This is a genomic window from Actinoplanes sp. CA-015351, assembly GCF_050955685.1.
Taxonomy (GTDB): Bacteria; Actinomycetota; Actinomycetes; order Mycobacteriales; family Micromonosporaceae; genus Actinoplanes.
The window spans coordinates 1,250,980-1,365,840 of record NZ_CP192102.1; the positions used below are offsets into that span (position 1 = coordinate 1,250,980).

A 114,861-nucleotide genomic window follows, 5' to 3' on the forward strand; every position below is an offset into this window, starting at 1 on the left:
CTAATACCGGATATTACTTTGCATCGCATGGTGCTTGGTGGAAAGTTTTTCGGTTTGGGATGGACTCGCGGCCTATCAGCTTGTTGGTGAGGTAATGGCTCACCAAGGCGAGGACGGGTAGCCGGCCTGAGAGGGCGACCGGCCACACTGGGACTGAGACACGGCCCAGACTCCTACGGGAGGCAGCAGTGGGGAATATTGCACAATGGGCGGAAGCCTGATGCAGCGACGCCGCGTGAGGGATGACGGCCTTCGGGTTGTAAACCTCTTTCAGCAGGGACGAAGCGCAAGTGACGGTACCTGCAGAAGAAGCGCCGGCCAACTACGTGCCAGCAGCCGCGGTAAGACGTAGGGCGCGAGCGTTGTCCGGATTTATTGGGCGTAAAGAGCTCGTAGGCGGCTTGTCGCGTCGAATGTGAAAACTCGGGGCTCAACTCCGAGCTTGCATTCGATACGGGCAGGCTAGAGTTCGGTAGGGGAGACTGGAATTCCTGGTGTAGCGGTGAAATGCGCAGATATCAGGAGGAACACCGATGGCGAAGGCAGGTCTCTGGGCCGATACTGACGCTGAGGAGCGAAAGCGTGGGGAGCGAACAGGATTAGATACCCTGGTAGTCCACGCTGTAAACGTTGGGCGCTAGGTGTGGGGGACCTCTCCGGTTTTCTGCGCCGCAGCTAACGCATTAAGCGCCCCGCCTGGGGAGTACGGCCGCAAGGCTAAAACTCAAAGGAATTGACGGGGGCCCGCACAAGCGGCGGAGCATGCGGATTAATTCGATGCAACGCGAAGAACCTTACCTGGGTTTGACATCGCCGGAAAACTCGTAGAGATACGGGGTCCTTCGGGGCCGGTGACAGGTGGTGCATGGCTGTCGTCAGCTCGTGTCGTGAGATGTTGGGTTAAGTCCCGCAACGAGCGCAACCCTCGTCCCATGTTGCCAGCATTTAGTTGGGGACTCATGGGAGACTGCCGGGGTCAACTCGGAGGAAGGTGGGGATGACGTCAAGTCATCATGCCCCTTATGTCCAGGGCTTCACGCATGCTACAATGGCCGGTACAAAGGGCTGCGATACCGTGAGGTGGAGCGAATCCCAAAAAGCCGGTCTCAGTTCGGATCGGGGTCTGCAACTCGACCCCGTGAAGTCGGAGTCGCTAGTAATCGCAGATCAGCAACGCTGCGGTGAATACGTTCCCGGGCCTTGTACACACCGCCCGTCACGTCACGAAAGTCGGCAACACCCGAAGCCGGTGGCCTAACCCCTTGTGGGAGGGAGCCGTCGAAGGTGGGGCTGGCGATTGGGACGAAGTCGTAACAAGGTAGCCGTACCGGAAGGTGCGGCTGGATCACCTCCTTTCTAAGGAGCAACTTTCCGCGAAAGCGGACAGTAGCCCGCACCGCCCGAATGTGGTGGTGGGGTGCTCAAAGGCGGAGACACTGGCCAGTTATCTGCCGGCAACGGCCGAATCAGTCTTAGTACACGCAGCTTGCTGTGAAGGAACGGGCTCTCGGTGCGGCTGGGAGACGGCGAAAAACAAGCATCCTGTTGGGTATCTGAAAGAACAACCTTTGTGGTTGGTCTTCAATGCCAGGCATGACCTGGTTCTTTATACCGCTCAGCTTGCTGGGGTTTTGGTGGAGAACTGATCGGGTTGTGGGTTGGTCGTTGGTTGAGAATTGCACAGTGGACGCGAGCATCTTGTTTTTTGTGGTTAAGTTGTCAAGGGCGAACGGTGGATGCCTTGGCACCAGGAGCCGATGAAGGACGTGGGAGGCCGCGATAGGCCTGGGGGAGCTGCCAACCTAGCTGTGATCCCAGGGTGTCCGAATGGGGAAACCTAGCACGAGTCATGTCGTGTTATCCGTGCCTGAATTCATAGGGCATGTGAGGGGAACGCGGGGAAGTGAAACATCTCAGTACCCGTAGGAAGAGAAAACAACCGTGATTCCGTGAGTAGTGGCGAGCGAAAGCGGATCTAGCCTAAACCAGATACGTGTGATACCTGTCAGGGGTTGCGTATTCGGGGTTGTGGGACCCACTTGATTGTTCTGACAGACAGTCGAAGAGTTACAAAGTTTCATGCTAGTCGAACGACGTGGGAAAGTCGGCCGTAGACGGTGAGAGCCCGGTAGACGAAAGTGTGTGACCTCTTTGTGGTGTTCCCGAGTAGCAGCGGACTCCTAGAATCTGCTGTGAATCTGCCAGGACCACCTGGTAAGGCTGAATACTTCCTGGTGACCGATAGCGGACAAGTACCGTGAGGGAATGGTGAAAAGTACCCCGGGAGGGGAGTGAAATAGTACCTGAAACCGTTCGCCTACAATCCGTCAGAGCCACCCTAGCAGTGGTGATGGCGTGCCTTTTGAAGAATGAGCCTGCGAGTTAGTGGCATGTGGCGAGGTTAACCCGTGTGGGGTAGCCGTAGCGAAAGCGAGTCTGAAGAGGGCGCTCTTTAGTCGCATGTTCTAGACCCGAAGCGGAGTGATCTAGCCATGGGCAGGTTGAAGCGTGGGTAAGACTACGTGGAGGACCGAACCCACCAACGTTGAAAAGTTGGGGGATGACCTGTGGTTAGGGGTGAAAGGCCAATCAAACTCCGTGATAGCTGGTTCTCCCCGAAATGCATTTAGGTGCAGCGTCGCGTGTTTCTTGCCGGAGGTAGAGCACTGGATGGTCTAGGGGGCCCACAAGCTTACTGAAATCAGCCAAACTCCGAATGCCGGTAAGTGAGAGCGCGGCAGTGAGACTGCGGGGGATAAGCTTCGTAGTCGAGAGGGAAACAGCCCAGATCGCCAGCTAAGGCCCCTAAGCGTGTGCTAAGTGGAAAAGGATGTGGGATCGCATTGACAACCAGGAGGTTGGCTTAGAAGCAGCCACCCTTTAAAGAGTGCGTAATAGCTCACTGGTCAAGTGGTTCCGCGCCGACAATGTAGCGGGGCTCAAGCACACCGCCGAAGCTGTGGCATTCACATATTAACTTAGCTTGGTCCCTTGAGGATCTTGTTCAGGTGTGTGGATGGGTAGGGGAGCGTCGTATGGCGGGTGAAGCGGCGGAGTGATCCAGCCGTGGACGCCATACGAGTGAGAATGCAGGCATGAGTAGCGAATGAAGGGTGAGAACCCCTTCCGCCGGATGACCAAGGGTTCCAGGGGCAGGCTAATCCGCCCTGGGTGAGTCGGGGCCTAAGGCGAGGCCGAGAGGCGTAGTCGATGGATAACGGGTTGATATTCCCGTACCCGCGTAGAAGCGCCCAAGACGAACCTCATAGTACTAACTATTTGATCAATTCAATGGCTTCGGCCGGCGATGCGGGATTCTAGGACCTTTGTGGGTAGTAGTTTAGCGATGGGGTGACGCAGGAAGGTAGATGATCCCGGCCGGTGGTTGTGCCGGGGTAAGCGTGTAGGCCGTACCGTAGGCAAATCCGCGGTGCATATGAGGCTGAGACGTGATGCCGAGCCGTTCTGGTGAAGTCATTGATCCTATGCTGCCGAGAAAAGCCTCTAGCGAGCTTCGAGCGGCCCGTACCCTAAACCGACACAGGTGGTCAGGTAGAGAATACCGAGGCGACGGGTGAACTGTGGTTAAGGAACTCGGCAAATTGCCCCCGTAACTTAGGGAGAAGGGGGGCCGGACGCGTGAAGCCCCTTGCGGGTGGAGCGTGGTATGGCCGCAGAGAGCAGGGGGAAGCGACTGTTTACTAAAAACACAGGTCCATGCGAAGTCGTAAGACGATGTATATGGACTGACGCCTGCCCGGTGCTGGAACGTTAAGGGGACCTGTTAGCGAGTAATCGCGAGGCGGAGAACTTAAGCGCCAGTAAACGGCGGTGGTAACTATAACCATCCTAAGGTAGCGAAATTCCTTGTCGGGTAAGTTCCGACCTGCACGAATGGCGTAACGACTTCCCCACTGTCTCAACCACAGGCCCGGCGAAATTGCAGTACGAGTAAAGATGCTCGTTACGCGCGGCAGGACGGAAAGACCCCGGGACCTTTACTATAGCTTGACATTGGTATCCGAATTTAATTGTGTAGGATAGGTGGGAGCCGGTGAAGCTCGGACGCCAGTTCGGGTGGAGGCATTGTTGAAATACCACTCTGTTGGGTTTGGGTATCTAACTTGCGGCCCTGATCGGGTCGAGGGACAGTGTCTGGTGGGTAGTTTAACTGGGGCGGTTGCCTCCTAAAGGGTAACGGAGGCGCCCAAAGGTTCCCTCAGCCTGGTTGGCAATCAGGTGTTGAGTGTAAGTGCATAAGGGAGCTTGACTGTGAGACTGACGGGTCGAGCAGGGACGAAAGTCGGGACTAGTGATCCGGCACTTGCGTGTGGAAGCGGTGTCGCTCAACGGATAAAAGGTACCCCGGGGATAACAGGCTGATCTTCCCCAAGAGTCCATATCGACGGGATGGTTTGGCACCTCGATGTCGGCTCGTCGCATCCTGGGGCTGTAGCAGGTCCCAAGGGTTGGGCTGTTCGCCCATTAAAGCGGTACGCGAGCTGGGTTTAGAACGTCGTGAGACAGTTCGGTCCCTATCCGCCGTGCGCGTTGGATACTTGAGAAGGGCTGTCCCTAGTACGAGAGGACCGGGACGGACGAACCTCTGGTGTGCCAGTTGTTCCGCCAGGAGCATGGCTGGTTGGCTACGTTCGGAAGGGATAACCGCTGAAAGCATCTAAGCGGGAAGCCTGCTTCGAGATGAGGTATCCCACCACCTTGAGTGGGTAAGGCTCCCAGTAGACTACTGGGTTGATAGGCCGGAAATGTAAGCACGGTAACGTGTTGAGTTGACCGGTACTAATAGGCCGAGGGCTTAACCACCCTAAATTTATGCTTACGCGTCCACTGTGTGATTCACAGCAAACGAACAACCACCCCGGGTTCGAGAACCGGGTTGCTGGTTGGTCATTCTGCTGACCGTTGTTTCGGTGGTCATAGCGGAGGGGAAACGCCCGGTTACATTCCGAACCCGGTAGCTAAGCCCTCCAGCGCCGATGGTACTGCACTCGGGAGGGTGTGGGAGAGTAGGACGCCGCCGGACTCAACTTGTATGAAAGCCCACCCGGGTTACCCGGGTGGGCTTTCTGCATTCCCGGACTGCTCGATGACTCACCGCCGGCTTGGCGGTTGCCTGTTCAGCCTTGTCAGTCGCGGGTTTGGGTTGCCGTGCGGATCTGGAGCAGCAGGGCAGCGGCTTCGGTTTCGGTGCGGTCCAGGAACATTGCTACCGCGAGGCTGCCGTGGTCGGCCCAGCCGCAGACGGTCAGGGCTGTTCCCTCGGAGTTCGTGGTGCCGCACTTCATGGTGCCGCCCAGCGGGCCGGCATTTACGTCGTCCACGCCGGTGACGCTGCCTTCTTCGTCGCCCAGGAGGGTGAAGGCGTTGTCCAGTTCTTTGTCGGGGGCCCACAGAAGGGCTGTGCCGCCGAAGAAGAGGACGCTGCGGTTGTCGCTTCCTGTGTAGACGGCGCCAACTGCCTTGTCCATGGTGATTTCCGCGGAGATGGCGCTGCGCAGGTAGTCGGCGGTGGCGGCTGCGTCCTCGCTGTCGTCCAGCTGGAGATTGCCGATGGTGGGTGGAGTGGAGAGCGTGGTGTGGCGCTGGGTGTTGACCTGCCAGGCCACGTATCCCAGGGTTGCCGCGCCGGCCAGAGACACTGCCAGCATGCCGCTCAGTACGATCTTGCGTACGTAGCGGCGTTTTTTCGAGGTGTCCTCTTCGCTGGTCTCCGTGAGCTGGAACGGGCCCGCGTTGATCTCGATCGGCTCGGGCTCAGGCGCGGATGGAGCCTCTTCCGGCAGAGACTCCGCAGACTCCGGCGTATCGGCAGGAGTGGGCATGTTCTGGCCGCGTTCCGACATTGCGCGAGCCTATCGTCCCCCGAGCGAGATGGTGTGCATAGCACCTCCGTAGACTTGTCGGGTGACCGATGCGACCGAAACCCGTACTCCCGACAGCCGGCCCACCGGTGGCCTCTCCGCCCAGTACCAGCCGGGCGAGGTAGAGCAGCGGCGGTACGAGCGTTGGGTATCGGAGGGCTACTTCACGGCGGACCCCAAGAGTGACAAGCCGCCGTTCACGATTGTCATCCCGCCGCCGAACGTGACCGGCTCCCTGCACGTCGGCCACGCGCTCGACCACACCATCCAGGACGCCCTGGTGCGTCTCAAGCGGATGCAGGGTTTCGAGGTGCTGTGGCTGCCCGGCATGGACCACGCCGGCATCGCCACGCAGAACGTGGTCGAGCGCAAGCTTGCCGCCCAGCAGCTGTCCCGGCACGACCTGGGCCGGGAGAAGTTCGTCGAGAAGGTCTGGGAGTGGAAGGCCGAGTCCGGCGGCGCGATCCTCGGGCAGATGCGGCGGCTCGGTGACTCCGTCGACTGGTCGCGGGAACGCTTCACGATGGACGAGGGCCTGTCCCGGGCCGTGCAGACCATCTTCAAGAAGATGTTCGACGACGGCCTGATCTACCGCGCGAACCGGATCATCAACTGGTGCCCGCGCTGCCTCACCGCGCTCAGCGACATCGAGGTGGAACACAGCGACGACGAGGGCGAACTCGTCTCGATCCGGTACGGCGAGGGCGCGAACTCGATCGTGGTCGCCACCACCCGGGCCGAGACGATGCTCGGTGACACCGCGGTTGCCGTGCACCCGGACGACGAGCGTTACCAGCACCTGATCGGCACCGAGGTGGAGCTGCCGCTGACCGGCCGGCGCATCCCGATCGTGGCGGACGAGCACGTCGACCCGGCGTTCGGCACCGGCGCGGTGAAGGTGACCCCGGCCCACGACCCGAACGACTTCGAGATCGGCCAGCGGCACGGCCTGCCGAGCCTGACCGTGATGGACGAGCGGGCCGTCATCACCGTACCCGGGCCTTTTGAAGGTCTTGATCGGTTCGAAGCGCGACCGGCGATCGTGGCTGCCCTGCGTGAGCAGGGGCGGATCGTGGCGGAGAAGCGGCCCTACCTGCACTCCGTCGGGCATTGTTCGCGGTGCAAGACCACGGTGGAGCCGCGGCTGTCGCTGCAGTGGTTCGTCAACACCGCTCCGCTGGCGAAAGCGGCGGGCGACGCGGTTCGTGACGGCCGGGTGAAGATCGAGCCGGCCGAGCTGTCCAAGCGGTACTTCGCGTGGGTCGACAACATGCACGACTGGTGCATCTCCCGGCAGCTCTGGTGGGGACACCGGATCCCGGTCTGGTACGGCCCGGACGGCGAGGTCGTCTGCGTCGGGCCGGACGAGCAACCGCCGACCGGTGAAGGCTGGCGCCAGGACGAGGACGTGCTCGACACGTGGTTCTCGTCCGGGCTGTGGCCGTTCTCCACGCTGGGCTGGCCGGAGAAGACCGCCGAGCTGGAGAAGTTCTACCCGACGAGCGTCCTGGTCACCGGTTACGACATCCTCTTCTTCTGGGTCGCCCGGATGATGATGTTCGGCGTGTACGCGATGGACGGCAAACAGCCGTTCGACGTAGTCAACCTGCACGGCATGGTCCGCGACCAGTTCGGCAAGAAGATGTCGAAGTCGTTCGGCAACGTCGTCGACCCGCTGGACTGGATCGACAGGTACGGCGCCGACGCCACTCGCTTCACCCTCGCGCGTGGCGCCAACCCGGGTTCGGACGTGCCGGTCAGCGAGGAGTGGTGCCAGGGCTCGCGGAACTTCTGCAACAAGCTCTGGAACGCGACCCGGTTCGCGATGATGAACGGCGCGACGGTGTCGGGTGACCTTCCGCCTCAGGAGGAGCTGTCGGCTATCGACCGCTGGATCCTGTCGCGTCTCGAGCACACCATCGCTGAGGTCGACGGCTACTTCGCCGCCTATGAGTACGCCAAGGTCTGCGACACCCTCTACCACTTCGCGTGGGACGACGTCTGCGACTGGTACCTGGAGCTCAGCAAGCCGGTGCTCGCAGCCGGAAGCGCCGCGTCCCAGCGGGTTCTCGGCCACGTGCTCGACCAGCTGCTCCGGCTGCTGCACCCGGTCATTCCGTTCGTCACCGAGGAGCTGTGGATCGCACTGACCGGCGGCGAGACCCTGACGCACGTCGCCTGGCCGACCGTTGACCCCGCGCGGATCGACGACGCCGCCGAGGAGGAGCTGGCCGCCCTGCAGAAGGTGGTCACCGAGGTGCGCCGGTTCCGTTCCGACCAGGGCCTCAAGCCGAGCCAGCGGGTCACCGCCGCGCTGACCGGCCTCGGCAACGTCGGGATCGACACGCACGAGCCGCTGATCCGTTCGCTGGCCCGGCTCGACGCGCCCGGCCCCGACTTCACGGCGACCGCGACCCTCGCGGTGACCGGTGCGATCACGGTTGATCTGGACACCCGCGGCGCCATCGACGTGGCAGCGGAACGGGCACGTCTGGAGAAGGACCGCGCCGCCGCCGAGAAGGAGGCGACCCAGTGCCGGGCCAAGCTCGGCAACGAGTCGTTCATCGGCAAGGCGCCGGAACAGGTGGTCGCGAAGATCAAGGATCGGCTGGCAGCAGCCGAGGCCGACCTGGTGCGAATTGCCGCGGCTCTCGAAACGTTGCCGGCATGAGTTCCGAATACGCAGAGGTCGAGGCCGCACTCAACGAGCGCGGCTTCACCCGGATGGCTTTCGACATGCGGAAGATCCGGGATCTGATGGACGTGCTGGGCAGCCCGCAGCGGGCGTACCCGGCGATCCACCTGACCGGCACCAACGGCAAGACCAGCACGGCGCGGATGATCGACGGGCTGCTGCGGGCGCATGGGCTGCACACCGGGCGGTACACCAGCCCGCACCTGGAGACTGTTCGGGAACGGATCAGCCTGGACGGGGATCCGGTCACCGAGGATCGGCTGGTCACCACGTACCACGACGTCGCGCCGCTGGCTGAGCTGATCGACGCGCGTTACCCGGAGCCGCTGACCTACTTCGACATGACCACGGCGATGGCGTACGCGGCGTTCGCCGACGCGCCGGTGGACATCGCTGTGGTCGAGGTCGGCCTCGGCGGCGAGGAGGACGCGACGAACGTCATCGACGCCGGCGTCTGCGTGCTCACCCCGATCGGGCTGGACCACACCGAGTGGCTCGGCGACACGATCGAGGACATCGCCTGGCACAAGGTCGGCATCATCCACTCCGGCGCCACCGTGATCACCGCGCTCCAGGACGAGGACGCCATGCGGCCCATCCTGGAACGCTGCGCCGACATGGGCGCCACCCTGGCCCGGGAGGGCAGCGAGTTCGGCGTGGTCGAGCGCACCCAGGCGGTCGGCGGGCAGGTGCTCACCCTGCAGGGTCTCGGCGGCATCTACGACGAGATCTTCCTGCCGCTGTTCGGCGCGCACCAGGCACAGAACGCCGCTCTGGCGCTCGCCGCCGTCGAGGCCTTCCTCGGCGCCGGCCCGGACAAGCAGCTGGAAGCCGATCTCGTCCGCGAGGGCTTCTCCGGTGTCGACTCGCCGGGCCGGCTCGAGCGGGTGCGCAGCGCGCCCACGATCCTGCTGGACGGCGCGCACAACCCGCACGGCATGGCCGCGACAGTCAAGGCGCTGGAAGAGGAGTTCACCTTCCGGCACCTGGTCGTGGTCCTCGCGGTCCTCGGTGACAAGGACGTGAGCGGCCTGCTCGACCTGCTCGAACCGATCGCGGCCAGGCTCGTGGTCACCCAGAACAGCTCGCCTCGCTCGATGCCGGTCGAGGAGCTGTCCCAGCTCGCGATCGAGATCTTCGGCGAGGACCGGGTGACGATCACGCAGAACATGCCGGATGCCATCGAGGAAGCCGTCGTGCTCGCCGAGGACGACTCCTCCGGTGAGCTGAGCGGCGTCGGCGTACTGATCACCGGCTCGGTGGTCACGGTCGCCGATGCGCGCAGACTGCTGAAACGATGACCGATTCGCAGGAGGGCGCGATGCCATCGGAGGGCGAGCAGACTGCCGCGGCGCGGCCTTCAGGCCTGAAAAATCCCCAGGCAGCTGTACGCGGACTCGGCGCGGCCACCCTCGCGATGGAAGCGCTGGTCCTGCTCCTGGCGATCGCACCGCTGAGTGTCATGGGCGGCGACCGCAAGGGTGCCGCGATCATCGCGGTGAGCGTCGCGACGGTCCTGGCGATCGTGCTGGCCGGCAGCATGAAACGGACCTGGGCGTGGCACGCCGGCAGCGCCCTGCAGGTCCTGCTGCTGATCGGCGGAGTCCTGCACTGGACCGTCGCCGCGATCGGCGTGATCTTCGGGCTGGCGTGGCTCTATGCGCTCCACGTCCGTAAGACGATCCTGAGCTGACAAGGGGAACCGGCTGGAGCTTTCTGCCCCAGCCGGTTCTGTTTCTGTTCTGCTTCTGCTTCTGCTTCTGCTTCTGTGTTAGCGGATGGCCCGCCACTGGGTGATCGCTATGTTGTGGTTGTCCGGGTCGCGGAACGTCGCCGACCACAGCTCCAGCTTGTCGCCCCGGTTCACCGCGCGCGGCGGGTGCACGAACTTCACACCCTTGGCCTTCAGTTCGTCGTGCACCGCGTTCACGTCGCCGACCTCCAGGTTGAGATATATCAACCGGCCGGCCTCGGAAGGCAGGCTGTGCACGGTTCGCAGCACCAGCCGGGTGTCCCCGGACGCGAGAACCGCGCTGCCGTCCCCACTGTCGATCTCGTAGAACCCGAGCACGTCCCGGTAGAACACGATCGACTGATTCAAATCGGTCACGAGCACCGTGATGCCCACGCCGTGAATCGCGCCGGCCGGTCCGGGTCGCGCACTCGGATAGGCCGTGAAGACGTCACCGGCCCGCTCATCCGGCTCCGGCTGGCCGCCGAGGTCACTCCAGGGGTTGGCGGCGGGCACCGCCCTGGCTGCGGGTTCAGGCTCGGGCTCGGGCTCGGGCTCGGGTTCCGGGTCTGGGTCCGGGTCCGGGTCGTCTGGGACGGACTCAGCGGGGGGTGCGACGATGCCGGTCGCCACGGCGTGGGAAGCGGCCGGTGTGGTTTCCGGGGCTGGTTCCGGGTTGTCGTCGAGCGGGATGTCGATCTCGTCGACGGCCCGTGGTGGTGCGGCCGGCCCGGCGACGGTCTCCGGAGGCGGCGCCGTCGGGAACGGCCGATCCGGCGTAGGCGCGACCGGTGGCGGCGCGACCGGCGACGGCGCTGATGCGGTGGACGCCGGAACTCGCTCGGGCTCCGGCGCGGCCCGGAACCCGGTCACGGTGGGCTCATGCCGCCCGGACTGGGCCGGCACGTAAGCGGCGGACCCGGCAGTAGCGGGTTCGGTGAGTGCCACATCGGGTTCGGCGGGCTCGGTGGGTTCGGCGGGCTCGGTGGCCGCTGGACTGGTTCGGGCCTCGGTCCCGGGCTCCTGGTCGCCGGCGGAAGCCGCTGTGGAGCTGTGCTGGCCGCCCGGCTCCTCACCCGGCTGCGTGAAGAACCGGGTGCGCCCCGACGACGTCCGAGCCGACTCGGTTTCGGCCTCCGCGTCGGCCGCAGTCGCGGGCTCCGGGGCTGGGGCTTGCTCCGAGGCTGGGGCTTCCTCTGGGGCTGGGGCTTGCTCGGGGTCGGGGTCGGGGTCCGGCTCGTGCTTGCGCCGGAACGCGGACGCTGCGGCACCGGCGACCGCTCCGGTCGCGGCGGCGAACCCGGCCGCGGCGGCAGCCCCGAACCCGGAGCGCCGCCCCTCAGGCCGCGTCTCCTCGTCGGCCCGGCTTTCCTCAGGCTGACTCTGATCCTCAGGCTGACTCTGATCCGCGCGGTCTGGTTCTTCCAGGGGCAGGTCGATCAGCGGGTCCTGCTCGGCCGCGGGCTCCGGAGCCGTCTCGGACTCGGTCGGGGTGCGCTGGGCCGGTGGCATGACGGTGGCGGTTTCCCGCTCGACAGTGGCCGTGGCCGAACCACCACGGGGCCGTGGGCTCGGACGGGCGCCCGGTGGACGAGAACCCGAGGCGTTTCCGGAGAACGGGGCGGCTTGTCCCGTACCCGAGCTGGTGCCTGAAGCGGGACCGGCGCTGGGACCGTGACCAGTCGCCGGGCTTGCGGCGGAGCCGGAACCGAACGTCGTGAACGGCGCTGACGCCCCACTCCCGGCGAAGGAATCGCGGGAGTTCTCGTCGGCCGGATCTCCGGTGAACGCGGCGCCGGCGGCGCGACGCGGAAGAGGCGGCGGCGGGTCGTCGTCACCGCCGACGACATGGCCCTCGACGATCGTGCCGGCCGGGGTGTCGCGGACCACGACGGGTGTGGTCGGACCGGCCGTGTATGCCGCACGGGGCGCGGGCGGCGGGGGAGGCGGGGGCTCGTCGGCCTCGAACTGCCATTCCCGCTCGCGGCCCTCCCACGGCGCCGGGCCGATGTCGCCGAGAAGGTCGTCGTCGCGGTCGTCGGCCTCCTGGTACGCCGGCTGCCCGACCGGCGGCGGCGGATCCTCGCCCTCGTCACGCAGCGGGGCATCGTTCCAGCTGACCCGGACCCGGCGGGTGTCGTCGACGTCCACGGTGATCGGGACTGTCGAACCGACCGCGGGCCACTTGGCGACCGGAATCCGCGACTCGCGCAGCACGGTGTCGAAGGTACCCAGGCCGGGCGCCACCACGATCACGTCGATGTCGGCACGACCGTACGCGGATGAGAGCGGAGGCGGCGGGATCGCCTTGACCTCCGCGTTCCCGGCGACGGTGGCACGGCCGCCGCGGCGCGGCACGTTCACGATCGCGAGGATCACGGCGAGCACGAGCACGGCGAGGCCGAAGAGCGCGACAGGCCAGCTCGACATGCCGAGTCCGTAAACGATCACGAAGACCGCCAGCGTGCCCATGACCGCCGCCACCAGTTTGCGGGCCGGTGCGATGGGCCGGCCGGTCTGGTTCGCCACTGTGGACCTCCCGGTTGTTCCCGTCAGGTTATGGCCCGGCGCCACATCCGCGAAAGTGCGGTAGTCCGGACATCGCCGCTCACGCGATTCGCGGTACCGATAGGCTGAACTCCCCGCGTGTCGGCCTGCCCTTGCATGGAGGAACTGCGTGACCAGCACCACCGAGCGTTCGCTCGTGCTCATCAAGCCCGACGCGGTGCGCCGCGGCCTGCTCGGCGAGATCCTGTCCCGCTTCGAGCGTAAGGGCCTGATCATCGAGGCGCTGGAATTGCGCACGATGGACGCGTCCCTCGCCGACGCGCACTACGCCGAGCACGTCGACAAGGCTTTCTACCCACCGCTGAAGGACTTCATGACGAGCGGCCCGCTCGCCGCCGTCGTCCTCTCCGGCGACTCCGTGATCGAGGTGGTCCGCGCGATGATCGGCGCCACCGACGGCCGCAAGGCAGCAGCCGGCACGATCCGCGGCGACCTGGCCCTCTCCAACCGCGAGAACCTGGTCCACGCCTCGGATTCCCCGGAAAGCGCCTCGCGCGAGCTGGCCCTCTGGTTCCCCAAGATCTAATTCCTTTGGTACGCCGGAAGCGCGCCAGCCCTTCATCGGGGCCGGCGCGCTTTTCCGTGTCCGTCGTGTTCTGCCCGCCCCGTCGGCGCTCTAGCCGGGATAACACGGTCCAAGGCCAGGTGGGCGGCGAGCCAGCGTGTCGATTCGGGGTTCGGATCGCGCCGTAGATCAAAACGCTTCGGGGCTTCGCTCGGGCGGTGGTGGTTCACCGACCAGCCGGGGGACTGCACGCGCTGCCCTTGCGGCGCGGTGGTTCGCGGGGTGCAGATGACCTGGATTGGTCGCTCTGCGTGTCGTGCGGGCGGGCATCGCGGCCGATCTTGGCAATTGGCGGTGCCTGGAGGCCCCACAATGCTCCATGCATCGGCGATCGGCCGCCCTCGCCGTAACAGAAAGTAACAATTTACGGCCAGCAGTCTCCAAGATCGCCGAGTGGCCGACGCATGCCGCTCGGCGGGTTGGCACCGGGCTGGGCGGGGCGGCACCGGCTGGGCGGGGCGGCACCGGCTGGCGCTTATGGTCGCCGTGGTATGCGGCTGGCAGCCCTGAGCGCCAGCCGGTTGGGTTCGGCTGGAGCGTGCTCTGGGTGCTCTGGGTGCTGGGTGTGTGGGGGCGGTGGGTGGGCAGCTCCGCCCAGAAGCGGTGGGTGGGCAGCTCCGCCCGGGGGCGGTGAGTGGGCAGCTCCGCCCGGCGCGGGCGGCAAAGGCTTGCGCCGCGATCAGGTCGCTCGGGGTGGCACGGGGGCTTGCGGTGACGCGTATCAAATGGGGGTCTGCTGTTTATTGCGCTTTTCGGGCCGAAAGGTAGGACTGAGAGAGCGAGGCATCATGAATTTTCTCCGGCGAATGCGGCTGCGTGTGCGGCTTTTGTCAGCATTCGGGGTGTTCTGTCTTTTGGTGGCGGCCATGACGGCTGTGGGAGTTGTCGAGTCGCGGGCGCAGACGGCGGCGGCGGAGCGTGTTGATGAGATGCAGGTGCTCACCCGGGCGGTCATGCAGCTGAAGTTCCGCAACGCGGACGTGAGCGGCTGGCAGCTGGCCTACGGCTGGGATGCTTCGCTGAAGGGGCCTGCGGCGGCGATCGATCCGGCGTCGGAGAACCGCAAGGGTACGACCGACGCCCTGGACGCGCTGGAGTCCGAGCTGAAGGTCGTGGCTGATTCTGATCTCACGGCTGACGAGCAGGCACTCTTCGCGGCGGTCACCGAGAATTTCGCGAAGTTCCGGGAGTACGACGACCAGGTGGTCGAGATCCTCGGGGCGGGCGGTGCGGACGCGGTGACACGGGCCGCTGAGCTGATCAACAACGACGGCTACGACGTCTACCTGGCGATCGTGGAGAACACCAACAAGCTTGTCGACTCGGTGACGGCTCGGACCGACGCGGCGCAGGCCGAGCTGCAGACCGCGGGGGAACGGCTGCGGTTCGCGCTGCTGACCGGTTGCGCGCTGGCGCTGATCCTGACCGTGCTGCTCGGCCTGCTGCTGACCGTGAGCATCGAGCGGCCGGTGGCCCGGGTGGCCGCAGCGCTGCGGGTGCTGGCCCAACGGGATGTGACGCCGCGCCTGCCGGTCGACGGACGGGACGAGCTGACCGACATGGCGGTCGCGTTCAACGAGGCCGGAGATGCTGTCCGGGAGATGCTCGCCGGGGTCGGCGATCGGGCGAACTCGCTGGCTGAGGCGTCGTCGGAGCTCACCGAGGTGGCCCGGCGGATGGATGGCCAGGCGGTGGACACCAGCAGCCAGGCGAGTGTGGTCGCCGGCGCGGCCGGTGAGGTCTCCGGCAACGTGCAGACGATGGCCGGCGCCGCGCAGGAGATGGTTGCCGCGATCAGCGAGATCTCGCGCAGCACCACGTCGGCCGCCGGTGTCGCCGCGGACGCGGTCGACATCGCGCGGCACACCTCGGAGTCGGTGGCCCAGCTGGTCACCGCGAGCGACGAGATCGGCGCGATCGTCAAGACGATCACCGGGATCGCCGAGCAGACCAACCTGCTGGCTTTGAACGCCACCATCGAGGCGGCCCGGGCCGGTGACGCCGGCAAGGGGTTCGCCGTTGTCGCCAGCGAGGTCAAGGATCTCGCGCAGGAGACCGCGCGGGCGTCCGCCGACATCATCGACAAGATCGCCGCGATCCAGCAGACGACCGGCCTGGCGACCACGGCGATCGGCCGGATCACCGAGGTCGTGCAGGAGATCTCGGAGCTGCAGGAGAACATCGCCGCCGCCGTGGAGGAGCAGTCCGCCACCACCGGCGAGATCAACCGGAGTGTCGCCGAGGTGGCGCACGGCTCGGACCAGATCGCCCGCAACGTGGCGAGCGTCGCGGACATCGCGACGGCGACCACCCGGGACGCCACCACCACCCGGGAGTCGGCTCGGCAGCTCGGCGACATGGCCGGTGATCTGCGGGCGCTGGTGTCGTCATTCAAGTACTGACGACCACCACCGGGTAATGCGGATGAAGGAATCCGGGGGTGGCCGGTATCGTTGTGCTCACGCAGGCAACGAACCGGCCATCACCGGGGAGCCTCCGGAAGAACGGTCCTCCTAGTAGAACCGGGCGTTTTGTCGGCGCGCGCGACCAGCCGACCAGAATGAGCGGGCGTGTCTCGAGACACGCCAAGCGAGGTGGTACCGCGGGCCGGTGAACGGCTCGTCCTCGCAGTCACGACGACTGCTTGAGGAGAACCATGGCTTACCCGAAGCACACCGACGCCACCGGCGTTCCGGCCAGCCCGGACCTGCCGGCGGTCGAACGCGCGGTGCTCGATCACTGGGCCGCCGACAAGACCTTCGAGGCGTCGATCGCGCAGCGCCCGGCCGGGGACGACGGCTCGAACGAGTACGTCTTCTACGACGGCCCGCCGTTCGCCAACGGCCTGCCCCACTACGGGCACCTCTTCACCGGTTACGTGAAGGACCTGGTCCCGCGTTACCAGACGATGCGTGGCAAGCGTGTCGAGCGCCGGTTCGGCTGGGATACCCACGGCCTGCCCGCCGAGGTCGAGGCGGAGAAGCAGCTCGGCATCACGAGCAAGGCGCAGATCGTCGAGCTGGGCATCGACAAGTTCAACGAGGCCTGTCGTACCTCGGTGCTCGCGTACACCAAGGACTGGGAGCGTTACGTCACGCGCCAGGCCCGCTGGGTGGACTTCCAGAACGACTACAAGACCCTCGACCCGGCGTACATGGAGTCGGTGATGTGGGCGTTCAAGACGCTCCACGAGAAGGGTCTGGTCTACGAGGGCTTCCGGGTTCTGGCGTACTGCTTCCGGTGTGAGACGCCGCTGTCCAACACCGAGACGCGGATGGACGACGTCTACCGGGACCGGACCGACCCGGCGCTGACCGTGCGTTTCCGCCTGGACACCGGCGAGGACATCGCGGTGTGGACGACCACCCCGTGGACGCTGCCGTCGAACCTGGCTCTGGCGGTCGGACCTGATATCGAATATGCCGTTCTGACCGGCGAAGAGGGTCAAAAACTCATCCTCGGCGCCGGCCGAGTGGGTGCTTACGTCAAAGAGCTTGAGGGGTACGAGCAGACGGGCACCGTCCTCGGCCGCGATCTGGTCGGCCGCCGCTACACCCCGCTGTTCGACTTCCTGGTCGAGAAGGGCGGGCCGAACGCCTTCCAGGTGCTCGGCGCCGACTTCGTGACCACCGAGGACGGTACGGGTGTCGTGCACATGGCGCCCGCGTTCGGTGAGGACGACCAGAACGCCTGCAACGCCGCGGGCATCCCGACCGTGGTGACCGTCGACGAGCACACCCGGTTCACCTCGCTGGTCCCGGATTTCCAGGGCCTGCAGGTCTTCGACGCGAACAAGCCGGTGATCGCCGTACTCAAGGAGCGCGGCGTCGTGGTGCGCCACGACGGGTACACGCACTCGTACCCGCACTGCTGGCGCTGCGACACCCCGCTCGTCTACAAGGCGGTGTCCTCGTGGTTCGTGGCGGTGACCCAGTTCCGGGACCGGATGGTCGAGCTGAACCAGGAGATCACCTGGACGCCCTCGCACATCAAGGACGGCTCGTTCGGCAAATGGCTGTCGAACGCCCGTGACTGGTCGATCTCCCGGAACCGGTTCTGGGGCTCGCCGATCCCGGTGTGGAAGTCGGACGACCCCAACTACCCGCGGGTGGACGTCTACGGGTCCTACGACGACCTGGAGCGCGACTTCGGCGTACGCGTCACCGACCTGCACCGCCCGTACGTCGACGAGCTGACCCGGCCGAACCCGGACGACCCGACCGGGCAGTCGACAATGCGCCGGGTGCCGGAGGTGCTGGACTGCTGGTTCGAGTCCGGCTCGATGCCGTTCGCGCAGGTGCACTACCCGTTCGAGAACAAGGACTGGTTCGAGCACCACTACCCCGGTGACTTCATCGTCGAGTACATCGGCCAGACCCGCGGCTGGTTCTACACCATGCACGTGCTGGCCACCGCGCTCTTCGACCGGCCCGCGTTCCGGAACTGCCTGAGCCACGGCATCCTGCTGGGCGAGGACGGCCGGAAGATGTCCAAGTCGCTGCGCAACTACCCGGACGTCTACCGGGTGTTCGACAGCTACGGCTCGGACGCCATGCGGTGGATGCTGATGTCCTCTCCGGTGCTGCGTGGTGGGGACATGCCGGTCACCGAGGTGGCGATCCGGGACTCGGTGCGGCAGGTGCTGCTGCCGCTCTGGAACGTCTGGTACTTCTTCAGCCTTTATGCAAATGCTTCTGGCTACGAGGCGAAATTCCGGACAAATTCCGAGCACCTTCTCGACCGCTACATCCTCGCGAAGACGAGTGAGCTGGTCGCGGACACCCAGCGCCAGATGGACGACTACGACATCTCCGGCGCGGCGGCAAGCGTCCGGAGCTATCTCGACGCCCTTACCAACTGGTACGTGCGCCGGTCGCGGGACCGCTTCTGGGCCGGTGACGAGGACGCGTTCGACACCCTCGCCACCGTGCTGGAGACGCTCACCCGGGTGGTGGCGCCGCTCGCGCCGCTGACCGCCGAGGAGATCTGGCGCGGTCTCACCGGCGGCCGTTCGGTGCACCTGACCGACTGGCCCTCGGCGGACGCGTTCCCGGCCGACCACGAGCTGGTCGCCTCGATGGACGCGATCCGCGACGTGGCCTCGGCCGCGCTGTCGCTGCGCAAGGCGAAGGGCCTCCGGGTCCGGCTGCCGCTCGCCACGGCGACCGTCGCGACCCCGTCCGGCTCGGCGCTGGAGGGTCTCGGCGACCTGCTGAAGGACGAGGTCAACGTCAAGAACGTGGTCTTCACCGACGACGTCGAGGCGTACTGCCGGCAGGTGCTCACCGTGGTGCCCCGCGCGCTCGGCCCCCGGGTCGGCAAGCAGGTCCAGCAGGTCATCAAGGCGGTCAAGAGCGGCGACTGGCAGCTGGTCGACGGCGCACCGGTCGCGGCCGGCATCACCCTGGCCGAGGGCGAGTACGAGCTGAAGCTGGTCGCCTCCGACGTGGAGAACTCCGCGCCGCTGCCGGCCGGTGGTGGCGTCGTGGTGCTCGACACCGAGGTCACCGCCGACCTGGCGGCCGAGGGCCTGGCCCGCGACGTGATCCGGGTGGTCCAGCAGGCTCGCCGGGACGCGGACCTGGACGTCAGCGACCGGATCTCGCTGGTGATCGGTGCGTCGGAGGCGGTCCGTGCGGCCGTCGAGACGCATCGGGAGTTCGTCGCCGGTGAGACCCTCGCCACCTCGGTCGAACTGAAGACCGAGAACGCCGGGTTCGCCGGCGAGGTCGGGGACGGCGAGCAGGTGACGGTGACCGTCACCGCGGTTCCCGCCGTGTGATTCATCACTGACGGAGAATTCAGCCGAAAAGCCCGGATGTTCGCCTGGTGGGGGCGAATGTCCGGGCTTCGGTCCAAGATCGTTAGATACTTCCGAGCCCTGGTCCGATAACCTCACAACACCCCCATCCCTACTTCGCACCTGGTGTGCTCCGGAGGACGAGTTGCCGCTGCTCTACTCAATCGGCAAGGTCATCATCGGGACGACGTTGATGACTGGCTGGCGGCCGACCGTCGAAGGCATCGAGCACATTCCGACCAGTGGCGGCGCGATCTTCGCCGGCAACCACCTCTCCGTCGCGGACGAGCTCTTCCTCGGCACTGTGGTGCCGCGTCACCTGGCCTTCTGGGCCAAGTCCGACTACTTCACCGGCACCGGCGTCAAAGGCTTCCTCAACCGCAAGCTGATGGAAGGCCTCGGCGCCATCCGCGTCGAGCGGGCCGGTGGCCGTGCCGCGCTCACCGCGTTCGACGCCGCGATCCCGGCCCTCAAGGGTGGTGACCTGGTCGCCGTCTACCCCGAGGGCACCCGCTCGCCGGACGGCAGGCTCTACCGCGGCCGCACCGGCGTGGCCCGGCTCGCGGTCGGCGCCGGGGTGCCGATCATCCCGGTCGGGATGCTCGGCACCGACAAGGTGCAGCCGATCGGCCGCCTCGCTCCGAAACTCATGCGGGACACGGTCACGGTGAAATTCGGCAAGCCGATCGACACGATCGGCCGGTCCGACGACCGCACCTCGCTGCGGGAGCTCACCGACCAGGTGATGGCCGAGATCCAGAAACTGACCGGCCAGGAATACGTTCCGCGTTACGCGCCGAAGCGCGAAGAGAGCGCTTCCTAGACCAGTCCCTGCAACGGCGCCTGCAACACCTCGTCACGGAGCTGGCTCACCAGCGTGGCGCTCTCGTCGAGTGACCGCCGGGTGAGCAGCACCGTGGCGAGGCTGCCGTGGTCGGCCCAGGCACACGCCACCACCGACGTGCCGTCGAGCCGGCCGATGCCGCACTGCTGGTGCACGCCGAACTCACCGGTGTCGTAATCGGTCACGTCGGACAGGTTCAGCTCGCCGGTGAGCCGGTCCAGCTGTGCCGAGACGTCCGAGCCCGGTGTCAGCCGGAACCCGGTGGCGCCGAAGAGCGTGACCCGCTTGCCGTTGCCGTCCGCGTAGACCCCGGCGAACGCGTCACCCGACGATCCGGCGTCCTGCAGCTGCTCGGCGAGCCGGTCGACGGCCTGCCGCGCCGACGAGCTGTCCCGCAGGCTCAGGTCCGAGAAGGTGTCCGGCAGGACCGCGCTGACCGGGAACTGCCGGGCGGCCGGAATCTGCCAGTAGGCCAGCGGCAGGGCGCAGCACAGCACCAGGCTGAAGACGGCGAGCATCGTCATCCGGCGCAGGGTGCGGCGGATGAAGCTCCGCCGTTTCGGCGGCTTGGCGAGCCAGGGCGCCGGCGGCGGGGGCGCCGGGCGGCGCGGCTGGATCGGCACCTGAGGACGGGTCTGCGCGGTTGCCGGCCTCGGCTTGCGCAGGGAGAACGTCTTGCGCGGTGCCGGGGGAGTGCGCGGTGCCGGGGGAGTGCGCGGTGCCAGCGGCGGCAACCCGCTGCCACCGGCCGGCGGCGGATAGGTCCCGGGCGCCGGAAAACTCGGCCGCGCGGCAGCCTCCGCCTTCGCTTTCGCTTCGGCCTCCGCTTTCGCTTTCGCCTCGGTTTCCGCTTTCGCCTTCGCCTCGGCCTTCTCGGCCAGCAGCTTCGCGATGGTGGCGCGCGCCGACTCTGCCTTGGCCGCCGTCGCGGCAGCCGCGGCCTTCGCCGCCTCAGCCGCCCTCTTCTCCACGACATCCGCCGCGGCCGCCGCGGCATCCAGCCGAGCGTTCAGCGCGGCCACCCGGTCCGCCCGCCCGTCACCGGCGGCTTCCGCCGCCGGAACCTCGACCTTGGTTCCATCCAGGCGCGTCGGTGGCATCTCCTGCATGGGTACGCCCACCGAGCTGTACGCCTCGTCCCAGACCTGGGTCGGCTGGTCGGCCCACGGATCGACGGCCGGCAAGGTCGGCCACTCGTCGTCGGTGTCCCGGCCGCCGCCACCGGTAACCCGGTCGCGCAGCCGGCTCCAGGCCGAGCGCTTGGGCCCGCTGTCCGGAACCGCCGCCGCGCCGCTCCACCGCGGCTGGACCGGCGGCAGACTGAGCGTGGCCGGGTCCCCGGAATCCGGGATATCCGCCTTCTCCGGCAAAGTCACCTCTTCGGTCATTCCGGCGGCCAGAGTCGGTTCGACCGGCTTGTTGTCGGCCATTTTTCGATCTCCTCCTGTGCCCCCAGGTGCCGAACGTCTTCTCCCAGGTTAGAGCGGGTGCGCCAGCGGGACGGCCAGGCCGGAACCGGACTCCCGACACGAATGGCGGACAACGAGGGCGATGTGCGGGACGCTCCGGAGTCGTATGGTTACCCGGACTTGTCATCCGCCCGGCTCGACACGGGCGGAAAGTGCCCGGAGTCACCACCCCTCGGAGATTCCGCTCACCGGCCCCGCTCCGCCCGGAGGGTTTGTTGCGCATGAGCACTACGCAGAGAAACGCCGTCACCTTCAGCGGGGCCGAGTCCGGCCGGCCCATGCTGTTCGCCCACGGGTACGGCTGCGACCAGAACATGTGGCGTTTCGTCACGCCGGAGTTCGAGGACACGTACCGGATCGTGCTCTTCGACCACGTCGGCAACGGTAAATCCGACCTGTCCGCGTACAGCGACGACCGCCACTCCAGCCTTGAGGGATACGCCGAGGACGTCCTGGACATCGTGCACGAGCACGACCTGCGCGACGTCGTCTTCGTCGGCCACTCGGTGAGTTCGATGATCGGCCTGATCGCCGCGAACAAGGAGCCGGAGCGATTCGCCGGCATCGTCATGATCGGCCCCTCGCCGCGGTACATCAACGACGACACCGACGGATATTTCGGTGGGTTCGGCCGTCCCGACATCGAGGAGATGCTCGAGTCGCTGGACAGCAACTACCTCGGCTGGTCCAGCGCGATGGCCCCGGTGATCATGGGTAACCCGGATCGGCCGGAACTCGGTGAGGAACTCACCAACAGCTTCTGCCGCACCGACCCGGCGATCGCCAAGAAATTCGCCAGGGTCACGTTCCTCTCCGACAACCGGACCGATCTGCCGAAGGCCAGGGTGCCGTCGCTGATCCTCCAGTGCTCCGACGACGTCATCGCTCCCACGGTGGTCGGTGAGTACGTCCACAAGCACACTCCGGAGAGCACATTCCAGGTTTTGAACGCGACCGGTCACTGTCCGAATCTGAGCGCTCCACAGGAAACGGTTGACGCGATCAAGTCCTGGTTGTAGACAGCGGGCATGATCGGCGGAGCAGTGGCGTGAGCGAGACTGGTGGGCCGGACGTGACACAAGAGTTACGACTGCCCTGGGACGACGATCCGGAAGACCTCTACGAGCATGCGCCGTGCGGATATCTCACGACGCTGCCGGACGGCACCATCGTCCGGGTCAACGAGACGTTCCTGGCATGGACGGGACACACACGAGCCGCCTTGATCGGTCACCGACGGTTTCGGGACCTGCTCACGGCGGGTGACAAGATCTACCACGAGACCCATTACGCACCGTTGCTGTCGATGCAGAACGAGGTGCACGAGATCGCGCTCGAGGTCGTGTGTGAGGACGGGCGTCGTCTGCCCGTACTCGTGAATTCGGCCTTGGAACGCGGAGCCGGCGGCGCGCCGCGGCTCATCCGCACGATGGTCTTCAACGCCACCGAGCGGCGCAGTTACGAACGAGAGCTGCTCGCGGCCCGGCGCGAGGCCGAGGCCTCGGAGCAGCGTGTCCGGGTTCTTCAGCAGATAGTGGCCGATCTGTCCGCGGCACCGACCGAGGCCGAGGTGGCCGAGGCTGTCGTCCGCGCGCCGGAGCCGGCCTTCGCCGCGGCCAGCACCAGCATCTATCTGGTGGACGTGGAGCGTGACCAGCTGGTCGCGGTCGCGTCCACCGATCCGACCACCGGCAACTGGGACGACATGCCGCGTTCGTCGCCGCGCGCGGTGGCGGCCGTGGCCCGGCGCGGTGACCTGCACGTGATCGGCTCGATGGCCGAGGCGGTCGAGCACTTCCCGGACCTCGCCGAGTCGATGCGCCGCTCCGGCCGCCAGTCGGTCGTGCTGCTGCCGCTCACCACCGGCTCCGGCGACGATCAGGCCATCGCGGTGCTCGGCGTCCTGGCGTTCAGCTTCCGCGAGGAGCGCTCGCTCAGCGACGGCGAGTTGCGGGTCATCCGCCTGCTGGGCCAGCAGGCCGGTCAGGCGCTGGACCGGGCCCGGCTCTACGACGACGCCCGCCGGCGCGAGGACCGAGCGAACTTCCTGGCGCGCACCACCCGGTCGCTGGAAGAGGAGCACCGCCTGCTGCAGCGGGCCCGCCGCCTGGTGGAGCGGGTCGTACCGGAGATCGCCGACTGGGCCGCGGTCCGGCTCCAGGTCGGCCCGGCCGGTCTGCTGGAGGACCTCGGCAGCCCGCCGCCGGACCCGGACCTGCTCGCCGAACGCGTCGCCGAGGCGACCAGCAAGACCGAGCCGATCTTCGCGGCCGACGGCGACGGCCTGGGCTGCACGGTGCTGCCGCTTACCGCTCGTGGCCGGGTGCTCGGCACCCTCGCGTTGCGGATGGCGCCGGACCGCCGCGGAGCCGAGGCCGAGCGGATGTTCCTGCGAGATCTCGCCGACCGGGCCGGGCTCGCGCTGGAGAACGCCCGCCTCTACGAGCAGGAACGGGCCATCGCTCGCACGCTCCAGCGCAGCCTGCTGGCGGCGGACGTGCCCGGTGGGGACCCGCGCTTCGCGATGGAGACGTTCTACCAGGCGGCCGCGCAGGACCTCGAGGTCGGCGGCGACTGGTTCGACGCGTTCCTGATCACCCCGAACAAGCTGGCCGTGGTGGTCGGCGACGTGGTCGGCCGGGGCATCGACGCGGCCACCACGATGGGCCAGCTGCGCAGCGCGATCCGGGCGCTCGCGTCCGCCGAGCACGGACCGGCCCGGCTGCTGGAGCAGCTCGACCGGTTCTGCGAGCGGGTCGACTCGGCCCGGATGGCGACCGTCGTCTACGGCGAGATCGACCTGATGAGCAGCGAGTTCTCGTACGCCTGCGCCGGCCACCTGCCCCCGCTGCTGCACGAGCCGGCCGGCTCGCCGCAGTACCTCCTGCAGGCCCGCTCCGCGCCGATCGGCTCCCGGGCCGGCGACCGCCGCCGCACCGAGCACAAGGTGCGGCTGGCCGCCGGCAGCCGGCTGCTGCTCTACACCGACGGCCTGGTGGAGCGCCGGGCCCGCCCGATCGACCGCGGCTTCGAAATCCTCGCCCGGGAGTACGCGCGCCGCCGCGACGCGCCGCTCAAGGGCCTGACCGCGGGCCTCGCCGACACCATGGTCGGCCGGGACCACGGCGACGACGTCTGCCTGCTCTGCCTCACGCTCGGCACCGAGGAGCGGCTGGAACGCTCGATCGGCGCGGACCCGCTGCAGATCTCGCTGCTCCGCGCCGACCTGCGCGGCTGGCTGGTCGGGCACGGCGTCGACCCGGACTGTGTGAACGCGGTGCTGCTGGCCTGTTCGGAAGCGGTGGCGAACGCGATCGAGCACGGGTACCGCGACGACCCGTTCGGCGTGGTCGACGTGTCGGCGACGGTCAGTCTGGACGCCGTGGAGGTCCGGGTCAGCGACCGGGGCAGCTGGCGAGGCCCGGGCACCGACTTCGCCCGCGGGCGCGGGCTGCAGCTGATCGAGGACTCGATGGACGAGGTCTTCTTCGACCGAGGCGAGGGGACGACGGTGACCATGCGCCGGCACCGTGGAGGAGAGTCGTCATGACCGACCAGTGGGTGAGCTTCTCCCAGCTCGGCATCGCCGAGCTGGTCCACCTCAAGGGCGAGATCGACCTGGCGAACGCGAACGACATCGGGCGGGCCATCGTGGCGCACACCACCGACGCGGACGCCGTGCTGATCGACCTGACCTCGGTCTCGTTCCTGGACAGCGCCGGTGTCCGGCTGCTCGACTTCATCGTGGGCGACCTGGACGATCGGGGTAAGCCGATCAAGCTGGTCGTCGGGGAGCGCGGCGCCGCCCGGATGACCCTGCAGCTCTGCTCGTTCCGGGCCGACCTGCTGTCCACCGATCTGGAAAGGGCCGCAGCGGAGTTGGACCGTTAGCCTCGCGTACCCTGGAGACCCATGAGCGTCAACTCAGTCTTCCCGCAGCTCGAGCAGCTGCTGCCCAGGGTCAGCAAACCGATCCAGTACGTGGGCGGCGAGCTCGGTGCCGTTGTCAAGGACTGGGACGACACCGTCGTCCGCTGGGCTTTGATGTACCCGGACGCCTACGAGGTGGGGCTGCCCAACCAGGGCGTCCAGATCCTCTACGAGGTGCTGAACGAGCAGCCGGACGTGCTGGCCGAGCGGACGTACGCGGTCTGGCCGGACCTCGAGGCGCTGATGAAGGAGAACGGCGTTCCGCAGTTCACCGTCGACGCGCACCGCCCGGTGAAGGCTTTCGACATGTTCGGCATCTCGTTCGCAACCGAGCTGGGTTACACCAACCTGCTCAGCGCGCTCGACCTGGCCGGCATCCCGCTGCTCAGCGCGGACCGCACCGACGACGACCCGGTGGTGCTGGCCGGCGGCCACGCCGCGTTCAACCCGGAACCGATCGCGGACTTCATCGACGCTGCCGTTCTCGGCGACGGCGAGGAGGCGGTCCTCGAGATCACCGGGATCATCCGGGAGTGGAAAGCGGAGGGCAGCCCGGGCGGCCGTGACGAGCTGCTGCTGCGCCTGGCGCGGACCGAGAGCATCTACGTCCCGCGCTTCTACGACGTGGACTACCTGCCGGACGGCCGGATCCAGCGTGTTGTGCCGAACCGTCCGGACGTCCCGTTCCGGGTCTCCAAGCGCACCACGATGGACCTGGACGCGTGGCCGTACCCGAAGAAGCCGCTGGTCCCGCTCGCCGAGACGGTCCACGAGCGGTACGCCGTGGAGATCTTCCGCGGCTGCACCCGGGGTTGCCGCTTCTGCCAGGCCGGCATGATCACCCGCCCGGTGCGGGAGCGCTCGATCACCACTGTCGGTCAGATGGTCAAGGAAGGCCTGGAGTTCTCCGGCTTCAACGAGGTCGGCCTGCTCTCGCTCTCCAGCGCGGACCACTCCGAGATCGGTGACATGTGCTCCGGCCTGGCCGAGCAGTACGCCGACACCAACGTCTCGTTGTCGCTGCCGTCCACCCGGGTCGACGCGTTCAACATCGACCTGGCGCAGGAGCTGTCCCGCAACGGCCGGCGTACCGGTCTCACCTTCGCTCCCGAGGGTGGCTCGGAACGGATCCGCAAGGTCATCAACAAGATGGTGACCAAGGAAGACCTGATCCGGACGGTCGTGACGGCGTACTCGAACGGCTGGCGGCAGGTGAAGCTGTACTTCATGTGCGGCCTGCCCAGCGAGACCGACGAGGACGTCCTCGAGATCGCCGACATGGCGCACGAGGTGATCCGGGCCGGCCGCGAGGCCGCCGGCACCAAGGACATCCGCTGCACGGTGTCGATCGGTGGCTTCGTGCCGAAACCGCACACGCCGTTCCAGTGGGCGAAAATGGACACCCCCGAGGTCATCGACGGCCGCCTCAGGATGCTCAAGCAGGCGATCAACAGTGACCGTTCGCTCGGCCGCGCCATCGGCTTCCGCTACCACGACGGTGAGCCTTCGCTGATCGAGGGCCTGCTGTCGCGCGGCGACCGCCGGGTCGGCGCGGTGATCCGCCGGGTGTGGGAGAAGGGCGGCCGTTTCGACGGCTGGTCAGAGCACTTCTCGTACTCCCGCTGGGTCGAGGCCTGTGCCGAGGTGCTTCCGGGCTTCGGCGTCGACCTGGACTGGTTCACCACGCGTGAGCGTGAGGAGCAGGAGGTCCTGCCCTGGGACCACCTGGACTCCGGCCTCGACAAGGACTGGCTCTGGCAGGACTGGCAGGACTCGATGAGCGAGTTCGAGCAGGACGACTGCCGCTGGACCCCATGCTTCGACTGCGGCGTCTGCCCGGCGATGGACACCGAGATCCAGATCGGTCCCACCGGCAAGAAGCTGCTTCCCTTGACCCCCGTGAACTCTCTGCGGGTTCCCGCTTAGGAGTACGCCATTCCCCCGAAGAACCAACCCGTGGGCGGTCAGGCCCCGGTGGTGCAGCGGCTCCGCCTTCGCTATGCGAAGCGCGGACCGCTGCGTTTCACCTCACATCGGGACTTCGCTCGCGCTTTCGAGCGCGCCCTCCGGCGCGCAGCGGTACCCATCGCCTATTCGCAAGGCTTCACCCCACACCCCAAGATTTCGTACGCGAGCGCGGCGCCCACCGGCGTCGGCAGCGAGGCGGAGTACCTGGAGATCGGGCTGCAGGCCCCGGTCGACCCGGAGCAGTTGCGGGTCGCTCTCGACGCGGCGCTCTCCCCGGGCCTCGACATTTTGGAAGCGGTGATCGCCTCCGAGGGCAGCCTGGCCGACCGGATCGACGCCTCGCGGTGGCGGCTCGAACTTTTCCAGGTCGAGCCGAAAGCCGCGCAGGACGCCGTGGCGGCCTTCAATGAGGCCCAGGAAGTGCTGGTCGAGCGCATGACCAAGCAGGGCCGTCGATCCTTCGACGCGCGCGCGGCGGTCGTCCGGTGCATAGTGACGGAGGAGGCAGACCTACCTTCCGGGGCTACGGGAGTACCGTGTGCGATAATCGACCTTGTCGTACGGCAGGTGACACCCGCCGTTCGGCCCGATGACGTCCTTTCCGGCCTGCGCGTGGTGGCCGGCCTGGAGCCGCCGGTCCCCCCACGGGTAACCCGGCTGGCCCAGGGCTCACTCACCGCGCAGGGGGATATCGTCGATCCGTTGGACGCGGATCGCGAGGGCGCCGGCATCGGAGGACGCTGACCGGGTTCCGGTTGGTGTTCGTTGGCAGACTTCGGCAGCCCGTCCGCATCGGCCGGGCCCGGAAACACTTTTGCAGCGATCCTGCGTGGCAGCGCTTACCCGCGCCCGGGGTCGCCGAGAACTGGAGAGCGCCCCATGCTCGATAACGAGCCCCCAGTGAACCTGGGAGACCCGGGCGGTGAACGGGACGGAGCAGTCACTCCGCCCGGAGATGCCGCCACCACCACCCCTGCTCGCCGGACGCGTGCCCCGCGTCGCAAAGCGGCAGCCCCTCCGCCGGAGGAGCCCGCCGCCCTGTTCGGCGACTCGGCCGCAGCCGATCCCGGTGTGGCCGATCCCGGTGTGGCCGATCCTGGCACGGCCGAGCCCGGTGCTGCCATTGAGGCAGCAGCGACCGAGGCTCCGGTCCCGGCCAAGAAGGCGACCCGCAGCCGCCGCAAGGTCGCTGCTCCGGCTGCCGAGGCTCCGGCCGAGGTGACGGAGGAGCCAGCCGCTGAGGTCCCGGCCGGCCCGGCCGCCGAGGTCGCCGAGGCTCCCGCCCCGGCTCCGGCCAAGAAGGCGACCCGCAGCCGCCGCAAGGTCGCTGCCCCGGCCGCCGAGGCTCCGGTCGAGGCCGCTTCGGAGACCCAGGCTGTCGCGGAGACCGAGGCCGAGCCGGTTGCGGAGACCCCCGCTCCGGTTGCGGAGACCCCCGCTCCGGTGAAGAGGGCGACCCGCAGCCGCCGCAAGGTCGCCGCTCCGGTCCTGCTGGAGCCGGTGACCGAGCCGGCACCGATTTTCGAACACCCGGTCGAGCCCGTCGCAGCCCTGTCCGAGGCTGAGGCAGAGGCAGAGGAAGAGCTGCTCGCGGATGCCGCCATCCAGGCGGCTTCGGCTGCCCGGTCCGCCGGTGTCCCGGTGATCGGCATCCTGCCGCTCGACGACGACTTCGTGGAGGAGCAGCCGGCCCGCCCGTCACGGGCCCGTCGTGCCGCCCTTCCGCCCGCTGTGCTGTTCATGCCGCCGGACCCGTCCGAGGCCGAGCCGGCCGCCGCGCCGGCGAGCCGTCGTCGCCGTGGCGCCGCCGCTGAGCCTCCGGCCGAGCCGGTCGCCGAGGCGATCGCCGCCGTGCCGGCCGAGACCGTCGCCGCCGAGGCCGAGCCCGTCGCCGAGGCTCCGGCCGAGGTCACCCGTCGGTCCCGGCGCCGCCGTCGCGGCGCTGCCGAGGAGCCGGCCGAGCTCGCCGTCGTGGTCGAGGAGCCTGCTCTCGAGGAGCAGGACGAGTCCGCGGACGACGCCGAGGACGGTGCTGACGACGACTCCGAGGACGAGGACGGCGCCCGCCGCCGCCGCCGTCGTGGCCGTCGTGGCCGTGGCCGCGGCAAGGGCCCGACGGACGAGTCCGACGAGAACGAGCAGGACGCCGAGGACGAGGAATCGGACGCCGAGCCCACCGAGGCCTCGGCCGAGGACAGCGACGAGGACGGCGAGGACAGCGAGGGTGACGGGGTCACCCGCCGCCGCCGTCGCCGGCGTCGTAAGGGCGCCGGTGGTGACGCCGAGGTCGGGGGCATCGAGGACGGCGTGCACACCGTGGTCCGGGTCCGCGAGCCCCGCCGCACCTCCGACGAGGTGCAGGGCGTTTCCGGCTCGACCCGCCTGGAAGCCAAGCGTCAGCGTCGCCGGGACGGCCGCGAGCAGCGCCGGACCCGCCCGCCGATCCTGAGCGAGTCGGAGTTCCTGGCCCGCCGCGAGGCGGTCGACCGGGTCATGGTCGTGCGGCAGAAAGCCGACCGCACCCAGATCGCGGTCCTCGAGGACGGCATCCTGGTCGAGCACTACGTCGCCCGGGCCACCTCCGGCACCATGGTCGGCAACGTGTACCTCGGCAAGGTGCAGAACGTGCTGCCGAGCATGGAGGCGGCGTTCGTCGACGTCGGCCGCGGCCGTAATGCCGTGCTCTACGCCGGCGAGGTGAACTGGGACGCCACCGGCCTGGAGGGCCGTGCCCGCTCGATCGAGCAGGCGCTGCGTTCCGGCGACTCGGTGCTGGTCCAGGTCACCAAGGACCCGATCGGTCACAAGGGCGCCCGGCTGTCCAGCCACATCGCGCTCTCCGGCCGTCACCTGGTCTACGTGCCGAACGGCAACGCCTCCGGGATCAGCCGCAAGCTGCCGGACAACGAGCGCAAGCGGCTCCGCGACATCCTCAAGAAATTGGTTCCGGACGGCGCGGGCGTGATCGTGCGTACCGCGGCCGAGGGCGCCAGCGAGGACGAACTGGCCCGCGACGTGAAGCGGCTGCAGGCGCAGTGGGAGGACATCCAGGCCCGTGCCGCCGAGGGCAACGCGCCGCGTGCGCTGTCCGAGGAGCCGGATCTGGTCATCCGAGTGGTCCGCGACCTGTTCAACGAGGACTTCCGAGACCTCGTGGTGCAGGGCGAGCAGGCGTACGCCGAGATCGAGGAATACCTCGACTCGGTCTCCCCGGACCTGGTGGAGCGTCTCCGCCGGCACACCGGTGTGGCCGACGCGTTCGCCGAGTACCGCATCGACGAGCAGATCATGAAGGCTCTGGACCGCAAGGTCTTCCTGCCCTCCGGTGGTCACCTGGTGATCGACCGGACCGAGGCGATGACCGTGGTCGACGTCAACACCGGTAAGTACACCGGCGCCGGCGGCAACCTGGAAGAGACGGTCACCCGCAACAACCTGGAAGCGGCCGAGGAGATCGTGCGTCAGCTGCGGCTGCGCGACCTCGGTGGCATCGTGGTGATCGACTTCATCGACATGGTGCTGGAGAGCAACCGTGACCTGGTGCTGCGGCGGCTCACCGAGTGCCTGGGCCGGGACCGGACGAAGCACCAGGTAACCGAGATCACCTCGCTGGGCCTGGTCCAGATGACCCGCAAGCGGATCGGCTCGGGTCTGCTCGAGGTGTTCAGCGAGACCTGTGACCACTGCAAGGGCCGGGGCGTGATCGTTCACCCCGAGCCGGTGCCGGAGAAGCGCTCCAACGGCGGTGGCGGCGCCAGCACCCAGGTGAAGGCGGTGGCGGCCGCGGTGCGTACCGAAGCTCCGCCGCAGCAACAGCAGCAGCAGCAGGCGCCGAGCAGCAAGCAGCGTCGTCGCCGGGGCGGTGACAACGGTGTCCAGGCCGAGACGGTCGAGGTCGTGACGCCGGTGGAGACCGCCGAGGTGGAGGCCGATCCCGTCGCGCCGATCGCCGAGACCCGGCCGGTCGTCGAAACCCAGCCCGCTGTGGTCGTCGTGCCGCCGGTGGCAGCGCCGCCGGTCGCCGGCTCGGGGATCATCTCGCGCCCGGTGAAGCCGGTGGTCACCTCGTCCGACGGCGGGGACTACGACATCAGCGGTTACGACCTGTCCCGCTTCGCCGCGCCGGAGACGAACGGCGACGCGGCCGAGGCCAACGGCGTGGAATACCCGGTCGAGGAGGCTGAGCCGTTGCGTCTGGTCGGCGCCGACGACCCGGACGCCGCGGAAGAGGACGAAGAGGACGAGGACGACGCGGTCGGCGCCGGCACGGGCACCCGCCGCCGGTCCCGTCGCGGAGGCACCCGCCGCCGCACCCGCCCCTGACGATCTAGAAACCGGCCGGCTGTCACACGGTGACAGCCGGCCGGTTTTCTTTGTTAGCTGTAAAGAAAGTTTTCGGTTACCCTCGGCGGGATCGATCCCTGCCCCCCGAGGAGACCGAGTCATGCGAACCCACCTGTACGCGGCGGCGGGTCTGTCCGCCCTGCTCCTGGCCGTCGGAGGCTGCTCCGGCGACGACTCCGGCACGACCGCGGCCCCGGCGGCCGGCGCCGGCTCGACAGTGGCCGGCACCGCTGCCGAGGCGACGTCCACCACGGGCGCCACCGATCCCGGCGCTGCCGCCGACCCCACGGCGAGCAAGGTGTCCGGAAAGGCCGGTGACGCCGCTCTGGCCGCCGACACCGAGGCCATCTGCGCTCAGGCGTCCCGGACCAGCGCCGAGTTCGGCAAGATCTTCATCGAGGACTACAACCGGGTTCTGCAGCTGTCCGGCCAGGCCAAGACCGATGCGGAGCAGAAGGCCACCCGTGACGTGGAGAACTTCTCCTACGCGTTGCTCGACATGTCGAAGCTGGCCGCCGACTCCGGATTGAAGAAGGCTCTCGCCGCGATGGGCGACCAGGTGACGGCCCTCAAGGGTGATCTGGCCGACCTCGACGACAAGAAATTGGTTGGTCTGCACGCCACGCTGGACAAAGCCTGCGGACGTGAGTGACGGCCCGGTTTGGGTCTCGGGCCTGCGATGAAGTAGTCTTGCCGACGGTGCCTTTCCGGGCACCCGTTCCGTGCGCGCCTCACAAGCGCCTGCCGGAGCCACAAGCATTAACCCAGCAATATCCGCCAGCAGCTCTTTGGCTGCGCAAGTCTCAGGGAGTCCGCGTCGATGTACGCGATCGTCAAGACCGGCGGCAAGCAGTACAAGGTTGCCGAGGGCGACGTGATCGAGGTTGAGAAGCTCGTGGGTCAGCCCGGCGATGCTCTGACCCTGGCCGCGGTGCTTCTCGTCGACGGTGACAACCTGGTGACCGATGCGGCCAAGCTTGCCAGCGTGACGGTGTCCGGCGAGATTGCCGAGCACACCAAGGGACCGAAGATTCGGATCCACAAGTTCAAGAACAAGACCGGTTACCACAAGCGCCAGGGGCACCGTCAGCCGCTGACCCGCGTCAAGGTCACCGGCATCAAGAGCGGGAAGTAGGCGCAGCCATGGCTCATAAAAAGGGTGCATCCAGCTCGCGTAACGGCCGTGACTCCGCCGCTCAGCGCCTTGGCGTCAAGCGGTTCGGTGGTCAGCTGGTCAGCGCCGGCGAAATCCTGATCCGTCAGCGTGGGACGAAGTTCCACCCGGGCGACCTCGTTGGCCGTGGTGGCGACGACACGCTGTTCGCGCTGTCCGCCGGCAACGTGCTGTTCGGCACGAAGCGTGGTCGCAAGACCGTCAGCATCGTGCCGGTCGCGGAGTAGTTTTTCTCTACAGCGGGCCGTGGACCCTCGGGTCCGCGGCCCGCTGTTGTTTTCGAACCGGCCGTCAACGCCGGCCGGGTAAGAGGAGTGCTGAAGGTGACCACGTTCGTCGACCGGGTCGTTCTGCATCTGCAGGCGGGTGACGGCGGGCACGGCTGTGCCTCCGTTCACCGGGAGAAATTCAAGCCGCTCGGCGGCCCCGACGGTGGTAACGGCGGGCATGGCGGCAGCATCAAGCTCGTCGTCGACGCTCAGCAGCACACCCTGCTGGACTTCCACTTCCACCCGCATGTGAAAGCCAACAGCGGCGCCGGCGGCGCGGGGTCGAACCGGGACGGCGCGACCGGCCGGGACCTGATCCTGAAGGTGCCGGACGGCACAGTCGTGATGACCGAGGACGGCGAGGTGCTCGCCGACCTGGTCGGCGCCGGCACCGAGTTCGAGGTGGCCCGTGGCGGCCGTGGCGGCCGCGGTAACGCGTCGCTGGCGAACGCCCGCCGCAAGGTGCCGGGCTTCGCCGAGCTGGGCGAGCCGGGCGACCAGATCGACGTCGTACTGGAGCTGAAGAGCGTCGCCGACGTCGGCCTGGTCGGGTTCCCGTCGGCCGGCAAGTCCTCCCTGATCTCGGTGATGTCGGCGGCCAAGCCGAAAATCGCCGATTACCCGTTCACCACCCTGGTGCCGAACCTCGGCGTGGTGCAGGCCGGCGAGGCGACGTTCACCATCGCCGACGTGCCCGGCCTGATCCCGGGCGCGGCCACCGGCAAGGGCCTCGGCATGCAGTTCCTGCGGCACATCGAGCGCACCTCGGTGCTGGTGCACGTGCTCGACGCGGCGGCGCCGGAGATCGAGCGTGACCCGCTCGCCGACCTGGACGCGATCGAGGCCGAGCTGTCGGCGTACGGCGGTCTTGAGGACCGGCCGCGGATCGTGGTGCTCAACAAGATCGACATTCCGGACGGCCGGGACCTCGCCGAGATGGTCCGCCCCGACCTGGAGGCCCGTGGTTACCAGGTCTTCGAGGTCAGTGCGGTGACCCGCGAGGGCCTCAAGGAGTTCGGCTACGCCCTCGCCAAGATGGTCGCCGACTTCCGGGCGAACAAGCCGGTCGAGGAAGTCACCCGTGTCGTGCTGCGCCCACGCGCTGTCGACGACGCCGGCTTCACGATCGAGCAGGACGCGGACGGCGTTTTCGTCATCCGCGGCACCCAGGTCGAGCGGTGGGTCCGGCAGACGAACTTCGACAACGACGAGGCCGTCGGTTACCTCTCCGACCGGATGGACCGGCTCGGCGTCGAAACCATGCTGGGCAAGAAGGGCGCGAAAGCCGGCGACGCGGTCCGCATCGGTACCCGCGAGTTCGACTGGGCGCCGAACGCCGGCGAGTACGTCTCCGGCCCGCGCGGCACCGACTCCCGTCTTGAGGAGCTCGACACCCGGCCGAGCGCACACCAGCGTCTCGCGGCCCGCAAGGCCCGCCGGGTCCGCTCCGAGGACGAGATCCAGCACATGTCCTCTGACGGCACCGTCACCAGCATCAAGAATTCGCACGTTCCGGTGCTCGTGACCGAGGACGACGATGACGAGGGCGACACCGGCGAATAGGGCATAGGCCAGTTCTCGGCAACCCTTTGGAAATGGTCGTCACCTACAGTCACCTCCGTGCTGATCGAGACCCGCCCCGCGCTGGACCCGGAACTGGCCGCCCTCATCACCGCTCAGCAGCGGGAACTGGCGGTCGCCGTCGCCGGGGCGGGCGCCCGGATATTCGAACCGCACGATGACGTGGCGTACCTGGTCGGTGTGGTCAACGGCAGGGGTGTCGCCTGCGGTGGCTGGCAGGCGCGTGACGCCGGGGTCGCCGAGATCACCAGGATGTTCGTCCGCCCGGCGCACCGGGGCCGCGGACTGGGCCGGCAGATGATCGTCGCCCTGGAGGAGGAGGCGCTCGCCGCCGGCCGCCAGGTGATCAGGCTGGAGACCGCGGCGCACATGCGTGCCGTGATCGGGCTGTACCAGTCGTCCGGTTACGCGCGGATTCCCGCTTACGGGGATCCGCGCAACCTGTGCTTCGAGAAGACCCTGCCCGCGTTAGTTCAGTAATCCGATGGCGGTGCGCGTCCGGCGTACCGTCGCTGTGGCAGTCGGACGCACCCGGGCCGCGCCCGGATGGGCGCGAGCAGCGACTCGATCGCGTCGGTCACCTCACGCTTGAGAGCGCCGTAAGAGACCGGGTCGGTCGGCTCGCGTCCGGTACAGGCGCGCGGACTTCTCCCGGAATTCGTGATTCAGCGTCATCGCGGGTGAGTGCCACGAGAGCTCCTTGCAAGGGTACGCACAGTCTCCGGTGCCCCTGCGCGGGCAGCGCCCTCCGGCGGGCATGATGTTGTCATGCCCACCCTGACCCGTGCCGAGGCCGCCGAGCGGGCGTCCGTCGTCGACGTCGAGACCTATAACGTCGACCTGGATGTCACCGCTGACGGCGACACGTTCCGATCGCGCGCGGTCGTCCGTTTCCGTGCCCGGGCCGGCGCGGCCACGTTCCTGGAGTTCGAGCCCGCCGAGATCATCTCGATCAGCCTGAACGGCGCTCCGGTGGACCCGGCGGCGGTCGGTGCCGGCCGGCTGAGCCTGACCGGCCTGGCGGAGAGCAACGAGCTGACCGTCGAGGCCCTGATGCGGTACTCGATCGACGGCGAGGGCCTGCACCGGTACACCGACCCGGCGGACGGGAACGTCTACCTCTACCAGCACCTTTTCATCAACAACGGCGGCCGGGTGCTGCCCTGTTTCGACCAGCCCGACCTGAAGGCGTCCTGGCAGGTCAGCGTCGTGGCTCCGGAGGAGTGGACGGTCGCGACAAACGGCATGCTGGTGTCCCGCGACGGCGGACGCTGGGAGTTCGCGCCGACCGAGCGGATCTCCACGTACCTGGCCTCGCTGATCGCCGGGCGGTACCACGTGCGCACCGACGAGCATGACGGGATCCCGCTGGCGCTCTACGCCCGGGCCGCGCTCGCCGAGCACCTGGACGCCGAGGCCGACGAGATCTTCGAGATCACCAAGCAGTGCCTGGACCGGTTCCACGAGATGTTCGAGATCCGGTACCCGTTCGGGCACTACCAGCAGGCGTTCGCGCCGGAGTTCAACTTCGGCGCCATGGAGTACCCCGGCCTCGTGGTCTTCCGCGACGAGTTCATTCCCCGCTCGGTGATCACCGAGAGCGAGCGGGAGCACCGGGCCAACGTGATCGCCCACGAGATGGCGCACATGTGGTTCGGCGACCTGGTGACCATGGCCTGGTGGGACGACCTCTGGCTGAACGAGTCGTTCGCCGAATATCTGGGCACCCGGGTCGCGTCCGAGGCCACCCGCTATCACGGGACCTGGACCACGTTCGCGATGCAGCGCAAGGCGTGGGGGCTGCGGGCCGACCAGCGTCCGTCCACCCACCCGGTGGCGCCGGCCGAGGTCACCGACACCGACGCGGCCCTGCTGAACTTCGACGGCATTTCGTACGCCAAGGGCGCCGCCGTCCTCAAGCAGCTGGTCGCCTGGCTCGGCGACGAGGCGTTCCTGGCCGGGCTGAACGCGCACTTCGAGGCACACGCGTACGGCAACGCCACCCTGGCCGACCTGCTCTCGGCGCTGTCCAAGGCCAGTGGCCGGGACCTGTCCGGCTGGGCCGAGGTGTGGCTGCGCCGGGCCCAGGTCAACACGCTGCGCACCGAGGTACGCAAGGACGGGGCGAACTACGCCGAGGTGGCAGTGGTGCAGACCGCCCCCGCGGATTACCCGACTCTGCGGCCGCACCGGGTCGGGCTCGGTCTGTTCGACAAGGGCGCCGACGGCACCGTGGTGCGACGGCGTCATCTTGAGGTGGAGCTGAACGCGTCCGGGCGTACCGTGATCACCGATCTCGCTGGTGAGCCCGCTGCCGCCCTGCTGCTGCTCAACGACGGCGACCTGACGTACGCGAAGGTCCGGCTGGACGACGACTCGGCGGCCGCCGTGCCGCAGCTGCTGCCGCTGATCGAGGACTCGCTGCCCCGCGCGGTCATCTGGGCCGCCACCCTGGACGCCGTGGTCGACGGCGAACGCCCGGTCGCCGAACTGGTCACCCTGGTGCTCGCCGCGCTGCCCACGGAGACCGAGGTGGTGATCGTCGAGGACGTCCTGCGCGCCACCCGGGGCCTGGTCGACAGGTACGCCACCGCGGAGACCCGCCCGGCCGCGCTGGAACTCGTGGCCCAGGCCGCCGACCGGCTGCTCGCCGCGTCACCGGCCGGCAGCTCCGGCCAGCTCGCCGCGGCTCGTGGCCTGATCGGCGCCACCACCGAGGTGTCCCGGCTGCGTGGCTGGCTGGCCGGCGAGAGCGTACCGGCGGGGCTTGTCGTCGACGCCGACCTGCGCTGGCTTCTGCACTACCGGCTCGCGGTGCTCGGCGCGTCCGGATCCGAGGCGATCGACGCCGAGCTGGACTCCGACCGCAGCGCCAGCGGCGAGCAGTGGGCCGCCCGTTGCCGGGCCGCGCTGCCGGACCCGGCCGCCAAGGACACCGCCTGGAACGCCGTGGTCGCCGACGGGTCGCTCTCCAACCGTCTCGCCGAGCTCACCGCGGCCGGTTTCTGGCAGCCGGAGCAGCTCGGACTGCTGGCCGGTTACGTGGAACGCTATTTCGCCGAGATGCCCGAGATGATGCGGGTGCGCAGTGGGATGAGCGCGGAGCGGGCGGCGATGGCCGCGTACCCGGATGTGGCTGTCTCGGAACAGACCCGGCGGCTGGCCGCCGAGCTGTTGGACCAGCCGGGTCTCAGCCCGATCCTGCGCCGGGTCGTGCAGGACGCCGACGACGACATGCGGCGTGCTCTGGCTGCTCGCGGTTGATCGGATTTCGTCCGTTCCTGCCCCCGTGACCTCGTAGCCTGAGGACGACGGGGTGGGGTGGGCGCGTGGAGTGGTCCGAGGAGCTGGCCGGCGGCCTGTTGCAGGCCGCACCCGATGCGATTCTGGTGATTGACGCCGGCCGGATCGTGCTGATCAACGAACGGGCCGAGCAGCTGTACGGCTGGCGCCGGGCGGAGCTGGAGGGGCAGACCGTCGAGGTGCTGCTGACCGACCACGCCCGGACCCTTCTCGCTGAGCGCAAGCGGCTCATGCAGGAGTCGTCGCCGGGCTCGATCGGCACGGTCTGCACCACCGCGCGGCGCAAGGATGGCACCGAGTTCCCGTGCGAGTCCTCCACCACGATCATCGTGACGCCGCAGGGCCGGCTCGCCGTCGCGGTGGTCCGTGACATCACCGAGCGGCTCAACGCCGAGACGGAGAAGGCACGGCTGCGCGCCGAGGCACAGGCACACCGCAGCCAGCGGCTGGAGAGCCTGGGCCAGCTTGCCGGCGGCATCGCGCACGACTTCAACAACATGCTCGGCGTGATCCTCAACTATGCGAACTTCGTCATCGAGGAGGCGGAGTCCGCCGACCCGGACGCCTCGATGATCGCCGCCGACGCGAAACAGGTGGTGAAAGCCGGGCAGCGCGGCACCGACCTCACCCACCAGCTGCTGGCCTTCGCCAGGCGCGAGGTGGTCCGCCCGATGCCGCTGGACCTGAACGCGCTGATCGCCGGTGTCCGGGAGCTGATCTGCCGTACTCTCGGTGATCACATCAGGCTGATCCTCCGGCTGGAGCCGGGCCTGCCGGCGGTGAACTGCGACCCGGCCCAGATCGAGCAGCTGCTCGTCCACCTCGCGCTGAACGCCCGCGACGCGATGCCGGCCGGCGGCAACGTGGTGATCGACACCGGCCGGCTGGACGACGAGGTACGGCTACGGATCACCGACACAGGTCGGGGGATGCCCACTGACGTGCTGGAACGCGCCTTCGAGCCGTTCTACACGACGAAGGGGAGCCCGGAGAGCACCGGACTGGGCCTGGCCACCGTGTACGGCATCGTCACGCAGGCCGGCGGCGAGGTCGGCATCACCAGCGAGGTCGGGCTCGGCACCACGGTGACCGTGCTGCTGCCGGGCGGCGCCGAACTCGCGCCCGAGGAGGATCCCGCCGAGCGGCCGGAGACCGGGGGACGCGGAGAGACACTGCTGGTCGTCGAGGACGAGGACGCGCTGCGGGATGTGGCCGGGCGGATCCTCACCGGCGCCGGGTACCGGGTGATCTGTGCCGAGGGCGGCCCGCAGGCGCTGGACCTGGCCGGACGGCACGACGGCGAGATCGACCTGCTGGTCAGCGACGTGGTGATGCCCGGGATGCTGGGCAACGAGCTGGCCGAGCGGCTCACCGGGGTCCGGCCGGGGACCCGGGTGCTGTACATGTCCGGTTATGCCCACCCGGTCCTGGCCTCCGAGGGCACCCTCCAAGAGGGCGTGACCCTGCTGGAGAAGCCGTTCACCGCGACCGACCTGCTGACAGCTGTCCGCAAACGCCTCGACAACTGACTGGACAGCTACTCTTCTCTGATGTCCGGACGGCGTGTGGGAATCATGGGTGGCACCTTCGACCCGATCCATCACGGTCACCTGGTCGCGGCGAGCGAGGTGCAGGCGCGTTTCGACCTGGACGAGGTGATGTTCGTCCCGACCGGTGAGCCGTACCAGAAGGGCAAGGTCTCGCCCGCCGAGGACCGGTATCTCATGACGGTCATCGCCACCGCGTCCAACCCGCGTTTCCACGTGAGCCGGGCCGACATCGACAGGGACGGGCCGACGTACACCGTCGACACCCTGCGCGACATGCGTGCGGTTTACGGGCAGTCCGCCGAGCTGTACTTCATCACCGGCGCCGACGCCCTCGGCCGGATCATGTCGTGGAAGGACGCGATGACGATGCTTCGTCTCGCCCACTTCATCGGGGTGACCAGGCCCGGCTTCGAGCTCTCCGGCGCGGGTCTTCCGGAGGACAGCGTGACCCTGGTCGAGGTTCCGGCCATGGCCATCTCGTCGAGCGACTGCCGGAACCGGGTCGCTTCCGGCTCACCGGTCTGGTACCTGGTGCCGGATGGTGTCGTGCAATACATCAACAAGCGGGGGCTCTATCGGGACTCGGGGATAACCGACCAGGTGTGAGACGCTTTAAGTCCTAGCATCTGACCGAGGGGACTCCTTTGCCCGTCAACGAACGCGCTCTTGAACTCTCGCTGGCAGCCGCTCAGGCAGCAGCGGACAAGAAGGCACAGGACATCACCATCATCGACGTGGGCGACCACCTCTACATCACCGACGCGTTCGTGATCGCCTCGGCGTCCAACGAGCGTCAGGTCGTCGCGGTCGTCGACGCCATCGAGGAAGCGCTCGTCAATCTGCCGGAGAAAGCGAAGCCGGTGCGCCGCGAGGGCGAGCGCCAGGGCCGCTGGGTCCTGCTGGACTACGTCGACATCGTGGTGCACGTGCAGCACACCGAGGAGCGCGAGTTCTACGCCCTGGACAAGTTGTGGAAAGACTGCCCGACAATTCCGTTCGTCGACCGTGACATGGTCGATGCCGGCGCGGCCTCTCCCGAAGCGTGACCACCCGTCTTATCGTCTGGCGGCACGGCAACACCGACTGGAACGCCGCAGGGCGTGTCCAGGGGCAGACCGACGTGCCGCTCAACGACCTCGGGCGCCGGCAGGCCGCGGAAGCGGCGACGCTGCTGGCCGCCTTGGCGCCGGACGCGATCGTCGCGAGCGACCTGCGCCGGGCCTCGGACACCGCTGCCGCGCTTGCCGCGCTCACCGGGCAGCAGGTCGGTTACGACGAGCGGCTCCGCGAGCGGTTCTTCGGCGTCTGGCAGGGCCTGACCACGGCCGAGGTGGCGGAGCAGCGCCCCGACGAATACGCCCGCTGGAAAGCCGGCAACGACGTCGTCGGCGGTGACGTGGAAACCCTCGACGACCTCGGCAAACGAGTCGCTGACGGGTTCCAGGACGCGGCTCGGCTGGGCTCGCTCGTCGTGGTCGCCACGCACGGCGCGGCCGCTCGTCAGGGCATCGGGCACCTGCTCGGCTGGCCGATCGAGCAGGTCCGCACGCTGCGCGCCCTGCAGAACTGTCACTGGGTGGAGCTGACCCAGGACGGCAGCCGTGGCTGGCAGCTGGCGGCGTACAACGTCGGTGTCTTCACGGATCGACCGGTGCCACCTCCGGTCTGAGGGAACCGGGGCGACTCCGGTAACGTCCAACAATCATGTTGATTCGTCGAAGCGTCGTCCCCGTCGCGCTGCTCCTGGCGCTTTCCGCCGGCTGCGCGAACAACACCGGGACCGAGACCGGCGCCCCCGCGCCGGCCTCCGCAACCCCTGAGTCGGCCACCACCGTCGAGCCCAGCGTTCCTGGCAAGCCGTCCGGTGACGGAGGCACGACCACGCTGACCGGCAAGATCACCGCAGGTGTCGAGCCCGGCTGTCTGCTGCTCGACGGCCACCTGCTGGTCTTCAGCGACGCCGCCCAGAAGGGTTCCGTCAAAGCGGGTGACCAGATCACCGTGACCGGCAAGTCCGAGCCGGACCTCATGACGACCTGCCAGCAGGGCGAGCCGTTCAAGGTCTCCTCCGTGGCCGCGGGCTGACCCTCACCTTCATCAAGTACCTTGCCTGCATGACCATCGCGGTAGTCACCGACTCCACCGCGTACCTGCCGGCCGAGTTGAGCGGCACGTATGACCTGACCATCGTGCCGCTCACCGTCGTCATCAACGGCTGGGACGGTCTTGAGGGCCTCGAGATCTCACCGGCCGAGGTCGCCCGCGTGCTCGGCACCCGCCGGGCCGCGGTCAGCACGTCACGCCCCGCTCCGTCGCAGTTCGTCACCGCGTACCGCCGGCTTCTCGATGCCGGCGCCGACGGTGTGGTTTCCATCCACATCTCCGCGAAACTCTCCGGCACCTACGAGGCTGCACAGCTGGCAGCGGCCGAGATCGGACCGCAGGTCCAGGTCGTCGACAGCGGAACAGCCGCGATGGGCCTGGGCTTTCCCGCCTTGGCGGCAGCCTCGGCGGCCGCCAAAAATCAAGACCTCGAGACGGTACGCGTAACCGCTGCCGATCACGCGTCGCGAGTGAGCACTTTCTTCTACGTCGACACGCTGGAGTTCCTCCGCCGGGGTGGCCGGATCGGCGCGGCATCAGCCCTGGTCGGCACGGCCCTGTCGGTGAAACCGATCCTGCACGTGGCGGACGGCGCCATCGTGGTCCGCGACAAGGTCCGCACCGCCGGCCGCGCGCTGACCCGGCTCGTCGACCTTGCCGTCGAGGCGGCCGGTGACGGCGAGGCCGACATCGCGGTGCATCACCTCGGCACACCGGATCGGGCGAGCGCTCTTGTCGACGCGATCAGCACGCGGCTGGGTGAGCGGATGCGGGACTGCTACCTCACCGAGGTCGGCGCGGTCGTGGCGGCGCACACCGGGCCGGGTCTGGCCGGGGTGGTCATCCACCGCCGGGCCTAGTGCTTGTTTTTGGAGCGTGCTGCCAGCAGCCGCTCGGCCCGGTCGGCCAGGTGGTGCAGCGGGTGCCCGGGCGGCGCGGGGTACGGCACCGTGCAGCCGTTCTCGTCGCTCACGTACGCCATCGGGCTCAGCGCCCGGGTGGACTCCATGAAGATCTGCTCCGCCTGCACGAACAGACCCGCCAGGTGGGCGCTGCCGTCCGCCGTCACCAGCAGGGTGCCCCGCTCCGGCGCGAACGCCACCGGCACTCCGCCGACCTGCCCCTCCAGCCGGGCCAGCCATCCCTCCAGAAGCAGGTGCGAGGTCCAGTACGCGTCGCCGTCGTCGACGAACCGCACCACCACCGGGCCGGTCGCCACCCCGTGCAGCACCGCGCCGGAGAGGTTGGACCGGGCTGCCGCGAAGACCCGATCGGCCGAGACGTCCCAGGCCGCCAGCTGGTCGGGAGTCACGTACGTCATGGTCTCCGGATGATCGACCACGACGAACTCGGAGAGAAACGGCAGCGCCGGCCTGCGCAGTGGCGCGCCAGGCGCGCCACCGCGCAGGACCGGGCGCAGCAGGGGCGCGGCAGCGCGCCAATCCGCGGGCAGGCCAGGGGTACGCAGAAGCCCGGCCACGAAGACGTCCAGTTGCCGCCGATTGATCCGGCGGGTCAGCAGTGGCCGCACCTGCAGTACCGTCGGCTCGGTGTCGCCGGGCGCGGTGAATCGGATCGTGAGGGTACGGCGTGACCAGCGCGCGTCCCGGGCGCCGCCGCGGCGCAACCGGCGGACCAGCCGGCGTGCCAGCCGGGCGCGGGTGATCCTTCGTAACAGGCCCACATCCGTCTCCCGAATGGCCCTATCGCGCCGGTACCGGCCGGGCGATGATCGCGTAGGCGTCGAGATCATCGTCGCTGGCCACGGTCGCCGTCAATCCATTCCCATCGGCGATCGCGATCGCGGCCGCCGACTGCGCCTCGGTGATCTCGGAAAGCAGCACCCCGCCGGGCGAGAGCCACTCCCGCGCCCGCTCCGCCACGGCCCGGAAGATCGCGAGGCCGTCGTCGCCGCCGTCCAGGGCGGTGTGTGGCTCGTGGTCGCGTGCCTCGGCCGGGAGGAAAGCGATGTGCCTGGTCGCGACGTAGGGGACGTTCGCGATCAGCACGTCGATGCGCCCGCGGAGATGGGCGGGCAGCGCGTCGTAGAGATCGCCCTGGTGGACGCCGGCTCGCAGGTTCTCTCGGGCGCAGGCCACCGCGACCGGATCCAGGTCGGCGGCGTGCAGGGTGATGTCCGGCAGCGTGTGGTGGACCGCCATGCCGAGCGCGCCCGAGCCGCAGCAGAGGTCGACGACGACGCTCTGCTGTTTCGCGCTTCTCAGCGCCAGACGCACGAGCAGCTCGCTGCGCATCCGGGGGACGAAGACGCCGGGGCGCAGGCGGACCCGCAAACCGCAGAAATCGGCATAGCCGACCACCTGTTCGAGTGGCTCACCGGCGACCCGGCGCTCGACCATCGCGTCCAGCGTCGCGGCATCGCCGGCGGCCTCGGTGAGAACGGCGGCCTCGTCCTCGGCGAAGACGCAGCCGGCGGCGCGCAGGCGGCTAACGGTTTCCGACGTCACTAGCAGGTTCCGGTCCCTTCCGGGAGTTGTCCACAATGCCGCGTCGTCCACAGGGGTGCGGGCGGACAGGTCGCGAACTTCCTAGGTTTCGGGCCGTGCGAGAGGCGAAGAATAGCGGTGAAGTCGTCGAGGCGCGGCTCCGGGCCGTCCTGCGACCGTCCCCGGCGCGCGTACCCGCAGCGAGCGGGCCGCTGAGCTGGTCGGACATCATTCCCGGCTGGGCGGAGGAGGATCTCGAACCCCCTTTCGGGCAACCGCCTCCCGGTGGCGAGCCGGCCCCGGGCGGCGACGGGCACGCAACCGGCTCGCCAAGCTTTCCCTCCGGAACAGCCTGGTCAACCCCACCGGGTGCGGCCTCACCCCGGGCTGAGCCGGGCGGCTATCCCTGGGATGGTCCGCTGCGACGGCCGGCGCCCGAACCGTCGTCCGATTCCCTCTATCGAGCCGGTCCCCAGCCTGCTCCAGATCCTCTCCCGCGGGCGATGCCCGGATCGCCCTCCTGGCCGGAATCCGAGGCGGCCGGGCCTGACCTGGCCGCCTATGCCTGGGAGGACCTGCGGGAGGCGCCGGAGCCTCCGCGTGGCGAGGAGCGGTTGAGCGGGGCCGGTGCGTTCGGTGGGGAGAAACGGTCCTGGGCGCAGGCCTTCGACCCGGGGCGGCCGGGTGTGCGCGCTCTTGCGGCCGTCGCCGTCGTGGTGGTGCTGGTCGCGGGGTTTCTGGCCTGGCGTTCCCGGCCGCGCGTGGACGATGTCGACATCCCGGTCCCACCCGCGTTCGCGTCGTCACCGCCTGAGGCCGGGGTGGAGCCGGCGCAGCCGGGGACCGGCTCGGTGGCCGCCGGCAGCGGGGCGGCCGCGGAGGTGGTGGTCGCTGTCGGTGGCAAGGTACGCAAACCGGGCCTCGTCCGGTTGCCGCCCGGAGCCAGGGTCGCGGACGCCATCGCCGGGGCCGGTGGGGCGGAACCCGGCGTCGACGTGGCCGCTCTCAACCTGGCCCGCAAGGTCACCGACGGTGAACTGATCATGGTGGGCGTGACGCCGCCACCGGGGACGGTCACGGTTCCCGGCGTCCATCCGCCCAGCGGATCCGGCGGCCCGCTGAACCTCAACACCGCCGATCTCGGTGACCTCGACGCACTGCCCGGAGTCGGTCCGGTGCTGGCACAGCGAATCCTCGACGCCCGGGATGCACAGGGCGGCTTCACATCGGTAGCCGACCTGCGCAAGGTCGACGGGATCGGCGACGCCCGCTACGAACAGCTCAAAGAACTGGTCACGGTCGGATGACTCCTACCGCTGAGCGCCGGATGCCGGATCTGCGCCTGGCCGGGTTCACCCTCGGCATCTGGCTCGCCTCGCTGGCCGCGCTGCACCTGCCGGCCCGGCAGGGCCTCCTCCTCGGCGCGGCCGGCCTGATCGCTTCCGGCGTCCTGTTGCTGCTCCGCTCACGGCTCCGGGCGGTGCGGTGGATCGCGGTGGCGGTGGTGCTGGGGACGGGGTGCGGGGCGGTCTCCACTGCTGCCCGGCTGTCGGTGCGTGAGGCGCCCGCTCTCGTCGCGCTCCTGGAGTCCGGCGAACCCGTGGAAGTGGAACTCGTCGTCCGGGACGATCCGCGGCTGTTGCCGGGCGGTGCTGGGCCGCCGACGTATCTGGTGGCGGTCGAACTCCGTACCGTCAAGGCCGTCGAGGCCGCGCCTGTCCGCCTGGCCGCACGCGCGCTGGTTCTCGGCTCCGATCCGGGCTGGCGGGGGCTGCTTCCGGGGCAGCGGGTGATCACTGTCGGACGGCTGATGCCGCCGCGGCCCGGTGACCTGCGGGCGGCCGTGATCTCCGCGCGCAAGCCGCCGGTGCCGCAGGGCAGGTCGTCGTGGGCGCAGCGGGGTGCCGGCGTGCTGCGGGCCGGGCTTCAGCGGGCCTGCGAGCCGTTGCCGGACAAACCCGGCGGCCTGCTACCCGGCCTGGTCGTCGGTGACACGAGCCGGTTGGATCCGGCGTTGGAGGAGGACTTCCGGACTACCGGAATGACGCATTTGACCGCTGTGTCCGGTACGAACGTCGCGATTCTGATCGGCGTTGTGCTCTTTCTGGTGCGCCGTACCCGAGCCGGGCCGCTTCTCTGCGCGGCCGTGTGCGCCGTCGCACTTGTCGGTTTCGTGCTGCTGGCCCGGCCGTCGCCGAGTGTGGTCCGGGCCGGCGCGATGGGCGCGATCGGTCTTCTGGCGCTCGCGTCCGGACGGCAGCGGGCTGCCGTGCCCGCGCTCGCGGCGGCGGCCGCTGTCCTGCTCGCCACCGACCCGGAACTCGCCGCCGACGCCGGTTTCGCCCTCTCCGTGCTGGCCACCGCGGGTCTGCTCCTGCTCGCGCCGGTGTGGCGGGACGGCCTGCGGCGGCGCGGCTGCCCGGCCGGTGTCGCCGAGGCCCTCGCGGTGCCGGCCGCCGCGCAGGTGGCGTGCGGCCCGGTGGTCACCGCGCTGTCCGGGACGATCAGCCTCATCTCGGTACCCGCCAACCTCCTGGCGGTGCCGGCCATCGCCCCGGCCACGCTCGCCGGGGTCGCGGCAGCGGTGATCTCACCGTTCTGGCCGGCCGGCGCCGAGTTCCTCGCCTGGATCGGGCACTGGCCGACCGCCTGGCTCGTGCTCGTGGCACACAACGGCGCCCGGGTGCCGTCGGGTGCCCTGCCCTGGCCCGGCGGCGCCACCGGTGGCCTGCTGCTCGCGGTGGTCACGGTGGCGTTCCTGGTCGCGGCCCGCAAGGCCGTTGTCCGCAGGCTCGCCGCGATCGTCGCGCTGGGCGCGATGCTAGGAGCCCTTCCGGTACGCCTGCTCGCCTCCGGCTGGCCGCCACCGCAATGGCTGGTCGTGGCGTGCGCGGTCGGGCAGGGTGACGCCGTGGTGCTCCCGGCGGGCGCCGGCCGGGCGGTGGTCGTCGACGCCGGGCCGGAACCGGACGCGGTCGACAGGTGCCTGCGACGGCTCGGCGTACGCGAGGTCGTGCTGCTCGCGGTCAGCCATTTCCACGCCGACCACATCGGCGGGGTGAGCGGGGTGTTCCGCGACCGCCGGGTGAACGCGGTGATCGGCCCGGACTGGCCGGAACCCGCCGCCGGCCGGTCCGCCGTGGAGTCGGCGGCCGGCCAGGCCGGTGTGGCGCTGCGTGCGGCCGGGCCGGGCTGGACCTGGACGATCGGCGAGCTGCGTCTCGACGTGCTCGGCCCCGCCGCGCCGTTGCGCGGCACCAACTCCGACCCGAACAACAACTCGCTGATCCTGCGGGCCGTGGTCAGTGGGCGCAGCGTGCTGCTGCTCGGCGACGCGGAGACCGAGCAGCAGGACGATCTGGTGAGCCGGTTCGGCCCGGCCGGTCTGCGCGCGGACGTGCTCAAGGTCGCCCACCACGGCAGCGCCCTGCAGTCGGTCGAACTGCTGGACGCGGTGGATCCGGCGGTGGCGCTGGTCTCGGCGGGGCGGGACAACGATTACGGGCACCCGAACGGGCCGCTGCTGAGTCTGCTGGTCCGGGACGGTGCGCGCGTTCTGCGTACCGATGAAATGGGTGACGTCGCCGCGGTGGCCGCGCCCGGCGGGTTGGCGGTCGCCGCGCGCGGCGACCCTCCCGCGTGATCATCAGATCGGGTACGCATGACGACACGCCCGGCGCGGGGATGCATTTTCGCGGACATCACGGATGATAGTGCTCAATAACGGACGAAACACCACGGAAGAGTCATGGGCCGATTCGGCCTGGGCAGCCGACTGTACGGGCGGCGATTCATCTTTGACTGCCGATATGTCTGGTTTCGCGTTCGGTGATCGGCGTTGATGCGCGAAGGAGTGAGCCGCGCTGACTTGTCGGTGGCGCGTGCGACGATGTTGAGCGTGAATTCCGCTTTGCTGCTCGTCCACGGTGATGAGGAGCTGCTCGCCGCCCGCGCCATCGCCGCGGCGGTTGACGCTGCCCGAGCCGCCGACCCCGGCGCCGACGTCCGGGAATATGAAGCGGGAGCTCTGGCCGCCGGCGAGGTCGCCGAGATGCTGAGCCCGTCACTCTTCGGAGGCCGCCGGGTGCTTGTGATCAAAAGCGGACAAGACGCGCGCAAAGATCTGACAACAGCCCTTCTTGCGTACGCGAGGAACCCCGACCCGGACGTGACCTTGATCGTCGCCCACGTGGGCGGTGCCAAGGGCAAGGCGTTCGCCGACGGTCTGCGGGCCGCCGGTGCCGAGGTGGTGCCCGCGGCAAAGCTGAAAGGTGACCGCGAGCGGATCGCCTTCGTCCGGGACGAGTTCCGCGGCAACGGCGCCCGGTGTGACGAGGCGGCCGCGTCCGCGCTGCTCGCCGCGGTCGGCAACGACCTGCGCGAGATCGCCGCGGCCTGCTCCCAGCTGCTCGCCGACACCGACGGCAAGATCAGCGAAGCGGTGGTGGCGCGTTACTACAAGGGCCGCGCCGAGGTCAGCGGCTTCACGGTGGCCGACGCCGCGATGGTCGGTGATCTGCCCGGCGCGCTCGAAGCATTGCGCTGGGCGCTGCACGTCGGCGTCGACCCGGTGCCGATCGCGGACGCTCTCGCCGACGGCGTGCGGACCGTGGCGCGGGTGGCCTCGGCCGGTCGCGGCAACCCCTACCAGCTGGCGAGCACATTGGGCATGCCGGCGTGGAAGATCCAGCGGGCGCAGGAGCGCAGCCGCGGCTGGACCCCCGACGGTCTGATCGACGCCATGCGTGCCGCCGCGGATTGCAACGCGGCGGTCAAGGGCGGCGCGGAAGACCGCGGTTACGCGCTAGAGCAAGCGGTCTTCGCAGTGGCGGCGGCCCGGCGGAACGGTGGTGCTCGGTGACCAGGACGGTTCGATCAAGGCGGGCGGAAATCGCCAACCAGCCTCTGTACGCGAGGACGCTGCGCCTGCGCCACCTCGCCCCGAGTGGCCTGCTCTGCTTCGTCTTCCTGGAAGGCGCGGTGGTGCTCGGCATCCTGCTGGCCCTCGCCGAGCTGGTCAGCTGGTGGGGCGTCCTGGTGCTGCCGATCACCGTGGCGCTGATGGTCAAGTTCAACGACCTGATCGCCGGAGCGCTGACCCACCAGCACATGGTGGCCGACCCGACACCGGTCCGCGCTTCGGTGCTGCGCTCAGCCGCCATGCCGGACTCCAGTTTCGGGCCCGACGACTCCGCTTTCAGCCAGGCGCAGACCCAGATCACCGGGGCCGCTTTCAGCCAGGCGCAGACCCAGATCACCGGGGCCGCTTTCAATCAGGCGCAGACCCAGATCACCGGGGCCGCGCCGGCCGTGGAGCCGCGGATGACCGGCCCGGGCTTCGGCTTCGCGTCCAGCGGCTCCGAGCAGGCTGGCGCGCTGTTCGGTTTCCCGGGCTCCGAGCAGAACTCAAGGCAGTTCAGCCCGGCCGACCACGAACAGCCCGCATCGATTTTCAGCGGCTACGGCCCCGCGCAGCCGGGTTACGGATCGGTGGGTGCGGACCAGGCTGACTACGGCTCGGTGGGTGCGGATCAGGCTGGCTATGGCTCGGTGGGTGCGGATCAGGCTGGTTATGAGATCGCCGGCGCGGAGCAGCGCGGTTACGGCTTCGCGGGCTCCGGCCAGCCCGGTCATGTCCAGGGCGGCGGCGCGGTGTTCGGCCTCTTCGGCGCCGGGCAGGCGTCGGGTGGCTTCGGGCCGGTTCAGGGTGGTCTCCGGCAGAGCGCGGGTGGCTTTGATCAGGTGCCGGGCGGGTTCGGGCAGGTGCCCGGCGGGTTGGGGCAGGCGTCGGGCGGGTTGGGGCAGACGCCGAGCGGGTTCGGGCAGGTGCCGGGCGGGTTCGGCTATGCCGGTGCGAATGCGGGCGACGGTTACGGCGAGCCCGGATGCCCGGCAGGCCAGAACGGCTACGGCCCGGCGGCGAACTACGTGCACGCCGACGACCAGTCCCGTCCGGGCGTACCCGCCGTTGGCGCCCCGGCGCGGCGACAGTGGGCAGACCAACTCGACGTCAGGCAGCAGATGGCCCGCCAGGCCGCAGCCCGCCGCTACGAGTAAGCGGTGGTCCGTCGCTACCGGTAAGCGGTGGTCCGTCGCTACGGGTAAGCGGTGGTCCGTCGCTACGGGTAAGCAGCCGACAGCACCACACGAGCCCGGCGACCGGCAAGGTCCCGGGCTCGCGTGCACCCCAGAGCCGCGTAGGCGGCGGGCTGCCTTACGCGCTGGGTAGGCCTACACGGCGGCAGGTTGGCTGGCGCGGCGGGTTGGCTTACGCGTTGGGGTTGGCTTGCGCGTTGGGTTGGCTTGGGTGGGGCTTCGATTACCTGGCGGGCTCGTTCGCGCGGTTCCTGTCCGCGGTGCCGTCCGCGTCGGCCCCGTGCAGATCTTGGCGAGTTCGGGTCGCTTGAGTTTCGTCATGCGGCGGGCCGGTTCGGGTTCGGGCGGGGTGGCAGCGCTCGCTGCGAGGCGTTGCCGCAGATCTTGTGCGGTTCAGTCGTCCCGTCGACCGCGAACTCACAACTTCCCCGTGGCCGCCGGTGTGGGTGGTCGTCTTGGGGTGTATCGCGAGGTCCCCGGATGACGCGTTGTCACCACGATGGTGGAATGTGGTGGCTTTGTGGAGACCGGCGGGGGTCGGAGCACCCATAGGTCTCCAAGATCGAGCCTGGTTGCGGGCAGCATCCCGCCTGGCCCTCACCGCTTGTGACGATTCGGCGGAACGAGTGCACCGGCCTGCAGATCCGTGCTCCGGGGACGCTGCGGGCGGTCTGCCGGGACGCGAGCACACAGAAGGGGGCCACCAGCGGTGATGAGGTCTCACCTAGTGCATGTGTGAGCTCCCATCCCGGCCCTGGAGTTGATGAAGCCGCACAGAGTCATTGCGTGCGACCCCGTCCAGCCAATCGCGACGTAGCGTGCGGCCGTGTCCCTGCTCGGTGTCGGATTACGCAGCTCCAGCACCTCGACTGGCTGCCCAGGAGGGCAGCGATTGCCGCACGCGAACATCTGCCCGGCAGCGATGGGCGCACGCGGATGGGTCACTTATGTGTGTGTTCACCGCCGCGGCCTCGCCTGCAGCCCCGGCCTCGGCCTTGGGAGGGCGCGGGAGGGTTTGACTGGATCGGGAGGTGGAGGTGCCGCCTGGATCGGGAGGGCGCGGGAGGGTTCGACTGTATTGGGAGGGCGCGGGAGGGTTTGACTGGATTGGGAGGTGGAGGTGCTGCCTGGATCGAGGGTGCGTGGGGGGTTCGACTGGAGGCCTATTGCGATCGGAGTTCAGCCGGCGCTCGGCAGCCGCACGTCTTTACGTGCCTTCCGCTTCCGATCTTGGCGACTTTCCCGAAGCGGGTGCGGGGAAGTTCACAAGATCGGAAAGCCATCGTCGATCTTGTTGACTCCCGCGATGTCGGCTTGATGCGAGATCGGCAGGCAGGACCCGTGGTGGGCATCATCGAGCGGCGATGGCTCGGACGCCGTCCGCGAAAGCTCTCCGCATCTGGAGGCGGAGGCATTGACTGGATTCGGGGCTGCTGGAGGTGGGTCGGACTGGCTGGAGGCGGGTGGCTTTGGGCGTACCCGGGCATGGCGAAAGCCGGTCACCCTTGAAGGGTGACCGGCTTCGCAAAGCTTGCCCACCGCCAAGTGGGCGTTGTCACTGGCCGCTTCCGTGCGGCCGTGACCTGATCCGGAACGAGAGGATCAGGCGGACAGCGAGGCGATCTTCTTAGCGATGGCCGACTTGCGGTTGGCCGCCTGGTTCTTGTGGATGACGCCCTTGCTGACAGCCTTGTCGAGCTGACGCGAAGCGGCACGCAGCAGCGCGGTGGCCGACTCGGTGTTGCCCGAGTCACTCGCCTCGTGCAGCTTGCGGATCACGGTCTTCAGCGAAGACTTGACCGACTTGTTGCGCAGACGGGCCTTCTCGTTCTGCCGGTTGCGCTTGATCTGGGACTTGATGTTCGCCACGCGACAGCCTTGTCCTGACTAGGTTCGGAAACGGTCTCACGCGGTGGTCCACCTCTGTCGACTGCTGTTGGCAGCTGACAACACCGTGTCACCACACGCGAGGTTCGAGACTACCAGCACCCCTGCGAGCCGCCAAAACGGCTCCGAAACAAGCTCCGGAAACAAGCTCCGAAACAAGCTCCGGAAACAAGCTCCGAAACAAGCTCCGGAAACAAGCTCCGGAAACAAGCTCCGGAAACAAGCTCCGGAAACAGGCTCTGATCACGGTGATGGCCAGCCACGGCGTTCGGCCAGCCAGGCCAGGGCTTGAGTGCCGCTGAAACGCTGGTGCTGGCGGCTGTGCGGCGAGGCGCTGCTGGGGCCGTCGGCGGCGCGCACCAGCCAGTACCCGGCGAGCGCGGCCAGAGCGCCGTCCACGCCGCCCGGGGGCGGGTTCCAGGGGCGAAGGTACGCGTCCACGTCCAAACCACTTGCGTACGCGCTGACCAGCAGCGTGACCGTGTCGTACCAGGGTGCGCCGAGGCAGGGCCAGGTCCAGTCGCAGAGCCAGGCCGCGCCGGATTTGTCGATCATGACGTTGTCGACGCGCAGGTCGCCGTGGCACATGCCGGTGCCCGCGGCCAGGGCCGGGAGGGCGCGTTCGAGGGCGGCCAGCTCGCGCAGCCGGGAGGGGGCGATCGTTCCGCTGGCGGTTGATGGCATCCGCTCGTGACCGGATTCGATCAGCGACCACCAGGACATCTCGGTGCGCAGGATCTCCGGGAGATGCGGGAGTCCGTTCAGTGCGGGTGGCGGTGTGGACAGGGCCGCGGCGGCTGTGGACCACGCTTCCAGGGCGGCTTCCACGTGGGGCCTGCTCCACGGCAGTGATGGGATCCGGCCGTTGATCGCGTCCAGGGCCAGGGCGTACCAGCCGGACTCGGCCAGGGTCCAGCGCGGCCGGGCGGCCCTGACCGAATCCGGCAAGGCGTGGGTGATGGCCGCCTCCCTGGCGTACCACTCGGACGTCGGTTCGCGCAGCGGCGCCGCCTTCACGAACGTGCTGCTGCCGGCCTCGGTGGTGAGGACCGCGGCGAACGCCCGGGTGAATCCGCCGCCTGCGCTTCGCGCGGCGACAACCGGCGAGCCGAGGCGCAGGCTGATCGCTTCACGCACTCTCCGCGGCAGGTCACGCCATTCAGGGCGTACGGAAGTAGCGTCGTACGGTACGTCAGGAAGCGTGACCGGCCGGATCTCCATCTGTGGATTGTCATACCGGGCTGCGAGGATCCAGGTATGAGAACCGACGATTTCTGGGCGGTCGTCGACCGCGCCACCGCGGAGCGGCCCGCCTCACCGGCCGATGTGGCTGAGCGGGCCGTCGCCGACCTGGCCACGCACGACCCCGAGGAGATCGTCGCCTGGGGCCGCCACCTCGACAAGGTGCTCGTCGCCTCCGGCAAGGAGGACCTCTGGGCCGCCGCCTACCTGATCAACGGCGGGTGCACCGAGGAGGGCTTCGACAATTTCCGGGGCTGGCTCGTCGCGCACGGGCGTAAGGCGGTCGCCGCCTCGGTCCAGTCGCCTGACGTGCTGGCCGGCATGCCTGCGGTGCGTGCCGCCGCGGAGAGCGGCGCTGTCTTCGAGGCTGAGGAGGTGCTGACCATCGCCGCCCGGGCCTATGAGCAAGCGACAGGCAAGCCGCTGGCCGCCGACGAGGAGCGGCCCCGCATCCGCCCGGAGGTCAACGACCTGTGGGACTTCGACAACGAGGACGAGATGCGCCGCCGCCTGCCCAGGCTGTCCGAGTTGTTCCTAGAGCCGCCAGACTGACGAGCCGCCAGACTGACGAGCCGCCAGACTGACGAGCCGCCAGACTGACGAGCCGCCAGACTGACGAGCGGCCGCACTGACGAGCGGCCAGGCTCAGGGCCGCCGGACTGAGGAGCCCTCCGGCTGATGAGCCCGGGCTGACGGGCCGTTGGATCGGGGCTTAAAACGGTTGCCGGGTTCGGCAGACTCGATGGCATGAGCGCTGAGCATGGGACTGTCGCCGCCGTCAGCCGTAACGACGCCTACACCTTCACCAAGCCGAACCGGGATGAGATCGTGCTGGTCGCCGGCTTCGGCGTGGAGGGTGACATCCACGCCGGGGTGAACGTGCGGCACCGCGGCCGGGTGGCACTTGACCCGACGCAGCCGAACCTGCGACAGGTCCACCTGATCCACGCGGAGCTTTTCGAGGAGGTGGCGGGGAAAGGTTACGAGGTTCCGGCCGGTGGGCTGGGGGAGAACGTGACCACCAGCGGCCTGGACCTGCTTGGCCTGCCGCGAGGAACGATCCTGCGCTTCGGGAAATCGGTCGAAGGCGGAGCCAAGGAATCGGTCGAAGGCGGAACCAAGGAATCGGTCGAAGGCGGAACCAAAGCCGGGGAAACCGATGAGAACCCCGTCGGCCTGGTTCTCGCCGCCGCCGAGGCAGCGACGCTCGACCCGGCCACCGCGCGGGCTGCCGACGCTGTCGCTGAGGCCGTCCGCCGTGATGCGGACGGCGGTGAGGATGCCCGGCCCGCGATCGTCCTGGCCGGGTTGCGTAACCCGTGCGCGCAGATCAACGGGTTCCGGCCCGGCCTGCTCAAGGAGGTCATCGGGCAGGACGAGCGGGGCGACGTGGTTCGTAAGGCGGGCGTCATGGCGGTGGTGCTGCGAGGCGGCCCGGTCCGGCCAGGCGATCTGGTCACGGTCGAGCTGCCGCCGTCGCCGCACGCCGCCCTCGAAAAGATCTGACCCGGCCAAGCCAGGCCCGCGAGGAAAAGATCAAGCCGGGCCGCGAAGAAAGATCAAGCCGGGCGCTCGAAGAAAAGATCAAGTCGGGCGCTCGTAGAAAAGATCTGACCGGGACGAGCCGGGCGCTCGATCGGGTGTGCTCCGACCGCTCCTCGCGGACGTGGGACGATAGGGGCGCCGACTCTGTTCCTCGGCATGACCCACACCGCGACAAGAACGCGTGACCCTCACCGCGACAAGAACGGAAGACCGTGCCTGGACCGCTCGACCCCGGCGTGAACGTGATCGGATCGACCGATCCCGGCCGCATCCGCAACTTCTGCATCATCGCTCACATCGACCACGGCAAGTCGACCCTGGCCGACCGGATGCTGCAGATCACCGGGGTGGTCGACCCACGCCAGATGCGCGCTCAGTACCTGGACCGGATGGACATCGAGCGCGAACGCGGCATCACCATCAAGTCGCAGGCCGTGCGGATGCCCTGGACCGTCCGGGAGGGCGACCGCAAGGGCGAGACCGCCGTCCTCAACATGATCGACACCCCTGGGCACGTCGACTTCACCTATGAGGTGTCCCGCAGCCTCGCCGCCTGTGAGGGCGCGATCCTGCTTGTCGACGCCGCACAGGGGATCGAGGCGCAGACCCTCGCCAACCTGTACCTGGCGATGGAGAACGACCTCCGCATCATCCCGGTGCTCAACAAGATCGACCTGCCGGCGGCGCAGCCGGAGAAGTACGGCGAGGAACTCGCCAAGCTGATCGGCTGCGACCCGGCGGACGTGCTGCGTGTCTCGGGTAAGACCGGTGTCGGCGTCGATCACCTGCTCGACGTGGTGGTCCGGGAACTCGCGCCCCCGGTCGGCGACGCTGACGCACCGGCCCGCGCGATGATCTTCGACTCGGTCTACGACGTCTATCGCGGCGTGGTCACCTACGTGCGTGTGATCGACGGCCGGATCGAGGCCCGCGACAAGATCAAGATGATGTCCACCGGAGCGGTGCACGAGCTGCTGGAGATCGGTGTCGTCTCGCCCGAGATGGAGAAGGCCCAGGCGCTCGGCGTCGGCGAGGTCGGCTACCTGATCACCGGCGTGAAGGACGTCCGACAGTCCCGGGTCGGTGACACCGTCACCCGCAACCTCCGGCCGGCGAAGGACGCCCTCGGCGGTTACAAGGACCCGAAGCCGATGGTCTACTCGGGCCTCTACCCGATCGACGGCTCGGATTACCCGGCGCTGCGCGACGCGCTCGACAAGCTCCAGCTGAACGACGCGGCGCTCACCTACGAGCCGGAGACCTCGGCGGCACTCGGTTTCGGCTTCCGTGTCGGATACCTGGGCCTGCTGCACCTGGAGATCATCGGCGAGCGCCTGGAGCGGGAGTTCGGCCTCGACCTGATCTCGACCGCGCCGAACGTGGTCTACCAGGTGATGACCGAGGACACCGAACTCAAGACGGTGACGAACCCGAGCGAGTTCCCGGCCGGCAAGATCGCTGAGATCCACGAGCCGGTGGTGCGTGCCACCGTCCTGGTGCCGAACGAGTACGTCGGCGCCGTCATGGAGCTGTGCCAGAGCCGCCGCGGCATCATGCTCGGCATGGAGTACCTGTCCACCGAACGAGTGGAACTCCGGTACACCCTGCCCCTCGCGGAGATCATCTTCGACTTCTTCGATCAGCTGAAGAGCAAGACCAAGGGGTACGCGTCCCTGGACTACGAGCCCTCCGGCGAACAGACGGCCGATCTGGTCAAGGTGGACATCCTGCTGCACGGTGAGCCGGTGGACGCGTTCAGCGCGATCGTGCACAAGGACAAGGCCTACGCGTACGGCACGTCGATCGCCGCCAAGCTGCAGAAACTGATCCCGAGGCAGCAGTTCGAGGTGCCGATCCAGGCCGCCATCGGCAGCCGGATCATCGCCCGCGAGACGATCCGCGCGATCCGCAAGGACGTGCTGGCGAAGTGCTACGGCGGTGACATCAGCCGGAAGCGCAAGCTGCTGGAGAAGCAGAAGGAAGGCAAGAAGCGCATGAAGATGGTCGGCCGGGTGGAGGTTCCGCAGGAAGCCTTCATCGCCGCGCTGTCCACATCCGAGGGCGCGGACACCAAGGGATCAACGAAAAAATAAAAGCGGTTTGGTTTCTCGGGGGGTCGGGAACTCTGGGGCTCGACGGACGCAACAAATGCTCCACCCCCCGAGGAGGAACCAATGACTGTTACCGGAATCATCACCGCCCTGATCGTCGGTCTGATCATCGGCGCGCTGGGCCGTCTCGTGGTCCCCGGCAAGCAGAACATTCCGCTCTGGCTCACGCTGGTCGTCGGTGTTGTCGCAGCGCTGCTCGGCACCGTGATCGCCCGCGCCACCGGTGTTGCTGACACCGCCGGTTTCGACTGGATCGAGTTCTTCTTCCAGGTCGTCCTCGCCGCCATCGGTGTCGCGCTGGTCGCCGGTGTCGGTGGCCGTCGTCGCCTGACCCGATAAGGCACAGCACCACCAGCAACACCCAAAGGCTTGAATGCCGGACCCCACACCCGGGGTCCGGCATTCGGCCGTTCGAGGGAAGAATCAGAAACGGAACTTGTGCTGGGCACTCCGCCGGTTCACCTGGGCGGGCATCTCGCCAGCATCCTGGTACGGCACCCGCTCGCCGGGATCGTGCCGGTCGGTGATGTCCCGCATGGTCACCACGAGACCCTGCACGAGCCGGTCGTCACGCAGATCCCGGTACGTCATCTCGACGAAGGCCTGCGTGTCGTCCTTGCGGCGCAGCGCGCAGAAAACTTTGCCGTCACCCTGTGCGCGCAGCCTCACTCGTACCATCGCCTGGTCGTCGGGGTGGACCAGATCGTCGAAGGCGATGAGCGGTGGCAGCTCGTCGCCGCCGAGCAGGCGGCGGAGTTCCGGGCTGGCGTAACGGATGCGGTGATCGGAATCGATCACCGCCATGATCTCGGCGGTGTTGCGGATCACAGCGCGCAGGTAGAGGTCGCTGTCGCGCCGGCCGACCGCCTCGACCAGGGTGATCCGGTCGAGAGCGAGAGCGGCCTCGCCGGCCAGCACTTCGAGCGCGTCCCGGCCCGCGGTGAGTGCCTCCTTGCGGCCGGTCAGGATGAGCGCGCCGCCGCTCGGCCGGGCCACCGCGAGGGGTTCCAGCCGCAGCGGGCAGATCAGAACGCACTCGTCCGGGTCGTCGGCCGGCGCCCACCAGCTGCGGGAACCTGATCCAGCGGGTGCGGGCGGCAGCGACTCGGCGGCGAGGGCGCCGTCGTCGGTGGCGAGCAGGACCCGGCTGACCGAGCCCGGCGGAAGCAGCCCGATGATCGCGGTACGCACAGCCGCGTCCACCGCAGGCTGATCAGCCGCCGCGACAAGCGCCGTGTTGGCGGTACGCAGACCGCGTTCCCGATTCAACGCGGCACTGTGCTGACGGATCGCGTCGGCCAGGCGGGTGATCGTGAGAAGCAGCGTGACCGCTCCGGTGACGGCGATCACCACCCCGTCGCGCACGTCGTTGTTGAGCGCCTCGATGAGCAGCACCGCCGGGGGAGTGGCGGCCGACGCGGCGAGCAGCACGGTCCAGTGGATCCGCCACGGGGTGGGTTCCGGCGGGCGCGGCTCGGTGAGCCGGACCATCGACGGGTGCAGTGCGGACATCCCCCAGCAGAGATAGAGGGCCACATACGTCGTCTCGGCGGCGAACGATCCCTTGGTCAGCGGATAGAAGATGTCCCCGGCGAGCATGCCGAGCCCACCGGCGAGCAGCAGGATCGCGGCGACGTTGCGGCGGTCGGCCAGGACCAGCCGGACCGCCACGCCCGCCAGGAGCAGGTCGCCGATCACGTCGGCGGCGTTGACCGCACCCATCTGCCCGGCCGATCCGATCACGAAGACCCAGACGACGAGCAGCGTCGAGCAGGAGAACGCCACCAGGTCGATCAGCCGGGCGCGGTCGGCGAGCAGCGAGCCGTCCCGGGTGAACTGGAGCAGGCAGACCACGACCAGGGCGAACATCGCGAGGTAGCAGACTTCGGCGAGGTCCATCCGCCGGTAGGCGTAGAGAACGTCACCGGCACTGAGCGTCGCGACCGCAGCGGCGAGCAGCAGCCACGGGGCCTTGCGGGCCGGTCGGTGACGTCGCACGCCGTACAGGATGGCGACGACGCTTCCCGCTCCCAGCAGGATCCACTCGATCGCCCTCAGCACGCTCTACTTAGTACCAGGGCGGTTGCGGACTGTCCATGTCGATGTATACGCAGCGCAACCCGGAATGCGGCAGATCGAGAGTTACGTCCGGTCACCGGAACACCTCAGCCACCACCTGTGCGGTGTTTCCACCGGCACCGCTGGTTACCGGCTGCCATTTACCGTCCGGCGCGTGCCACTCCAGGTCGGCGAAACGTACCCGTTCGAGGCCGCTCACCGCGGCGTGCGAGACCAGCCAGTGTGCGTACCGCCAGCCGGTGTCCGGGCTGGAGACCGAGACGGTCAGGCCGGCCGGGTCGCTGGCGGTCGCCTTGTTCGGCAGTTTCTTGCCCCAGTCCAGCTTGAGGCTGGCGAGCAGGGCGGTGGCCGCCTCGGCGCCCCGGACCGCCGGAGTGCCGGTGTAACGGCACTCGACGGCGCCGGTGGCCCGGCCGGTCAGCGCGGCGGCGAGCACCCGCGACTCGTCGGACCACTTCTCGTACGCCTCCGGGTACGCCGAGCGCTGCACCTTCTGTGCCGCGTCGGTGACCCGCATCTCCTGCCAGCCCTTGACCTTCTTCAGGGCGGAGTAGAACTTGCCGGCCGCGTACCGAGGGTCCTTGATCTGCTCGAACGTGCCCCAGCCCTGGCTGGGTCGCTGCTGGAAGAGCCCGACCGAGTCCCGGTCGCCGTCGTCGAGGTTCTCCAGTTTCGACTCCTGGAACGCGGTGGCGAGCGCGATCACCACGGCCTGCTCGGGCAGGCCGCGCCGGACACCGACCGCGGTGATCGTCGCGGCGTTCGCCATCTGCACGGAGTCGAGGGTCACCTGGCCGTCGGCGCTGACCGTGCACTCCGGGCCCAGCTGCGGCAGCTTGATGCTGGTCACCACCGAGCGCAGAACCACGAAGACGCCGAGCGCACCGAGGAGGGCCAGCAGGGCGATGCCGCCCATGATCGATTTCTTGCGCACGCCCACCTCCAAGCTGTCGCCGGCCGCCAAGCCTAACCAACGAGCGCCCGTGGCTCGGCGTGACTACATGGCGACGGACCAGGACGGATCCCGTTTCTCCCGTGCCGCGGCGACACCCTCACGTCCTTCCGCGGACTTGAAGTATCCGGCGGACCGGTGTGCCAGATCTGCCAGTTCGGTGCGGATCGACTCGTTACGCGTACGCCGGAGAAGTTGTTTTGTGCCGGCAAGCGCGAGTGGACCGCCGCGAATGAGCGACGCGCAGAAGCCGGCCACGGCTTCGTCCAGATCCTCGGCGGCGACCGCGGCAGTGACCAGGCCGATCTCCGCGGCTCGCGTCCCGTCGAAGACGTCGCCGGTCAGGAAGAGCTCGGCGGCGGCGCGGGGCGACAGCCGGGGCAGGACGGTGGCGCTGATCACCGCGGGGATCACGCCGAGGCGTACCTCGGTGAAGGAGAACGTGGCGGAGCGGTCGCAGACCGCGATGTCGGCCGCGCCGATCAGGCCGAGGCCGCCGGCGCGAGCGGGACCGGCGATCCGCGCGACCACCGGCTTGGGAAACTCCCAGAGCACGGCGAGCACGTCGGCGAGCAGTTCGGCGGGAAGTTTGTCGCCGGGCGCGGCCGCGGCGGTCTCCTTCAGGTCGACGCCCGAGCAGAAGACCGGGCCGGTGTGTGAGAGGACGATCACCCGGCACGCCGGATCGGCGGCGGCCGAGGCCAGATCGTCGAGCATTCCGCGCAGCACTGCGGTGGAGAGCGCGTTGCGGCTGGCAGGGTTGTCCAGAGTCAGGGTGCGGACCGGATCCATGTCCGGAACGATAACTACGCTTGACGGATGGCAGGCGCACTCCCCGATGGTGAACCCGTACCCACTGATGGCTCGCTTCCTGAGGAAGCGACCCGGCACGTGGGTGAGAACGGGTTCGCCGTCTACGTCCATGTTCCGTTCTGTGCCAGCCGTTGCGGGTACTGCGACTTCAACACGTACACGGCCAGTGAGCTGGGTGGCGGTGCGAGCCGCGACGAGTACGCCTCCACCGTTCTGCAAGAACTGGCGCTGGCCGCGCGGGTGATCGAGCCCGGCAAGAAGGTGGACACGGTCTTCGTCGGCGGTGGCACACCGACGCTGCTCCCGGCGGACGATCTGGCCCGGATCCTGGAGGGGATCGACAAGACCTGGGGGTTGGCGGCCAATGCTGAGGTGACCACCGAGGCAAATCCGGAATCTGTCGATATTTCGTATTTAAAAACACTGCGTAATGCCGGCTTCACCCGCATCTCACTGGGCATGCAGTCCGCCGCGGAGAACGTTCTGCGCGTCCTCGACCGCAAACACACCGCCGGCCGGGCACCACAAGCCGCCCTCGAAGCCCGTGACGCCGGGTTCGAGCACGTCAACCTCGACCTGATCTACGGAACGCCGGGGGAGAGCCCGGACGACTTCGCCCGGTCGCTGGACGCGGTCGTCGACGCCGGGGTCGACCACGTGAGCGCGTACGCCCTGATCGTCGAGGACGGCACGCGGATGGCGACCCGGATGCGCCGGGGTGAGCTGCCGTTCCCGGAGGACGACGTCGCCGCGGACCGCTACCTGGCGGCCGAGCAGGCGCTGACCAGTGCCGGCTTCGAGTGGTACGAAGTGTCCAACTGGGCGAAAAAGGGCGGAGAGTGCCGCCACAACCTGCTCTATTGGACCGGTGCCGACTGGTGGGGCCTGGGTCCGGGCGCGCACAGCCACGTCGGTGGGGTGCGGTGGTGGAACGTCAAGCATCCGTCCGCGTACGCGAAAAGGCTCGCCGCCGGCGAGTCGCCTGGCCTGGCCCGCGAGGTTCTCACCGACGAGGACCGGCACGTGGAGGACGTGATGCTCCGCGTTCGTCTGCGGGAGGGCATCTCGCTGCGAGGTCTCAACAAGGACGCGGCAGCACGCGCCCTTGCCGGTGGACTGCTCGACAAGGGCGCTTACGACCGGGGACAGCTGGTGCTGACGCTGCGGGGCCGGCTGCTCGCCGACGCCGTGATCAGGGACGTTATTTGATGATCGAGACGTTCAGCGGGTAACGGAACGGCTGCCCGTTGGTCGCCTTGATGCCCGCGATCAGCGGCACGATCCAGGCGATCAGCCAGGTGGCCAGGACGACCAGCCAGCCGATGAACACGCAGATCAGGATGTATCCGACGATCGTCAGAACCGACCAGAGGATCTGGAAGTTCAGCGCCTGCACGGCCTCGGCGCGGACCTGCGGCGAGCGCGCGCCCTGCGAGAGCAGTGTGATGAGCGGCATGACCCAGCCGAGCGTGCCGCTGCTCAGGAAGGCGACAAGTGCGCTGATGAAGTGGGTCAGCACGATCCAGGTGCGGTCCTCGCCGGCGCCCGGAGGCTGCTGATATCCGCCGTACCCGTAACCCTGCGGCGGCGGATATCCCTGCGGCGGGCCGTAACCGGGAGGGGGCGGCGGCTGATACCCAGGGGGTGGGGTCTGGGCATAAGGGTCGTTATAGGGATCATTTCCCTCAGGAGGGCGAGGAGGCTCGGTCATATCTCCACGCTAAGGCTGGTAATCCACCGGGTCGTGCCCGCCCCGCCGCCCAAGATCTGAGAACGCTACGTACTTTCGATCATCGCGTTGCCGCCCCTGGCGACGTAGACTGGCACTCTGTCTTCGGGAGTGCCAAAGCGAGTGCCAACAGGGGGAGGGGTCATATGAGTCTCGATGACCGCAAACTCGAGGTTCTCCGGGCGATAGTCCAGGACTACGTCGAGACGCACGAGCCGGTCGGCAGCAAAGCTCTGGTCGAGCGTCACCAGCTGGGCGTCTCCCCGGCGACCGTGCGCAACGACATGGCCGTCCTGGAGGAGGAGGGTTACATCCGGCAGCCGCACACCAGTGCCGGCCGGGTGCCCACCGACGCGGGTTACCGCCTCTTCGTCGACCGGCTCACCCGGATCAAGCCGCTGACCCCCGCCGAGCGCCGCGCCATCGAGCGCTTCATGGTCGGTGTCGTCGACCTCGACGACGTCGTGCACCGCACGGTCCGGCTCCTCGCCCAGCTGACCCGCCAGGTCGCCGTGGTGCAATACCCGAGCCTTTCCCGCTCCTCGGTCCGCCATCTGGAGCTGGTGCCGATCTCCACGACCCGGCTCACCCTCGTGATGATCGCCGACACCGGCCGTGTCGAGCAGCGCCTCGTCGAGATGCCGGGGCCGATCGCTGCCGACGACGTCTGGGAGCTGCGCCGCCGGGTGAACGAGAAACTGGTCGGTCAGAAACTCGCCGACACCCCGCTCCTGGTGCAGAAACTCGTCGACGAGTCGGCTCCGGAGCGGCGTCCCGCGATGGCGTGTCTCGCCTCGGTGCTGCTCGAGACGCTCGTCGAGCGCAGTGAGGAGCGCCTCGCCCTTGCCGGTACCGCCAATTTGACCCGCGGTGGTGTGCTGGACTTCCAGGGCACGCTGCGCCCCGTCCTCGAAGCCCTCGAGGAGGAGGTCATCCTGCTGAAACTGATCGGTGACCTGGAACCGAGCACCACCCGGGTCCGGATCGGCGACGAGAACGAGATCGACAACCTCCGGTCGGCATCCGTGGTGAGCAGCGGTTACGGACCAGGTGCGACGATCGTTGGTGGGCTCGGTGTTTTGGGGCCCACCCGCATGGACTACCCGGGCACCATCGCTACTGTTCGTGCAGTGGCACGGTACGTTGGCGACCTGTTGGCACAGAATTGACGGATTCGCGCAGACATTGAGGACTCCAAACCCCGTGGCCAAGGACTACTACGGAATTCTCGGCGTGAGCCGGGAAGCCACCGACGACGAGATCAAGCGCGCCTACCGCAAACTGGCTCGGCAGTACCACCCCGACGTCAACCCGGACCCTGAGGCGCACGAGAAGTTCAAAGAGATCAACGCCGCTTACGAGGTCCTTTCGGACGATCAGAAGCGGCAGATCGTCGATCTCGGCGGCGACCCTCTCGCGCCCGGTGGTGGCGGCGCGCCCGGCCCCGGCGGAGCCGGACCTTTCGTCGGCTTCCAAGACATCATGGACGCGTTCTTCGGCACGGCGGCCGGCGGCGGTTCACGTGGGCCGCGCCCGCGTACCCGTCCCGGCGCCGACGCGATCCTGCGCCTCGAGCTCGACCTTGTGGAGACCGCCTTCGGCGTCGAGGCGCCGATCACCGTCGACACCGCGGTCCTCTGCACCCAGTGCTCCGGCGCCGGCACCGCCCCCGGCACACAACTCGCGACCTGCGACGTCTGCGCCGGCCGCGGCGAGGTCCAGTCGGTGCAGCGCACCTTCCTCGGCCAGGTCGTCTCGTCCCGCCCCTGCGCGAACTGCCAGGGCCACGGCACGACCATCCCGACGCCCTGCCCCACCTGCGCCGGCGACGGCCGGATAAGGACACGACGCTCCCTGACCGTCAAGATCCCGGCGGGCGTCGAGGACGGCATGCGCATCCGCCTGGCCCAGCAGGGCGAGGTCGGCCCCGGCGGCGGCACCGCCGGCGATCTCTACGTCGAGATCCACGAGCGCCCGCACGACGTCTACTCCCGCAAGGGCGACGACCTCCACTGCCGGGTGACGCTCCCGATGACCGCCGCCGCCCTCGGCACCCGGATGACCATCAAGACCCTCGACGGCGAGGAAAACATCGAGGTCAAGCCCGGCACCCAGCCCGGCAGCACGCTGCGCATCCGCACCAAGGGCGTACCGCATCTGCGCGGCCAGGGTCGCGGCGACCTCTTCGTGCACCTCGACGTCAAAACCCCGACAAAACTCACCGCCGACCAGGAACGCATGCTCCGCGACTTCGCCAAGACCCGCGGCGAGGACATCGCGGAACTCAGCAAGCAGGGCGGCTTCTTCTCGCGAATGCGGGACGCTTTCAACGGACATTAAGGTCAAATTCGGATGTCGCAGCGGGGTGGTGGGTTCAGACCGTCGCTCACGCCGAGGGCCCGGCCCGGGTTCGCTGACGCTCCCCGGGCCGCGCGACCTGCGTGAGTGGTCGCGCCCCTTTTCCTGTCACCCCCGTGGCGCGGCCAGGTGTGCAGGTGGCTCCACCACCTGCGGCCGGGTTCGGATGGCCCACGGCCGGTGCGCCGCGCCGGGCGGCTTGTGCTTGGGGCTCCACAATTCGAGCGCTGGCTAGCGCCGGGCGGCTTGTGCTTGGGGCTCCACATTTCGGGCGCTGGGCGACCGTGGGCGCTGGCTGGGGTGGGGTTCGGTAGCGTTCGGGGGTGTCCGCACCTCTGTTTCTGGTCGAGAGTCTGCCCGCTGGAACGTCGTTCACCCTGGACGGGCCGGAAGGGCACCACGCCGCCACCGTGCAGCGGCTCCGGGCCGGCGAGACGCTGATCCTCGCCGACGGCCGGGGCGGCACCGCGAAAGCCGAGGTCAGCGCGGTCGGCAGGGGAACCGTCGACCTGCTGATCGGCTCCCGTACCACCGAACCGGCCGCCGACCCGCGTCTGGTCGTGGTCCAGGGAATCGCGAAGGGCGACCGCGGCGAACTGGCCGTCCAGGCGATGACCGAGGTCGGCGTCGACGAGATCGTCCCGTGGGCGGCCTCCCGATCGGTGGCGCAGTGGCGCGGCGACCGCGGCATCAAGGCCCGCGACAAGTGGGCGTCAACCGCCCGGGAGGCAGCCAAACAGGCCCGCCGATCCTGGCTCCCGTCGGTGTCCGGCGATCCGGACTGCTCCACGAAGCAGGTAGCGGCCCGGATCGCGGACGCGGCGGCCGCGTTCGTGCTGCATGAGGAAGCAACCGAACGGCTGACCTCGGCGCCACTCCCGGAATCCGGCGAGATCATCCTGGTGGTCGGCCCCGAGGGCGGCATCAGCGACGCCGAGGTGGCGACATTCCAGACAGCCGGCGCCGTCCCGGTCCGCCTGGGCACCGCGGTCCTGCGCACCTCGACGGCCGGCGTGGCAGCCCTGTCAGTGCTCTCCACCCGCCTGACCCGCTGGTAGGACAGGACACGCTCGACCGAAATCGCCCAGCCGCGAGTGTCGCCCAGCACCCCGCCGAGTGGCACGAGACAACCAGTCCGCGATCTTGGAGACTGCTTGCTGCGGAGTGTTACGCGCTGTCACGGCGGGGCGGGCCGATGGCCGATGTGTGGAGCATGGCGGGGCCTCCAGGCACCGTCAGTTTCCAAGATCAGCGGGTGGTGCCCGTGGGCACGGCACGCAGAGCGACTAACACAGTCCCCGCGCACTGCCGCGATCAGCGGGCCCGGCCCCGCCACAGCCCGCCCCCACAGCGTGTTGATTTAGGGCGCGATACGACCCCGAAGTCGGCACGAGCAGCCGTTTCGTGGGGATGCGTGTGGACATTGGGTGCGGATCGAACCCTAAATCAACACAGTGGATTGTGAGCCGGCGCCGGGCCCCGGTCGGGCGGTGGAACTTGTGAGTTTCGGGTCGGTCCGATGGCGCAGCCGCACACCGTCGCTTGGCCGCCCGAGCACCGCGACCTTGTGAGTTCTGGGCGGCTCGGGCGGCGCAAGCTCACTAGATCGCGGTGGCTGGTGGCTGGTGGCCGGTGGCCGGTGGCTGGTGGCCGGTGGCCGGTGGCCGGTGGCTGGTGGCTGGTGGCTGGTGGAGTCAGCGGGTCAGGTGGGCTGTCAGGCGGGGGTCGTCGAGGGCGTGGGCGGCGGTCACCGTGTAGGTGCCGGGGATCGTCTGCCAGCCGTCGTTCCAGATCTGGAAAGCGCGCTCCGGCAGCGGCACCCGGACCGTGACGGTCTGGCCCGGTGCGGCGGCCACCGAGGCGAACCCGGCCAGCCAGCGCTCCGGCCGCTCGATCGCGTCGCCGCCATCGCCATCGCCATCGCCACTGTCATCGCCACTGCCGTCGCCGTCGCCACTGCCATCGTCACCGTCACTGCCGTTGGCTTCGAAGCTCAGGTAGATCTGGATCACCTCTCGGCCTGGGCGTTCGCCCGTGTTGGTGATGGTCACGGTTGCTTCGGAGTCGGTGACCGTCAGGTCCGCGTACCCGAAGGTGGTGTAACCCAGGCCGTGACCGAACGCGAAGAGTGGGCTGGCCGGGGAGCGCAACCAGGCGCGGTATCCGATGAAGATGTCCTCGTCGTAGGCGAGGGCGCCGTCCGTGACGCGGACGTCGAGTACCGGGCAGTCCTCTTCGCGGCGCGGCCAGGTGGTGGGCAGGCGGCCGCCGGGCTCGGTGACGCCGAGGAGGACGTCGGCGAGGGCGGCGCCTGCCTCCTGGCCGGGAAACCAGGTGAGCAGGATCGCGGCGGCCTCGTCCGACCAGGGCAGCAGCACCGGGGAGCCGGCGTTGACGACGACGATGGTGCGTGGGTTCGCGGCGGCAACCCGGGAGACCAGCTCGTCCTGGCGGCCGGGCAGGGCCAGGCTGGTGCGGTCGAAGCCTTCGGACTCGACCTGTTCGGTGGTGCCGACCACGACGATCGCCACGTCCGAGCGGGCGGCGAGTTCGACGGCCTCGACGATCAGGCCCTCCTCGTCCGGTCCGGGCGCGCGGTGACCGAGCGTGGTGGCTACCGAGTGGGCCATGCCGGGTTCGAAGGTCTGCCGGAGCACCACCGGAACGGTCACGCCGGCTTCCAAGGTGAGAGAGAAGCGCTGCTCACGCGGGTGCAGCAGCAGGTCGGCGCGACCGGTGCCGGGCGGGTGCAGCGAACCCTTGTAGAGCAGGCTGTCGCCGGCGGTCAGCTCGAACGCGCCAAACCCGGAGATCGCGAGGATGTGCTCGCCGGACTCGGTGGGTGTCAGCGTGGTGCGCAGGACCAGGCTGGTGGCCGTGGCGACGTTGAGGCCGCCAGGCAGGTCGCCGATCCAGCGTACGGTCGCGGTCTCGACAGCAAAGTCGAAGGCATCGAGGTCGGAGCTGCTCAGCGCGAGGTGGAACGTGCCCCACTGCGGGCCCTGGGCGGCGGGCAGAAACGGCCGTGGGTCGGCGCCGATCGCGTACGCCACATCGACGCCTGGCAGGTCCTTGCGGATCCCGTCCAGCGGCGAGATCACGTGCGGCGGGGTGACCTGGGCGCTGCCACCACCGAGCACCCGGGCGTCGGTGGCAAGGGCGCCGATCACCGCGACCCGGGTCAGGTCGCCGGTGGGCAGCGGGAGCACGCCGTCGTTGGTGGCCAGCACGAACGAGCGGGCCGCGACCTCGTGAGCGACCGCGGCGCCGTCCTCGTCGAGCGGGATGTCGGCGATGGCGAAGCCGTCGAGGGCGCCGGTCCGGGCGGCGAGCAGCAGCACCCGGCGTACCTTGTCGTCGATCACGTCCGCCGGCACCTCGCCGGCCCGGACCGCGGCGACGAGCGACGCGCCCCACGGGTTGTCCATGGCGGGCATCGCGATGTCCAGGCCGCCGTTGGCCGTGGGAACCGTCTCCCGGGCAGCCCGCCAGTCGGAGACGACAACCCCGTCGAAGCCCCACTCCCGCTTGAGAACGAGATCCTGAAGCGCCCCGTTGCCGGCCATCGGCAACCCGTTGACCCCGTTGTACGCGCTCATCACGCCCCAGCCGCCCGCGGCCACGACCCGCTCGAACGGCGCCAGGTACAGCTCGCGCAGCGCCCGCGGCGGGATCCGCACGTCCACGGTCATCCGGTCGGTCTCGAAGTCGTTGCCGACCAGGTGTTTCACCGTGGTGCCGACACCGTGCGACTGGACGCCGGCCACGAACCCTGCCGCGATCTCGCCGGTGAGCAGCGGATCCTCCGAGTAGCACTCGAAGTGCCGCCCGCCGAGCGGGGTGCGGTGCAGGTTCACGGTCGGGCCGAGCAGCACGTGCACACCCTTGCGCCGGGACTCCTGGCCGAGCAGCCGCCCGGCCCGCTGCGCCAGCGCGGTGTCCCAGGTGGCGGCGAGCGCCGTCGGGCTGGGCAGGGCGATGGACGGGTCATCGGGGGCGTACCCGGTGCCGCGTACGCCGACCGGGCCGTCGGACATCACCAGTGAGCGCAGGCCGATCCGGGGGATCGCGGGCAGCGACCAGAAGTCCTGTCCGGTCAGCAGGGATACCTTCTCCTCCAGGGTCAGTTGCCCGAGGAAATGATCGAGATCGGTCATGAGAGCGCTCCCAGCGTTAACGACATGGATCCGGCGACCATTCAATCCTCAACGCCTAAGATCCGACAGGTGGAAAACTCCTGCCTCTTCTGCCGCATCGTGGCCGGCGAGATCCCGGCGACGGTCGTGCACCGCACCGAGACCACCCTCGCGTTCCGCGACATCGACCCTAAAGCGCCAACCCACGTGCTGGTGATCCCGGTCGCGCACCACCCCGACGTGGTCGCTCTCGCCGCCGACCCGTCCGCCGCGGCCGACGTGCTCGCCACCGCGGCCGCGGTGGCCGAGAAGGAGGGGCTCACCGACGGCTTCCGGGTGATTTTCAACACCGGCACGCACGGCGGCCAGGAGGTCTTCCACGTGCACGCGCACGTGGTCGGCGGTGCACCACTCGGCCCGATGCTGGCCGGCAAGTGAACGCTCCGACTCCCCGGTACGAGCGAGCCGCCCGCAGAGCACAGTCCGACGGACGCATCCCGGCGTTGTCGGTCGCCCTGCACCGCGCCGACCGGGAACCGTGGGTCTTCACGGTCGGCGAGTCCGGCAACACGGCACACCCGCTCGGCCCGGATACCCGGTTCCGGATCGGCTCGGTCACCAAGACGTTCACCGCGGTGCTCGTCCTGCAGGCCCGGGACGAAGGGCTGCTCGATCTCGACCAGCCGGTGAACGCGTACCTGGACCTGCCCGCGCACGGTGATGCCACGCTGCGCCGCCTGCTCTCGCACACCGCTGGTTTCCAGCGTGAGCCGCACGGCGACGTCTGGGACACCCTGATCGCCCCGGACGCGGCGCAGCTCGTCGAGGAGCTGGACCGGGCCGAGCGGGTGCTGCCGAACGCGCGCCGGTTCCATTACTCCAACCTGGGACTCGCGGTCCTCGGGCAGCTCGTGGCAAAGCTCCGCGGCGGCACCTGGGAGCAGATCGTCGCCGAGCGCATCCTGGTCCCACTCGGATTGAACGCCACCACGGTGGAGGCGCCGCCGCAGTCCGCCGTGGGTTATCTCGTCGACGCGTACTCGGACGCGGCCCGCCCCGAGCCGCCGGTTCCGCTCGGAGGTGTGGCGCCCGCCGCGCAGCTCTGGAGCACCGCCGCCGACATGGCGAAATGGGCCGCCTTCCTGACCAGCCCGGAGCTGGTCGACCCGGACGGCCGCGTCCTGAAAGCGACCACCCTCGACGAGATGCGCTGGCCGCTGACCACCACCGACGAAGCGCTGTGGGGTGCCGGGTTCGGCCTCGGCCTGATTCTGGTGCCCGAGGGCCGGCGGGTCATGCACGTCGGGCACGACGGCGCGATGCCCGGTTTCCTGGCTGGTGTCTACGGCCGCCGGGGCGGCGAGGGCAACCCGGGCGCGCTCGGCTGCGCGGTGCTGGGCTCCTCCGGAACAGCGGGACAGGTCAACGAGCTGGTCCACGAGTTGCTGCGGCTCGCCGTCGAGCTGGACCCGGCCGAGATCAGGCCGTGGCGGATCGCTGCGCCCGCGCCGAAGTCGTACCGATCGGTGCTCGGCCGCTGGTGGAGCGAGGGTTCCGAATTCATTTTCGCCTGGCATGACGGGCAGCTTCAGGCCCGGCTCGCTGAGGCGCCCGCCGACCGGCCGCCCGCGGTGTTCGCCGCGCTGCCCGAGCAGGAGGACGTGCTGCGTACGGTCTCCGGCCGGGAGTCCGGTGAGCTGCTGCGACTGACCCGGGACGAGCACGGCGAGGTGGTACGGATGCACTGGGCCACGTACCGGTTCCGCCGGTTCCAGGACGGCTTCGACGGCGGTCCGGCGTCTTCCGGACCGGAGCCTTACCGGGCGGGTGACCCGCCAGCGGGGCGGCGATAATGGCATCGGCGGGGGAGCGGGCGAGCGGATAGGATGGCACGATCCTCGAGCAAGCCGCCCTCAACCGGGCGACACGGAGACAGAGAGCAGGTGGCGGAGGCCCACTGGGCCAGCCTATGACCGGAACGCCGAACCCTTCCAGCACTGGCTCGTCCAGCCCGGTGCGGGCGCAGACCAAGATCTCGGTGAGTGATCCGAAGATCATGGTGAACCTGCTCGGCCCCGGGGACGAGATCCTCCGTCTCATCGAGCGGTCCGTCACCAGCGACGTGCATGTTCGCGGCAACGAGATCACGATCACCGGGGAGCCCGCCGACAACGCCACGGCGGAGCGGCTCTTCGCGGAGCTCGTCGAGCTCATCGAAAAAGGCGAGACGCTCAGCGTCGACGCTGTCCGCCGCACCCTGGCGATGCTCGAGGCCAACACCTCGGAGCGTCCCGCCGAGGTGCTCACCCTCAACATCCTGTCCCGGCGCGGGCGCACCATCCGGCCCAAGACGCTGGGCCAGAAAAAGTACGTCGACGCCATCGACGAGAACACCATCGTCTTCGGGATCGGCCCGGCCGGTACCGGTAAGACGTACCTCGCCATGGCGAAAGCCGTGCAGGCTCTGCAGGCCAAGGAGGTCAGCCGGATCATCCTGACCCGGCCGGCGGTCGAGGCCGGTGAGCGGCTCGGCTTCCTGCCCGGCACGCTGACCGAAAAGATCGACCCCTACCTGCGTCCGCTCTACGACGCCTTGCACGACATGCTCGACCCGGAATCGATCCCGCGGCTGATGGCCGCCGGGACGATCGAGGTCGCGCCTCTGGCGTACATGCGAGGCCGCACGCTCAACAACGCGTTCATCATTCTCGACGAGGCGCAGAACACGACGCCCGAGCAGATGAAGATGTTCCTGACCCGGCTCGGTTTCGGTGCCAAGATCGTGGTGACCGGCGACGTCACCCAGGTCGACCTGCCCGGCGGCACGAGCAGCGGTCTCAAGGTCGTGCGGGAGATCCTGCGCGGCGTCGAGGACGTGCACTTCGCGGAGCTCTCCAGCTCCGACGTGGTGCGCCACCGCCTGGTCGCGGAGATCGTCGACGCGTACGCGCGTTTCGACCTCGAGCAGGAACAACAGGCCGCACAATCCGTCCACGCCGTGCCGGGCCGGACCGCCACCGGCGGTCGCACCGGGCACCGGCGCTGATTTCCAAGGGGTAATCGCACCGCTATGTCCATCGAGATCGCCAACGAGTCGGGAGTCGAGGTCGACACCGACGCGATCCTCGCGGTTGCCCGGCACGCCCTGGACGAGATGGGTGTCAACCCACTCGCCGAGCTGTCGATCCTCCTGGTCGACATCGACTACATGGCCGAGCTCAACCATCGCTGGATGGGGAGCGACGGTCCCACCGACGTGCTCGCCTTCCCGATGGACGAGGGCAGCGTCGACCACGGTCCCGGCGAGTCCGGGGTCGGTGAGCCGGCGCTGCTCGGCGACATCGTGCTGGCGCCCGAGGTGGCCGCGAAACAGGCGGCGGTCGCCGGCCACTCCGCCGCGGACGAGCTGCACCTGCTCACCGTGCACGGGGTGCTGCACCTGCTCGGTTACGACCACGCCGAGCCGGACGAGGAGCGCGAGATGTTCGCTCTGCAGAACAAGCTTCTGCAGAGCTGGCGCGCCACACGTAAGGCCGGCTGACCATGGAGCCCGCCTCCGGTCTGGCAGCGTCCGCCTCAGCGGGCCTGCCGGACCTGCAACTGATCATTTGCGCGGTGGCGCTGGTGCTGCTGGCCGGCCTGGCGTCGATGACCGACGCCGCGCTGGCCATGGTCAGCCAGGCCCGTGCCGCGGAGCTGGACCGGGAGGGCCGGCGGGGCGCGACCGCGCTGGCCGCCGTCGCCTCCGACGTGGTCCGTTACGTCAACCTGCTCCTGCTGCTCCGCCTGCTCTGCGAGCTCACCGCGACGACGCTGGTGGCGCTCGTGGCGGTGGACACCTGGGGTGTCGGCTGGCAGGCGGCGCTCGTCGCGGCCGGCACGATGACCCTGGTCAGCTTCGTGGTGATCGGGGTCGCCCCGCGGACCGTGGGGCGCCAGCACGCGTACGCCGTGGGGCTGGCGACGGCCCCGCTGGTGCGCTGGCTCGGCAAGGTGCTCAACCCGCTCGCCCAGCTGCTGATCCTGATCGGCAATGCGGTGACCCCGGGCAAAGGCTTCCCGGAGGGCCCGTTCGGCAGTCAGGTCGAGCTGCGTGAGCTGGTCGACCTGGCCGAGCAGCGCGGCGTCGTCGAGCACGGCGAGCGCGAGATGATCCACTCGGTCTTCGCCCTCGGTGACACGATCGCCCGTGAGGTGATGGTGCCGCGTACCGAAATGGTGTGGATCGAGGCGCCGAAAACGCTCCAGCAGGCGCTCTTCCTCTTCCTGCGCTCCGGGTTCTCCCGGATCCCGGTGATCGGCGAGAGCGTCGATGACGTGCTGGGTGTGCTCTATCTGAAAGACGTGATCCGCCGCACGCAGAACGGCGACCCGGCGGCGGCCGCTCAGGCCGTGGCGGACGCGATGCGCCCGGCCACGTTCGTGCCCGAGTCGAAACCGGTCGACGACCTGCTCTCCGAGATGCAGGCGGCACGCACCCACCTGGTGATCGTGGTGGACGAGTACGGTGGCACAGCCGGCCTGGTCACCATCGAGGACATCCTCGAGGAGATCGTCGGCGAGATCACCGATGAGTACGACGTGGAACGCCCTCCCATCGAGCACCTCGAGGACGGCGCGGTGCGGGTTGCCGCACGCCTGCCGATCGAGGACCTGGGCGACATCTTCGGGGTGGAATTGCCCACCGACGAGGTGGAGACGGTCGGTGGCCTGCTCGCGCAGACACTGGGCCGGGTGCCGATTCCAGGCGCCGCCGTCGACGTGGGTGGGCTTCACCTGATCGCCGAGGGCACCGCCGGCCGCCGGAACCGGATCGACTCGGTGCTGGTGTGCCGGGTGGGACCGGGTCCGTCCGCCGAGAACGACGAGAACGTCACTGAGACAGAGGAAAGACAACCAGCAGATGCCTGAGCAGACCTTCGCCGCCGCACCCGTGCCCGGCACGGACGGCACCCCGCTGAGTGCCGAGGACGCCAAATTGGTCACCCTGGCGCGCAGCGCGCGCGCCCGGGTGGGTGCGGTCGAGGGCGCATCGGTACGCGACCAGGACGGCCGCACCTACGCCGCTGCCACGGTCGTGCTGCCCAGCCTCGCCCTGACCGCCCTTCAACTGGCCGTGGCGCAGGCGGTGGCCTCCGGCGCGACCCGGCTGGAGGCGGCCGCCGTGGTGACCGAGGCGTCGACGCTTGACGGCTCCGGCCACGCCGCGGTGCGTGACCTGGCCGCCGACGCGCCGATCCACGTCGCGGGCACCAACGGCTCGCTGCTCGGCACGGTCCTCTGATGGCCGAGGAGAAGAGCGAGCGTCGTCTGACCGAGGGCGAGCGCCGGCTGAGCCCGGGCGAGCGCAACGCGCGCCGTCGTCAGGAACGCCAGGCCGCGAAACGCCTGGAGCAGAGCGGCGGCCAGCCCGCAGCGGGCTCCGGCGGTCAGAAACCGGCTGCCGGACAGAAGCCCGCAGGTCAGAGATTTGCCGGCGGCAAGGGTGCTCCGCAGCCTGGCTCCACCAGGAAGCCCCGGACCCGCAAGGCACAGGCGGGCGCCGCTGAGACGCGTACCGAAAGCTCTTATCCGCAGAGAGTGCACCGGCACAAGGCCGCGGCTTCCGACAAGCGGGAGGACGGGGTTTATCGTGCTGGTTTCGCCTGTTTCGTCGGGCGACCCAACGCGGGTAAGTCGACGCTGACGAACGCGATCGTCGGCCAGAAGATCGCGATCACGTCGAACAAGCCGCAAACCACCCGGCACATCATCCGCGGCATTCTGCACCGGCCGGAATCGCAGCTCGTGCTGGTGGACACGCCGGGTCTGCACCGGCCGCGCACGCTGCTCGGCCAGCGACTCAACGACCTGGTCCGCGAGACGTGGAGCGAGGTCGACGTGATCGGCATCTGTTTCCCGGCGGACGAGCCGGTGGGTCGCGGCGACCGATTCATCTCCTCGGAGATGAACGACCTGAAGGCCACCGTGGTCGCGGTGGTGACCAAGGTCGACCTGGTCAGTCCGCAGGTTCTGGCCGAGCGGCTGCTCGCGGTCTCCAAGCTCTACGACTTCGCGGAGATCATTCCGGTCAGCGCTGTCTCCGGGCATCAGGTGGAGCTGCTGACCGACGCGATGGTCAAGTACCTGCCGGAGTCGCCGCAGCTCTACCCGGATGACGTGCTCACCGAGGAGCCCGAGCAGGTGCTGATCGCGGAGCTGATCCGCGAGGCGGCTCTGGAGGGTGTGCGCGACGAGCTGCCGCACTCGATTGCGGTTCTCGTCGAGGAGATGCAGGTCGAGGGCAAGGTCACGAAGATCTACGCGGATCTGTACGTGGAGCGGTCCAGCCAGAAGTCGATCGTGATCGGGACCAAGGGTGAGCGGCTCAAGCAGGTCGGTTCCCAGGCCCGGGTTCAGATCGAGGAGCTTCTGGGTACGAAGATTTACCTGGATCTTCACGTCCGGATCGCCAAGGAGTGGCAGCGCGATCCGAAGCAGCTCCGTAAGCTGGGCTTTTAGATCGATAGGTAGACATTCTCTGACTATGGGATAATTCACCGGGATTTGCGCTTTTCGGTTCAGCGCGGGTAACACCTTCGGTCATGCGGAACCGGTACTTGGACCTCTTGCGCGCGGTGGCGACCGTGCGAGTCGTGGTCTATCACCTCACCGGGTGGGCGGCGCTGACGGTGATCTTCCCGGCCATGTCGGTGATGTTCGCCCTGGCCGGCTCCCTGATGGCCGCCTCCATCGACCGGTTCGGTGTCTGGTCGGTGGAGCGGCGTCTGCGACGGCTGCTGCCCTCGCTCTGGGTTCTCGGCCTGGTGATCGCGGTGCCGGCGATGCTGATCGCCGGCACTCCGTTCGACGTGCACCTGCTGCTCTGGGGTTTCCCCCTCGTCGATCCGGAGGCCACCGGCTGGTGGATGCAGTCGCTGAGCCATGCCTGGTACCTGCGTGACTTCCTGTGGTTCGTGCTGCTGTCTCCGCTGGCACTGCCGGTGTTCCGGCGGTTCCCACTGGCTTCGGTGCTTACCCCGTACCTTGTGCTGATTTTTCTGGAATTTTCGGGTTTTGTGCTTCCGGCGGTGCCGCGCGATCTCGCGCTCTACGGCGGGGCCTGGCTGCTCGGTTTCGCCCATCACGACGGGCACCTGCGCCGGCTGAGCCGCAAGCGGCTCTTCACCCTCGCGGCCGCGCTCGCGATTCCCGGCGCGGCCTGGGTGATCACCCATCCCGGACCACGAGGGTACGACCTGAATGACATCCCGCTCGGCAACGCACTCTGGTCAGCGGCGTTCATCCTGGTGGCGCTCAGGGTGGCCCCGATGGTCCGGGAGCATCGTGCCCTGACCGTGCTGAACGCGCGGGCGCTCACCATCTACCTCTGGCACATCCCGATCATCGTGGCGGTGAATCAGGTCGGCCAGGCGCACGGTCTGCCGCTCAGCGGCTGGGTCGGCATCTCGTGGCGAGCGGTAGTGGTGTTCATCCTGCTCGGTGTGGTGCTCGCGGCGGTCGGCTGGGTCGAGGACGTGGCCGCTGGACGGCCTCCGCAGCTGGTGCCCGGCCGGAAGAGGCTGCCGGTGCCGGTCTCGCCGGCCCCGGCCGCTGTCCCGGTTTCATCGGGTAGCGCCTCTGTCCCGGTTTCATCGGGTAGTTACGAAGAGGTCGCCGCTTCGCGTTCGTAGGTCGAGGATGTTCTTGGCGCTCGGGTCGTTCTTGATGTCCTCGGCGGTGGCGTCGCCGCTGCCGGTGTCGGTGCGGACCTGGTAGGCGCCCTCGGGCACCATCAGGTTGAGGTCGCCGCTCTGCACCGTCGCGGTCACCGAGGCTGGTGTGCTGATGTCGAGTTGCATGTCGCCGGAGGTCGCCCTGGCCTTGATCGGGCCGGCGATCCGCTCAGCGGTGATGTCACCCGAGGTCAGCTCGACCGTCAGGGACGGCGCGTCGCGCACCAACAGGTCACCCGAGGTCGCCTCGATCGAGACCGGCCCGGTGGCGCTGTCCACCGTGACGTCACCCGAGGTCAGTTTCAGATCGACGATGCCGGCGCCGGAGATGCCCAGGTCGCCGGAGCGCAGATCGCCGCGGACGGCCACGCCGGACGGAGCGGTGATCTCGTAGTCGACGTGACAGTTCATCCCGCAGTCGGTCGCGAGGGTCAGCGTCGAGCCGGTCAATTGGTACGACGGGCCGGGATCGGTCGAGCCGCGGATCACTCGCTTGATCCGGGTCTCGGTGACGCTGCCCGTGCTGATCTGCACGTCACCGCTGCCACCGGCCAGCACGATGTCGGTGACCTTGGCCTTTTCGGTGTCGTCGAACGTCATCCGGGCGCCGACCACGCCGTCGCAGCCGGTCAGGGCAACCACTGAGGCGGCGGCGAGGACAAGGGCAACTCTTCGGCTCATGCTGGAAACGCTATTTCCGGGGGCACCCGTAGCGCCATCGGTCCCGTCCCGGAGGCGACCCTGAGATCCGGGTCAGGGTATGTCGTAGGCACCGGGCAGAATGACGGGATGCCCGCCGGATACCGACGCCAGCTCTACCGCGACGACGCGGTGGTTCTGCGCGTCCAGAAACTCGGCGAGAGCGACCGGATCGTCACCCTGCTCACCCGGCGCAACGGCCGGCTCCGCGCGGTCGCCCGCGGTGTGCGGCGCACGTCGTCACGCTTCGGGGCCCGGCTTGAGCCGTTCGGCCACATCGACCTGCAGCTCGCCGGTTCGCCGGAGGGAGTGGGCAGCTCGTTGCACTCGGTCAGCCAGGTCGAGGCGGTTTCGCTCTTCGGCAAGTCTCTGTTGTCGGACTATCCGCGTTACACCGCGGCCTCGGCGATCTGTGAGACCGCCGAGCGGCTCACCCCGGTCGAGCGGGAGCCCGCGCTGCGGCTCTTCCAGCTCACCCTGGGCGCGATGAAAGCCCTTGCCTCGGCCGAGCACGCCGGCGGGCTGGTGCTTGACGCGTACCTTCTGCGGGCCATGGCTTTCGCCGGCTGGGCGCCCGCGGTCACCGAGTGCGCGGTCTGCGGCACACCGGGGCGGCACGCCGCGTTCGCGGTGCCGGCCGGTGGCGCGGTCTGCCCGGACTGCCGCCCGCCCGGCTCGGCGCACCCCAGCCCGGACACGCTCGGTCTGATGTCCGCGCTGACCTCCGGTGACTGGGCGATCGCCGACGCGTCGGCGCCCTCGGTGCGCCGGGAGTGCAGCGGTCTGGTCGCCGCACACCTGCAATGGCACATGGAACGAGCGCTGCGTTCGCTGCCGCTTGTCGATCGACGGGAGTTGAAACCTTGAGCCCGCGTCCGCCCATCCCGCACATCTCCGGCGCCCGGCCACCGCAGCTGCCGGCCGCCGCGCTGCCCAAACACGTCGCCATCGTCATGGACGGCAACGGCCGCTGGGCGAAAGAGCGTGGGCTGTCCCGGACCAAGGGGCACGAGCAGGGCGAGCACTCGCTCTTCGACACCATCGAGGGCGCCATCGAGCTGGGGATTCCCTACCTCTCGGCGTACGCGTTCTCCACCGAGAACTGGAAGCGCTCGCCCGAGGAGGTGCGCTTCCTGATGGGCTTCAACCGCGACGTCATCCGGCGGCGCCGCGACCAGCTCGTCGACCTCGGTGTGCGGGTGGTTTGGTCCGGCCGGGCCGGCCGGCTGTGGAAAAGCGTCATCTCCGAGCTGCAGACCGCCGAGGAGATGAGCAAGAACAACAAGACGCTCACCCTGCAGTTCTGTGTGAATTACGGCGGACAGGCCGAGATCGCGGACGCGGCGGCGGCGATCGCCCGCGACGTCGCGGCCGGCAAACTCAAGGCCGACAAGGTCAACGAGAAGACCATCTCGCGATACCTGTACCACCCCGAGGTCCCGGACGTGGACATGTTCCTGCGGCCCTCCGGCGAGCAGCGCACGTCCAACTTCCTGCTCTGGCAATCCGCGTACGCGGAAATGGTCTACCTCGACACCTTGTGGCCGGACTTCGATCGGCGTCACCTTTGGTATGCGTGCGAGTTGTACGCCCAACGGGACCGCCGGTTCGGTGGAGCGCTGCCCAACCCGGTGAGTCCTACCTGATCGCTCGTCAGGGAGGTTCGTCGTGGCTGTCCGGCATCTGTGGCTCGTGCGGCACGGTGAGGCCGTGCCCGATCAGTCGGATCTGACCGAGGCTGGGCGGCAGCAGGCGTCGCTGCTCGGTGCCCGTCTGGCCGGCCTGCCCGTCGAAGCGATCAGCCATAGTCCGAAACCCCGGGCGCTGCGGACCGCGCAGATCGTGGCCCGCCACTTCCCGGACGTTCCGGTCCGGGAGGTGGAGGAACTCGACGATCAGGTGCCCACCGACGATCCGGGCGTTTCGGCGGCGATGATCACCCGGTTCACCAGCCCGGTGGCAGACGAGATCCACGAGCTGGTGATCACTCACAACTTCCAGGTGGGGTGGTTCCTGCGGGACGCGTACGCTGCCCCGCCGGAACGGTTCCGGGTGGCGAACCAGTGCAACACCGGGGTCACCCTGATCCGCTATCCGGCCGGCCAGGTGCCCCGGGTGATCCTGGTCAACGACCTCACGCACCTGCCGGCGGAGCTGCGGTGGACGGGGTTCCCGCCGGAGCTGAGGCCATGAGGGCCGCGAGGGCCAGGTCCGGGTCGCTCAGGTCGGGCAGGACGGTGTGCGCGCCTGCTGCCACGAGATCTGCCGTCGTCGTCGAGCCGGTCGCCACCGCGATCGCGACGGCGCCGTTCGCCAGGGCGGCCGTCACGTCGTTCACGGTGTCGCCGATGACGACGGGCAGGAACCGTTCGCCGTACTTCGCCTCGGCCCGCTCCAGGCTCCGCCGGACCAGGGTGGCGCGGACGCTGTCGTCGGTGCCGTAACCGCCGACCTCGGCGTCGAAGACATGATCGAGCCGGAAAGCGGCAACCTTGGCCCGCGCCACAGCCGGAACGTTGCCGGTCACCAGGGTCTGCACCACGGCCGGGTCGGCGCCCAGCCGGCGCAGCACCTCTTCGACGCCGGGCATGAGCGCCCCTTGCTCGGCGAACTCATGCCTGACCTGCTCGACTATTTCCACATATCTGGTGAAGAAACGCTCGGGGGTGCAGTCGGTCACCCCGTGGACTGCGAACACCTCCGCGCAGATGTCCAGGTCGGTGCGCCCGCCGAAGATCGGGGTGTCCCGCCAGGCGAGCCCAGTCACCTCGGTGAACGCCGCCTTCCACGACCGGGCCGCGACCCCGCCACCGCGCAGCAGCGTGTAGTCGATGTCCCACATGACCAGTCGCCTCACTGGCCCAGCACCCGCTCGATGTGCTCGACCTTGGCGGTGAGCGCGCCGGTGACTCCGGGCCGCACGTCCGCCTTGAGCGAGAGGCTGACCCGAGGCGCGACCAGGGCGACGACGTCGACGGCCTGCTTCACGACCGCCATCACCTCGTCCCACTCGCCCTCGATCGTGGTGAACATGGAGTCGGTCCGGTTCGGCAGGCCAGAGGCCCGGACAACCCGGACGGCTTCGGCGACAGCGTCCCCGACAGAGTCGCCGGCCCCGATGGGGGTGACAGAGAAGGCTACGAGCATGAGCCCATTCTCCCAGGCCCACCCCTTGAGTTGATCTATGCACACGACTAGCCTTGTCGTATGACGGCTAGGCATGAGCCGGGACGCTTACACTCGAAGGGTCGGTGCGGACTATGGGGGATCTGATGGCCGGACACGAGGTCGACCCGGACAGTGAGGTGCTGGCTGACGCCGCAGAGCTGTATGGGACAACGACCGAGGCCGAGACGATCAGCGCCGCTCTGCACGACGCCGCCGCTCGGACTCGGCGCACCCGTGCGCTCGCCGAGTTGGTGGAGATCGCCGCGACCGGCCAGTTCGACGAGTTGTTCGACAAACGGAACCGCCCCTGGCAGCGGAAGCAGGCTGCTCGTGGATGACGTGAGCTTCCTCGCGGACACAAGTGCCCTGCTCAGGTTCCTAAGCAATTCCGAGCTACGCCGCATATGGCACCGATCACTCGTGAACGGGTCAATCGCGACGTGCGCGATCACTGAGATCGAGTTGCTGTACACCGCGCGGTCGAAAGCCGACCGAGACCGGCAGGAAGCTCTGATCCGGGAAACGTTCAGTTGGGTGGTGATGCCCGACGCTGTTTTCGAGCAGGCCTCTCAAGTGCAAACGGCGCTGACGGAGAAGGGCACCCATCGCTCGGCCGGTCCCGTCGACCTGCTGACCGCCGCGACGGCAGAATTTCACGGTCTGACGATCCTGCATTACGACGCCGATTTCCTGCAGGTCGCCGAGGTGACCGGCCAGCCAACCCGCTGGGTCGCCGACCGCGGAACAATCGACTGACCGGCACGCATCAGAGGACGTAATTAGCGATCATCAGGCTCAGCTGGCGGATGTCGACGTTGCGCTTGAACTCGAGGCGGACCTTGCCGAGGCCGCTGTACCAGAGGTCCAGTTCGGAATCCCGATCCAGGCTCCCAGCTGTCTCTACTGAGAAGGCTTGGATCTTGCTGTAGGGCAGCGAGGTGAAGTCAGTCTTCGAGCCGGTGATGCCCTGGACGTTGGCGGCGATGAGTCGCTTGTCCGTGAAGACAACGAAGTCGCGAACGGTCTTGAAAGTGAAGATGACCTGTTCGGCCTGAATCAGAAACGGGGCGACCTGCGGGAACACCTCTTGTGGGTCGCACGGGTTCAGCTTGAAGACGGAGCCATTGTTGAAGTCGATCACCCGGTCACGGTAACGGCGCTCTTGCACTTGACTTCTGGTGGGGCGAAGTCGCGGCCGGAGTGACCCATCCTCCGCCCGTGGCATGCCCGTTGCGGGTATCCCTCCAGATCAGGCTTGAGTCGATCTTTGCAAACGACTAGCCTCGTCTCATGACAACTAGGCATTAGCGGAATCGCTCGACCCAAGAAAGGCGTTGGCCTGAAAGCGAAGTCGTTGCTTCGGCATGCAACCCGTAGCGTGGATCGACCGTACTTCTTGGCAGGCGTGCGGGGCCTCGAGGCGCCGGCTTGCCAGATGATGCCGAATCGTTGATATTCACGATAGAATTCACCCAGGGTGGTTGATCGAATTCTCTGAGTAATTCATTGTCGGATGGGGGACAGATTTAGGGCATGGAGGCGGGCGTACCCAGGGGCGTGTGCCGCTCGGTAGCCGAAGAAGAGGCACTCATCGGAATGGGGGATCATGGGCAGTGGCACATTGACCGATATTCGCCCGCAGGATTCAGTGCTGACAATCGCCGGTCACGACGGGGGCGCGGGAATCGATCTTTTGGTCACCGCTATGCTGCCCGCCATGTCGATCGACGCCGAGCGCACCGCGCTTCGCTTGGGGCAGTTCGAGCACCGCACCAAAGAGGCCGAGTTGCAGGTGGAAAAGCTGAAGGTGGAAATCACCCGGCTTGAGGGTCAGGTTCAGTTACTCCGGGACAAGGAGCGAGCCACGGTGCAGGTTGCTCGATTTTCCCTGTTCCAGCGCATCGTCGAGATCATCGGCGGAGCGCTTTTGATCTACATTTCGACATTCCCGCTCCGCATCGTCACGGAACTCGCCGGTAACTTCGCCGAAGGGAAATCGTCTTCTGCGAGCAGCTTTCGCATTGTGTTGATGTTCGCCGTCGTGCTCGGCGTCAGCACGGTAGTTCTTCTCATTCAGAGTCGGCTGCGAAAGCGTAAGATCAAAACGCAGCGCCTGCGTATGAACGGCCTTGAGAAAGAGATCGAGGCGAAGTCCTCGCCGAGTCCGACGGCGGGCACGTGACGTGGACGCCATTTCGGTCGTACTCGTGCTCATGTTGCTGGCGGTCGCCTTTTTCCCGTTCGTGCTGGCCGTGCAGCTCAAGAATCTGGCGCACAGCATCTACCGGAACCGGCTTTGGATCCTTCGGGACCGGATCACCGACGACCTGCGACTAGGGAAGATCGAGGACAACCCGTCGGCTCGGCATGTGAAAGAACTCGTCGATCGGCAGATCCACATCGCTGGGCGGCACACGCTGCTCGACTCCTTGCTGGCGATCCAGATCTTCGATGTGACCGGCGATACCTCGGTATTCGAGGAGATCCTTCCTGCCGGGACACCTGACGTCGACCGTCCTGTGCTTACGGAGTACTTGGACGCGCTGCAAACCGCCACCACGAGTCACCTCAAGTGGGGGTCGGTCTTCGGCTGGCTCGTATCCGGACTCATGGCGGTCACGTACCTCGTCACCATGATCAAAACAAAGCGGACCGGCAACGCAGATCAATCTGCGGAGCCCCGCTCGACGACACCGAGCCACGTCGCGACCCGGAGTAACCGCCGAGACCGAGTTCACCGGCATACGCGGACGCCTATGGGGCAGGCGGCACAGGAGTTGCTGCACAAGGTCGAGCGAGCCGAGGTCGAGATCATGTACGCGGCTGCTCCAGCTCGACGACAGACGAGCGTTACCGACCGCGCCGAGGTTCTCGTCGGCCGATGACGGCGCCAGATCAGTCGGTGTTCAGCGAACGTCGTGTGCAGAAAACCGATCGGTGACCTACGCGGTTACGTCCTCACGCATTGCGTCGGCGAGCGCGATGCGCACGCGAGCAAGTGAATCCGGCGATCGTTTCAGTACGACCACGTCGTAATACTCGGCGGCCACCTGTTCCACGCATGCCGGAGCGACGATACTGATCTCCGCTAGGAGTGCGGACGCGCGGGCACAAGCATCCCGGTACGCTCGTACCGCCTCATGGGTCAGAGCCTCGTCGTCGAATTCCTCGGTCGAGGTGATGTAGATGTCGCAGTGCTCGACCTCGCGAAGTGCGCCGAGGAACCGGCCGTAAAGCGCGCGGCGTTCCGTCGCCAGGGCGCGCTCGTGCTGGACCCGAAGATTCTTGTGCGCGAGCCAGGCTGTGGTGGCGACCGTAACAACGCCGATCGTTCCGGTCACCGCTGGACCGACCCACTCCCAAGCCACGGCGCGATGGTGCCAGCCCGCGTCAACTCAGGCGCGTGGATCAGTGGCGGCGGTAGTGGAGGAGTTCGGCTATTTCGGCTGCTAGGTCTGTGGTGGCTTCGATTTCGGTTTTGCGGATGGAGACGTTTTCCACGTTGAAGCCGTACGGGATGCCCAGGTGTTCGCAGAAGTCGATGAGGTCGCGGGCGATCGCGATGCACTGGCGGTACGACTCGGCCAGCGGGTCGTTGGCGTGGCGCAGGGAGTTCTGGAGCCAGCGGGGGACGTCGACGCCCAGCCAGGCCAGGAACTCCAGGGTCTTCAGGGAGCCGCAGAGGGACAGCGTGAAGATGACCGTGCGCGGGGTGACGCCGCGTTCCCGGCAGCCGTAGTAGTAGTCGGAGAGCAGGTTCTTCGTCTCGTTGGCGTGGTAAACCACCTGGGAGATGAAGAAGCTGGCGCCGCGCTCCTGCTTCTTGAGCATGCGCAGGTGCTCGTCCGGCCGTTCGCCGATGACCACCGCGCCCAGGGGGAGTTTGGGGCGTACCTCGGCGCGGGCGGCTTGGGCCTGGCGCAGGCTGGTCTGGACCGGCTTGTCGCCGGAGGATGCGCCGACGAAGACGCTGAGGACCCGGTTGTCGACGCCGGACATCCAGTCGCGGAGCTCGTCCTCGGGATATTTGCCGACGCAGCGGTAGATGACCACCGGCTTGTCCCAGCCGCCCAGGTGGTCGGCGTAATAGCGGGCCGGGTCGAGGGTCTCCAGGAACGGGAACGGGCGCTCGTCCGGGTTGCGGTCGGACTCGTCGTCGATGTCGTACAGGATCAGGCCGTCGAGGTCGAGGCCGCTGAGGCGATCCAGGGTGACTTCGGCGATCTCCTTGACCCGCTCCTCGGGTGTGCTGCGCCGGGGCGGCGTGATGCTGAACAGCAGCACGCCGCTGCGCGTATCGGCCAGCAGGTGGGGCAGGCGAGGGCGACTCATGCCCTCAACACTAGGGAGGCGTCGTTCAGTGATCGGCACAGCAGGGGGTGGGATCCCGCCTTTCGAACGGGACCAGCCGCCCGCCGACCGCTGGAGTGGTGACCAGCACCAGTTCGCCGCCGCGGAACTGGGGCCGGACGAAATCGCCGGTGTCCACGACGGTGTCCCGGTCGGCCAGCCCGCTGCCGAGCACCTCCACCCGGGAGATCGAGCTGCGCTGGAGGATCTCGCTGACCGTCAGCTCGCCGGTGAGGCGTCCGACGCCGGGGAACCGGACGGCCCGGCCGAACTGTCCGGATGCCGCCGCGTCCGCGGCCGGACGCAACTCCGGCTCGGTCTCGAACGTGCTGGTCGTGAGCAGGCTGATCGCGACGTGCGGGAACGGCGCGGCGATCAGGTGGGTGCAGGCCAGCACCGGGGCGGGCGACAGCGAGCCGATCCAGTGGTCGGCTTCGGCCAGCGTGGTGTGCCCGAGGCTGACTCCGACGATCCGGGCAGCGCCGACGGTGCCGGCCGCCGAGATGGCGGCCGGCGCGACGGAATACGTCATCGGGGCAGAACCCAGATGGGGTTGGTGTAGAACCACAGGTCACCCCACGGGTCGGCAGAGCCGACCACATCGAGCTGGGGACCGTACGGATCGACCGAGGCGCCCAGCAGGCCCGGCTGGGTGCGGTTGCCGTCGGTGCCGCGTACCCGGAGGTAGAACGGCTTGTCCAGGCGGCCGAGGTCGTAGGTGAAGGTGACCTTGCCGCTGGTCTTGGAGACCTCGAACGACTTGACCACCCTGGTGTTCGGGGTGGTGAAGGCGTCCTGGTCCGACACCGGGCCGGTGACCGTGCCGACGATCACGTCGACCCGCTTGAGGACCGGGACGAAACCGGCCCAGTTCGGGATGTCCTGCAGGTCGATCTCGAGGGTCAGCTCGGTCGAGGTGCCCCGCTTGACCTGCAGCACGCCGCCGAGCGGGGTGCCGGTCGACCAGCGACGGTCGCCGGAGACGCGTACCTGGGCGTCCAGGCCCTTGATCAGCCGGCCGTGGTCGACCCAGACGCGACCGGCGCGCAGGCCGTCGACGACCGCCTTGTACGCGAACGACGACGCGCCCACGTTGGTCCGGCCGTAGAAGCCCGGCCAGAAGTCGCCCGCCTGCGTGTTGACCGAGCCGTTGTAGACCGGGTCGTTGTACTTGCCGTTGGCGTTGAAGTCGCTGCCCGGCCCACGCTCGGTCTGGTCGAGGTAGTTGACGTGGCTGTCCGAGTTGACGGTGATCCACCACGCCTTGCCCTCGGCGAGCAGGCTGTCCCAGAGGCCGCCGACCGTGGAGGTCATCCAGTCGAAGCCACCCCAGGTGCGATACGTCTCCAGCGGGTAACCGGCGAACGACGCGGCCGACGGGTTGTTGTCGTAGTAACCACGGGCACCGCCACGGCCGTTCGGGGCCGGGATGCCGGCGGCCTGGTGGCCGGGTGCGCCCTCGAAGCCGACGGCGACGGTCGGGTCGGCTTCACGCCAGCCGCGGATCTCGTGCGGCGAGTCGATGCCGCGCCGGGACGGGTGGTTCGCGAAGAACAGCGCGCCGTCGATCTTGCGCTTCTTCACCTGCTCGCCGAGGAACTTGATGCCGGCGATCGCCAGGGCCTCGTTCTGCGCGGCGGTGTTGGTGGCCGGTACGAACGTGCCGTCGTACGCGTTCTCGAACTGCTTGAGAACCTCGACCTCGTTCTTCGACGGGGTGACGAACACGGTGGCGTGCTCGGCGGCCGGGATGTTCCACTCCAGCCCCTGGAACGTGAGCAGGCCCTTGAGCTCCTCGCGGGTTTTCACGATGTCCGGGTTGACCTTCTCCACGCCGATCTTGGCGTGGGCGGCGCTGCCGTGGTCGGTGATGACCAGCCAGTCCAGGCCGTACGCCTGACCCTTCTGGGCCTGGTCGAGCACCCGGTACTGGGCGTCCGAGCTGTACTGCGTGTGGATGTGGTGGTCGCCGGCGAGCCACTGGAACCCGCCCTTGGCGTTACCGCCGCCGACGTGGTCGTGGGTGTGCGCGAGGCCGGCGGCCTCGGCGGCGCCCGGGCGGGCGAGCACCGAAGCGGCAGCGCCGGCGCCCAGCAGACCCGCGCCGAGCAGGAAGCGGCGGCGCGAGGCGTCGCCGGGGGAGATCTCGCTCTCCGGAATGCTCAGGTCGAGGGCTTCGGGGACGTCAGCCGCACCGGCGGCGTCCGAGAAATGAGAGTGGTCGTGGCCGTGACCCATATCGGTGAACTCCTACGAAGATCGTTGAGTGCACCTCACCCTCGTCCGATCAGGACAACTTCGGTTGTCGATCTGTTGGACGGCAAACGAACGGTCAGCCGACGACCGGGTGGAAGAAGCCCAGCAGCACCGAGAACGTCAGAATCGTGCCGGCGGCGACAGCAGCGCCGGCCATCAACGCGGTGTCAGCTCCGGTGAAATGCTGCCGGCGCGCGTAGGTTCGAGGGGTGCCGGCGTCGAATCCGCGCGCGTCCATCGCCACCGCGAGCCGGACACCGCGCCGCAGCGCGCCGACCAGCAGGGCGAACGAGGTCGAGACGAAAAGCCGCAGCTTCGCGAGAGGATTGCGCCCGGCGTCGATGCCACGGGCCCGGCGGGCCAGGGTGAGCGTCCGCCACTCACTGGCGAGCAGGGGCAGCAGCCGGAACGCGGCGAGCGCGCCGATCGCGAACCGGTCCGGCGCTTTCGCGTTCTGGACCAGCGCATCGGCCAGGTCGGTCGGGTCGGTGGTGGCGAAGACGATGATGCCGGGCAGCGCCACGGCGAAGATGCGCAGGATCAGCCCGATCGCTGACGCCAGCACCCCGGTGGTCACGTCAAAGGCGCCGATCGAGAAGAGCAGGTCTCCGCTGCGCTCAGCCGCGAACATGGTCATCGCGACGAGCACCCCGGCAGCCGCGAGCAGCAATGGCGCGGCGCGGCGGGCGAGCTGTCGGAGCCGGACACCGAAGAACGGCAGCAGGATCAGTTCGAGCACCAGCGCGGTGGCCGGGGTGAACGGATCGACGGTGGCGATCAGCGGCAGCGAGAAGAGCAGCGCCGCGCCCAGCTTGGCGACCGGATTGCGGCGGGCGAGCGGCGCGGACGGATCGGCGATGGGTTCCAGGGCGAGCGTCACGGGCGAACCCGCCGAGGTAACGGTTCCGGATCCGGCTCGCCCAGCGGGACGGTCCGGTCAGCGAGGGTACGCACGAACGCCTCGTCGTGAGTAACCGCGACGATCCCGTGCCCAGCCGTCCGCAGCTCCGCCAGCAGAGTGATCAGTTCCAGCCACGTGCGGCGGTCCTGGCCGAACGTCGGCTCGTCCAGAACGAGCAGCCGGGGCGCGGTCGCCAGCGCCGTGGCGACGCTCAGCCGCCGCGCCTCACCGCCGGAGAGGGTGTACGGGTTGGCCTCGGCCAGCCTCGTCAAACGGAGCCGTTCCAGCAGCTCGTCGACGATTTTCCGGATCTCGGCGGGTGAGCGGCCGACCCGGCGCGGGCCGAGGGCCAGCTCGTCGGCGACCCGGCCGGTGACGAACTGGTGCTCCGGGTTCTGGAAGACCGATCCGATCCGCTGGGTCAGCGTGGCGGCCCGCCATCGGTGCGGGGGCCGTTTGTCGCCGAACGCCTCGATCCGGCCGGAGCTGGGTGCGAGCAGTCCGCCGAGCAGCAGCGCCAGAGTGGACTTGCCGACGCCGTTGGGCCCGGTCACGGCGAGCACCTCACCGGCGCCTGCAGTGATCGAAACCGGACTCAGCCGGCCACGGACGGACGTGTGCTCCGCGCGTACGAAATCGGTCGTTGACGGTGAATTGGCCTTGCGGGGCGGGAAGCTGAAGCCTGGCACCCAGACGCCTTCGTCCGCCAGTTTGTCGCCGTAGGCGGCAAAGATGAGCTCGGGCGCGCCATCGGCGCGCACGCCGCCACCCGGCTCCAGGACGACGACGCGGTCCACCAGCGGCAGCGCTTCGGCGACCCGGTGCTCCACAATGATCATGGTCGTTTCCGGACCTGTGGAGCGGGTGAGCGCCTCGCGGACCAGGTCCGCGCCGGGTGGGTCGAGGTTCGCGGTCGGCTCGTCGAGCAGCAGCAGACCGGGACGAAGCGCCAGAACTCCGGCGAGCGCCAGTCGCTGGGCCTCACCGCCGGAGAGCGCCGCCGTCGAGCGGTTGATCGGGTACCGGAAACCGACACGGTCGAGCACGTCACTGACCCGCGGCCAGATCTCGGCGGCCGGAATGCCGCGGTTCTCGCAGCCGAACGCCACGTCGTCGCCGCTGCGGGCCATCACGAGCTGGGTCTGCGGATCCTGGAAGAGGATGCCGACCCGGTCGCGTGCCTTGCCAGGATCAAGCCCATCGATCTCGATACTGCCTTCAGCCTGACCGGAATCGGACGGCAGCAGACCGGCGAGCGCGGCGAGCAGGGTGCTCTTGCCAGCACCGGAAGGGCCGAGCAACAGCACCCGCTCGCCGTGCCGCACGTGCAGGTCGAGCCCGCGGATCGCCCAGGCGCGACGACCGGCGTGCCGCCACCCGAACCCGCGAAGCTGAACCTCACTCATGGTCAGATGAGTGCCCGTTCCCGGCCCGCTCCGAACCGATCCAGGACACCTGTCGGCGCCAGCGCCCGGACCAGGGCCCAGCTGCCCAGACCGGCCAGGATCACGCTGCTGACCACGGTGAACAGGGCGTAGGGGATGCGGTAGCTGCCGAGTGCGTACTCCGAGTTCCAGACGAAGAAGTCGAAGATCGCCGCGCTCACGCCGGTCAGCGCGCCGGCGAGCAGCGCGGACGGCAGTTTGAAGGAGCGGTACCGCAGTGCCGCGAACGCCAGCTCGGCGCCCAGGCCCTGGACCAGGCCCTGGATGATGACCGTTCCGCCCCACTGGTTGCCGAGCAGCGCGGAGATGATCGCCGCGACGGTCTCGGTGTAGAGCGACGCGCCGGGCTTGCGGATGATCAGCCCGGACAGGACGGCCGGCATCAGCCAGATGCCGTACAGGATCGCCTGGGCCGGCGGGAAGAACGCGAACGCGCTCTCGGTGACGCTCCAGACGGTGCCCCAGGCCCAGAAGATGACGCCAAAGGCCACGGCGATGACTGAGGCGATCACGATGTCTATCGTGCGCCAGCGGTTGTTGTCGGTGGATTTCATGAAAGCCTCCCAGTAGGTACCGGGAGGAGACACGTGTGCCTTGAGAGACCGAGCTTCCTGCGCTGGCATTACCCAGATCAGGTACTAGGGTCTGCGGCCTGTTGCCGCACTCTCAGCGCTGTGCGCTCCCCTGTCGGATTACATTGCTTCGATGAACCTAACACCTGGGGGATGAGTATGGAGATCAAGGCTCGTGGGCTGACATTCGAGGTTTCTGACGGCGGTCCCGGGGATGGTGAGCCGGTGCTTCTGCTGCACGGTTTCCCTCAGGACAACCGGGAATTCGATCGGCTTCTGCCCTATCTCCATGAGGCCGGCCTCCGGACCTACGCGCTCAACCAGCGCGGTTACTCACCGGGCGCCAGGCCGCAGAACGTTGATGCCTACCGGCTCCGGGAGGCGGTCGCCGACGCCATCGCCGTTCTCGACGAACTCGGCATCGAGAAGGTTCACGTCGTCGGCCACGACTGGGGCGCGCAGATCGGCTGGCTGCTCGCCGCGAATCATCCGGACCGCTTGCGTACGCTCACCGCCGTCTCCGTGCCGCACCCGCGCGCCCTGATGCTCGCCATCCGGGTACGCCCGTCGCAGAAAGCTCGCCTCGCGTACTTCGAGGTGTTCCGCTCGCCGCGGGCCGAACGTCTGCTGCTGGGTCGCGACGCCACGGTGCTGCGCTGGATGCTGAAACCCCTGCGGGCCGAGCGGGTGCAGCGGTACGTGGACGCAGCGCGCGAACCGGGCCGGCTGACCGGCGGGCTGAACTGGTACCGCGCCTTCACCACCGACCAGATCGCCCGGACCGGCGTGGTCACGGTGCCGACCACGTACGTGTGGAGCGATCGGGACGGTGTGGTCGGGCTGACCGCGGCGTTGCGTACCGCGGACTGGGTGTCGGCCGATTACCAGCTGATGGCGATGCGCGGCGTCAGCCACTGGGTGCCGGAGGAGGCGCCGCAAGAGCTCGCTGACGCGGTCCTGGCACGTATCGGCGTTTGACCATGCTCCTGATCGGGGAAAATGGCGCGGCATGGCAGTCGACACCACCTCCCCTCGTGACAAGGAAACCGAGAAGCAGCGATGGGATCGGAACTTCGCCGATCTCCTGCAGGAACTGCGCGTCGCACAGACCGGGGTGCAGATCCTTTTCGCGTTCCTGCTGACCCTGCCTTTCAGCAGCGGTTTTCCCCAGGCAACCGAGTTCCAGCGGGACACGTACATCGTCGCGCTGATCAGCGCCGCGTTCGCCACCGCGATGATCATCTCGCCGGTGGCGTTCCACCGCGCGCTGTTCCGCCAGGGCCGCAAGCCCGAGCTGGTCCGTTACGCGCACAAGATGGCCACCGGCGGCCTCTTCTTCATGCTGATCTCGATGGTCAGCAGCGTCCTGCTGATCACCGATTACGTGCTGCACTGGAAGTGGGCGGTCGCGCTCACCGTGATCACCGGCCTTTGGTTCGTCACCCTCTGGGCAGGGCTTCCGCTGGCGCACCGGGACTGGGCCGACGACGACGAAGACCGAGACTCCTGAGTTCCAGCTCGGCCAGCGTGTCGACGGCCTCCGGGTCACCGGCACGCCAGCTCTGCGCGATGTCCGGACCGAGCCTGGTCAGCACGCTCAGCGGCTGACTTGCCAGCGCACGCAGAGCCAGAAGATCACGGCCGGCCGGGTCGTCGCGTACCGACGCGGCGACACCGGCCCGCCTCATCCAGCGAAGACGCAACGGCAACCACAAGAACAAAATCAGGGCCATGGGTACGGCAATGGCGACCAGCGGCAGGATCAGTGCCAATTGATCGACGAACTGCTGCTGTTCGAGGCCCGCCTCGGCGATCGATCGGGCGGCGTCGGCGGCGCCGGTGAACGGTTTGGTCAGGTCGTCGCCGACCACCGGCACCCGGCCCACCTTGCTACCGGCCTCGGCCAGGTTGCCGGCGATGCCGGTGCCGGCGCTCTCCAGTTTCTGACCCGGGACAGCGAGCTTCTCGACGATGTCTTGTATCCAGAAAGCCACCCGGATCCAGAGGTAGACCCAGAGGACGGCGAGGATGTCGGTGAGGAGCTGACGGATCGCGGTGGGCAGCCGGTCGGCGTAGAGCTTCACAGTGGAAGCCTCGCACTCAGCTTTTCGCGGCGCACTCCGGGCAGGTCCCGAAAATCTCGAGAGTGTGCGAGACGTCGACAAAGCCGTGCTGGCCGGCCACCTTGTCGGCCCAGGACTCCACCGCGGGCCCGGCCACCTCGACGGTCCGGCCGCAGGACCGGCAGACCAGGTGGTGATGATGTCCCTGGCTGCACCGCCGGTACAGGTGCTCGCCGCCCGGCGGGCGCATCACGTCGATCTCGCCGGCGTCGGCGAGACCCTGCAGAGTCCGGTACACCGTGGTCAGGCCGACCCGCTCACCCCGGTCACGCAGCATCGCGTGCAGGTCCTGAGCGCTGTGGAAGCCCTCGGTCTCACCGAGGACAGCGCTGACCGCGCTGCGCTGCTTGGTGTTGCGTTGGGTCGTTTCCGGATTCACTGTCGGCTCTCCCTGGCATGGCTCACCGCGTCGGCGACGATGTGGGCGACGTGTTCGTCCACCAGGGAGTATGCGATCTCCCTGCCCTGACGGACACCCCGCACGACACCCGCGCCGCGCAGGACCCGCAGGTGCTGAGAGACCAGGGGCTGCGGGGCGCCCAGTTTCTCCACCAGGTCGTGCACGCAGCGCTCGCCGGCGCCAAGTTCCACCACGATGGCCACACGGATCGGTGCGGAGAGGGCGCGCAACAGGGCCCCCGCCGACTCGTACGCTTCGTAACCGGTGGTCGTCATGGCTGCGACCACCGTACAGCGGTGATGCGCTCAACCATGCAACACGACGTCCGGAGGTTCGGCCGCGACCGGCGGGTGCGACCGGCGTACCAGCGCGCGGCGCACCGTGGCGGCCAGGGTGGCGCCGAGGAAGGCGACCAGGGCCAGCAGCACCGTGGTGGCGCCGGGCGCGGTGTCGATCTCGGCCGAGACCACGATGCCGGCGCCGGCCGCACCGACCCCGATCAGCATGGCCGCCGACATGGTGGTGCGGAAACCGCGGGTGACCTGCTGCGCGGCGGCGACCGGCACGACCATCAGCGCGGAGACCAGCAGCAGACCGACGGTTCGCATCGCGATCGTCACGGTCACCGCGGTGGTGACCGCGAGCAGGATGTTGAGCGTCCGCACCGGAAGGCCGCTGACCCGCGCGTACTCCTCGTCGTTGCAGAGCGCGAAGAGCGCCGGCCGCAGCGCCAGCATGGCGACCAGCACCGCAACGCCGAGCCCGCCGATCACCGCGATGTCCTGCACCGACGTGGTGATCAGCGACCCGAACAGGTACTGCATCAGGTTCGAGTTGCTGCTGTCGTCGGAGAGGCCGACCAGCACCACACCACCGGCGATGCCGCCGTAGAAGAGCAGCGCCAGGGCCAGGTCACCGGACGTGCGCCCGCGTTCCCGGATCAGCTCGACGCCGACCGCGCCGATCGTGGCGACCAGGACCGCGGTGAGAACCGGGGAGCTGTTGGTGAGCAGGCCCACGCCGACGCCGGTGAGCGCGACATGCCCGATCCCGTCGCCGATCAGCGAGAGCCGGCGCTGCACCAGATAGATGCCGAGCGCCGGGGCGGCCAGGCCGATGATCAGCGCGCCGATCAGCGCACGCTGCATGAAGGGATAAGCGAGCAACTCCATCAGTACGCCTTCGTCCCTTCGGTCGGCGCCCACTCGCAGATGCCGGCTTTGACCTCGTCGGCGTGCGGGTGCACGTGATCGTGCCCCGGCTCGGCGTGGTGACCGGCCGGCTCCGGCGGTGTCCCCTCGTGCGCGATGCGGCCGTCGTGCACGACCACCCCGCGTCCGATGAGCGGCCGCAGCGGGCCCAGCTCGTGCAGGACCAGCATGATCGTGCCACCGGCCCCGGCGAACCGGGTGAGCGACTCGGCGAACGCCTCCTGGCTGGCCGCGTCCACACCGGCGTTCGGCTCGTCCAGCACCAGCAGGTCCGGCTTGCCGGCCAGTGCCCGGGCGATCAGGGTTCGCTGCTGCTGGCCGCCGGACAGCGTCGAGACCGGGTCACCGATCCGGTCGAGCAGCCCGACGCTGGCGAGCGCGTCGCGTACCGCGGCCTTGTCCGCCGCTCCGGGGAAGTGGAAGATGCCGCGCCGGGCCAGCCGGCCGGACGCCACCACCTCGCCGACCGTGGCGGGCACACCGCTGCCGGCACCGAGGCGCTGTGGCACGTACCCGATCCGCTGCCACTGCCGGAACCGGCGCTGCGGCGTGCCGAACAGCTCGATCTCGCCGCGCCGCAGGGGCACCAGGCCGAGGACGGTACGGATCAGCGTGGATTTGCCGGATCCGTTGGCGCCGAGCACAGCGACCACATCGCCGGCGGCCACGCTCAGTGACACGTCACTGAGGATCTCCCGGCCGTCGTATCCGGCCGCGGCGTGCCGTACCTCGACCACATTCGTCATGACACTGAGCCTTCCTTTGTCATGCCCTCCTGGCCCTCGCGTGCGAGGCCGTGGGACGGTGCGGCTGGGTGCCGCTCGGTGCAGTCGGTCATGACGTGCACCCAAGCGCCTTGGTGAGAGCCGTCAGGTTGGCGCGCATCACCGAGAAGTAGTCCGCATTCTCGTCCGTCAAGCCCTCGAGTGGGTCGAGCACCGCCGTCTGCGCGCCGACCTCCTGTGCCAGCGTCTCGGCGACCTTGGGGCTGACCAGCGTCTCGAAGAAGATCGTGGTGGCGCCGTGCTCCTTGGCCTCCTCCGCGACCGCGGCGAGGCGCTGCGGGGACGGCTCGGCCTCCGGGTCGATCCCGGTGATGCCGATCTGGGTCAGGTCGTACCGGTCGGCGAGGTAGTGGAACGCGGTGTGGCTGGTCACCAGTTCGCGGCGCTCACAGGTCTTCAGCCCCGTGGAGAACTCGCCGTCCAGGGTCTTCAGCTCGGTGCTGAGCGCTGCGGCGCGGGCGGTGAAGTCGGCGGCGTGCTCCGGGTCGGCCTCGGCCAGCTTCTTGCCGACCTGCTCGGCCACGGTCGCGAGCCGGGCCGGGTCGAGCCAGAAGTGCGGGTCGGTGCCGCTCGTGCTCTCCTCGACGTGTTCTTCGCCCTCGTGACTGTGGCTGTCGGCGGATTCGGCCGACAGCATCGTTATCGCCGAGGCGGCGTCGAAGGCGTGTGCGGCGCCGTTCTGCTTCACCGCGTCGTCGACGGCCGGCTGGAAGCCGCTCAGATAGACCACCAGGTCCGCGTCGGTGATCTCGCCCACCTGGCGGGCGTTGAGCTCCACGTCGTGCGGCTCGGCACCCGCCTTGGTGAGGTTGCTGACGCTGACCACGTCGCCTCCGACCCGCTCGCTGATGAACTGCAGCGGGTAGAACGCGGTGACGACGGAAAGCTTCCCGTCGGCGCCGGCGGATGCGCCTCCGCAACCGCTGAGAACGAGGAGGAGGGCGAGGGCGGGTACGAGGCGGCGCATCATGCCACCAACTGTTGTCGATAATGACAATGATTGTCAAAGGCGCATGCTTTACAGCGCCTTCGAGACCGCACCCACCACCAGGAGAGCGAGCAGGACGAGCCGGACAGTACGGGTGATCGGCGTCTGCACCGGCCACGTGGTGAACGTCAGGGCGCCCAGCCCTGCGGCGATCACGGCCAGCAGCAGCGCGCCCACGATGCCCGGCAGGAAAAGCCCTGCTAGCAGGAGGGCCAGGGCCACGGCGAACGCCACAGTCGGATTGACCCGGGCGATCCGGCGCAACAAATGGTCGGACGGTGTCACTGGCGGCTCCTTCGGCGTGCGTACCCTCGTCACATGCTGGTGCTCAACCGCTTCAACATCCCACCGGACACGCAGGACGGCTTCGTCGAGCGTGCGCATGCCGCCCTCGCCGCCCTGGCGAACTGCCCGGGATATCAGTCCGGCCGCCTGGCCCGCGCGCTGGAGGACCCGGCGGCCTGGACCCTGGTCACCGAATGGGAGTCGGTCGGAGCGTACCGGCGGGCGCTCGGCGCGTTCGACGTGAAGATGTACGCCACTCCGCTGCTCGCGCAGACGCTCGACGAACCGTCCGCGTACGAAACCCTCGCCGAGGCCGGCCCCGGCGAGGCCGTCGTGGTGACCGCCAGTGACCGGGCCGCCGATCCGTGGCGCTGAACATTAGGCTGGGGACATGAGCGTGCTTGCTTCGCCACCGCCCGCCGGGCCCGGGGTGCATCCGCCGTTCCCGGCGCCCCCGGTCGAGGGACGCGGCAAGCGGATCGGCCTCGGCTTCGGCATCGCCGGCGGCATCGCGCTGCTGGTCTGCGGCGGTGGTGTGGCGGCGCTGTTCGGCCTGGCCACCGCGATGGACAATGCGATCAACGAGCAGGCCGACGTGGTCGTCACCCGTTACATGGACGCCGTGCAGGACCGCGACTTCGCCAAGGCGTACGACCTGCTCTGCGAGGACTCACAGGCTGAAGAGGGCCGGGTGGAGTACTCGGCGCGGATGAGTTCCACCGAAACAGTGCGCGATTTCGCGGTGGGTGACGTCGATCTGACGTACGGAACCGTCCCGGTCAACGTCACGTACGCCGACGGCGACACCGCTGTTCTCAAGGCGGAACTCGCCCAGAACACGTCGACAGGCGCGTTCGAGGTGTGCGGCGTAGGGGAGTAACCTCGCTTTTCGTCCTGTCAATCACGAATTTCCCCGCCGACACCCAGCCGGCGTAGGAGGAAACCGCACATGCCTGCCGACCGTATCGACTCCGTCGTCAGCCTGGCCAAGCGCCGGGGCTTCGTCTTCCCCTCCAGCGAGATCTACGGAGGAACCCGTTCGGCGTGGGACTACGGTCCGCTCGGCGTGGAGCTGAAGGAGAACGTCCGCCGTCAGTGGTGGCGCACCATGGTCCAGCAGCGCGACGACATCGTCGGCCTGGACTCCGCCGTCATCCTCTCGCGTGACGTCTGGGCCGCCTCCGGCCACCTGGACGCGTTCGTCGACCCGCTGACCGAGTGCCAGTCCTGCCACAAGCGGTACCGGGCTGACCACCTCGAAGAGGCGTACGAGGCCAAGCACGGCAACCCGCCGGCCTCGCTGCAGGAGATGAACTGCCCGAACTGCGGCAACAAGGGCACCTTCACCGAGCCGAAGATGTTCAACGGCCTGATGAAGACCTTCCTCGGCCCGACCGAGAGCGCGGACGGGCTGCACTACTTGCGCCCGGAAACCGCCCAGGGCATCTTCGTCAACTACAACAACGTCGCGACCGCGGCCCGCAAGAAGCCGCCGTTCGGCATCGCCCAGATCGGCAAGAGCTTCCGCAACGAGATCACTCCGGGCAACTTCATCTTCCGTACGCGTGAATTCGAGCAGATGGAGATGGAGTTCTTCGTCGTGCCCGGCAGCGACGAGGAGTGGCACGAGTACTGGCTGCAGCAGCGCTGGGACTGGTACCGCGACCTGGGTCTCTCGGAGAGCAACCTGCGCTTCTTCGAACACCCGAAGGAGAAGCTCTCGCACTACTCGAAGCGGACCGTCGACATCGAGTACCGCTTCCAGTTCGGCGGCACCGAGTTCGCCGAGCTCGAGGGCATCGCGAACCGCACCGACTTCGACCTGTCGACGCACTCCAAGCACTCCGGAGTCGACCTCTCCTACTTCGATCAGGAGAAGGGCGAGCGCTGGGTTCCGTACGTCATCGAGCCGGCGGCCGGCCTGACCCGCGCGGTGCTGGCGTTCCTGCTCGAGGCGTACGACGAGGACGAGGCCCCGAACACCAAGGGCGGCGTCGACAAGCGCACGGTCATGCGGTTCGACCCGCGCCTCGCGCCGGTCAAGGTTGCCGTGCTGCCGCTCTCGCGCAACCCTGAGCTCTCGCCGAAGGCCCGCGAGCTCTCCGCGAACCTGCGCAAGCGCTGGATCGTCGAGTTCGACGACTCCCAGGCGATCGGTCGCCGTTACCGGCGCCAGGACGAGATCGGTACGCCGTTCTGCGTCACCGTCGACTTCGACACCCTCACCGACAACGCGGTGACGGTGCGCGACCGCGACACGATGAAGCAGGAGCGCGTCTCGCTCGACCAGATCGAGGACTACCTGATCAAGCGCCTGCCCGGCTGCTGAGCGGGATTTCTGGTTTTTTGCGATCTTGGCAAGTTGCGGCTGCGATACGGGCGCAGCTTGCCAAGATCTGCTTAAAAGGCGAAGCCGCCGGTTAAAAGGTGAAGCCGCCGGGGCGGCCGTTGCGGTCGGCGATCAGGCCGGCCAGCACCGCCAGAGCGATCTCCGGCCCGGTCCGGCTGCCGATGTTGAGCCCGATCGGCCGGTGCACCCGGGCGATCTCCTCCTCCGGCACACCCAGCTCCCGCAGCGCCGCCACATGCGGCCCCTCGTGACGCGGGTTGCCCACGATGCCGATCCAGCGGCTCTTGCCGGCCAGCGCTTCTTCGAGCACCGCGCCGATCTCCGGCCGATGATGATCGCTCAGCACCACGTCGGTGTACTCGTCGACCCCGGCCGCGACCAGGTCACCCACGAAGATGTCACCATGCGCCCGAGGCGTGCCGGCAAGCCGCGTCGGATCAGGCTCCACGAGCACCGAGTGATAGCCCAGATCCACCGCGAACCGCTGAAGTGCCGCGGCCACCGGCGACTCGAAGACGACAACCAGCTTGCGCGGACTCAGCTCACTGTCTCCCACGAGGAAGGATGCTAGGCGCTTGTGTCACCCTTGAGCGCGTGACCGCACCGCTTCTGCTCGGCAACCATGCCGTCAACCCGCCCGTCGTGCTCGCCCCGATGGCGGGGATCACCAACGTGGCGTTCCGGCGGCTCTGCCGGGAGCAGGGTGGTGGTGTCTACGTCTGCGAGATGATCACCACCCGCGCGCTGGTGGAGCGGATTCCCAAGACGCTCAAGATGATCGCGTTCGCCGAGGACGAGGGCTTTCGCAGTCTTCAGCTCTACGGCGTCGACCCCGATGTGACCGCCGCCGCCGTGCGGATGGTCGGCGAGGACAACCTGGCCGACCACATCGATCTGAACTTCGGCTGTCCGGTGCCGAAGGTGACCCGTCGGGGCGGTGGCTCGGCCCTGCCGTGGCGGCGCAAGCTCTTCGCGCGGATCGTCTCGCAGGCTGTCGCGGCCGCCAAGCCGTACGGCATCCCGCTGACGATCAAGATGCGCAAGGGGATCGACGAGGACCATCTGACGTACGTCGAAGCGGGTCTCGCCGCTCAGGACGCCGGTGTGGCCGCGGTGGCGCTGCACGCCCGCACCGCCGAGCAGCGGTACTCCGGCAAGGCCGACTGGGACGCGATCGCCACCCTCAAGCAGGCGCTCGACGTGCCAGTCCTCGGCAACGGCGACATCTGGGAGGGCTCCGACGCGCTGCGCATGGTCGAGCACACCGGCGTCGACGGCGTCGTGGTCGGCCGTGGCTGCCTGGGCCGGCCGTGGCTCTTCGCCGATCTGGAGGCCGCGTTCACACAGGGCGCCAACTATCAGCCGGTGCTGCCGACGCTCGGCGAGGTCGCGAAGATCATGTCGCGGCACGCTCAGCTGCTGGTCGAGGCCCTCGAGGACGAGAAGCACGGCTGCGCCGACTACCGCAAGCACGTCGCCTGGTACCTCAAGGGCTTCCCGGTCGGCAGCGAACTGCGCCGCAGCCTCGCGATGATCTCGTCATTGGCCGAGCTCGACGACCTGCTCGCCAAGCTCGACCCGTCGATCCCGTTCCCGGCCGACGCGCTGGGCCAGCCGCGCGGCCGGGTCAACGCCCCCGGCAAGGTGACGCTGCCACACGGCTGGCTGGACAGCCGCGACGACGACACCGTCCCGGAAGGCGCAGAAACCGACGAATCCGGCGGCTGATCCCAGGGGGAGTTTTTCCGCAGAGGGCCCCAACTCAACACGGCCCGGCACTTCCCGCCATGTGTGTCGAGTCTGGGTGCATCTCAATCCCTCAGTCACCCCGCCCCGCTCTGCCCGTGCCGGTCACGTCCACCGAAGTGGTGTACGACCTGGACTTTCCGGGACGTAAGAGGCGGCCATCGCAGATCCTTCGGATTGCTTGAAGATCACGAAGGAGAGACCTGCGATGGCCGCAACAGAGAGTTTGAACGTCACTGAGCTGCTGGGCCAGCATCTGGAATCGGCGAGCCCTGATGTACTGCGGGTGATGGTGAAAACTTTCGCGGACGCGTTGATGTCTGCTGAGGCCGACGCCCTGTGCGGGGCCGGCTACGGCGAACGCAGCGACGAGCGCACCAACTCGCGTAACGGATACCGCCAGCGGGAGTGGGACACCCGGGCCGGCACGGTCGAGCTGGCGATCCCGAAACTGCGCACGGGTTCATACTTTCCGGACTGGCTGCTCGAACACCGGCGCCGGGCTGAACAGGCCCTGGTCAGTGTGGTCGCGACGTCGTATCTGCTTGGTGTGTCGACACGGCGGGTGGAGAAACTTGTCGAGCAGCTCGGCGTCAAGTCTCTGTCGAAGTCGCAGGTCTCGGAGATGGCCCGCCACCTCGATGTCCAGGTCGAGGCGTTCCGTAACCGGCCTCTGGACGCCGGCCCGTACACGTTTGTGTGGGTCGATGCCCTGGTCATCAAGGTGCGGGAGAACGGCCGGACGGTGAACGTGCACGCCCTGGTCGCGGTCGGTGTCAACGGTGACGGCGGCCGTGAGGTACTGGGTCTCGACGTCACGTCCGACGAGGACGGTGCCGGCTGGCTGGCGTTCCTGCGCTCGTTGACCGCCCGTGGGCTGTCCGGGGTCCGTCTGGTCGTCTCCGACGCTCACCGTGGTCTGGTCAACGCGATCGGCGCCGCGCTGCCGGGGGCGCAGTGGCAGCGCTGCCGCACCCACTACCTGCGTAATTTGCTCGCGAAGGTCCCGAAGAGCGCACAGCCGTGGGTCGCGACGCTGGTCCGTACAATTTTCGACCAGCCCGACGCCGACGCTGTCCGGGCGCAGTTCGAGCGGGTTCTCGACACGATCGCCGCGAAGTTCCCCGACGCGGCCGAGCACCTCGACGACGCCCGCGGTGACCTGCTCGCCTTCACCGGGTTCCCGCGGGAGCTGTGGCGTCAGATCTGGTCGAACAACCCGCAAGAACGCTTGAACAAGGAGATCCGGCGCCGCACCGACGTTGTCGGGATCTTCCCGAACCGGGCCGCGATCATCCGCCTCGTCGGCGCGGTCCTGGCCGAGCAAACCGACGAATGGGTCGAAGGACGCCGCTACATGGGCCTTGATGTTCTCCGTAAAGCACGCCTGACCAGCATCGATACCGAGCAACACGACACCGAAATCGTCGAAACCACCGCGATCGCCGCATAAGATCAACACACACGGATCAGCGCTGGCCGCCTCTTACACCACGCCAGCGGACGTGACCCCCGTGCCGCTCCGCGTTGGCCCGTGCCGCTCCGGGTTGGCCCGTGCCGCTCCGGGTTGGCCCGTGCCGCTCCGGGTTGGCCCGTGCCGCTCCGCGTTGGCCCGTGCCGCTCCGCGTTGGCCCGTGCCGCTCCGGTCTGCTCCGCTTTGACCGCCGCGAGCCGCTTTGCCCGATCTGCGCCGTTCCGCTCCGCGCCGGTTGGATCTTGTGGACTTCCCCGGAGACGTGTTCACGCAACTCCGCAAGATCGAACAGGCCTGGCCGATCTTGCGGAGTTGTGCGCAAACGGTTCGCCGAACTCCACAAGATCGGCGAAGCGCCGCGCTCAACATGCCGGAACTGTGAAGCACCGCGTTGGCCGAGCCTTGGGGACCGGTGGGGCATAGAACAGGGCATAGAACACCCACGAGTCTCCAAGATCCGGCATTATTCGCCTGCTGTGGTGGCAGAGCGTCACCAGAACGCACGCAGACCACCCGAAACCAACACGCCACGGATGGCCGCCCCGCAAACTCGTGCACTTGTGGTCTATCAGCCGGCTAAACCGCACAAGATCTCCGAGCGGCACCTCGCACCGAGAAACCGCGACGCTGCCCCGCGCCGCGCCGCGACGTGCTGCCCCGCGCCGCGACGTGCTGCCCCGCGCCGCGACGTGCTGCCCCGCGCCGCGACGTGCTGCCCCGCGCCGCGACGTGCTGCCCCGCGCCGCGACGTGCTGCCCCGCGCCGCGCCGTGCTGCCCCGCGCCGCGACGTGCTGCCCCGCGCCGCGCCGTGCTGCCCCGCGCCGCGCCGCGCCGTGCTGCCCCGCGCCGCGCCGTGCTGCCCCGCGCCGCGCCGCGCCGTGCTGCCCCGCGCCGCGCCGTGCTGCCCCGCGCCGCGCCGTGCTGCCCCGCGCCGCGCCGTGCTGCCCCGCGCCGCGCCGCGCCGTGCTGCCCCGCGCCGCGCCGTGCTGCCCCGCGCCGCGCCGTGCTGCCCCGCGCCGCGCCGTGCTGCCCCGCGCCGTGCTGCCCCGCGCCGCGCCGCCTCGCCCCACGCCGCCTCGAACCCGCCACCAATCCGCAAATGGCGAAAGCTGAAACCGCGGCCTCCCTGGGTGGTCAGCGGCGGGTGGTCAGTAGGGCTGTTGCCAGCAGCGGCACCGCTGCCAGGGCGAACAGCGGCGGCAATGGCATCGGCAGGGCGAAGAACGCGTAGAGCAGGACCGCGAACACCTCCGCGCCGAAGCCCGCCACCGACAGGACCGTTGTCCGGGACGTGCCGGTTATCTGCTCCTGCAAGCGTGACTCGGCGTGGACCATGGCGAACTGCAGGAGGCCGAACGCCGCGGACACCGCGAGCATGCCGCTGATCTGGGGGATCAGCGCGCCGGCCGCCAGGAAACCCGCCGCGAGCAGCAGGGACACCGTCAGTGGGCGCGGCGAGGCCGGTGACAGCCGGGAGGCCAGGGCGCTTCCTGCCGCCATTGCCAGAGCGGTCACGGCGAAGAGCAACGGTACGGTCGTCGCGCTCGCGCCCTTGATGATGGAGAGCAGTGGCAGATATTCGTCCAGGGCGCTGAAACCCGGCACGGCAGCGGCGATGACGGCGGCTCGGGCCACGACGCCGCTGCCGGTCACCTCGGTCAGGCCGGATCGAAGGGTCACGAGGTAACCGCCGGATTCCTCGGCGTCGCCTGCTTCGTGCGTACCGTCCAGGAAGAGGGCGAGTAGGCCGCCCAGGGTGACCGTCGCGATGCTGATGGTCCCCACCAGGAGGTATCCGCCGGCGGCGAAAGCCGGCGCTGCCAGCAAGGTGGCCGCGAGCATGGCGAGCAGGCCCACGGTGTCGGCGCGGCCGATGATCTTGGCGTAAGCGGACGAATCGCCCAGCCGTTCATAAACCAGCGATTCGAGCGTGCCCGAGCTGAACGCGCCGCCCAAGCCCCACAGGGCGAATCCGAGGGCGAAGCCTGGGTACGACGGCCAGATCAGCCACAGGGCGAAACCGGTCGCGGTGGTCAGCTCACCGAGGGCGTAGAGGCGTTTGCGGGACCAGACGTCGGCGAGCGCGCCGGCTGGGATCTCGCACACGAAGGAGACCACCGACCAGATCGCGAAGAGTGACGAGATCTCGGCGGTGGTGAGCCCGGTGTCGGCGAAGAACAGTGCGTAGACCGGGTAGAGGAGCACGCCCTCGGCACAGGCGCGCACCGCATAGAGGTGTCAGCGTCAAATCGGGTGCATGCCATCCAGTCTGCTCACCGGCCGAATGGCGTCAACCCAATTGCGCCTCGTCGGCCGCGGCCCGGCCGGAATCCCAGCCTTCCAGGCTGTCCACCCGGCTGCCCCGGGCGCGGACCGTGTTCGGGAAGACCTTGGTGAGGGCCTCCTGCACCTGTACGTCCCGGTTGCGCAGCACCGGCAGCAGATCGCTGCGGGCGGCCATCTCGCGGTCGGAGGTTTCCCGGAGCCGCTGGCCGATCCGGATGGCGTACGCCACCAGGAACGAGCGGCGGAACGCCTTCACCCTGGCCTTGCCCTTGGCCGGCTCGTCGCGGGTCATCGCCCGGTTCGCCTGGACCAGCAATGAGGTGTAGAGCAGCTCGACGCCGTCGATGTCGGCGTCGAAGCCGAAGATCGTGCTGAAGCCCAGCTCCGGCGTCCAGACGCAGCGGCAGTTGTTCGCCCGGGCCACCGCGTCGAGCAGGCTCGCCTTCTCGTTCTCATACGGATGATCCACCCCGATGCGCCGGGCGAAAGGCACCACGTCCACGGCCGGCGCGGTGATCACCTCGATCCGGTACCGGGTGATCAGCTCCTGGGCCTTCGCGCTGTACGCCTCCGCCTCGGCCGCGAAGTCGGTGGCCTCCGCTTTCGCCAGCAGGGCACGAACCCGGCCGAGAATCCGCTGGTCACCGTGGTGCGGAACGGTCGTGAGCGGTGTGCCGGGCGGCGGTACGAGGATCTCGATGGCGGGCAGCAGACGCAGCTCGCACAGCAGGCTCAGCGACGCGTCCATCACCGCGATCCGGTCCGGCCGGCGGCCCTGGACCGCCGGTAGCGACTCGGCCTGCGATTTCCAGCGCTCGTCGACCGGGGTGCGGCCGGCCAGGAAGTTCACCGCGGCCTCGGCGACCAGTCCCGCCTGAATCGGGTTGCCGCGGCGGGCCACGGCCCGGTGCAGCTCAGCCGGTTGCCAGCCGTTGCCGAAGAGCCGATCGAATTCGGCAGTGAGCGCGGCTCGAAGTGCGGAGTCGGCCTCCGCTGCGGGTACGCCGGTGAGAGCGTCGAGGCCGGCCTCGAATTCGAGTACGCCGCGGCGCACCTGGTCGACGATTTCCCTGGCAGACACCCGGAGAATGGTAGATGCCGGGGGCGGGGAGGGTGGTGCGACCCTCCCCGCCCAGGGGTGGCGCTCACGGCTCAGACGTCGAGGTCATTCTCGATGCCGCGCAGCCGGTGACGGGCCATGGCGAGGTTCGACCGGTCGCGGCGCAGAGCCACGTAGAGGAAGAGCCCCTTGCCCGACCGGCTCGTGAGCGGGCGGATCATGTGGTACTGCGTATCGAGGGTGATGAGGATGTCCTCGATCTTCTCGGAGAGGTTCAGCATCTCCATCGCGCGCAGCTTCGCGCGGACCACGTCGGTGTTGCCGGCCGCCGCGACCGTCAGGTCGAGCTCCTTGCCGCCGCCGAGGGTGCCCAGGGCCATGCCGCTGGTGTGGTCCACGAGAGCGACACCGATGCAGCCGTCGATCTCCATGATTTCCTTGAGTGCGGTGTCCATGTCAGCCATGGGATTCGTTCCTTCGCTGAGGTGGTGGGATTGATGCGGCAGGTGCCGCGGGAAAAAATCAGCCGGTCGCCTGACGGCGGCGCGCGACGTTGGAAAGCGTGGACATCGGGGTCCGCCGGGCCAGCGGACTCGTCGGCCCGGCCTGCGTGGGGATCTCCGGCCGCAGCTGCGGCTTGGACTCCAGGGCCATGATCTTGGTGAGCCGGCGTACGCACCGGCGTGCTTCCAGGTGCACCATGGCGAGATTCGCGTCGCCCGAGGTGACCACGGTGAGCAGGGCGTTCGGCCCTGCGGTGTACGACGTGATGTAACCGCCGTCGCACTCCACCACGGACTCGCGCAATTCGCCGTGGTTGACCGCGTGCGCGAACCTGCGTGCCAGCGCCAGGTGCGCCGCCGCGAGCGCGGCCAGGGTGTCCGGTTCGAGGCCGTGCGAGTCGTGCGCTACGACCAGCCCGTCGGCGGTGGCCAGCACACTGCCGGCAAGCTCGGGCACTCTGCTGCGCAGGCGGCCGAGTTCCTCGAGTACCGCCGGATCCACCGTCATCGGATCCTCGCTCCTTCTGCTGTAGGGGGTGCGCGCGTCACCGCAGGGCCCTCAAAGCGGTGCGAATGCGCTTGAGCAGGACTTCGTCGGTGCCCTGATGCACCGGCGGAGATTCGGTCGCCGCGATCTCTTTCGGCAGCTTCGCGCCGGGTTTCCGGCGAGCCAGCCGCGGCCGATTGAGTCCGGCGTTGTGATCACCGGGCGGTGGAGCCGGCGGCGGCTCCGGATTCGGCGACGGCCCGCGAGCGTGTGCCGGCTCCGGCGCCGTCGGCGCGCTGCGGCTTTCTGCCGGGTCCCGGCCATTGATCACGGGTACGGGTGAAGCACCGGTGATCTCGGCGACCGAGTGATCGATGGGTACCGCGGCGCCACGGGGATGTGGCAGCCGGACGAATTCCGGCGACTCCGCCGCGCGTACCCGGGGAAGTTCGATCATGCCCAGCGCCGCGAGGCGCCGCAGTTCCTGGATGGTCGCGTAGCCCGCGCGTCCCAGCAGCAATGCCAGGTCGGCGGGGGTGCGCTGGCCGTCGGCGTGCGCCAGCAGCTCCCACTGCGCCGCGGTCAGGGTGATGCGTTCGCGCGGCGCCCGGGTGACCGGGATGACCGGCGCGATGTCGATCCGCGGGTTCGAAAAGATGTCGTCGAGCAGCTTCACCCGGCGGCGCACCTCCCGGACGATCGCGGACGCGTCGATGTGCACGACCGCGCCGAGCCAGTGCGTCGCGCCGGGCAGGAACTCGATCGTGGCGGCCGGTTGGGCCAGCACGAAGTACGCGGCGTCGTAGGTCGAGCCGAGTACGCAGAGTTCCAGTTCGCCCTGGGTGAGATGGCCCTGCTCGACCAGGAGCCGCCCGACCCGTGCCGTGGAGGTGCCCAGATCGAGTGCGTTCTGCCAGGTACGCCCGGCCAGCCGCCCGGACGAGGTGAGCAACTCGCCCACCCCCGGCGCGGCGGGTGACTCGGCGTAGATGACACGTCCCTCGAAGACGTAGACCGCACCGCCCGGCTGACCGCTCACCACCAGGGCTCCGGTCTGCCGCTCGCCGGCGACCCGCGTCAGCAGGTCCCCGGGCGTTGCGGGCTTCGTGGAGGCCACCGATTACTCCTGTTCGGTTTCAAGGGCTTCGGTTCTAAGGCGTTGCGGGTTACGTCGTGACCAGCTCGTCAGCGATGCGCTGCATCTTGCGGCGGGCCACGGCGAGATTGCCGCGGGCCCGATCGAGCCATACGTAGAGCACCAACCGGCTGTCGAACTCGGTATGGACGATCCGCAACAGGTGATAGCCGCCGGCGGTGGTGATGATCAGATCTTCGAGCAGGTCGTGCGGGATGGCCGAGACGAACAGCGAGCGGCTGTTCGCGGCCTGGACCACGTCGGCCGTACCGGTCGCCGCCGCTTCGTGGTCCTCGTTGGGGGCTGCCCCGGTCGTGGCGACCGGAAATCCCGTGGTGTAGTCGACGATGCTTGCCCCGACAGCGCCGGGGATCGTCATGGCCTCCTGTAGACAGTGGTCGACGCCGGGCACTTCTCTCCTCCGTTGCCCCGGTGGCGTCTCGTCGATCCCCTCGCCGCCACCGTGGGCCATCCTCCGGTGACACTGAGGCGACAAGTCGCACGTTTTGTGCGTCATGGTCCAGTCATCGGCGAATGCCTGGTAAGCGCGCTGCCGCCCCGGATCCTGCGCCCTCTCATCCGTGCCGTAGTCGCACTTCCGGTGCGCTGTTCAGCACCGGGTCACCCGCCCGAGTCGCGTAACGTGATCGTCACATGTCGATAAATGGGAGGTGCGATGCCGAGCCGCTGGGAACAGGTCGTGGTGGACGCGGAGGATCCGGCGCGGCTGGCGCGCTGGTGGGCCGAGGCGCTCGGCTACGTGCTGGTGAACGAGACCCCCGACGAGGTGGAGATCCGCCGTACCCCCGACGAACTGCCCGCGCTGCTGTTCGCGCCGGTGGCCGACGTGAAGAGGGGCAAGAACCGGCTGCACATCGACCTGCGCCCGGACGACCAGGAGTCCGAGGTCGAGCGGCTGGTCGGGATGGGCGCCCGGCCGGTCGACGTCGGCCAGCGCAACGTCGGCTGGGTGGTGCTGGCCGACCCGGAGGGCAACGAGTTCTGCGTTTTGTCGGCAAAACCGGGCCGCTGAAAGCGGGTCAGTAGCGGAACTGGCCGATCAGCGTACGGATCTCCTCGGCCGCGGTGCTGACCAGTTCGGCCTCGCGCCTGGTGGTGTTCGCGCCGTCGGCGGTGGAGGCGCTGGACGCGGTGATGTGCGAGACCGTGCCGCTGATCTCGCCGGCCGCCGAGGAGACCGCTCCGACGTTGCGGGCCAGCAGGTCGGTGGTGGCCGCCTGCTGCTCGACAGCGGCCGCGATGGTGCGCTGCCCGTCGTCGATCCGGCCGATCACCTCGGCGATCGCCTGGATCGCCTCGGCGGTGCTGGTGGTCATTCCCTGGATCGCCGAGATCCGCGCGGTGATCTGGCCGGTCGCCTGCGCGGTCTCCTGCGCCAGATCCTTGACCTCGGTGGCGACCACGGCGAAGCCCTTGCCGGCCTGACCGGCGCGGGCCGCCTCGATGCTGGCGTTGAGCGCCAGCAGGTTGGTCTGCTCGGCGATATTGGTGATCATCTGGACGATGTCGCCGACCTCGCTGGACGCCTCGCTGAGCCGGGCCACCGCCTCGGCGGTCCGCGTGGCGCTCGCGGTCGCCTCGCTCGTTGTCGACGACGCCGAGAGCGTCTGCTTGGCGATCTCCCGGATCGAGGCGGAGAGCTGGCTGGTGGCGGTCATCATGTCGGTCACCGAGCCGGACACGTTCTCCGCCGAGCTGTCCGCACTGCGTGCCTGCGAGGAGGTCTGGTCCGCCGACCGGTCCAGGTCACCGGCGAGCACCTGCAGGTCGGCGCTGGCCTTGGTCAGGGTGCCGACCCGGTCCGCGGTGGCCGCCACGGTGCTCTGGATCGAGGCCATCGCCTCGTTCAGCTCGTGTGCCATCTCGCCCAGCTCGTCGGCGTTGACGATCGGCGCGCGTGCCGTCAGGTCGCGTTTCGCCAGCCTGTGCAGCGTCTCCAGCATCCCGCGCAGCGGGCGGCGCACGGCCCGGACGGTGAGCAGGCAGACGACAACGGTGAGCAGGTTCGCCACGGCCGCCGCGATCTTGATGAACTGGCTGCTCGACTCGGTGGCGCTCTGGCCGCGTGCGCTCGCCGCGGCCACCTCGGCGAGCATCGTGTCGTCCAGGGCGCCAAGGCTCTCCTCCAGGTTCGCGTACTGCTCCAGGAAGGTGGCCAGCTCGTCACGGGCGGTGGCGGGGCCTGCGGCGGCCGCGGCGACGGTGGTGGCCGCGGACTTCGCGTACGCGACCACGTCCGGCCGCACGTCCGCGTAGGCCGCCGTCATCGAGGCCGGGGCCTGCGCCGCCGCCGCGTCGAGTTTCTCGACCATCTTGTCGCCGTGCTCGGAGACCTCGGTTTCGGCGTCGCCGGAGTACATCGCGCTCATCACGTCGGCCTTGAGCGCGTCGTGCATCATGTCGGCGTTCCACTGGTCGCTCATGGCCGAGCTGACCGAGGCGATCTCCAGGTTCGCCGCCGACTGGTCCTCGGAGCTGCGCACGGCGAAGACCGTCACCAGGGCGACCGAAAAAAGACCGGCCGCACCCAGGATCAGCAGCCGGCCGACGATTGTCACGGATCGCCGCCGGGAAACGGACTCCACGGTTGACCCATCGGCAACCTGGACAACCAGCTTAGGGTGAGATCATGACGGCTGCGGACGCCCAGCGGTGGGCATCTGAGCCCGCGAAGGACAGTGGGTACGGACGTACGCCGTACCAGCGGGATCGGGCACGGGTGCTGCACTCGGCGGGGTTCCGCCGGTTGGCCGCCAAGACTCAGGTGCACACGGCCGGGTCGGACGACTTTCTGCGTACCCGGCTCACGCACTCGCTCGAGGTGGCGCAGATCTCCCGGGAGATGGGCGCCCGGCTCGGCTGCGACCCGGACGTCGTGGACGTGGCCGGGCTGGCGCACGACCTCGGCCACCCGCCGTTCGGCCACAACGGCGAGGCGGCGCTCGACCAGGCCGCCGAGGCGTGCGGCGGGTTCGAGGGCAACGCGCAGACGCTGCGGGTGCTGACCCGGCTGGAGGCGAAAGTGCCCGGCGCCGGGCTCAACCTGAGCCGGGCCACGCTCGACGCCTGCTCCAAGTACCCGTGGTTCCGTAAACCGGGGTACCGCAAGTTCGGTGTCTACGCCGACGACCGGCCGGTCTTCGAGTGGCTGCGTGACGGGCGGGACGACGAGCGCCGCTGTCTGGAGGCGCAGGTGATGGACTGGGCGGACGATGTCGCGTACTCCGTGCACGACGTCGAGGACGGCGTGCACGGCGGTTATCTCACCCTCGGGCAGCTGCTGAACGACGCGGACGAGCGGGCCGAGCTGTGCCGCGACGTCGCCGCCACCTATTCCGAGGAGAGCACCGACGAGCTGGGCGCCGCGCTCGACCAGCTGCTGTCCGATCCGGCCGTGTCCATCGTCACCGGGTACGACGGCGGGTACGCCTCCCAGGTCGCCCTGAAACGGATGACAAGCGTGCTGACCGGCCGGTTCGTGGCCTCCGCGGTCGGCGCCACACACAGCCGGTTCGGAACGGATCCGATGCGCCGTTACGACGCCGACCTGATCGTCCCGCGGACCGTCCGCAATCAGTGCGCGCTGCTCAAGGGCATGGCCTTCCGGTACGTGATGCGAACCCGGGCGGCCGAGGACTGGTACTCCGAGCAGCGCGTCATTCTTCGTGAGCTGGTGGAGTCGCTCACGCGTACCCCGGAGAAGTTGGATCCTCTCTTCGGGCCTCTGCATGCGGCGGCAGAGGATGACGCCGCCGCACTGAGAGTGGTGATCGACCAGGTCGCGTCCCTGACCGATCACGCGGCTGTCGCGTGGCACCGAAGCCTGGTGACGGCGCGCCGCTGACCCTGCTGGCGGGCCGGGTGTCCGGCGAGGCAGGATGTATGCCGTGGCGGGCAGGGTCAAGGACGAAGACATCGCACTGGTCCGGGACCGATCCTCGATCGTCGACGTGGTCAGCGATACGGTGACGCTCCGGTCGGCCGGAGGCGGCAACATGAAGGGGCTGTGCCCCTTCCACGACGAGAAAACGCCGTCGTTCAACGTTTCCCCAGCTAGAGGCGTCTATTTCTGCCACGGCTGCGGTCAGGGCGGCGACGCGATCAAGTTCTTGATGGACGCGGAGCATCTGTCGTTCATCGAGTCGGTCGAGCGATTGGCCTCCAAGAGCGGCATCCAGCTGCGTTACGAGACCGACGGTCCCGGCGTCTCCACGCCGCGACCGCAGACCGGCCAGCGGCAGCGGCTGATCGCGGCGCACGCGGCGGCCACCGAGTTCTACCGTGACCAGCTGGGTTCGCCGGGCGCGCGCAAGGCCCGCGAGTTCCTGGCCGAGCGTGGCTTCGGCCGGGACGCGGCCGAGAAATACGGCTGCGGCTTCGCGCCGGACAGCTGGGACGCGCTCGCCAAGCACCTGCGCCTCAAGGGTTTCACCGCCGAAGAGCTGACCGCGGCCGGGCTCTGCAAACCGGCCCGTTCCGGCTCACTGATCGACAGGTTCCGCCGCCGGCTGCTCTGGCCGATCCGGGATGTGACCGGTGACGTGATCGGTTTCGGCGCGCGCAAGCTCTTCGACGACGACGACGGACCGAAATACCTGAATACCCCCGAGACGCCGATCTACAAGAAATCGCATGTGCTCTACGGCCTCGACCACGCGAAACGGGAGATCGCCAAGCGCGGCCGGGCGGTGATCGTCGAGGGCTACACCGACGTGATGGCCTGCCACGAAGCCGGCGAGCCGACCGCCGTGGCGACCTGCGGCACCGCGTTCGGCGTTGATCACATCCAGGTGCTGCGGCGCCTGCTGATGGACAGCGACAGCTTCACCGGCGAGATCATCTACACGTTCGACGGTGATGCGGCCGGGCAGAAAGCGGCGTTGCGGGCATTCGAGGAGGATCAGCGCTTTGTCGGGCGTACCTTCATCGCGGTCTCGCCCGACAACATGGACCCGTGCGAGCTACGTCTCGCCAAGGGTGATCTCGCCGTGCGCGACATGATTGCCGGGCGTGAGCCGCTGGTGGACTTCGCGCTGCGCCAGACCCTCGCCAAATTCGATCTGGACACGGTCGAGGGCCGGGTCGAGGCGATGCGCAAGGCCGCGCCTTTGGTCGCCAAGATCAAGGACAGAGAAAAGCGACCTGAGTACGCGCGAAAGCTCGCCGGCGACCTCGGCATGGACCTGGATCCGGTGCAGCGGGCGGTGAACAACGCCGTCCGCTCGTCTTCTGATCAACCGCAGCAACGGGCGGCGCAGCCGGCCGACTCGCCGCAGCGGATGGTCGAGCGGGAGGCGCTGAAACTGGCCCTTCAGGAGCCCGTCCTGGCCGGCCCGATGTTTGACGCGCTCGGCAGCGAGATGTACGCCGACCCGGTGCTCCAGGCGGTCCGTGAGGCGGTCAGCGAGGCCGGTGGCGCGTCGGCGGCCACCGGCGGCGCGGTCTGGATCGAGAAGGTGCGCGACTCCTGCGCCGACCTCGGCGGCCAGGTGCTGGTGAGCGAGCTCGCTGTCGAACCGCTCTATGTGGACGGCGCTGCCGACCCTCGTTATGTGCAGGTCACCCTGGCACGACTGCAGGGCGCCGCGCTGACCACCCGGATCCGCGACCTCAAGTCCAAGGTGCAACGGGTCAACCCGGTGACACACAAGGATCAATACCTGGCCCTGGCCGGGGAACTCTTCTCGCTGGAACAGCAGGCCCGGGCCCTGCGCGATCAGGCGGCAGGTGGATTGTGAAACTCTTCCGACGGCGTCCCTCGTTGCCGGCCGAGTCCCGGCCGCCGCTCGCCTCCGGGGAACGGGTGGTGGCCTGGTGCCTCTCCGGTGACTCGACGGAGGACGTCGTGGTCGCCACCAACCACGGGATCTGGCTGCCGTCGGCGGTTGCCCGGTTGGGGTGGCACGAGATTCACAAGGTCGCCTGGTCCGGGCGGGAGCTGCGGATCATCCCGGCTGTCGTCTCGTCGGAGCGAGAGGGCTACACCGTTCTGGTGGACGGGCCCGCCGTCACGTTCCTGCTCCTGGAGCCGGGTGAGGTGCCCGACCAGGTGCGGACGCGGGTGACCAAATCGGTGGGGTACACGACGCATCACACGCTGCCGGGCGGTGCCGTGCGGGTGGTCGGCCGCCGGGTCAGCGGACAGGACGGCCTGTCGTGGGCGGTCCGTTACGACGCGGGCACGCCTGTGGAGGACGACGAGGTGATCACCGCGACCGACGAGCTGGTCGGTGCCGCGCGAGAAACTGTCGCACCCCCTCTTTAATGTCCAGGGGGTGTCTTCCCTCATCCATGCGCGTGGCTTGATCAAGCGGTTCGAGTCGTTCACCGCTGTCGACGGCATCGACGTCGACGTGCGGGCCGGTGAGGCCTTCGGCTTCCTCGGGCCCAACGGAGCGGGCAAGAGTTCGACAATGCGCATGATCGGCTGTGTCTCCCCACCCACCGAGGGCGTGCTGGAGATCCTCGGGATGGATCCGCGCCGCGACGGCCCGGCCATCCGCGCCCGGCTCGGCGTCTGCCCGCAACTGGACAATCTGGACGTCGAGCTCACCGTCCGGGAAAACCTGACCACGTACGCACGGTTCTTCGGCATCCCGCGCAAGGTGGCTCGCGCCCGCGCCGACGAGCTGCTCGATTTCGTCCAGCTCACCGAGCGCGCCGACAGCCAGGTCGAGCCACTCTCAGGCGGCATGAAACGCCGGCTCACCATCGCCCGCGCCCTGGTCAACGAGCCCGACATCGTGCTGCTCGACGAGCCGACCACCGGCCTCGACCCGCAGGCCCGGCACCTGGTCTGGGAGCGGCTGTTCCGGCTCAAGCAGCAGGGCGTCACGCTCGTGCTGACCACGCATTACATGGACGAGGCGGAGCAGCTCTGCGACCGCCTCGTGGTGATGGACGGCGGCCGCATCGTGGCGCAGGACTCGCCGCGCGCGCTCATCGAGCGTTACTCCACCCGGGAGGTGGTCGAGCTGCGGTTCACCGCCGACGACCAGGGGAGTTACGCGGAGAAGCTGTCCGGCATCGCCGAGCGCTTCGAGGTGCTGCCCGACCGCATCCTGCTGTACGTTGCCGACGGCGACGACGCACTCGCCGAGGTGCACCGGCGAGAGCTGAGCCCGGCCAGCGCCCTGGTCCGGCGCAGCAGCCTGGAGGACGTGTTCCTGCACCTCACCGGCCGGACGCTGGTGGACTGAGATGACATCCGTCCTGGAATACCACCTGGTCCACTACCGGCGGACCTGGCGCTCCAGCGTGCTCTCCACGCTGCTGCTGCCGTTGCTCACCATGGTCGGGTTCGGCCTCGGCGTCGGCGGTTACGTCACCAGCGGCATCGACGGCGTCTCCTATCTGGACTGGATGGTCCCCGGCCTGATCGCCTCGACCGCCGTGCAGACCGTGATCGGTGAGGCCACCTGGCCGGTGCTCAGCTACTTCGAGTGGCTCAAGGTTTATTTCGCGCAGGCCGCGGCGCCGCTGCGGCCCACCGACATCCTCGGCGGCCATCTTGCCTTCATGATGTTCCGGGTGCTGCTCAGCGTCGTCGCGTTCCTGGTGATCGCGGCGGCTTTCGGCACGCTGCACTCGCCGTGGGCGGTGGCCGTGCTGCCGATCTCGGTGCTGGTCGGGCTGGCGGTGGCCGCGCCGGTCGTCGCGTACAGCGCCTCGATCCGCAGCGACAGCTACCTGGCGATCCTGATCCGGTTCGCGGTTCTGCCGATGTCG

General features: G+C 68.6%; 103 protein-coding genes, 3 rRNA genes, 1 pseudogene and 1 riboswitch (2 of these 108 cut by a window edge). Of the genes and pseudogenes, 68 read left to right on the forward strand and 39 right to left on the reverse strand.

Annotation, left to right across the window (positions count from 1 at the left end; translation table 11 throughout):
• The 3 genes from ACQP2E_RS05805 to rrf form a co-directional block, all read left to right on the forward strand.
• Positions 1–1,356: ribosomal RNA gene (locus ACQP2E_RS05805) — 16S ribosomal RNA — on the forward strand; it begins 159 nt to the left of the window's first position.
• Between the two features lie 353 nt (positions 1,357–1,709).
• Positions 1,710–4,824 (forward strand): 23S ribosomal RNA (locus ACQP2E_RS05810).
• Between the two features lie 103 nt (positions 4,825–4,927).
• Positions 4,928–5,044: ribosomal RNA gene (rrf, locus tag ACQP2E_RS05815) — 5S ribosomal RNA — on the forward strand.
• Together the 16S, 23S and 5S rRNA genes form the textbook arrangement of a ribosomal RNA operon.
• 103 nt (positions 5,045–5,147) lie before the next feature.
• On the opposite strand, the gene ACQP2E_RS05820 is transcribed toward rrf, so the two are convergent.
• Entirely contained in the window at positions 5,148–5,864 is a 717-nt protein-coding gene (locus tag ACQP2E_RS05820; RefSeq protein ID WP_433828833.1) for a hypothetical protein, read from the reverse strand.
• Positions 5,865–5,925: 61 nt separating this feature from the next.
• Between ACQP2E_RS05820 and ACQP2E_RS05825 the strand changes: the two genes are divergently transcribed.
• The 3 genes from ACQP2E_RS05825 to ACQP2E_RS05835 are packed head-to-tail and all read left to right on the forward strand — an operon-like array spanning position 5,926 to position 10,270.
• Positions 5,926–8,553, forward strand: a complete 2,628-nt coding sequence (locus tag ACQP2E_RS05825) for a valine--tRNA ligase (protein WP_433828834.1) — start codon at positions 5,926–5,928, stop codon at positions 8,551–8,553.
• Positions 8,550–9,878, forward strand: a complete 1,329-nt coding sequence (locus ACQP2E_RS05830; RefSeq protein WP_433828835.1) for a bifunctional folylpolyglutamate synthase/dihydrofolate synthase — start codon at positions 8,550–8,552, stop codon at positions 9,876–9,878. The genes ACQP2E_RS05825 and ACQP2E_RS05830 overlap by 4 nt, the downstream gene beginning before the upstream one ends.
• A complete protein-coding gene (locus ACQP2E_RS05835) occupies positions 9,875–10,270 on the forward strand; it encodes a DUF4233 domain-containing protein (protein WP_433828836.1) in 396 nt (131 codons plus the stop codon). The genes ACQP2E_RS05830 and ACQP2E_RS05835 overlap by 4 nt, the downstream gene beginning before the upstream one ends.
• 78 nt (positions 10,271–10,348) lie before the next feature.
• Here ACQP2E_RS05835 and ACQP2E_RS05840 read toward each other — a convergent pair whose 3' ends face one another.
• Complete coding sequence (locus ACQP2E_RS05840; protein ID WP_433828837.1) at positions 10,349–12,838, reverse strand: VOC family protein; 2,490 nt, start codon at positions 12,836–12,838, stop codon at positions 10,349–10,351.
• A 148-nt stretch (positions 12,839–12,986) separates the two neighbouring features.
• Here ACQP2E_RS05840 and ndk point away from each other — a divergent pair, with 148 nt between their 5' ends.
• The 4 genes from ndk to ACQP2E_RS05860 all read left to right on the forward strand — a co-directional run bounded on the left by ndk (position 12,987) and on the right by ACQP2E_RS05860 (position 20,065).
• Positions 12,987–13,403, forward strand: a complete 417-nt coding sequence (gene ndk, locus ACQP2E_RS05845; RefSeq protein ID WP_433828838.1) for a nucleoside-diphosphate kinase — start codon at positions 12,987–12,989, stop codon at positions 13,401–13,403.
• A gap of 905 nt (positions 13,404–14,308) precedes the next feature.
• Entirely contained in the window at positions 14,309–15,844 is a 1,536-nt protein-coding gene (locus ACQP2E_RS05850; protein ID WP_433828839.1) for a methyl-accepting chemotaxis protein, read from the forward strand.
• Between the two features lie 254 nt (positions 15,845–16,098).
• Positions 16,099–19,224 (forward strand): isoleucine--tRNA ligase, encoded by a 3,126-nt coding sequence (ileS, locus tag ACQP2E_RS05855; protein WP_433828840.1) that lies wholly within the window; start codon positions 16,099–16,101, stop codon positions 19,222–19,224.
• Between the two features lie 163 nt (positions 19,225–19,387).
• The gene (locus ACQP2E_RS05860; RefSeq protein WP_433828841.1) at positions 19,388–20,065 is read left to right on the forward strand and encodes a lysophospholipid acyltransferase family protein; all 678 of its coding nucleotides are present in this window, start codon (positions 19,388–19,390) and stop codon (positions 20,063–20,065) included.
• Here the strand turns inward: ACQP2E_RS05860 and ACQP2E_RS05865 are convergent.
• Positions 20,062–21,516, reverse strand: a complete 1,455-nt coding sequence (locus ACQP2E_RS05865; RefSeq protein ID WP_433828842.1) for a hypothetical protein — start codon at positions 21,514–21,516, stop codon at positions 20,062–20,064. The genes ACQP2E_RS05860 and ACQP2E_RS05865 overlap by 4 nt on opposite strands.
• Positions 21,517–21,776: 260 nt before the next feature.
• On the opposite strand from ACQP2E_RS05865, the gene ACQP2E_RS05870 reads away from it, so the two are divergent.
• From ACQP2E_RS05870 to ACQP2E_RS05955, 18 genes are all read left to right on the forward strand, one after another.
• Entirely contained in the window at positions 21,777–22,574 is a 798-nt protein-coding gene (locus ACQP2E_RS05870; RefSeq protein WP_433828843.1) for an alpha/beta fold hydrolase, read from the forward strand.
• Positions 22,575–22,603: 29 nt separating this feature from the next.
• Positions 22,604–25,105: a SpoIIE family protein phosphatase gene (locus ACQP2E_RS05875; RefSeq protein WP_433828844.1), complete on the forward strand. Its 2,502-nt coding sequence runs from the start codon at positions 22,604–22,606 to the stop codon at positions 25,103–25,105.
• Positions 25,102–25,446 (forward strand): STAS domain-containing protein, encoded by a 345-nt coding sequence (locus tag ACQP2E_RS05880; RefSeq protein ID WP_433828845.1) that lies wholly within the window; start codon positions 25,102–25,104, stop codon positions 25,444–25,446. The genes ACQP2E_RS05875 and ACQP2E_RS05880 overlap by 4 nt, the downstream gene beginning before the upstream one ends.
• Before the next feature lie 21 nt (positions 25,447–25,467).
• The gene (locus tag ACQP2E_RS05885) at positions 25,468–27,411 is read left to right on the forward strand and encodes a TIGR03960 family B12-binding radical SAM protein (RefSeq protein WP_433828846.1); all 1,944 of its coding nucleotides are present in this window, start codon (positions 25,468–25,470) and stop codon (positions 27,409–27,411) included.
• A 90-nt stretch (positions 27,412–27,501) separates the two neighbouring features.
• A complete protein-coding gene (locus ACQP2E_RS05890) occupies positions 27,502–28,197 on the forward strand; it encodes a TIGR03936 family radical SAM-associated protein (protein WP_433833784.1) in 696 nt (231 codons plus the stop codon).
• Between the two features lie 327 nt (positions 28,198–28,524).
• Positions 28,525–31,776, forward strand: coding sequence for an Rne/Rng family ribonuclease (locus tag ACQP2E_RS05895; protein ID WP_433833786.1), 3,252 nt, complete (start codon positions 28,525–28,527; stop codon positions 31,774–31,776).
• 121 nt (positions 31,777–31,897) lie between these two features.
• On the forward strand, positions 31,898–32,449 hold the full coding sequence (locus ACQP2E_RS05900) for a hypothetical protein (RefSeq protein WP_433828847.1): 552 nt from the start codon (positions 31,898–31,900) through the stop codon (positions 32,447–32,449).
• Positions 32,450–32,617: 168 nt separating this feature from the next.
• Entirely contained in the window at positions 32,618–32,932 is a 315-nt protein-coding gene (rplU, locus tag ACQP2E_RS05905) for a 50S ribosomal protein L21 (RefSeq protein WP_045743411.1), read from the forward strand.
• A gap of 8 nt (positions 32,933–32,940) precedes the next feature.
• A complete protein-coding gene (gene rpmA, locus ACQP2E_RS05910) occupies positions 32,941–33,198 on the forward strand; it encodes a 50S ribosomal protein L27 (RefSeq protein WP_433828848.1) in 258 nt (85 codons plus the stop codon).
• A gap of 96 nt (positions 33,199–33,294) precedes the next feature.
• Entirely contained in the window at positions 33,295–34,803 is a 1,509-nt protein-coding gene (obgE, locus tag ACQP2E_RS05915) for a GTPase ObgE (RefSeq protein WP_433828849.1), read from the forward strand.
• Positions 34,804–34,860: 57 nt separating this feature from the next.
• Complete coding sequence (locus ACQP2E_RS05920; protein ID WP_433828850.1) at positions 34,861–35,301, forward strand: GNAT family N-acetyltransferase; 441 nt, start codon at positions 34,861–34,863, stop codon at positions 35,299–35,301.
• 288 nt (positions 35,302–35,589) lie between these two features.
• Positions 35,590–38,085 carry an aminopeptidase N gene (gene pepN, locus ACQP2E_RS05925; RefSeq protein WP_433828851.1) on the forward strand — a complete coding sequence of 832 codons (2,496 nt, stop codon included), beginning with the start codon at positions 35,590–35,592 and terminating at the stop codon, positions 38,083–38,085.
• Positions 38,086–38,150: 65 nt separating this feature from the next.
• Positions 38,151–39,653, forward strand: a complete 1,503-nt coding sequence (locus ACQP2E_RS05930; protein WP_433828852.1) for an ATP-binding protein — start codon at positions 38,151–38,153, stop codon at positions 39,651–39,653.
• 21 nt (positions 39,654–39,674) lie between these two features.
• Positions 39,675–40,280, forward strand: a complete 606-nt coding sequence (gene nadD, locus ACQP2E_RS05935) for a nicotinate-nucleotide adenylyltransferase (RefSeq protein ID WP_111649118.1) — start codon at positions 39,675–39,677, stop codon at positions 40,278–40,280.
• 38 nt (positions 40,281–40,318) lie between these two features.
• Positions 40,319–40,720, forward strand: a complete 402-nt coding sequence (gene rsfS / locus ACQP2E_RS05940; protein ID WP_111649117.1) for a ribosome silencing factor — start codon at positions 40,319–40,321, stop codon at positions 40,718–40,720.
• Positions 40,717–41,343 carry a histidine phosphatase family protein gene (locus ACQP2E_RS05945; RefSeq protein ID WP_433828853.1) on the forward strand — a complete coding sequence of 209 codons (627 nt, stop codon included), beginning with the start codon at positions 40,717–40,719 and terminating at the stop codon, positions 41,341–41,343. Before rsfS ends, ACQP2E_RS05945 begins: the two co-directional genes overlap by 4 nt.
• 35 nt (positions 41,344–41,378) lie before the next feature.
• Positions 41,379–41,759, forward strand: a complete 381-nt coding sequence (locus ACQP2E_RS05950) for a hypothetical protein (RefSeq protein ID WP_433828854.1) — start codon at positions 41,379–41,381, stop codon at positions 41,757–41,759.
• A gap of 29 nt (positions 41,760–41,788) precedes the next feature.
• Entirely contained in the window at positions 41,789–42,637 is an 849-nt protein-coding gene (locus ACQP2E_RS05955) for a DegV family protein (protein WP_433828855.1), read from the forward strand.
• Here the strand turns inward: ACQP2E_RS05955 and ACQP2E_RS05960 are convergent.
• Entirely contained in the window at positions 42,634–43,461 is an 828-nt protein-coding gene (locus ACQP2E_RS05960) for a hypothetical protein (RefSeq protein ID WP_433828856.1), read from the reverse strand. The genes ACQP2E_RS05955 and ACQP2E_RS05960 overlap by 4 nt on opposite strands.
• A 19-nt stretch (positions 43,462–43,480) precedes the next feature.
• A complete protein-coding gene (locus ACQP2E_RS05965; RefSeq protein WP_433833788.1) occupies positions 43,481–44,251 on the reverse strand; it encodes a putative protein N(5)-glutamine methyltransferase in 771 nt (256 codons plus the stop codon).
• Between the two features lie 476 nt (positions 44,252–44,727).
• Between ACQP2E_RS05965 and ACQP2E_RS05970 the strand changes: the two genes are divergently transcribed.
• The 4 genes and pseudogenes from ACQP2E_RS05970 to ACQP2E_RS05985 all read left to right on the forward strand — a co-directional run.
• Positions 44,728–45,531: a ComEA family DNA-binding protein gene (locus tag ACQP2E_RS05970; RefSeq protein ID WP_433828857.1), complete on the forward strand. Its 804-nt coding sequence runs from the start codon at positions 44,728–44,730 to the stop codon at positions 45,529–45,531.
• The gene (locus ACQP2E_RS05975) at positions 45,528–47,867 is read left to right on the forward strand and encodes a ComEC/Rec2 family competence protein (protein WP_433828858.1); all 2,340 of its coding nucleotides are present in this window, start codon (positions 45,528–45,530) and stop codon (positions 47,865–47,867) included. The genes ACQP2E_RS05970 and ACQP2E_RS05975 overlap by 4 nt, the downstream gene beginning before the upstream one ends.
• Positions 47,868–48,113: 246 nt before the next feature.
• Entirely contained in the window at positions 48,114–49,085 is a 972-nt protein-coding gene (holA, locus tag ACQP2E_RS05980) for a DNA polymerase III subunit delta (protein ID WP_433828859.1), read from the forward strand.
• Positions 49,082–49,313 (forward strand): annotated as a pseudogene (locus tag ACQP2E_RS05985) (hypothetical protein); the annotation flags it as partial. The gene holA and the pseudogene ACQP2E_RS05985, both read left to right, overlap by 4 nt.
• Positions 49,314–51,922: 2,609 nt before the next feature.
• On the opposite strand, the gene rpsT reads toward ACQP2E_RS05985, so the two are convergent.
• Both rpsT and ACQP2E_RS05995 read right to left on the reverse strand, forming a co-directional pair.
• Complete coding sequence (gene rpsT, locus ACQP2E_RS05990; RefSeq protein WP_111649109.1) at positions 51,923–52,189, reverse strand: 30S ribosomal protein S20; 267 nt, start codon at positions 52,187–52,189, stop codon at positions 51,923–51,925.
• Between the two features lie 261 nt (positions 52,190–52,450).
• Positions 52,451–53,428 carry a phosphotransferase family protein gene (locus tag ACQP2E_RS05995; protein WP_433828860.1) on the reverse strand — a complete coding sequence of 326 codons (978 nt, stop codon included), beginning with the start codon at positions 53,426–53,428 and terminating at the stop codon, positions 52,451–52,453.
• Positions 53,429–53,464: 36 nt separating this feature from the next.
• Between ACQP2E_RS05995 and ACQP2E_RS06000 the strand changes: the two genes are divergently transcribed.
• From ACQP2E_RS06000 to ACQP2E_RS06015, 4 genes are all read left to right on the forward strand, one after another.
• Positions 53,465–54,001 carry a DUF4240 domain-containing protein gene (locus ACQP2E_RS06000; RefSeq protein ID WP_433828861.1) on the forward strand — a complete coding sequence of 179 codons (537 nt, stop codon included), beginning with the start codon at positions 53,465–53,467 and terminating at the stop codon, positions 53,999–54,001.
• Positions 54,002–54,196: 195 nt separating this feature from the next.
• Positions 54,197–54,955 (forward strand): MOSC domain-containing protein, encoded by a 759-nt coding sequence (locus tag ACQP2E_RS06005; RefSeq protein ID WP_433828862.1) that lies wholly within the window; start codon positions 54,197–54,199, stop codon positions 54,953–54,955.
• A gap of 251 nt (positions 54,956–55,206) precedes the next feature.
• Positions 55,207–57,087 (forward strand): translation elongation factor 4, encoded by a 1,881-nt coding sequence (gene lepA, locus ACQP2E_RS06010; protein ID WP_433828863.1) that lies wholly within the window; start codon positions 55,207–55,209, stop codon positions 57,085–57,087.
• Between the two features lie 81 nt (positions 57,088–57,168).
• Positions 57,169–57,444: a GlsB/YeaQ/YmgE family stress response membrane protein gene (locus ACQP2E_RS06015; protein WP_111649104.1), complete on the forward strand. Its 276-nt coding sequence runs from the start codon at positions 57,169–57,171 to the stop codon at positions 57,442–57,444.
• An 84-nt stretch (positions 57,445–57,528) separates the two neighbouring features.
• Here the strand turns inward: ACQP2E_RS06015 and ACQP2E_RS06020 are convergent, their stop codons facing one another.
• The 3 genes from ACQP2E_RS06020 to ACQP2E_RS06030 all read right to left on the reverse strand — a co-directional run bounded on the left by ACQP2E_RS06020 (position 57,529) and on the right by ACQP2E_RS06030 (position 60,928).
• Positions 57,529–59,166: a PAS domain S-box protein gene (locus ACQP2E_RS06020; RefSeq protein ID WP_433828864.1), complete on the reverse strand. Its 1,638-nt coding sequence runs from the start codon at positions 59,164–59,166 to the stop codon at positions 57,529–57,531.
• 91 nt (positions 59,167–59,257) lie between these two features.
• Positions 59,258–60,124 (reverse strand): hypothetical protein, encoded by an 867-nt coding sequence (locus ACQP2E_RS06025; protein ID WP_433828865.1) that lies wholly within the window; start codon positions 60,122–60,124, stop codon positions 59,258–59,260.
• Between the two features lie 57 nt (positions 60,125–60,181).
• Complete coding sequence (locus ACQP2E_RS06030) at positions 60,182–60,928, reverse strand: enoyl-CoA hydratase-related protein (protein WP_433828866.1); 747 nt, start codon at positions 60,926–60,928, stop codon at positions 60,182–60,184.
• Between the two features lie 27 nt (positions 60,929–60,955).
• Here ACQP2E_RS06030 and hemW point away from each other — a divergent pair, with 27 nt between their 5' ends.
• Positions 60,956–62,158, forward strand: a complete 1,203-nt coding sequence (gene hemW / locus ACQP2E_RS06035; RefSeq protein ID WP_433828867.1) for a radical SAM family heme chaperone HemW — start codon at positions 60,956–60,958, stop codon at positions 62,156–62,158.
• Here the strand turns inward: hemW and ACQP2E_RS06040 are convergent.
• A complete protein-coding gene (locus ACQP2E_RS06040; RefSeq protein ID WP_433828868.1) occupies positions 62,151–62,660 on the reverse strand; it encodes a DUF4870 domain-containing protein in 510 nt (169 codons plus the stop codon). The genes hemW and ACQP2E_RS06040 overlap by 8 nt on opposite strands.
• A gap of 164 nt (positions 62,661–62,824) precedes the next feature.
• Between ACQP2E_RS06040 and hrcA the strand changes: the two genes are divergently transcribed.
• The 3 genes from hrcA (at position 62,825) to ACQP2E_RS06055 (ending at position 66,094) form a co-directional block, all read left to right on the forward strand.
• The gene (gene hrcA / locus ACQP2E_RS06045; protein WP_433828869.1) at positions 62,825–63,847 is read left to right on the forward strand and encodes a heat-inducible transcriptional repressor HrcA; all 1,023 of its coding nucleotides are present in this window, start codon (positions 62,825–62,827) and stop codon (positions 63,845–63,847) included.
• 34 nt (positions 63,848–63,881) lie between these two features.
• Positions 63,882–65,018: a molecular chaperone DnaJ gene (gene dnaJ, locus ACQP2E_RS06050; RefSeq protein WP_433828870.1), complete on the forward strand. Its 1,137-nt coding sequence runs from the start codon at positions 63,882–63,884 to the stop codon at positions 65,016–65,018.
• A 341-nt stretch (positions 65,019–65,359) separates the two neighbouring features.
• The gene (locus ACQP2E_RS06055; RefSeq protein ID WP_433828871.1) at positions 65,360–66,094 is read left to right on the forward strand and encodes a 16S rRNA (uracil(1498)-N(3))-methyltransferase; all 735 of its coding nucleotides are present in this window, start codon (positions 65,360–65,362) and stop codon (positions 66,092–66,094) included.
• A gap of 636 nt (positions 66,095–66,730) precedes the next feature.
• Here ACQP2E_RS06055 and ACQP2E_RS06060 read toward each other — a convergent pair.
• A complete protein-coding gene (locus tag ACQP2E_RS06060) occupies positions 66,731–69,193 on the reverse strand; it encodes a beta-glucosidase family protein (RefSeq protein WP_433828872.1) in 2,463 nt (820 codons plus the stop codon).
• A 24-nt stretch (positions 69,194–69,217) separates the two neighbouring features.
• On the opposite strand from ACQP2E_RS06060, the gene ACQP2E_RS06065 reads away from it, so the two are divergent.
• From ACQP2E_RS06065 to ACQP2E_RS06100, 8 genes are all read left to right on the forward strand, one after another.
• Positions 69,218–69,610: an HIT domain-containing protein gene (locus ACQP2E_RS06065; RefSeq protein WP_433828873.1), complete on the forward strand. Its 393-nt coding sequence runs from the start codon at positions 69,218–69,220 to the stop codon at positions 69,608–69,610.
• A complete protein-coding gene (locus ACQP2E_RS06070; RefSeq protein WP_433828874.1) occupies positions 69,607–71,025 on the forward strand; it encodes a serine hydrolase domain-containing protein in 1,419 nt (472 codons plus the stop codon). The genes ACQP2E_RS06065 and ACQP2E_RS06070 overlap by 4 nt, the downstream gene beginning before the upstream one ends.
• A gap of 116 nt (positions 71,026–71,141) precedes the next feature.
• Positions 71,142–72,218, forward strand: coding sequence for a PhoH family protein (locus tag ACQP2E_RS06075; RefSeq protein ID WP_433828875.1), 1,077 nt, complete (start codon positions 71,142–71,144; stop codon positions 72,216–72,218).
• Between the two features lie 24 nt (positions 72,219–72,242).
• A complete protein-coding gene (gene ybeY / locus ACQP2E_RS06080) occupies positions 72,243–72,713 on the forward strand; it encodes an rRNA maturation RNase YbeY (protein ID WP_127547016.1) in 471 nt (156 codons plus the stop codon).
• A 2-nt stretch (positions 72,714–72,715) separates the two neighbouring features.
• Entirely contained in the window at positions 72,716–74,083 is a 1,368-nt protein-coding gene (locus tag ACQP2E_RS06085) for a hemolysin family protein (protein WP_433828876.1), read from the forward strand.
• Positions 74,076–74,456 (forward strand): cytidine deaminase, encoded by a 381-nt coding sequence (locus tag ACQP2E_RS06090; protein ID WP_433828877.1) that lies wholly within the window; start codon positions 74,076–74,078, stop codon positions 74,454–74,456. Before ACQP2E_RS06085 ends, ACQP2E_RS06090 begins: the two co-directional genes overlap by 8 nt.
• A 296-nt stretch (positions 74,457–74,752) precedes the next feature.
• On the forward strand, positions 74,753–75,673 hold the full coding sequence (gene era, locus ACQP2E_RS06095; RefSeq protein ID WP_433833790.1) for a GTPase Era: 921 nt from the start codon (positions 74,753–74,755) through the stop codon (positions 75,671–75,673).
• Between the two features lie 83 nt (positions 75,674–75,756).
• A complete protein-coding gene (locus ACQP2E_RS06100) occupies positions 75,757–76,845 on the forward strand; it encodes an acyltransferase family protein (RefSeq protein ID WP_433828878.1) in 1,089 nt (362 codons plus the stop codon).
• On the opposite strand, the gene ACQP2E_RS06105 is transcribed toward ACQP2E_RS06100, so the two are convergent.
• Positions 76,804–77,568, reverse strand: a complete 765-nt coding sequence (locus tag ACQP2E_RS06105; RefSeq protein ID WP_433828879.1) for a DUF4097 family beta strand repeat-containing protein — start codon at positions 77,566–77,568, stop codon at positions 76,804–76,806. The two genes, ACQP2E_RS06100 and ACQP2E_RS06105, sit on opposite strands and share 42 nt — an antisense overlap.
• A gap of 108 nt (positions 77,569–77,676) precedes the next feature.
• Here ACQP2E_RS06105 and recO point away from each other — a divergent pair, with 108 nt between their 5' ends.
• Genes recO through ACQP2E_RS06120 form a run of 3 tightly spaced genes read left to right on the forward strand, consistent with a single transcriptional unit; the run spans position 77,677 to position 79,779 of the window.
• On the forward strand, positions 77,677–78,453 hold the full coding sequence (gene recO / locus ACQP2E_RS06110) for a DNA repair protein RecO (RefSeq protein WP_433828880.1): 777 nt from the start codon (positions 77,677–77,679) through the stop codon (positions 78,451–78,453).
• Positions 78,450–79,232, forward strand: coding sequence for an isoprenyl transferase (locus tag ACQP2E_RS06115; RefSeq protein WP_433828881.1), 783 nt, complete (start codon positions 78,450–78,452; stop codon positions 79,230–79,232). Before recO ends, ACQP2E_RS06115 begins: the two co-directional genes overlap by 4 nt.
• Positions 79,233–79,254: 22 nt before the next feature.
• On the forward strand, positions 79,255–79,779 hold the full coding sequence (locus ACQP2E_RS06120; RefSeq protein WP_433828882.1) for a histidine phosphatase family protein: 525 nt from the start codon (positions 79,255–79,257) through the stop codon (positions 79,777–79,779).
• Here ACQP2E_RS06120 and ACQP2E_RS06125 read toward each other — a convergent pair.
• Both ACQP2E_RS06125 and ACQP2E_RS06130 read right to left on the reverse strand, forming a co-directional pair.
• A complete protein-coding gene (locus tag ACQP2E_RS06125) occupies positions 79,721–80,443 on the reverse strand; it encodes an HAD family hydrolase (RefSeq protein WP_433828883.1) in 723 nt (240 codons plus the stop codon). The genes ACQP2E_RS06120 and ACQP2E_RS06125 overlap by 59 nt on opposite strands.
• Positions 80,440–80,733 (reverse strand): MTH1187 family thiamine-binding protein, encoded by a 294-nt coding sequence (locus tag ACQP2E_RS06130; RefSeq protein WP_433828884.1) that lies wholly within the window; start codon positions 80,731–80,733, stop codon positions 80,440–80,442. Before ACQP2E_RS06130 ends, ACQP2E_RS06125 begins: the two co-directional genes overlap by 4 nt.
• Positions 80,734–80,858: 125 nt before the next feature.
• Between ACQP2E_RS06130 and ACQP2E_RS06135 the strand changes: the two genes are divergently transcribed.
• Together ACQP2E_RS06135 and ACQP2E_RS06140 are read left to right on the forward strand one after the other, a co-directional pair.
• Positions 80,859–81,092 (forward strand): hypothetical protein, encoded by a 234-nt coding sequence (locus ACQP2E_RS06135; RefSeq protein WP_433828885.1) that lies wholly within the window; start codon positions 80,859–80,861, stop codon positions 81,090–81,092.
• Positions 81,085–81,510: a PIN domain nuclease gene (locus tag ACQP2E_RS06140; protein ID WP_433828886.1), complete on the forward strand. Its 426-nt coding sequence runs from the start codon at positions 81,085–81,087 to the stop codon at positions 81,508–81,510. The genes ACQP2E_RS06135 and ACQP2E_RS06140 overlap by 8 nt, the downstream gene beginning before the upstream one ends.
• Positions 81,511–81,520: 10 nt before the next feature.
• Here the strand turns inward: ACQP2E_RS06140 and ACQP2E_RS06145 are convergent, their stop codons facing one another.
• Complete coding sequence (locus ACQP2E_RS06145; RefSeq protein ID WP_433828887.1) at positions 81,521–81,895, reverse strand: PH domain-containing protein; 375 nt, start codon at positions 81,893–81,895, stop codon at positions 81,521–81,523.
• Positions 81,896–82,360: 465 nt separating this feature from the next.
• Between ACQP2E_RS06145 and ACQP2E_RS06150 the strand changes: the two genes are divergently transcribed.
• Complete coding sequence (locus tag ACQP2E_RS06150) at positions 82,361–82,936, forward strand: hypothetical protein (protein ID WP_433828888.1); 576 nt, start codon at positions 82,361–82,363, stop codon at positions 82,934–82,936.
• A 25-nt stretch (positions 82,937–82,961) separates the two neighbouring features.
• Positions 82,962–83,639, forward strand: a complete 678-nt coding sequence (locus ACQP2E_RS06155) for a hypothetical protein (RefSeq protein WP_433828889.1) — start codon at positions 82,962–82,964, stop codon at positions 83,637–83,639.
• 57 nt (positions 83,640–83,696) lie between these two features.
• Here ACQP2E_RS06155 and ACQP2E_RS06160 read toward each other — a convergent pair whose 3' ends face one another.
• From ACQP2E_RS06160 to ACQP2E_RS06190, 7 genes are all read right to left on the reverse strand, one after another.
• On the reverse strand, positions 83,697–84,095 hold the full coding sequence (locus ACQP2E_RS06160) for a hypothetical protein (protein WP_433828890.1): 399 nt from the start codon (positions 84,093–84,095) through the stop codon (positions 83,697–83,699).
• Positions 84,096–84,162: 67 nt separating this feature from the next.
• Positions 84,163–85,086, reverse strand: coding sequence for a methylenetetrahydrofolate reductase (locus ACQP2E_RS06165; protein ID WP_433828891.1), 924 nt, complete (start codon positions 85,084–85,086; stop codon positions 84,163–84,165).
• Positions 85,087–85,111: 25 nt separating this feature from the next.
• A complete protein-coding gene (locus tag ACQP2E_RS06170) occupies positions 85,112–85,636 on the reverse strand; it encodes a hypothetical protein (protein WP_433828892.1) in 525 nt (174 codons plus the stop codon).
• Entirely contained in the window at positions 85,633–87,342 is a 1,710-nt protein-coding gene (locus tag ACQP2E_RS06175; protein ID WP_433828893.1) for a PHP domain-containing protein, read from the reverse strand. The genes ACQP2E_RS06170 and ACQP2E_RS06175 overlap by 4 nt, the downstream gene beginning before the upstream one ends.
• A 94-nt stretch (positions 87,343–87,436) precedes the next feature.
• Positions 87,437–88,240 (reverse strand): energy-coupling factor transporter transmembrane component T family protein, encoded by an 804-nt coding sequence (locus ACQP2E_RS06180; RefSeq protein WP_433828894.1) that lies wholly within the window; start codon positions 88,238–88,240, stop codon positions 87,437–87,439.
• Positions 88,237–89,667, reverse strand: a complete 1,431-nt coding sequence (locus ACQP2E_RS06185; protein WP_433828895.1) for an ABC transporter ATP-binding protein — start codon at positions 89,665–89,667, stop codon at positions 88,237–88,239. The genes ACQP2E_RS06180 and ACQP2E_RS06185 overlap by 4 nt, the downstream gene beginning before the upstream one ends.
• A 2-nt stretch (positions 89,668–89,669) precedes the next feature.
• Positions 89,670–90,260, reverse strand: coding sequence for an ECF transporter S component (locus tag ACQP2E_RS06190; protein WP_433828896.1), 591 nt, complete (start codon positions 90,258–90,260; stop codon positions 89,670–89,672).
• Positions 90,261–90,296: 36 nt separating this feature from the next.
• Positions 90,297–90,402: riboswitch (TPP riboswitch) on the reverse strand.
• 35 nt (positions 90,403–90,437) lie between these two features.
• On the opposite strand from ACQP2E_RS06190, the gene ACQP2E_RS06195 reads away from it, so the two are divergent.
• The gene (locus tag ACQP2E_RS06195) at positions 90,438–91,256 is read left to right on the forward strand and encodes an alpha/beta fold hydrolase (protein ID WP_433833792.1); all 819 of its coding nucleotides are present in this window, start codon (positions 90,438–90,440) and stop codon (positions 91,254–91,256) included.
• Positions 91,257–91,287: 31 nt separating this feature from the next.
• Entirely contained in the window at positions 91,288–91,788 is a 501-nt protein-coding gene (locus ACQP2E_RS06200) for a DUF6328 family protein (protein WP_433828897.1), read from the forward strand.
• On the opposite strand, the gene ACQP2E_RS06205 is transcribed toward ACQP2E_RS06200, so the two are convergent.
• The 7 genes from ACQP2E_RS06205 to ACQP2E_RS06235 form a co-directional block, all read right to left on the reverse strand.
• Entirely contained in the window at positions 91,718–92,362 is a 645-nt protein-coding gene (locus ACQP2E_RS06205) for a hypothetical protein (RefSeq protein ID WP_433828898.1), read from the reverse strand. The two genes, ACQP2E_RS06200 and ACQP2E_RS06205, sit on opposite strands and share 71 nt — an antisense overlap.
• Positions 92,363–92,378: 16 nt before the next feature.
• A complete protein-coding gene (locus ACQP2E_RS06210; protein ID WP_433828899.1) occupies positions 92,379–92,780 on the reverse strand; it encodes a Fur family transcriptional regulator in 402 nt (133 codons plus the stop codon).
• Positions 92,777–93,076, reverse strand: a complete 300-nt coding sequence (locus ACQP2E_RS06215; protein WP_014441320.1) for an ArsR/SmtB family transcription factor — start codon at positions 93,074–93,076, stop codon at positions 92,777–92,779. Before ACQP2E_RS06215 ends, ACQP2E_RS06210 begins: the two co-directional genes overlap by 4 nt.
• 30 nt (positions 93,077–93,106) lie before the next feature.
• Positions 93,107–93,973: a metal ABC transporter permease gene (locus ACQP2E_RS06220; protein WP_433828900.1), complete on the reverse strand. Its 867-nt coding sequence runs from the start codon at positions 93,971–93,973 to the stop codon at positions 93,107–93,109.
• Positions 93,973–94,758, reverse strand: coding sequence for a metal ABC transporter ATP-binding protein (locus ACQP2E_RS06225; RefSeq protein ID WP_433828901.1), 786 nt, complete (start codon positions 94,756–94,758; stop codon positions 93,973–93,975). The genes ACQP2E_RS06220 and ACQP2E_RS06225 overlap by 1 nt, the downstream gene beginning before the upstream one ends.
• Before the next feature lie 88 nt (positions 94,759–94,846).
• Entirely contained in the window at positions 94,847–95,767 is a 921-nt protein-coding gene (locus tag ACQP2E_RS06230; protein WP_433828902.1) for a metal ABC transporter substrate-binding protein, read from the reverse strand.
• A gap of 48 nt (positions 95,768–95,815) precedes the next feature.
• Positions 95,816–96,070, reverse strand: a complete 255-nt coding sequence (locus ACQP2E_RS06235; RefSeq protein WP_433828903.1) for a DUF6703 family protein — start codon at positions 96,068–96,070, stop codon at positions 95,816–95,818.
• 33 nt (positions 96,071–96,103) lie between these two features.
• Here ACQP2E_RS06235 and ACQP2E_RS06240 point away from each other — a divergent pair, with 33 nt between their 5' ends.
• The 3 genes from ACQP2E_RS06240 to ACQP2E_RS06250 all read left to right on the forward strand — a co-directional run bounded on the left by ACQP2E_RS06240 (position 96,104) and on the right by ACQP2E_RS06250 (position 98,399).
• The gene (locus ACQP2E_RS06240; protein ID WP_111649069.1) at positions 96,104–96,445 is read left to right on the forward strand and encodes an antibiotic biosynthesis monooxygenase family protein; all 342 of its coding nucleotides are present in this window, start codon (positions 96,104–96,106) and stop codon (positions 96,443–96,445) included.
• A gap of 16 nt (positions 96,446–96,461) precedes the next feature.
• Positions 96,462–96,950 carry an Rv0361 family membrane protein gene (locus ACQP2E_RS06245; RefSeq protein ID WP_433828904.1) on the forward strand — a complete coding sequence of 163 codons (489 nt, stop codon included), beginning with the start codon at positions 96,462–96,464 and terminating at the stop codon, positions 96,948–96,950.
• Positions 96,951–97,019: 69 nt separating this feature from the next.
• The gene (locus ACQP2E_RS06250; RefSeq protein WP_433828905.1) at positions 97,020–98,399 is read left to right on the forward strand and encodes a glycine--tRNA ligase; all 1,380 of its coding nucleotides are present in this window, start codon (positions 97,020–97,022) and stop codon (positions 98,397–98,399) included.
• A gap of 91 nt (positions 98,400–98,490) precedes the next feature.
• Here the strand turns inward: ACQP2E_RS06250 and ACQP2E_RS06255 are convergent, their stop codons facing one another.
• Entirely contained in the window at positions 98,491–98,976 is a 486-nt protein-coding gene (locus ACQP2E_RS06255) for an XdhC family protein (protein WP_433828906.1), read from the reverse strand.
• Positions 98,977–98,984: 8 nt separating this feature from the next.
• Between ACQP2E_RS06255 and dusB the strand changes: the two genes are divergently transcribed.
• Both dusB and ACQP2E_RS06265 read left to right on the forward strand, forming a co-directional pair.
• Complete coding sequence (gene dusB / locus ACQP2E_RS06260) at positions 98,985–100,148, forward strand: tRNA dihydrouridine synthase DusB (protein ID WP_433828907.1); 1,164 nt, start codon at positions 98,985–98,987, stop codon at positions 100,146–100,148.
• A 226-nt stretch (positions 100,149–100,374) separates the two neighbouring features.
• Positions 100,375–101,619 carry an IS256 family transposase gene (locus ACQP2E_RS06265; protein WP_433827806.1) on the forward strand — a complete coding sequence of 415 codons (1,245 nt, stop codon included), beginning with the start codon at positions 100,375–100,377 and terminating at the stop codon, positions 101,617–101,619.
• A gap of 589 nt (positions 101,620–102,208) precedes the next feature.
• On the opposite strand, the gene ACQP2E_RS06270 is transcribed toward ACQP2E_RS06265, so the two are convergent.
• The 7 genes from ACQP2E_RS06270 to ACQP2E_RS06300 all read right to left on the reverse strand — a co-directional run bounded on the left by ACQP2E_RS06270 (position 102,209) and on the right by ACQP2E_RS06300 (position 107,491).
• Positions 102,209–102,730 (reverse strand): histone H1-like repetitive region-containing protein, encoded by a 522-nt coding sequence (locus tag ACQP2E_RS06270; protein ID WP_433833794.1) that lies wholly within the window; start codon positions 102,728–102,730, stop codon positions 102,209–102,211.
• Between the two features lie 45 nt (positions 102,731–102,775).
• On the reverse strand, positions 102,776–103,867 hold the full coding sequence (locus ACQP2E_RS06275) for an MFS transporter (RefSeq protein WP_433828908.1): 1,092 nt from the start codon (positions 103,865–103,867) through the stop codon (positions 102,776–102,778).
• A 64-nt stretch (positions 103,868–103,931) separates the two neighbouring features.
• Positions 103,932–105,008, reverse strand: coding sequence for a DUF2786 domain-containing protein (locus tag ACQP2E_RS06280; RefSeq protein ID WP_433828909.1), 1,077 nt, complete (start codon positions 105,006–105,008; stop codon positions 103,932–103,934).
• 71 nt (positions 105,009–105,079) lie between these two features.
• Complete coding sequence (locus ACQP2E_RS06285) at positions 105,080–105,451, reverse strand: hypothetical protein (protein WP_433828910.1); 372 nt, start codon at positions 105,449–105,451, stop codon at positions 105,080–105,082.
• 58 nt (positions 105,452–105,509) lie between these two features.
• Positions 105,510–105,998, reverse strand: coding sequence for a roadblock/LC7 domain-containing protein (locus ACQP2E_RS06290; protein ID WP_111649063.1), 489 nt, complete (start codon positions 105,996–105,998; stop codon positions 105,510–105,512).
• A gap of 37 nt (positions 105,999–106,035) precedes the next feature.
• Positions 106,036–107,094: a DUF4388 domain-containing protein gene (locus ACQP2E_RS06295; RefSeq protein WP_433828911.1), complete on the reverse strand. Its 1,059-nt coding sequence runs from the start codon at positions 107,092–107,094 to the stop codon at positions 106,036–106,038.
• 49 nt (positions 107,095–107,143) lie between these two features.
• Complete coding sequence (locus tag ACQP2E_RS06300; protein WP_433828912.1) at positions 107,144–107,491, reverse strand: hypothetical protein; 348 nt, start codon at positions 107,489–107,491, stop codon at positions 107,144–107,146.
• 297 nt (positions 107,492–107,788) lie between these two features.
• On the opposite strand from ACQP2E_RS06300, the gene ACQP2E_RS06305 reads away from it, so the two are divergent.
• Entirely contained in the window at positions 107,789–108,145 is a 357-nt protein-coding gene (locus tag ACQP2E_RS06305) for a VOC family protein (protein WP_433828913.1), read from the forward strand.
• 7 nt (positions 108,146–108,152) lie between these two features.
• On the opposite strand, the gene ACQP2E_RS06310 is transcribed toward ACQP2E_RS06305, so the two are convergent.
• Positions 108,153–109,718: a methyl-accepting chemotaxis protein gene (locus ACQP2E_RS06310; RefSeq protein ID WP_433828914.1), complete on the reverse strand. Its 1,566-nt coding sequence runs from the start codon at positions 109,716–109,718 to the stop codon at positions 108,153–108,155.
• Between the two features lie 44 nt (positions 109,719–109,762).
• On the opposite strand from ACQP2E_RS06310, the gene ACQP2E_RS06315 reads away from it, so the two are divergent.
• The 5 genes in view from ACQP2E_RS06315 to ACQP2E_RS06335 are tightly spaced (at most 34 nt apart) and all read left to right on the forward strand, a layout consistent with a single transcriptional unit that may run on beyond the window.
• Complete coding sequence (locus ACQP2E_RS06315) at positions 109,763–110,977, forward strand: deoxyguanosinetriphosphate triphosphohydrolase (RefSeq protein WP_433828915.1); 1,215 nt, start codon at positions 109,763–109,765, stop codon at positions 110,975–110,977.
• A 34-nt stretch (positions 110,978–111,011) separates the two neighbouring features.
• Complete coding sequence (gene dnaG, locus ACQP2E_RS06320) at positions 111,012–112,871, forward strand: DNA primase (protein ID WP_433828916.1); 1,860 nt, start codon at positions 111,012–111,014, stop codon at positions 112,869–112,871.
• Positions 112,868–113,398, forward strand: a complete 531-nt coding sequence (locus tag ACQP2E_RS06325; RefSeq protein ID WP_433828917.1) for a hypothetical protein — start codon at positions 112,868–112,870, stop codon at positions 113,396–113,398. Before dnaG ends, ACQP2E_RS06325 begins: the two co-directional genes overlap by 4 nt.
• Before the next feature lie 10 nt (positions 113,399–113,408).
• Positions 113,409–114,332, forward strand: coding sequence for an ABC transporter ATP-binding protein (locus tag ACQP2E_RS06330; RefSeq protein WP_433828918.1), 924 nt, complete (start codon positions 113,409–113,411; stop codon positions 114,330–114,332).
• Between the two features lies 1 nt (position 114,333).
• Positions 114,334–114,861, forward strand: the 5' portion of a protein-coding gene (locus ACQP2E_RS06335) for an ABC transporter permease (RefSeq protein ID WP_433828919.1). The gene runs 222 nt beyond the window's last position; the window shows 528 of its 750 coding nt (coding positions 1–528); it begins with the start codon at positions 114,334–114,336; its stop codon lies beyond the right edge, outside the window.

Excerpts from the sequence above, each read along its gene's own strand:
- ACQP2E_RS05820 (WP_433828833.1), bottom strand. The coding sequence starts at position 5,864 with ATGTCGGAACGCGGCCAGAACATGCCCACTCCTGCCGATACGCCGGAG.
- ACQP2E_RS05830 (WP_433828835.1), top strand. The coding sequence starts at position 8,550 with ATGAGTTCCGAATACGCAGAGGTCGAGGCCGCACTCAACGAGCGCGGC.
- ACQP2E_RS05835 (WP_433828836.1), top strand. The coding sequence starts at position 9,875 with ATGACCGATTCGCAGGAGGGCGCGATGCCATCGGAGGGCGAGCAGACT.
- ACQP2E_RS05850 (WP_433828839.1), top strand. The coding sequence starts at position 14,309 with ATGACGGCTGTGGGAGTTGTCGAGTCGCGGGCGCAGACGGCGGCGGCG.
- ileS (WP_433828840.1), top strand. The coding sequence starts at position 16,099 with ATGGCTTACCCGAAGCACACCGACGCCACCGGCGTTCCGGCCAGCCCG.
- ACQP2E_RS05865 (WP_433828842.1), bottom strand. The coding sequence starts at position 21,516 with ATGGCCGACAACAAGCCGGTCGAACCGACTCTGGCCGCCGGAATGACC.
- ACQP2E_RS05870 (WP_433828843.1), top strand. The coding sequence starts at position 21,777 with ATGAGCACTACGCAGAGAAACGCCGTCACCTTCAGCGGGGCCGAGTCC.
- ACQP2E_RS05880 (WP_433828845.1), top strand. The coding sequence starts at position 25,102 with ATGACCGACCAGTGGGTGAGCTTCTCCCAGCTCGGCATCGCCGAGCTG.
- ACQP2E_RS05885 (WP_433828846.1), top strand. The coding sequence starts at position 25,468 with ATGAGCGTCAACTCAGTCTTCCCGCAGCTCGAGCAGCTGCTGCCCAGG.
- ACQP2E_RS05900 (WP_433828847.1), top strand. The coding sequence starts at position 31,898 with ATGCGAACCCACCTGTACGCGGCGGCGGGTCTGTCCGCCCTGCTCCTG.
- rplU (WP_045743411.1), top strand. The coding sequence starts at position 32,618 with ATGTACGCGATCGTCAAGACCGGCGGCAAGCAGTACAAGGTTGCCGAG.
- rpmA (WP_433828848.1), top strand. The coding sequence starts at position 32,941 with ATGGCTCATAAAAAGGGTGCATCCAGCTCGCGTAACGGCCGTGACTCC.
- pepN (WP_433828851.1), top strand. The coding sequence starts at position 35,590 with ATGCCCACCCTGACCCGTGCCGAGGCCGCCGAGCGGGCGTCCGTCGTC.
- nadD (WP_111649118.1), top strand. The coding sequence starts at position 39,675 with ATGTCCGGACGGCGTGTGGGAATCATGGGTGGCACCTTCGACCCGATC.
- ACQP2E_RS05950 (WP_433828854.1), top strand. The coding sequence starts at position 41,379 with ATGTTGATTCGTCGAAGCGTCGTCCCCGTCGCGCTGCTCCTGGCGCTT.
- ACQP2E_RS05955 (WP_433828855.1), top strand. The coding sequence starts at position 41,789 with ATGACCATCGCGGTAGTCACCGACTCCACCGCGTACCTGCCGGCCGAG.
- ACQP2E_RS05970 (WP_433828857.1), top strand. The coding sequence starts at position 44,728 with ATGCCCGGATCGCCCTCCTGGCCGGAATCCGAGGCGGCCGGGCCTGAC.
- ACQP2E_RS05975 (WP_433828858.1), top strand. The coding sequence starts at position 45,528 with ATGACTCCTACCGCTGAGCGCCGGATGCCGGATCTGCGCCTGGCCGGG.
- holA (WP_433828859.1), top strand. The coding sequence starts at position 48,114 with ATGTTGAGCGTGAATTCCGCTTTGCTGCTCGTCCACGGTGATGAGGAG.
- ACQP2E_RS05995 (WP_433828860.1), bottom strand. The coding sequence starts at position 53,428 with ATGGAGATCCGGCCGGTCACGCTTCCTGACGTACCGTACGACGCTACT.
- ACQP2E_RS06000 (WP_433828861.1), top strand. The coding sequence starts at position 53,465 with ATGAGAACCGACGATTTCTGGGCGGTCGTCGACCGCGCCACCGCGGAG.
- ACQP2E_RS06005 (WP_433828862.1), top strand. The coding sequence starts at position 54,197 with ATGAGCGCTGAGCATGGGACTGTCGCCGCCGTCAGCCGTAACGACGCC.
- ACQP2E_RS06015 (WP_111649104.1), top strand. The coding sequence starts at position 57,169 with ATGACTGTTACCGGAATCATCACCGCCCTGATCGTCGGTCTGATCATC.
- ACQP2E_RS06030 (WP_433828866.1), bottom strand. The coding sequence starts at position 60,928 with ATGGATCCGGTCCGCACCCTGACTCTGGACAACCCTGCCAGCCGCAAC.
- hemW (WP_433828867.1), top strand. The coding sequence starts at position 60,956 with ATGGCAGGCGCACTCCCCGATGGTGAACCCGTACCCACTGATGGCTCG.
- ACQP2E_RS06040 (WP_433828868.1), bottom strand. The coding sequence starts at position 62,660 with ATGACCGAGCCTCCTCGCCCTCCTGAGGGAAATGATCCCTATAACGAC.
- hrcA (WP_433828869.1), top strand. The coding sequence starts at position 62,825 with ATGAGTCTCGATGACCGCAAACTCGAGGTTCTCCGGGCGATAGTCCAG.
- ACQP2E_RS06060 (WP_433828872.1), bottom strand. The coding sequence starts at position 69,193 with ATGACCGATCTCGATCATTTCCTCGGGCAACTGACCCTGGAGGAGAAG.
- ACQP2E_RS06065 (WP_433828873.1), top strand. The coding sequence starts at position 69,218 with ATGGATCCGGCGACCATTCAATCCTCAACGCCTAAGATCCGACAGGTG.
- ACQP2E_RS06075 (WP_433828875.1), top strand. The coding sequence starts at position 71,142 with ATGACCGGAACGCCGAACCCTTCCAGCACTGGCTCGTCCAGCCCGGTG.
- ybeY (WP_127547016.1), top strand. The coding sequence starts at position 72,243 with ATGTCCATCGAGATCGCCAACGAGTCGGGAGTCGAGGTCGACACCGAC.
- ACQP2E_RS06085 (WP_433828876.1), top strand. The coding sequence starts at position 72,716 with ATGGAGCCCGCCTCCGGTCTGGCAGCGTCCGCCTCAGCGGGCCTGCCG.
- ACQP2E_RS06090 (WP_433828877.1), top strand. The coding sequence starts at position 74,076 with ATGCCTGAGCAGACCTTCGCCGCCGCACCCGTGCCCGGCACGGACGGC.
- ACQP2E_RS06100 (WP_433828878.1), top strand. The coding sequence starts at position 75,757 with ATGCGGAACCGGTACTTGGACCTCTTGCGCGCGGTGGCGACCGTGCGA.
- ACQP2E_RS06105 (WP_433828879.1), bottom strand. The coding sequence starts at position 77,568 with ATGAGCCGAAGAGTTGCCCTTGTCCTCGCCGCCGCCTCAGTGGTTGCC.
- recO (WP_433828880.1), top strand. The coding sequence starts at position 77,677 with ATGCCCGCCGGATACCGACGCCAGCTCTACCGCGACGACGCGGTGGTT.
- ACQP2E_RS06130 (WP_433828884.1), bottom strand. The coding sequence starts at position 80,733 with ATGCTCGTAGCCTTCTCTGTCACCCCCATCGGGGCCGGCGACTCTGTC.
- ACQP2E_RS06135 (WP_433828885.1), top strand. The coding sequence starts at position 80,859 with ATGGCCGGACACGAGGTCGACCCGGACAGTGAGGTGCTGGCTGACGCC.
- ACQP2E_RS06150 (WP_433828888.1), top strand. The coding sequence starts at position 82,361 with ATGGGCAGTGGCACATTGACCGATATTCGCCCGCAGGATTCAGTGCTG.
- ACQP2E_RS06165 (WP_433828891.1), bottom strand. The coding sequence starts at position 85,086 with ATGAGTCGCCCTCGCCTGCCCCACCTGCTGGCCGATACGCGCAGCGGC.
- ACQP2E_RS06170 (WP_433828892.1), bottom strand. The coding sequence starts at position 85,636 with ATGACGTATTCCGTCGCGCCGGCCGCCATCTCGGCGGCCGGCACCGTC.
- ACQP2E_RS06175 (WP_433828893.1), bottom strand. The coding sequence starts at position 87,342 with ATGGGTCACGGCCACGACCACTCTCATTTCTCGGACGCCGCCGGTGCG.
- ACQP2E_RS06185 (WP_433828895.1), bottom strand. The coding sequence starts at position 89,667 with ATGAGTGAGGTTCAGCTTCGCGGGTTCGGGTGGCGGCACGCCGGTCGT.
- ACQP2E_RS06190 (WP_433828896.1), bottom strand. The coding sequence starts at position 90,260 with ATGAAATCCACCGACAACAACCGCTGGCGCACGATAGACATCGTGATC.
- ACQP2E_RS06195 (WP_433833792.1), top strand. The coding sequence starts at position 90,438 with ATGGAGATCAAGGCTCGTGGGCTGACATTCGAGGTTTCTGACGGCGGT.
- ACQP2E_RS06200 (WP_433828897.1), top strand. The coding sequence starts at position 91,288 with ATGGCAGTCGACACCACCTCCCCTCGTGACAAGGAAACCGAGAAGCAG.
- ACQP2E_RS06215 (WP_014441320.1), bottom strand. The coding sequence starts at position 93,076 with ATGACGACCACCGGTTACGAAGCGTACGAGTCGGCGGGGGCCCTGTTG.
- ACQP2E_RS06220 (WP_433828900.1), bottom strand. The coding sequence starts at position 93,973 with ATGGAGTTGCTCGCTTATCCCTTCATGCAGCGTGCGCTGATCGGCGCG.
- ACQP2E_RS06225 (WP_433828901.1), bottom strand. The coding sequence starts at position 94,758 with ATGACGAATGTGGTCGAGGTACGGCACGCCGCGGCCGGATACGACGGC.
- ACQP2E_RS06230 (WP_433828902.1), bottom strand. The coding sequence starts at position 95,767 with ATGATGCGCCGCCTCGTACCCGCCCTCGCCCTCCTCCTCGTTCTCAGC.
- ACQP2E_RS06240 (WP_111649069.1), top strand. The coding sequence starts at position 96,104 with ATGCTGGTGCTCAACCGCTTCAACATCCCACCGGACACGCAGGACGGC.
- ACQP2E_RS06245 (WP_433828904.1), top strand. The coding sequence starts at position 96,462 with ATGAGCGTGCTTGCTTCGCCACCGCCCGCCGGGCCCGGGGTGCATCCG.
- ACQP2E_RS06250 (WP_433828905.1), top strand. The coding sequence starts at position 97,020 with ATGCCTGCCGACCGTATCGACTCCGTCGTCAGCCTGGCCAAGCGCCGG.
- dusB (WP_433828907.1), top strand. The coding sequence starts at position 98,985 with ATGCTAGGCGCTTGTGTCACCCTTGAGCGCGTGACCGCACCGCTTCTG.
- ACQP2E_RS06265 (WP_433827806.1), top strand. The coding sequence starts at position 100,375 with ATGGCCGCAACAGAGAGTTTGAACGTCACTGAGCTGCTGGGCCAGCAT.
- ACQP2E_RS06285 (WP_433828910.1), bottom strand. The coding sequence starts at position 105,451 with ATGGCTGACATGGACACCGCACTCAAGGAAATCATGGAGATCGACGGC.
- ACQP2E_RS06290 (WP_111649063.1), bottom strand. The coding sequence starts at position 105,998 with ATGACGGTGGATCCGGCGGTACTCGAGGAACTCGGCCGCCTGCGCAGC.
- ACQP2E_RS06300 (WP_433828912.1), bottom strand. The coding sequence starts at position 107,491 with ATGACGATCCCCGGCGCTGTCGGGGCAAGCATCGTCGACTACACCACG.
- ACQP2E_RS06305 (WP_433828913.1), top strand. The coding sequence starts at position 107,789 with ATGCCGAGCCGCTGGGAACAGGTCGTGGTGGACGCGGAGGATCCGGCG.
- ACQP2E_RS06315 (WP_433828915.1), top strand. The coding sequence starts at position 109,763 with ATGACGGCTGCGGACGCCCAGCGGTGGGCATCTGAGCCCGCGAAGGAC.
- dnaG (WP_433828916.1), top strand. The coding sequence starts at position 111,012 with ATGTATGCCGTGGCGGGCAGGGTCAAGGACGAAGACATCGCACTGGTC.